106 protein-coding genes, 1 pseudogene and 2 other annotated features (1 of these 109 running past the window's edge) are annotated in these 115,343 nt (G+C 38.3%); of the genes and pseudogenes, 23 read left to right on the forward strand and 84 right to left on the reverse strand.

Going from position 1 to position 115,343, the window contains the following annotated elements; all coding sequences use genetic code 11:
• Positions 1-92 precede the first annotated feature (92 nt).
• The 28 genes from thrS to dnaE form a co-directional block, all read right to left on the reverse strand.
• Positions 93-2,024 (reverse strand): threonine--tRNA ligase, encoded by a 1,932-nt coding sequence (thrS, locus tag MF646_RS11550; protein ID WP_250096655.1) that lies wholly within the window; start codon positions 2,022-2,024, stop codon positions 93-95.
• Positions 2,025-2,075: 51 nt separating this feature from the next.
• Positions 2,076-2,321: a binding site (T-box leader), on the reverse strand.
• Positions 2,322-2,417: 96 nt separating this feature from the next.
• Positions 2,418-3,278, reverse strand: a complete 861-nt coding sequence (gene ytxC, locus MF646_RS11555; protein WP_250096656.1) for a putative sporulation protein YtxC — start codon at positions 3,276-3,278, stop codon at positions 2,418-2,420.
• A gap of 242 nt (positions 3,279-3,520) precedes the next feature.
• On the reverse strand, positions 3,521-4,633 hold the full coding sequence (mqnC, locus tag MF646_RS11560) for a cyclic dehypoxanthinyl futalosine synthase (protein WP_250096657.1): 1,113 nt from the start codon (positions 4,631-4,633) through the stop codon (positions 3,521-3,523).
• A 95-nt stretch (positions 4,634-4,728) separates the two neighbouring features.
• Positions 4,729-5,655: a primosomal protein DnaI gene (dnaI, locus tag MF646_RS11565; RefSeq protein WP_250096658.1), complete on the reverse strand. Its 927-nt coding sequence runs from the start codon at positions 5,653-5,655 to the stop codon at positions 4,729-4,731.
• A 3-nt stretch (positions 5,656-5,658) separates the two neighbouring features.
• Positions 5,659-7,107: a replication initiation and membrane attachment family protein gene (locus MF646_RS11570; RefSeq protein WP_250096659.1), complete on the reverse strand. Its 1,449-nt coding sequence runs from the start codon at positions 7,105-7,107 to the stop codon at positions 5,659-5,661.
• 72 nt (positions 7,108-7,179) lie between these two features.
• Positions 7,180-7,638 (reverse strand): transcriptional regulator NrdR, encoded by a 459-nt coding sequence (gene nrdR / locus MF646_RS11575; protein WP_250096660.1) that lies wholly within the window; start codon positions 7,636-7,638, stop codon positions 7,180-7,182.
• A gap of 247 nt (positions 7,639-7,885) precedes the next feature.
• On the reverse strand, positions 7,886-8,266 hold the full coding sequence (gene speD / locus MF646_RS11580) for an adenosylmethionine decarboxylase (protein WP_250096661.1): 381 nt from the start codon (positions 8,264-8,266) through the stop codon (positions 7,886-7,888).
• A gap of 382 nt (positions 8,267-8,648) precedes the next feature.
• Entirely contained in the window at positions 8,649-9,683 is a 1,035-nt protein-coding gene (locus tag MF646_RS11585; RefSeq protein ID WP_250096662.1) for a glyceraldehyde-3-phosphate dehydrogenase, read from the reverse strand.
• A 153-nt stretch (positions 9,684-9,836) separates the two neighbouring features.
• Positions 9,837-10,430, reverse strand: coding sequence for a dephospho-CoA kinase (coaE, locus tag MF646_RS11590; RefSeq protein WP_250096663.1), 594 nt, complete (start codon positions 10,428-10,430; stop codon positions 9,837-9,839).
• A gap of 73 nt (positions 10,431-10,503) precedes the next feature.
• Positions 10,504-11,139 (reverse strand): sporulation membrane protein YtaF, encoded by a 636-nt coding sequence (gene ytaF, locus MF646_RS11595; protein WP_250096664.1) that lies wholly within the window; start codon positions 11,137-11,139, stop codon positions 10,504-10,506.
• A 64-nt stretch (positions 11,140-11,203) separates the two neighbouring features.
• The gene (gene mutM / locus MF646_RS11600) at positions 11,204-12,028 is read right to left on the reverse strand and encodes a DNA-formamidopyrimidine glycosylase (protein ID WP_250096665.1); all 825 of its coding nucleotides are present in this window, start codon (positions 12,026-12,028) and stop codon (positions 11,204-11,206) included.
• 14 nt (positions 12,029-12,042) lie between these two features.
• The gene (polA, locus tag MF646_RS11605; RefSeq protein ID WP_250096666.1) at positions 12,043-14,667 is read right to left on the reverse strand and encodes a DNA polymerase I; all 2,625 of its coding nucleotides are present in this window, start codon (positions 14,665-14,667) and stop codon (positions 12,043-12,045) included.
• A 259-nt stretch (positions 14,668-14,926) separates the two neighbouring features.
• Entirely contained in the window at positions 14,927-15,862 is a 936-nt protein-coding gene (hflC, locus tag MF646_RS11610) for a protease modulator HflC (RefSeq protein WP_250096667.1), read from the reverse strand.
• On the reverse strand, positions 15,862-16,812 hold the full coding sequence (gene hflK / locus MF646_RS11615) for an FtsH protease activity modulator HflK (RefSeq protein WP_250096668.1): 951 nt from the start codon (positions 16,810-16,812) through the stop codon (positions 15,862-15,864). Before hflK ends, hflC begins: the two co-directional genes overlap by 1 nt.
• 398 nt (positions 16,813-17,210) lie before the next feature.
• Entirely contained in the window at positions 17,211-18,980 is a 1,770-nt protein-coding gene (pnpS, locus tag MF646_RS11620) for a two-component system histidine kinase PnpS (RefSeq protein ID WP_250096669.1), read from the reverse strand.
• Positions 18,973-19,695 (reverse strand): response regulator transcription factor, encoded by a 723-nt coding sequence (locus tag MF646_RS11625; RefSeq protein ID WP_250096670.1) that lies wholly within the window; start codon positions 19,693-19,695, stop codon positions 18,973-18,975. The genes pnpS and MF646_RS11625 overlap by 8 nt, the downstream gene beginning before the upstream one ends.
• 183 nt (positions 19,696-19,878) lie before the next feature.
• Positions 19,879-20,823, reverse strand: coding sequence for a malate dehydrogenase (gene mdh / locus MF646_RS11630; protein WP_250096671.1), 945 nt, complete (start codon positions 20,821-20,823; stop codon positions 19,879-19,881).
• A gap of 496 nt (positions 20,824-21,319) precedes the next feature.
• Positions 21,320-22,588 (reverse strand): NADP-dependent isocitrate dehydrogenase, encoded by a 1,269-nt coding sequence (icd, locus tag MF646_RS11635; protein ID WP_250096672.1) that lies wholly within the window; start codon positions 22,586-22,588, stop codon positions 21,320-21,322.
• Positions 22,589-22,707: 119 nt separating this feature from the next.
• Positions 22,708-23,823, reverse strand: coding sequence for a citrate synthase (gene citZ, locus MF646_RS11640; protein ID WP_250096673.1), 1,116 nt, complete (start codon positions 23,821-23,823; stop codon positions 22,708-22,710).
• Positions 23,824-24,041: 218 nt separating this feature from the next.
• Positions 24,042-24,515: a DUF441 domain-containing protein gene (locus tag MF646_RS11645; protein WP_250096674.1), complete on the reverse strand. Its 474-nt coding sequence runs from the start codon at positions 24,513-24,515 to the stop codon at positions 24,042-24,044.
• Positions 24,516-24,637: 122 nt separating this feature from the next.
• Complete coding sequence (locus tag MF646_RS11650; RefSeq protein WP_250096675.1) at positions 24,638-25,033, reverse strand: FxsA family protein; 396 nt, start codon at positions 25,031-25,033, stop codon at positions 24,638-24,640.
• Between the two features lie 91 nt (positions 25,034-25,124).
• On the reverse strand, positions 25,125-26,879 hold the full coding sequence (gene pyk, locus MF646_RS11655) for a pyruvate kinase (RefSeq protein WP_250096676.1): 1,755 nt from the start codon (positions 26,877-26,879) through the stop codon (positions 25,125-25,127).
• A 113-nt stretch (positions 26,880-26,992) separates the two neighbouring features.
• Complete coding sequence (gene pfkA / locus MF646_RS11660; RefSeq protein ID WP_250096677.1) at positions 26,993-27,952, reverse strand: 6-phosphofructokinase; 960 nt, start codon at positions 27,950-27,952, stop codon at positions 26,993-26,995.
• A 188-nt stretch (positions 27,953-28,140) separates the two neighbouring features.
• Positions 28,141-29,124: an acetyl-CoA carboxylase carboxyl transferase subunit alpha gene (accA, locus tag MF646_RS11665; RefSeq protein ID WP_250096678.1), complete on the reverse strand. Its 984-nt coding sequence runs from the start codon at positions 29,122-29,124 to the stop codon at positions 28,141-28,143.
• Between the two features lie 14 nt (positions 29,125-29,138).
• Positions 29,139-29,984 (reverse strand): acetyl-CoA carboxylase, carboxyltransferase subunit beta, encoded by an 846-nt coding sequence (gene accD / locus MF646_RS11670; protein WP_250096679.1) that lies wholly within the window; start codon positions 29,982-29,984, stop codon positions 29,139-29,141.
• A 69-nt stretch (positions 29,985-30,053) separates the two neighbouring features.
• A complete protein-coding gene (locus MF646_RS11675; RefSeq protein ID WP_250096680.1) occupies positions 30,054-30,719 on the reverse strand; it encodes a FadR/GntR family transcriptional regulator in 666 nt (221 codons plus the stop codon).
• A 33-nt stretch (positions 30,720-30,752) separates the two neighbouring features.
• The gene (gene ystJ / locus MF646_RS11680) at positions 30,753-31,964 is read right to left on the reverse strand and encodes an NADP-dependent malic enzyme (RefSeq protein ID WP_250096796.1); all 1,212 of its coding nucleotides are present in this window, start codon (positions 31,962-31,964) and stop codon (positions 30,753-30,755) included.
• A 152-nt stretch (positions 31,965-32,116) separates the two neighbouring features.
• The gene (dnaE, locus tag MF646_RS11685; protein ID WP_250096681.1) at positions 32,117-35,464 is read right to left on the reverse strand and encodes a DNA polymerase III subunit alpha; all 3,348 of its coding nucleotides are present in this window, start codon (positions 35,462-35,464) and stop codon (positions 32,117-32,119) included.
• A gap of 179 nt (positions 35,465-35,643) precedes the next feature.
• Here dnaE and ytrH point away from each other — a divergent pair, with 179 nt between their 5' ends.
• The 3 genes from ytrH to MF646_RS11700 all read left to right on the forward strand — a co-directional run bounded on the left by ytrH (position 35,644) and on the right by MF646_RS11700 (position 36,791).
• Positions 35,644-35,982 carry a sporulation membrane protein YtrH gene (gene ytrH, locus MF646_RS11690; RefSeq protein WP_250096682.1) on the forward strand — a complete coding sequence of 113 codons (339 nt, stop codon included), beginning with the start codon at positions 35,644-35,646 and terminating at the stop codon, positions 35,980-35,982.
• On the forward strand, positions 35,979-36,485 hold the full coding sequence (gene ytrI, locus MF646_RS11695) for a sporulation membrane protein YtrI (protein WP_250096683.1): 507 nt from the start codon (positions 35,979-35,981) through the stop codon (positions 36,483-36,485). The genes ytrH and ytrI overlap by 4 nt, the downstream gene beginning before the upstream one ends.
• Before the next feature lie 99 nt (positions 36,486-36,584).
• Complete coding sequence (locus MF646_RS11700; protein ID WP_250096684.1) at positions 36,585-36,791, forward strand: YtzJ family protein; 207 nt, start codon at positions 36,585-36,587, stop codon at positions 36,789-36,791.
• A gap of 97 nt (positions 36,792-36,888) precedes the next feature.
• Here MF646_RS11700 and MF646_RS11705 read toward each other — a convergent pair whose 3' ends face one another.
• A complete protein-coding gene (locus MF646_RS11705; protein ID WP_250096685.1) occupies positions 36,889-37,821 on the reverse strand; it encodes a DHH family phosphoesterase in 933 nt (310 codons plus the stop codon).
• 143 nt (positions 37,822-37,964) lie between these two features.
• Between MF646_RS11705 and MF646_RS11710 the strand changes: the two genes are divergently transcribed.
• Positions 37,965-38,249, forward strand: a complete 285-nt coding sequence (locus MF646_RS11710) for a YtpI family protein (protein ID WP_250096686.1) — start codon at positions 37,965-37,967, stop codon at positions 38,247-38,249.
• Positions 38,250-38,345: 96 nt separating this feature from the next.
• On the opposite strand, the gene MF646_RS11715 is transcribed toward MF646_RS11710, so the two are convergent.
• From MF646_RS11715 to MF646_RS11730, 4 genes are all read right to left on the reverse strand, one after another.
• The gene (locus MF646_RS11715; protein WP_250096687.1) at positions 38,346-39,653 is read right to left on the reverse strand and encodes a CBS domain-containing protein; all 1,308 of its coding nucleotides are present in this window, start codon (positions 39,651-39,653) and stop codon (positions 38,346-38,348) included.
• 99 nt (positions 39,654-39,752) lie between these two features.
• Positions 39,753-39,992, reverse strand: a complete 240-nt coding sequence (locus MF646_RS11720) for a hypothetical protein (RefSeq protein ID WP_250096688.1) — start codon at positions 39,990-39,992, stop codon at positions 39,753-39,755.
• A 451-nt stretch (positions 39,993-40,443) separates the two neighbouring features.
• Positions 40,444-41,127: a metal-dependent hydrolase gene (locus tag MF646_RS11725; protein ID WP_250096689.1), complete on the reverse strand. Its 684-nt coding sequence runs from the start codon at positions 41,125-41,127 to the stop codon at positions 40,444-40,446.
• 77 nt (positions 41,128-41,204) lie between these two features.
• On the reverse strand, positions 41,205-42,059 hold the full coding sequence (locus MF646_RS11730; RefSeq protein WP_250096690.1) for a YitT family protein: 855 nt from the start codon (positions 42,057-42,059) through the stop codon (positions 41,205-41,207).
• An 86-nt stretch (positions 42,060-42,145) separates the two neighbouring features.
• Between MF646_RS11730 and MF646_RS11735 the strand changes: the two genes are divergently transcribed.
• A complete protein-coding gene (locus MF646_RS11735; RefSeq protein WP_250096691.1) occupies positions 42,146-43,246 on the forward strand; it encodes a M24 family metallopeptidase in 1,101 nt (366 codons plus the stop codon).
• Between the two features lie 744 nt (positions 43,247-43,990).
• Here MF646_RS11735 and MF646_RS11740 read toward each other — a convergent pair.
• Together MF646_RS11740 and MF646_RS11745 are read right to left on the reverse strand one after the other, a co-directional pair.
• Positions 43,991-44,578, reverse strand: a complete 588-nt coding sequence (locus MF646_RS11740) for a cell wall hydrolase (RefSeq protein WP_250096692.1) — start codon at positions 44,576-44,578, stop codon at positions 43,991-43,993.
• 238 nt (positions 44,579-44,816) lie between these two features.
• Entirely contained in the window at positions 44,817-45,188 is a 372-nt protein-coding gene (locus tag MF646_RS11745) for a hypothetical protein (protein ID WP_250096693.1), read from the reverse strand.
• A gap of 550 nt (positions 45,189-45,738) precedes the next feature.
• Between MF646_RS11745 and MF646_RS11750 the strand changes: the two genes are divergently transcribed.
• Complete coding sequence (locus MF646_RS11750) at positions 45,739-46,029, forward strand: RNA polymerase alpha subunit C-terminal domain-containing protein (protein ID WP_250096694.1); 291 nt, start codon at positions 45,739-45,741, stop codon at positions 46,027-46,029.
• A 523-nt stretch (positions 46,030-46,552) separates the two neighbouring features.
• Here the strand turns inward: MF646_RS11750 and MF646_RS11755 are convergent.
• From MF646_RS11755 to MF646_RS11770, 4 genes are all read right to left on the reverse strand, one after another.
• Positions 46,553-47,311, reverse strand: coding sequence for an SDR family oxidoreductase (locus tag MF646_RS11755; protein ID WP_250096695.1), 759 nt, complete (start codon positions 47,309-47,311; stop codon positions 46,553-46,555).
• A 162-nt stretch (positions 47,312-47,473) separates the two neighbouring features.
• Positions 47,474-47,623, reverse strand: coding sequence for a hypothetical protein (locus MF646_RS11760; protein ID WP_161784691.1), 150 nt, complete (start codon positions 47,621-47,623; stop codon positions 47,474-47,476).
• 85 nt (positions 47,624-47,708) lie between these two features.
• Entirely contained in the window at positions 47,709-49,085 is a 1,377-nt protein-coding gene (gene argH, locus MF646_RS11765; protein WP_250096696.1) for an argininosuccinate lyase, read from the reverse strand.
• On the reverse strand, positions 49,085-50,296 hold the full coding sequence (locus MF646_RS11770; RefSeq protein ID WP_250096697.1) for an argininosuccinate synthase: 1,212 nt from the start codon (positions 50,294-50,296) through the stop codon (positions 49,085-49,087). The genes argH and MF646_RS11770 overlap by 1 nt, the downstream gene beginning before the upstream one ends.
• Before the next feature lie 238 nt (positions 50,297-50,534).
• Here MF646_RS11770 and MF646_RS11775 point away from each other — a divergent pair, with 238 nt between their 5' ends.
• Positions 50,535-50,846, forward strand: a complete 312-nt coding sequence (locus MF646_RS11775; RefSeq protein ID WP_250096698.1) for a hypothetical protein — start codon at positions 50,535-50,537, stop codon at positions 50,844-50,846.
• A gap of 106 nt (positions 50,847-50,952) precedes the next feature.
• Here MF646_RS11775 and MF646_RS11780 read toward each other — a convergent pair whose 3' ends face one another.
• The 10 genes from MF646_RS11780 to sppA form a co-directional block, all read right to left on the reverse strand.
• On the reverse strand, positions 50,953-51,786 hold the full coding sequence (locus MF646_RS11780) for an EcsC family protein (protein ID WP_250096699.1): 834 nt from the start codon (positions 51,784-51,786) through the stop codon (positions 50,953-50,955).
• 5 nt (positions 51,787-51,791) lie between these two features.
• Positions 51,792-52,748 carry a 3'-5' exoribonuclease YhaM family protein gene (locus MF646_RS11785; protein ID WP_250096700.1) on the reverse strand — a complete coding sequence of 319 codons (957 nt, stop codon included), beginning with the start codon at positions 52,746-52,748 and terminating at the stop codon, positions 51,792-51,794.
• Positions 52,749-53,077: 329 nt separating this feature from the next.
• Positions 53,078-54,265, reverse strand: coding sequence for an acetate kinase (locus tag MF646_RS11790; protein ID WP_250096701.1), 1,188 nt, complete (start codon positions 54,263-54,265; stop codon positions 53,078-53,080).
• Positions 54,266-54,302: 37 nt separating this feature from the next.
• Entirely contained in the window at positions 54,303-54,497 is a 195-nt protein-coding gene (locus MF646_RS11795; protein ID WP_250096702.1) for a hypothetical protein, read from the reverse strand.
• Positions 54,498-54,888: 391 nt separating this feature from the next.
• Positions 54,889-55,878, reverse strand: coding sequence for a class I SAM-dependent methyltransferase (locus MF646_RS11800; protein WP_250096703.1), 990 nt, complete (start codon positions 55,876-55,878; stop codon positions 54,889-54,891).
• Positions 55,879-56,071: 193 nt separating this feature from the next.
• Positions 56,072-56,572: a thiol peroxidase gene (tpx, locus tag MF646_RS11805; protein ID WP_250096704.1), complete on the reverse strand. Its 501-nt coding sequence runs from the start codon at positions 56,570-56,572 to the stop codon at positions 56,072-56,074.
• Between the two features lie 111 nt (positions 56,573-56,683).
• Positions 56,684-57,148: a GerW family sporulation protein gene (ytfJ, locus tag MF646_RS11810; RefSeq protein WP_250096705.1), complete on the reverse strand. Its 465-nt coding sequence runs from the start codon at positions 57,146-57,148 to the stop codon at positions 56,684-56,686.
• 21 nt (positions 57,149-57,169) lie between these two features.
• Positions 57,170-57,829: a DUF2953 domain-containing protein gene (locus MF646_RS11815; protein ID WP_250096706.1), complete on the reverse strand. Its 660-nt coding sequence runs from the start codon at positions 57,827-57,829 to the stop codon at positions 57,170-57,172.
• An 89-nt stretch (positions 57,830-57,918) separates the two neighbouring features.
• Complete coding sequence (locus MF646_RS11820) at positions 57,919-58,494, reverse strand: RDD family protein (RefSeq protein ID WP_250096707.1); 576 nt, start codon at positions 58,492-58,494, stop codon at positions 57,919-57,921.
• Between the two features lie 12 nt (positions 58,495-58,506).
• Entirely contained in the window at positions 58,507-59,505 is a 999-nt protein-coding gene (sppA, locus tag MF646_RS11825) for a signal peptide peptidase SppA (RefSeq protein WP_250096708.1), read from the reverse strand.
• A gap of 100 nt (positions 59,506-59,605) precedes the next feature.
• Between sppA and MF646_RS11830 the strand changes: the two genes are divergently transcribed.
• A complete protein-coding gene (locus tag MF646_RS11830; protein WP_338035494.1) occupies positions 59,606-60,415 on the forward strand; it encodes an NAD kinase in 810 nt (269 codons plus the stop codon).
• Positions 60,416-60,465: 50 nt separating this feature from the next.
• Here the strand turns inward: MF646_RS11830 and MF646_RS11835 are convergent, their stop codons facing one another.
• The 5 genes from MF646_RS11835 to ezrA form a co-directional block, all read right to left on the reverse strand.
• A complete protein-coding gene (locus MF646_RS11835) occupies positions 60,466-62,055 on the reverse strand; it encodes an amidohydrolase (protein WP_250096709.1) in 1,590 nt (529 codons plus the stop codon).
• A 141-nt stretch (positions 62,056-62,196) separates the two neighbouring features.
• A complete protein-coding gene (locus tag MF646_RS11840) occupies positions 62,197-62,406 on the reverse strand; it encodes an alpha/beta-type small acid-soluble spore protein (RefSeq protein ID WP_034634231.1) in 210 nt (69 codons plus the stop codon).
• 395 nt (positions 62,407-62,801) lie between these two features.
• A complete protein-coding gene (gene thiI / locus MF646_RS11845; RefSeq protein WP_250096710.1) occupies positions 62,802-64,004 on the reverse strand; it encodes a tRNA uracil 4-sulfurtransferase ThiI in 1,203 nt (400 codons plus the stop codon).
• A complete protein-coding gene (locus MF646_RS11850) occupies positions 64,001-65,143 on the reverse strand; it encodes a cysteine desulfurase family protein (protein WP_250096711.1) in 1,143 nt (380 codons plus the stop codon). Before MF646_RS11850 ends, thiI begins: the two co-directional genes overlap by 4 nt.
• Positions 65,144-65,338: 195 nt before the next feature.
• Complete coding sequence (gene ezrA / locus MF646_RS11855; protein ID WP_250096712.1) at positions 65,339-67,030, reverse strand: septation ring formation regulator EzrA; 1,692 nt, start codon at positions 67,028-67,030, stop codon at positions 65,339-65,341.
• 242 nt (positions 67,031-67,272) lie between these two features.
• On the opposite strand from ezrA, the gene hisJ reads away from it, so the two are divergent.
• The gene (gene hisJ / locus MF646_RS11860) at positions 67,273-68,097 is read left to right on the forward strand and encodes a histidinol-phosphatase HisJ (RefSeq protein WP_250096713.1); all 825 of its coding nucleotides are present in this window, start codon (positions 67,273-67,275) and stop codon (positions 68,095-68,097) included.
• Here the strand turns inward: hisJ and refZ are convergent.
• Positions 68,092-68,745, reverse strand: coding sequence for a forespore capture DNA-binding protein RefZ (gene refZ, locus MF646_RS11865; RefSeq protein WP_250096714.1), 654 nt, complete (start codon positions 68,743-68,745; stop codon positions 68,092-68,094). The genes hisJ and refZ overlap by 6 nt on opposite strands.
• A gap of 227 nt (positions 68,746-68,972) precedes the next feature.
• Here refZ and MF646_RS11870 point away from each other — a divergent pair, with 227 nt between their 5' ends.
• On the forward strand, positions 68,973-69,458 hold the full coding sequence (locus tag MF646_RS11870) for a GAF domain-containing protein (protein ID WP_250096715.1): 486 nt from the start codon (positions 68,973-68,975) through the stop codon (positions 69,456-69,458).
• A 104-nt stretch (positions 69,459-69,562) separates the two neighbouring features.
• Here MF646_RS11870 and MF646_RS11875 read toward each other — a convergent pair whose 3' ends face one another.
• The gene (locus MF646_RS11875; protein WP_250096716.1) at positions 69,563-71,788 is read right to left on the reverse strand and encodes a sensor domain-containing diguanylate cyclase; all 2,226 of its coding nucleotides are present in this window, start codon (positions 71,786-71,788) and stop codon (positions 69,563-69,565) included.
• 466 nt (positions 71,789-72,254) lie between these two features.
• On the opposite strand from MF646_RS11875, the gene rpsD reads away from it, so the two are divergent.
• Complete coding sequence (gene rpsD, locus MF646_RS11880) at positions 72,255-72,857, forward strand: 30S ribosomal protein S4 (RefSeq protein ID WP_034629813.1); 603 nt, start codon at positions 72,255-72,257, stop codon at positions 72,855-72,857.
• 411 nt (positions 72,858-73,268) lie between these two features.
• Here the strand turns inward: rpsD and tyrS are convergent, their stop codons facing one another.
• Positions 73,269-74,510, reverse strand: coding sequence for a tyrosine--tRNA ligase (tyrS, locus tag MF646_RS11885; protein WP_250096717.1), 1,242 nt, complete (start codon positions 74,508-74,510; stop codon positions 73,269-73,271).
• 49 nt (positions 74,511-74,559) lie between these two features.
• Positions 74,560-74,809: a binding site (T-box leader), on the reverse strand.
• A gap of 144 nt (positions 74,810-74,953) precedes the next feature.
• On the opposite strand from tyrS, the gene MF646_RS11890 reads away from it, so the two are divergent.
• Both MF646_RS11890 and MF646_RS11895 read left to right on the forward strand, forming a co-directional pair.
• On the forward strand, positions 74,954-77,755 hold the full coding sequence (locus MF646_RS11890) for a transglycosylase domain-containing protein (RefSeq protein WP_250096718.1): 2,802 nt from the start codon (positions 74,954-74,956) through the stop codon (positions 77,753-77,755).
• Between the two features lie 168 nt (positions 77,756-77,923).
• Positions 77,924-78,295, forward strand: a complete 372-nt coding sequence (locus tag MF646_RS11895; protein WP_250096719.1) for a hypothetical protein — start codon at positions 77,924-77,926, stop codon at positions 78,293-78,295.
• A gap of 105 nt (positions 78,296-78,400) precedes the next feature.
• Here the strand turns inward: MF646_RS11895 and acsA are convergent, their stop codons facing one another.
• Positions 78,401-80,116 (reverse strand): acetate--CoA ligase, encoded by a 1,716-nt coding sequence (gene acsA / locus MF646_RS11900; protein ID WP_250096720.1) that lies wholly within the window; start codon positions 80,114-80,116, stop codon positions 78,401-78,403.
• Between the two features lie 208 nt (positions 80,117-80,324).
• On the opposite strand from acsA, the gene MF646_RS11905 reads away from it, so the two are divergent.
• Genes MF646_RS11905 through MF646_RS11915 form a run of 3 tightly spaced genes read left to right on the forward strand, consistent with a single transcriptional unit; the run spans position 80,325 to position 82,776 of the window.
• Positions 80,325-80,957 (forward strand): GNAT family N-acetyltransferase, encoded by a 633-nt coding sequence (locus MF646_RS11905; protein WP_250096721.1) that lies wholly within the window; start codon positions 80,325-80,327, stop codon positions 80,955-80,957.
• Positions 80,958-80,971: 14 nt separating this feature from the next.
• Positions 80,972-81,613 (forward strand): acetoin utilization AcuB family protein, encoded by a 642-nt coding sequence (locus MF646_RS11910; RefSeq protein WP_250096722.1) that lies wholly within the window; start codon positions 80,972-80,974, stop codon positions 81,611-81,613.
• The gene (locus MF646_RS11915) at positions 81,613-82,776 is read left to right on the forward strand and encodes an acetoin utilization protein AcuC (protein ID WP_250096798.1); all 1,164 of its coding nucleotides are present in this window, start codon (positions 81,613-81,615) and stop codon (positions 82,774-82,776) included. The genes MF646_RS11910 and MF646_RS11915 overlap by 1 nt, the downstream gene beginning before the upstream one ends.
• A gap of 65 nt (positions 82,777-82,841) precedes the next feature.
• Here the strand turns inward: MF646_RS11915 and MF646_RS11920 are convergent, their stop codons facing one another.
• From MF646_RS11920 to MF646_RS11950, 7 genes are all read right to left on the reverse strand, one after another.
• Positions 82,842-83,543 carry a 5'-methylthioadenosine/adenosylhomocysteine nucleosidase gene (locus MF646_RS11920; RefSeq protein WP_250096723.1) on the reverse strand — a complete coding sequence of 234 codons (702 nt, stop codon included), beginning with the start codon at positions 83,541-83,543 and terminating at the stop codon, positions 82,842-82,844.
• A 183-nt stretch (positions 83,544-83,726) separates the two neighbouring features.
• The gene (motS, locus tag MF646_RS11925) at positions 83,727-84,497 is read right to left on the reverse strand and encodes a flagellar motor protein MotS (RefSeq protein ID WP_250096799.1); all 771 of its coding nucleotides are present in this window, start codon (positions 84,495-84,497) and stop codon (positions 83,727-83,729) included.
• Positions 84,484-85,296, reverse strand: coding sequence for a flagellar motor protein MotP (gene motP / locus MF646_RS11930; protein WP_250096724.1), 813 nt, complete (start codon positions 85,294-85,296; stop codon positions 84,484-84,486). Before motP ends, motS begins: the two co-directional genes overlap by 14 nt.
• A gap of 99 nt (positions 85,297-85,395) precedes the next feature.
• A complete protein-coding gene (gene ccpA, locus MF646_RS11935; protein WP_250096725.1) occupies positions 85,396-86,397 on the reverse strand; it encodes a catabolite control protein A in 1,002 nt (333 codons plus the stop codon).
• A gap of 339 nt (positions 86,398-86,736) precedes the next feature.
• Positions 86,737-87,813, reverse strand: a complete 1,077-nt coding sequence (locus tag MF646_RS11940) for a bifunctional 3-deoxy-7-phosphoheptulonate synthase/chorismate mutase (protein WP_250096726.1) — start codon at positions 87,811-87,813, stop codon at positions 86,737-86,739.
• Positions 87,814-88,070: 257 nt separating this feature from the next.
• Complete coding sequence (locus MF646_RS11945; RefSeq protein ID WP_250096727.1) at positions 88,071-88,538, reverse strand: YtxH domain-containing protein; 468 nt, start codon at positions 88,536-88,538, stop codon at positions 88,071-88,073.
• Positions 88,528-88,977 (reverse strand): DUF948 domain-containing protein, encoded by a 450-nt coding sequence (locus MF646_RS11950; protein WP_250096728.1) that lies wholly within the window; start codon positions 88,975-88,977, stop codon positions 88,528-88,530. The genes MF646_RS11945 and MF646_RS11950 overlap by 11 nt, the downstream gene beginning before the upstream one ends.
• 184 nt (positions 88,978-89,161) lie before the next feature.
• Here MF646_RS11950 and MF646_RS11955 point away from each other — a divergent pair, with 184 nt between their 5' ends.
• Positions 89,162-90,277: an aminopeptidase gene (locus MF646_RS11955; RefSeq protein ID WP_250096729.1), complete on the forward strand. Its 1,116-nt coding sequence runs from the start codon at positions 89,162-89,164 to the stop codon at positions 90,275-90,277.
• 45 nt (positions 90,278-90,322) lie between these two features.
• On the opposite strand, the gene murC is transcribed toward MF646_RS11955, so the two are convergent.
• From murC to MF646_RS11990, 7 genes are all read right to left on the reverse strand, one after another.
• Positions 90,323-91,624: a UDP-N-acetylmuramate--L-alanine ligase gene (murC, locus tag MF646_RS11960; RefSeq protein ID WP_250096730.1), complete on the reverse strand. Its 1,302-nt coding sequence runs from the start codon at positions 91,622-91,624 to the stop codon at positions 90,323-90,325.
• A 354-nt stretch (positions 91,625-91,978) separates the two neighbouring features.
• Positions 91,979-93,076: a nicotinate phosphoribosyltransferase gene (locus tag MF646_RS11965; protein WP_250096731.1), complete on the reverse strand. Its 1,098-nt coding sequence runs from the start codon at positions 93,074-93,076 to the stop codon at positions 91,979-91,981.
• A gap of 112 nt (positions 93,077-93,188) precedes the next feature.
• A complete protein-coding gene (locus MF646_RS11970) occupies positions 93,189-95,978 on the reverse strand; it encodes a DNA translocase FtsK (RefSeq protein WP_250096732.1) in 2,790 nt (929 codons plus the stop codon).
• 343 nt (positions 95,979-96,321) lie between these two features.
• The gene (locus MF646_RS11975) at positions 96,322-97,116 is read right to left on the reverse strand and encodes a DUF1444 domain-containing protein (protein ID WP_250096733.1); all 795 of its coding nucleotides are present in this window, start codon (positions 97,114-97,116) and stop codon (positions 96,322-96,324) included.
• Between the two features lie 270 nt (positions 97,117-97,386).
• The gene (locus tag MF646_RS11980) at positions 97,387-97,710 is read right to left on the reverse strand and encodes a thioredoxin family protein (RefSeq protein ID WP_250096734.1); all 324 of its coding nucleotides are present in this window, start codon (positions 97,708-97,710) and stop codon (positions 97,387-97,389) included.
• A gap of 21 nt (positions 97,711-97,731) precedes the next feature.
• Positions 97,732-98,763, reverse strand: coding sequence for a PTS sugar transporter subunit IIC (locus tag MF646_RS11985; RefSeq protein WP_250096735.1), 1,032 nt, complete (start codon positions 98,761-98,763; stop codon positions 97,732-97,734).
• A gap of 32 nt (positions 98,764-98,795) precedes the next feature.
• The gene (locus MF646_RS11990; protein ID WP_250096736.1) at positions 98,796-99,305 is read right to left on the reverse strand and encodes a hypothetical protein; all 510 of its coding nucleotides are present in this window, start codon (positions 99,303-99,305) and stop codon (positions 98,796-98,798) included.
• Positions 99,306-99,436: 131 nt separating this feature from the next.
• Between MF646_RS11990 and MF646_RS11995 the strand changes: the two genes are divergently transcribed.
• Positions 99,437-99,877: a YtoQ family protein gene (locus MF646_RS11995; protein ID WP_250096737.1), complete on the forward strand. Its 441-nt coding sequence runs from the start codon at positions 99,437-99,439 to the stop codon at positions 99,875-99,877.
• 856 nt (positions 99,878-100,733) lie between these two features.
• Here MF646_RS11995 and MF646_RS12000 read toward each other — a convergent pair.
• Together MF646_RS12000 and MF646_RS12005 are read right to left on the reverse strand one after the other, a co-directional pair.
• Complete coding sequence (locus MF646_RS12000; RefSeq protein ID WP_250096738.1) at positions 100,734-101,255, reverse strand: DUF84 family protein; 522 nt, start codon at positions 101,253-101,255, stop codon at positions 100,734-100,736.
• Positions 101,256-101,348: 93 nt separating this feature from the next.
• Positions 101,349-102,422: a M42 family metallopeptidase gene (locus MF646_RS12005; protein ID WP_250096739.1), complete on the reverse strand. Its 1,074-nt coding sequence runs from the start codon at positions 102,420-102,422 to the stop codon at positions 101,349-101,351.
• A gap of 178 nt (positions 102,423-102,600) precedes the next feature.
• On the opposite strand from MF646_RS12005, the gene MF646_RS12010 reads away from it, so the two are divergent.
• Positions 102,601-102,906 carry a PepSY domain-containing protein gene (locus tag MF646_RS12010; protein WP_250096740.1) on the forward strand — a complete coding sequence of 102 codons (306 nt, stop codon included), beginning with the start codon at positions 102,601-102,603 and terminating at the stop codon, positions 102,904-102,906.
• Between the two features lie 73 nt (positions 102,907-102,979).
• Here the strand turns inward: MF646_RS12010 and MF646_RS12015 are convergent, their stop codons facing one another.
• Together MF646_RS12015 and trmB are read right to left on the reverse strand one after the other, a co-directional pair.
• On the reverse strand, positions 102,980-103,822 hold the full coding sequence (locus MF646_RS12015; protein WP_250096741.1) for a YtnP family quorum-quenching lactonase: 843 nt from the start codon (positions 103,820-103,822) through the stop codon (positions 102,980-102,982).
• Positions 103,823-103,950: 128 nt separating this feature from the next.
• Positions 103,951-104,592 carry a tRNA (guanosine(46)-N7)-methyltransferase TrmB gene (trmB, locus tag MF646_RS12020; RefSeq protein ID WP_250096742.1) on the reverse strand — a complete coding sequence of 214 codons (642 nt, stop codon included), beginning with the start codon at positions 104,590-104,592 and terminating at the stop codon, positions 103,951-103,953.
• A gap of 135 nt (positions 104,593-104,727) precedes the next feature.
• On the opposite strand from trmB, the gene MF646_RS12025 reads away from it, so the two are divergent.
• Positions 104,728-104,979: a YtzH-like family protein gene (locus tag MF646_RS12025; protein ID WP_250096743.1), complete on the forward strand. Its 252-nt coding sequence runs from the start codon at positions 104,728-104,730 to the stop codon at positions 104,977-104,979.
• A 108-nt stretch (positions 104,980-105,087) separates the two neighbouring features.
• Here MF646_RS12025 and MF646_RS12030 read toward each other — a convergent pair whose 3' ends face one another.
• Entirely contained in the window at positions 105,088-105,882 is a 795-nt protein-coding gene (locus MF646_RS12030; RefSeq protein WP_250096800.1) for a phosphotransferase family protein, read from the reverse strand.
• A 131-nt stretch (positions 105,883-106,013) separates the two neighbouring features.
• Positions 106,014-108,167 (reverse strand): type I pullulanase, encoded by a 2,154-nt coding sequence (gene pulA / locus MF646_RS12035; RefSeq protein ID WP_250096744.1) that lies wholly within the window; start codon positions 108,165-108,167, stop codon positions 106,014-106,016.
• Positions 108,168-108,353: 186 nt separating this feature from the next.
• Here pulA and purU point away from each other — a divergent pair, with 186 nt between their 5' ends.
• On the forward strand, positions 108,354-109,223 hold the full coding sequence (purU, locus tag MF646_RS12040; protein ID WP_250096745.1) for a formyltetrahydrofolate deformylase: 870 nt from the start codon (positions 108,354-108,356) through the stop codon (positions 109,221-109,223).
• A 56-nt stretch (positions 109,224-109,279) separates the two neighbouring features.
• Here purU and MF646_RS12045 read toward each other — a convergent pair whose 3' ends face one another.
• From MF646_RS12045 to thpR, 5 genes are all read right to left on the reverse strand, one after another.
• Complete coding sequence (locus tag MF646_RS12045; protein WP_250096746.1) at positions 109,280-109,600, reverse strand: type II toxin-antitoxin system HicB family antitoxin; 321 nt, start codon at positions 109,598-109,600, stop codon at positions 109,280-109,282.
• Positions 109,601-109,676: 76 nt separating this feature from the next.
• Complete coding sequence (locus MF646_RS12050; RefSeq protein WP_250096747.1) at positions 109,677-110,606, reverse strand: NERD domain-containing protein; 930 nt, start codon at positions 110,604-110,606, stop codon at positions 109,677-109,679.
• A 65-nt stretch (positions 110,607-110,671) separates the two neighbouring features.
• Entirely contained in the window at positions 110,672-111,358 is a 687-nt protein-coding gene (locus MF646_RS12055) for an LrgB family protein (RefSeq protein ID WP_250096748.1), read from the reverse strand.
• Positions 111,355-111,717, reverse strand: coding sequence for a CidA/LrgA family protein (locus tag MF646_RS12060; protein WP_250096749.1), 363 nt, complete (start codon positions 111,715-111,717; stop codon positions 111,355-111,357). Before MF646_RS12060 ends, MF646_RS12055 begins: the two co-directional genes overlap by 4 nt.
• Positions 111,714-112,271, reverse strand: a complete 558-nt coding sequence (thpR, locus tag MF646_RS12065) for an RNA 2',3'-cyclic phosphodiesterase (RefSeq protein ID WP_250096750.1) — start codon at positions 112,269-112,271, stop codon at positions 111,714-111,716. The genes MF646_RS12060 and thpR overlap by 4 nt, the downstream gene beginning before the upstream one ends.
• 151 nt (positions 112,272-112,422) lie before the next feature.
• Here thpR and cysK point away from each other — a divergent pair, with 151 nt between their 5' ends.
• Positions 112,423-113,358, forward strand: coding sequence for a cysteine synthase A (gene cysK, locus MF646_RS12070; RefSeq protein WP_250096751.1), 936 nt, complete (start codon positions 112,423-112,425; stop codon positions 113,356-113,358).
• Positions 113,359-113,485: 127 nt separating this feature from the next.
• Here the strand turns inward: cysK and pepV are convergent.
• Positions 113,486-114,903 (reverse strand): annotated as a pseudogene (gene pepV, locus MF646_RS12075) (dipeptidase PepV).
• A 279-nt stretch (positions 114,904-115,182) separates the two neighbouring features.
• On the opposite strand from pepV, the gene MF646_RS12080 reads away from it, so the two are divergent.
• Positions 115,183-115,343, forward strand: the 5' portion of a protein-coding gene (locus MF646_RS12080; RefSeq protein WP_250096752.1) for a DeoR family transcriptional regulator. The gene runs 58 nt beyond the window's last position; only the first 161 of its 219 coding nucleotides appear in the window; its start codon is at positions 115,183-115,185; the stop codon falls past the right edge of the window.

The raw sequence follows: 115,343 nt of genomic DNA on the forward strand, positions 1-115,343 counted from the left end.
TCTCCTAAAAGGCGCACGGCGCGCGGAGCCATCGCAAACTTATTCGCTCTCTCTATGAATAAGGGTGATTTTCCCTTTTTGAATATTCTCTTCTACTTCCTAGCTTCTAACTTCATTTGCTGTACAAACTCTTCTAATGAAGCAGATGCCGAATCTTGCTCACCATACTTTCTGATGTTCACAGCTTTTGCTTCCAGTTCCTTATCGCCTAATACGAGCATATATGGAATCTTTTGCATTTGTGCTTCACGGATCTTGTAGCCAAGCTTTTCATCACGCTCATCAATTTCCACTCGAACTCCTACTGCTTGGAGTTCTTCTTGTACTTTCTTCGCGTATTCAAGGTGCACATCATTAGAAACAGGAATAATTTGTGCTTGTATTGGAGCTAACCAAGTCGGGAATGCCCCTTTGTACTCTTCAAGTAAGAAAGCAACAAAGCGCTCCATTGTTGATACAACCCCACGGTGAACAACGACGGGACGATGTTGTTGCCCATCTTCTCCAACATAAGTTAAATCAAAACGTTCAGGCAATAAGAAGTCTAGCTGAACCGTTGACAATGTTTCTTCTTTTCCAAGTGCTGTTTTCACTTGAACGTCAAGCTTCGGACCATAGAATGCCGCTTCTCCCTCTGCTTCGAAGTACTCAATTCCTTCAAGCTCATTCATCGCATCCTTTAGCATGCTTTGTGCTTTATTCCACATCTCATCATCATCAAAATACTTTTCAGTATCTTCAGGGTCACGATAAGACAGGCGGAATTTATACTTTTCAATACCGAAGTCTTTGTAAACCTCTTGAATGAGTCGAACAACTCGTAAAAATTCATCTTTAATTTGATCAGGACGACAGAAGATGTGCGCATCATTTAACGTCATCCCACGAACACGTTGAAGCCCGGAAACGGCACCAGACATTTCATAACGATGCATCATACCAAGTTCAGCAATACGTAGTGGGAGTTGACGGTAACTTCTCATCTCCTGCTTGTACACCATCATGTGATGAGGGCAGTTCATAGGACGCAAGACAAACTCTTCATTATCGCGTTCCATAACAGGGAACATATCATCTTTGTAATGGTCCCAGTGTCCGGATGTTTTGTACAGCTCAGAGCTTCCTAAAATAGGTGTATAGACGTGCTGATAACCAAGGCGTTCTTCTTTATCCACGATGTAACGTTCAATGATTCGACGAACGGTTGCTCCTTTTGGCAGCCAAAGCGGCAGGCCTTGTCCTACTTTTTGCGATAAAGCAAAAATCCCTAGTTCCTTGCCGAGCTTACGATGATCACGCTCTTTTGCTTCTTCAAGTAAGCGGAGATGTTCTTTTAAATCTTCTTTGTTAAAGAACGCTGTGCCGTAAATACGCTGAAGCATTTTATTTTTGCTATCTCCACGCCAGTAGGCACCCGCTAAGCTTAATAACTTGAATTCTTTAATTTTATTCGTTGATGGGATATGCACTCCGCGACAAAGGTCATAAAATTCACCTTGCTCATAAATTGTAAGCATTTCCCCTTCAGGAATTGCTTCAATAAGCTCTAACTTGTACTCATCGTCAATTTCTTTATATTTTTGAATTGCTTCCTCACGTGATACTTCGATACGTTTTACTTCAAGGTTTTCTGAAATAATACGCTTCATTTCCTTTTCAATCTTCGGAAGGTCTTCAGGTGTTAGTGACTCTTCTGAATCGATATCATAATAGAACCCACCTTCAATAACCGGGCCTACACCTAACTTCACATCTTTGTATAGACGTTTGATCGCTTGAGCCATTACATGAGCTGTACTGTGACGAACGATTTCAAGTGCCTCTTCTGAATCAGGTGTCACGATGGCAATTTCCCCATCTTCCGTAATTGGTGTACGTAAATCAAGTAATGTATCATTCAATTTTCCGGCAATTGCCTTCTTTTTTAACCCTGGACTGATCGACGCTGCAATCTCTTCTGTCGTCGTTCCACTTGGAAACTCCTTGACTGCACCATCTGGAAACGTAATCTTAACATCGGCCATGCTTGTCCACTCCTTCTTAATCTAAAATAAAAAACACCCATCCCTCCATATAGAAGGGACGAGTGTAGTTCGTGGTTCCACCCTTGTTCGAGAAAGTTTTATTTTCAAAAGAAAACAAAATCAATCTCCTCAAGATACAAAATAACGGTTGTTACCGGCGCCAGATATTCCACTTTATGTGTTTCCCTGCCGCAGTTCAGAGGTGGTAAGAACGTTATTCTAGTTAGGAAGCTCTCAGCAAATGCTTCCCTCTCTGAAAACTGATACAACGCCTCATGTCCTCATCAAGACTCTTACATGTTTGACTGTGATATGTAGTATTATAGGGAGCCTTGTTTAGAAAATCAAGTGGCAAACAAAAAATGGCGCAGCCGCTCTATTTTATTTACGATGTTAACTCCATTCTTTATCATATGCTTTTAACGGATAAAGCTTCATACGTTCCTGAAAAATGGCTTGAATTGATAAAATCACTCCATGGTCAGGATCATCTGAGAAGACATGAACAAGTCTTGGCACCATGCTTACTAAAGGACTAATAACCATATCTTCTATATCTACCTCTTGTTCAAAAACGAGATCGTCCTGAAGATGGAACAGCAATTCTTCTCGTGTCATTCTACGAAAATGTTCATCATAGAACGTGAATGTTTCATCATGAACAATGTAAACCATCTCTAACTTCGGACGCTTGAACTGGACAAACTGTCGGAAGTCTTCAATCATATTTTGATATTCTTGCTCAAGCATATACTCATCAATAGCCATCTCCACACAATCAATTAAGATTTCTCCATAATCTCTTAAGCGAAATGTAAGAAATGGTTCATAATAAAAGGTTGTATCCTCTTCCAAATGATTAGAAAATGCTTGATAAATAAACTCCCTTCGATTAAAAAACGATTTCATCTGTGGAAGATCGTTGCGATCACCTTCTAGAATCGATCGAGCAATCGTAAGAATCTGTTCCTGTTCTTCCTCATCATGAAAGTAGAACATAGTTTCAATGATATCTAATAGCCACCCATCCTCCTTTGAACTAATAACATAATCGGTTAACACAGAAGCTAGCAGAGGATGAAACGAATCATAAAAATCGATATGTTTGTGTTCATAGTTGAGAATAATCGTATCTTCACCTTCTGCTCTCACAGCTCCACCTAAGCCGTACTCAGCGTACTTTTGGATATACGCTGTCAGCTGATTATACAGCTGCTTGCAATCATAGCTTTCTTCAAAATGGATTGCTATCAACGCTTACTCCCCCTTACATATAACGAACACCTCTATGTGAACATCATCTTTTTCGTCATTTCAGACAGGCTCTACTTCCATCCTATGTTGAGATGAGAAAAACATGATTACAAATTGTATTTTTCATTTGAAGGGGCTATTAAAACTCATAACTAAGCTAACTGGTATTCACCTATACAAAAAAAAGACCTGACACAATGGTCGGTCTTTATAGAAAAGCAATGTTAGAGAATAGATGGTTTTTAGTTTTGCATAATAAAATCTTTTGCTGCTGTTTCCTTATCATCAAACACACGTAAAATATTGTATTTCGTATCACGTTGTGCTGGAATTTTCCCAGCTTCGCGAATCAAACGTAGAATTTCATTTGTATTTACTTTATGAGTCGTACCTGCAGCAGAAACAACATTTTCTTCCATCATTGTACTCCCAAAATCATTACAACCGTATTGAAGTGACAACTTTCCTACCTCTGGTCCCATCGTTACCCAAGAAGACTGGAAGTTTGGAATGTTATCAAGAAAAAGTCTTGAAATCGCCACATTTTTTAAATAGTCGCGCGAGGTTAGTTTTTTCGTCTTATACATTCCTGTATTCTCCGGTTGAAATAACCACGAAATAAAGGCTGTAAAACATTCAGTTTCATCTTGCGCATCACGAATTCGTTGAAGATGCAAAGCACGCTCTTCAAAAGATTCACCAAACCCAATAACCATCGTAGCTGAGCCATGCATACCAACGCGCTTTGAAGCTTTCATCGCCTCAATCCATTGCTCCCACGTAATTTTCAAACGACTTACACGTAGACGGGTTTCCTCTGTTAAAATTTCAGCCCCACCACCCGGCATACTGTCAAGCCCAGCTTCGTGTAACTCACGTAAAACATCCTCAACTGATAAATCTGACACTTCAGCGATCTTCCAAATCTCTGCAGGTGAAAAAGAATGCATCCAAATAGCCGGATAACGCCGCTTAATCTCGCGTAATAGATTAGTATAATAACTAAGTGGCAAATCAGGATTCGTACCACCTTGCATAAGGATTTCTGTCCCATCAACATCTAGCGTTTCTTGTATTTTCTTGAAGATTTCTTCATCTTCAAGAACATACCCTTCTTTATGCCCTGGAGCACGATAAAACGCACAAAAACGACAATACGTATCACAGAAATTTGTATAGTTAACATTTCGTCCAATTACAAAAGTTGTCACTGGTTCTGGGTGCCATTTCAGCATAATTTGGTTGGCAGCCTCTCCCATTTTTTCGACTTCATCGCTCTCATATAGAGCAACCACATCGTCCATCGACAATCTTTCACCATTCACGGCACGTTCTAATATAGCATCAATGCTCATGTTGTACCTCCGAATCTCTCAATATAGGATACTGTTATCCTACCATAGTTACCTCCATGCGCAAAGTAAGGACTAAGCTATTGGAAGAAAGTTCATTATCTAGCACGACGATTCGCTCCTTCAACCCTTACAAATGTCGTATAGTGCTTAATTCTTTCCATAATTCGTTTCGCTTTTAATTCTTCAATTCCTCCGCGCTCAGAGTAGGCTAAATGCTCCTCAAGTTCATCGTAGTCATAATTCGAGGTGAATAATGTAGGTAAGTTTTCAAGCATTCGATGCTGCAAAATCGCCCCTAACACATCATCTCGAATCCATCCCGAGATTGTTTCTGCTCCAATATCATCAAGAATAAGGACTTGAGCTCTTTTCACCATATCTAGCTTCTCTTGGAACGTACCATCTCCAATTGATTGTTTCATTTCACGAAAGAAGTCTGGCGTGTAAACAATAAAGGATTCGATTTCCCTTTCCCGAAGTTCATTTGCTATAGCACCCATAAGGTGAGTTTTCCCTACACCAAAAGGTCCGTAAAAATAAAGACCTTGTCCATCTTCACCTGGCTTTGCATTAACAACAAACTCTAATGCTTTTCGACTCGCTTCTGCACGATCTCGATCAAGATCTAGTTCATCAAAAGTTGCAGTTAATATGTCTTTTGGAACATAAAGTGATTTCATTAGTTGACGCTGTTTCTTTGCACTTTCTGCTTGTTTCTTTAAAGAGCAAGAATGATACTCTAAGTCAATTGCTTTACGCGCAAAAATAATTTCTGGTTGATAGCCTTGCATCATATTAGGACAGGCTGCTAAACCAGGACAATTCTCACAGTTATAACGTTCATTTTTAAATTCATAAAGCTTAATTAAGCCTTGGTCAATAGCATCATCGGTAACCGGTATTTTATCCAGCGCACCTTTTACAAATGGATCTGCAAGTAATGATTTTCTAGCATTCTCTAATCTTTGTTCTAAGTTTTTGTCTTTCGTCCATTGTTTTAAAGCCGATTGAATAGATTCCATACCTTATTTCCCTCCTTTCTGTGCTTTGCTTTTCCTTAAATTCTCCAGCATTTGTTCAAAACTTTGTTCATCTTCGTTTTTTCGATTAGGGTTCTCATTTGCTTTTGACTCCGTAGTCGATTGTTCTTTCTTCTCTGCAACCAACCATTTAGGCAGTTTATCTCTCTTTTGCGGTTGTTTTCGTTGACCGCTTCGCTTCTTAGCTTGAGCTTGGGTCACTTTTTGAGTACTAGCCTCATTTGCTTTTCGTTGCTCTAATATGGCAAGCTGCATGGCTTCTTTTACGTTTTTCACTTTCTTTCTAGACCAATGACCGGCTACTTTATCAATTAGCGCTTTAGACAATTTCATATCATGGCTATATAACATGAAATCCAGTAGAACGTTTGCTACTCCAGGGAGCAACTGGTGATCGAGAATTAACGACTCAATAATTTTTACATCAGCAGCTGCTACTTTCCCACCGTGGGAACGAATTTCAAGGAGTTCCAATGGAGATGTCGTTTCATAAAATTTTATGGCTCGTTCTTCTTCTGTCTGTGGCTCTTTCCCTGCCATCGTTTGTTGATTCACCGGTTGCTTTTGCATACCTATTCCGGGTGGTTCATTACCATGTTCAACTTTGTACCATTCTTGTGCCTTTTTCCTTAGCTCCAGTAAGTCTAGTTTCTCATCATGAAGAAGAGCTTGCTGTACGATACTACTCATTTCAAGCGGTTCAATTTTATAAACGAAGGCTAGCCTACTAATCGTTTTTTTCACTTCACTAGTTAATATCTCTTCTGGAACAATAAAAGTTGATAAACTTTTCACCAGTAAATCAAAGTCGAATTGAGTAAACATCATTTCGTTTTGATCATTAATAGAGAGGAGTTCTTTTCCTTTTTCCATTTTTAATGCATTACCAGTCTCAGATTTAAGATTTGTGACCATTTCGGAGTGATGCAATGAGACAAATACTTCATCAAACGCATAAGTCATTTCCGTATATTGGTCGTGGTCAATCTTATCTAATGTAAAACGATCCCGAAGCGTACGATAATGCGATTTCCCAAGCCGATTAAAGAGATAGACGCTTAACACATCATTTTCAAAGAATTGTTTTGGCGTCATAGGAGGCTGCAACTCATATAAATACGTTGCCCCACCATCCTCATCCTTACGCTTATAGGTTTTTAAAAGACCAATTCCTTCAAGCTTCTTTCGTTCTTCGTATATAACCTCCAGTGAGACACCTAATAACATCATCAATTGTCTGTGGGTCAACTCATTGCTCCAATACTGATCCTTCTCTAATTGTGATAGCAATGTCAAGTATAGGCTATGAGCTATAGCTCCAGTTAGTGGTTGATATAGCAATGTTAGTGTAAGTCTGTCCATCTCTGTTATAAAATTGCTTGTCCGCACAGAAAACCGATCAACTGGCAATAATTCTTTCCAATGCCATGTCATTCTCTCACCCCCAAAAACATACAAAGAGTTCCTCACGTAAAAAGAGCTTGTAGCGATTACGCTTAAGCTCTATTATTCATTCTTATTCATTAACTCTGTTAGTTCCTTTATAAATACATTAATATCCTTAAATTGACGGTAAACCGAAGCAAATCGAACATAGGCAACATCATCAATATCTGCCAATCTTTCCATGACAAGCTCACCTACGTCATGACTGTTTACTTCATTTTTCCCAAAGCCCCTAAGTTCTCTTTCTACACCATTAACAATTTTTTCAAGAGTATCCAATGAAACAGGTCTCTTTTCACAAGCTCGTATTAATCCCCTTAAAATCTTCTCTCGGGAAAACTCTTGTCGTGTTCCATCTTTTTTTACGACAATTAGCGGAATTTCCTCGACCATTTCAAACGTCGTAAATCGATGGCTACATTCCTCACATTCTCTTCGACGACGAATGGACCGCCCTTCATGACTTGGCCTTGAATCAAGTACCCGAGTTCCATTGTGATGACAAGCAGGACATAGCATTTAATCATCTCCACTTTCCGTATCGTACTCAGTCGTTTGAGTTAAGTATCTTTATTTTATGATATAGAAAAAGTAGAAGTATGACAAGAACTCATATTACATAGGTATATCATAACATAAAGACACATACGAAAGTGAGCTACCAAAAAGAGGTTGACTTAAGGTAACATCTAAACCTAGTTTGTTAGCACAAACTGTTACAAGGGATTTAGATAGCTATATTTTTGAGTCAACCTCTTTATTTCGCTTATAGTGCTTGTATTTTTGATTTCTGAACTTTAATTGGTCCCATACCTCTTGGTACTTCGATTACTTCGCTTGACGTAGCACGTAATGATTCCGCGATGTAGTTTGCGGCCACATTTGGGTCAAGGTGCCCACAAGTATATACATCAACACTGGCATAACCATGCTCAGGAAAGCTGTGAATTGTTAAATGGGATTCAGAAATAATAACAACCCCGCTAACGCCCTGAGGAGCAAATTTATGAAAGGCTACCTCTCTTACTTCAGCACCTGATTTTAATGCAGCATCAACAAATAATTGTTCAATAAAACCAATATTATTCAACTTTTCTACGTTACATCCCCATAATTCTGCAATTACATGGCGCCCCATAGTTTCCATAAGTTGAATCCCCCTTTCACAATAAATTCATGCCTTCTATAAGCACGTAGGTATGTCAAGTACACGGGGGAAAGTTAATCCAAAGATGTCCGTCCTAATCCAATTTGTGAAAAAGCTTCTGAATGGCTGTAATTGAAGTTCACAAAAAACAGTTTTTTGTCAATTTGATTGCAACATTTCAAACTTTTTGATGCCTTATATTAAGGAAAATATTAATAATAAGCTTCTTTTCTTCCCTTGAACTGTAATGAACAACAATTATTTTATAGGATATCACAAAAGATAAGCACTATTCATTTCAATTTACTGCTAATCATTTAACTCAAAAAAGATACCTTATTCAGGTTATAACCCCCTCTTAAGGTACCTTTTTTGCCAACATTTACGAAGCTGAGTGAATTTGACTTGTTTGATTTAATTTTTGTGCAACAAGATTCATCAAGTCAACTACGCGACATGAATACCCCCACTCATTATCATACCAAGCAAGAACTTTTATTTGTCTGTCATTCATAACCATTGTTGATAAGCCATCAATAATAGATGATTGCTCATCCCCATTAAAGTCTACCGAAACGAGTGGGTCATTTGTATAACCTAATATTCCTTTTAATGAGTTTTTAGATGCTGTTTCAAGTACATGATTTACTTCTTCAACAGTTACATCCTTCTCTACATTTACAACTAAATCGACAAGTGAAACGTTTGGAGTAGGTACACGTAACGCCATTCCATTTAATTTTCCTTCTAGTTGAGGAAGAACCTTAGCGATTGCTTTTGCTGCCCCTGTCGATGTTGGGATTATTGATTGCCCGCACGCTCTCGCCCTTCTTAAATCTTTATGTGGATTGTCAATATTCTTTTGGTCATTTGTATACGCATGAACCGTTGTCATAAGCCCGCTTTCTATTCCAAACTCCTCATCAAGAACTTTAGCAACCGGAGCCAAGCAATTTGTCGTACATGACGCATTAGAAATAATATGGTGTTCTTCATTGATGTAATCGCGTTCATTTACACCCATCACAATGGTAATATCTTCATCTTTACCTGGGGCTGTGATTAACACTTTTTTCGCTCCAGCTTCTAAATGATAACCAGCAGTCTCTTGTGTTTTAAACTTTCCTGTTGCCTCAATAACAATATCAACTCCAAGCTGTGCCCATGGAAGATCTCTTGGATCACGTGATTGCAAAAGTTTTATTTCTTTTCCATCAACTACTAATGCATTCTCTTTTGCTTCTACTGATAAGTTATATTTGCCATGAATCGTGTCATACTTTATTAAATGAGCTAACGTTTCTGCAGGATAACTAGCATTTATTGCTACAACCTCTACTTTCTTCTCGTTCATTGCCTTTCTAAATACCATTCTCCCTATACGACCAAATCCATTTATCGCTACTTTCTTTTTCATTAGAATAACTCCTCCTTATAATAAGGTTATACTCTGCACTATTTTTCTCACAATTAGTATAACACATTAAATCTTTAAGGACATTATTAAATTCATAAAAAATAAAAAAAGGCTGACACAAAGGTCGTTCTTTGACCTTTGTGTCAGCCTCGTTCATGACACTGTCCATTCGTCTAAAATTTCTTCTAATTGCCGTCTTGTTTCTTCAACAGTAGAGGAGTTATCAATGATAGCATCTGCTCGTTCTCGCTTCTTTTGTAATGGCATTTGTGAAGCAATCCTAAGTTTAGCATCTTGTTCTCCAGCCATATCACGTTTCATCAATCTCTTTAACTGAGTCTCTTCATCTACATAGACAAGCAATACTTTATCCACTAAATGAAACAAATCGCTCTCAAATAAGAGTGGGATATCGAAGACAATGGTTTTTTCACCTTCCTCAACATACCTCTCCTTTAATTCACTCATACGCTTCCGTACAGCTGGATGAACAATTTGATTCAATATTTGACGTTCTTCTGGATGCTTAAATATTATTTCCCCGAGTTTCTTCCTAGCCAACGTACCGTCTTCATTTATAACACTTTGTCCAAAATGCTCCCTAATTAATTGTAGAGCCTCCGTTTTAGGCTCTACAACTTCACGAGAAATTTGATCTGCGTCAATGACAGGAATGCCTTTTGACTGTATGATCTCACTTACAGTAGACTTCCCGCTAGCAATCCCCCCAGTTAATCCGATTAACATTCGCCAACTCTCCTTCAAACTCGTTCGCTCCAAAAAATATTCTAGAGCGAACATCACAGTTGATATTAAACTCCTATAAGCTGAACACCCCAATTAGAATAAGTAAAAGACCAGGGATAAATGAGAATTTTTTCATCCAGGCAGAGTCAGAAAAACGATTGCCGCTTTTCATACCCAATGTAACAAATAAAGCACTCATTGTTGCTACAGCAATTGCCATCCAAACTGGTGAAAAACCAATTAAAGCAGCGCCTATTCCGGCACCAAATGCATCTAGTGAAAGAGCAATCCCGAGCAGCAATGCCTCTCTTCCCGTAATGGTCCCCGAATTGTCGAAGTCTGCTACCATTGGCTTACGTAAAATACGGATGACTACACCTAATACTTTAATTTCGAAATTAAGTATTACTTCGTCACCTTTTGTCTTCACTGTATTTGTAGCGGGTCTGTATACTTGGTACAATGCCCAAGCACCAATTAAAATTAAAATAGCTCCACCGATCGATTCAGCAACACGGGGGGACAAATACGTCTGTATCACTGTTCCAAAATACATGGCAATCAAAATGGAGGTTGCTGAACAACCCGCGATAAAAAGGAGTGACTTCCAAGGCAACTTCATTTTTCGGAGTCCATATGTTAAACCAACTCCAAAGCTATCAAGACTTACAGCCAGAGCAATAGCTAATAAGGAGAGAATCTCAACCATATTGATAAGCCCCTTCCATTTCAAACATACGATAGTATATGGCAAGAGCCTATCCAATGGTACTTTATTTTTGACAGTTTATGCAGAAGTGCGTCCCTCTACCACCAACGACTTTTTTCGTAATTTCTGCCCCGCATTGCACACATGGTTCACCTTTACGTCCATATACAGTGAGTTGTTGTTGAAACATTCCCATCTCACCTTGTCCATTTACATACGATTTAATTGAACTGCCTCCTAAATCAACAGCTTCCTGTAACGTAGTAATAATGGCATTATGCAAACGTGTTAGTTCAGTATTTGAAAGAGAAGAAGCCTGACGTTCAGGATGAATTCCCGCTTTAAACAAAGCCTCATCGACATAGATATTTCCAAGACCAACGACTGTTTTCTGGTCTAATAAAACGACTTTAATATTTCTCGTCGTGTTCTTAAAGGAACGTTCCATCAGCTCTATGGTAAATTCCGGAGAAAAAGGCTCAACTCCTAACTGAGACAGCGGCATTGTTTTCTCTTCCGTTCCTTTTTCAAAAATATGCATCGTCCCAAATTTACGTACATCTTGATAGCGCAACTGTGTACCATCTGTGAAAGAGAAAATTACGTGAGTATGCGGCGTTAGCATTACTTCTCTTTGAAAAAGACCATACCGCCCCTCCATACGTAGATGTGAAACCATCGTTATATCATCTAGCACAAACAACAAGAATTTCCCTCGTCGATTGACTTCATGGATCGTTTGCCCTATTAAGTGAAGCTTGAATTGTTCGACATCATCAGGTTTTTTTATTATATTTGCCCACAATACATCAACCGTTGCAATGGTTTTTCCAATGACCAATTGACGCAAGGTTCGACTTACCGTTTCTACCTCAGGTAATTCAGGCATACTCTGTTCTCTCCTTATTTCGCATCATACCAGGTTTCACCATAAGAGACATCCGCCTTAAGAGGAACATCTAAATTAACCGTTTGCTCCATCACTTCTGGTACTAGCTTCATCATGATTTCCATCTCATTCTCAGGCACTTCAAAAATCAATTCATCATGAACTTGTAATAGCATACGGCTTTGGAAATTTTCTGCATCAAGGCGCTCGGCCATATCGACCATTGCCCTTTTTATAATATCAGCGGCTGTTCCTTGAATTGGTGTATTCATCGCCGTTCGCTCAGCGAAACTCCTTTTATTAAAATTTCGACTTGTAATGTCAGCCAAGTAGCGTCTACGTTGTAATAAGGTAGACACATACCCTTTTTCCCGAGCTTCTTCAATCGTGTTATCCATGTATTCTTTTACTTTTGGATAACTTGCTATATAACGCTCAATAAATTGCCCGGCCTCTTTTCTCGTTATCCCAAGACTTTGTGATAAACCAAAATCACTTATTCCGTACACAATTCCAAAGTTAACTGCTTTGGCACTTCTACGCATATTTGCCGTAACTTCTTCTTCATTTACATGGAACACATCCATCGCCGTTTTCGTATGGATATCCATGTCAGACAAAAAGGCTTCTATTAACTTTTCATCGCCAGAAATATGAGCTAGTACCCGTAATTCAATTTGAGAATAATCAGCTGCTAGGATTTTCCACCCTGTCTCTGACGGGATAAAAGCCTTTCGAATCTTACGACCTTCTTCCAATCGTATTGGGATATTTTGCAAGTTTGGATCAGTAGAACTTAAGCGCCCAGTCTGTGTTAAGGCTTGATTATAGCGAGTATGAATTTTATTTGTTTCGGACTTTGTTACTTTTAATAAACCTTCAATATATGTTGAATTCAATTTTCCTAACTGCCTGTAGTGCAAAATATGTTCAACAATTTCATGATCCTCAGCTAATTTTTCCAATACATCTGCAGAAGTTGAGTATCCAGTTTTTGTTTTCTTAATTGGAGGAAGACCTAACTTTTCAAACAACACTTCTCCTAATTGTTTAGGGGAATTGATATTAAATGAACCACCAGCAAGCTCATGAATCTTCTCTTCCAATTCTTTCAAGCGTCGATTTAAATCTTCCCCCATCTGCTCAAGTTGTTCCTTGTCAACTTTCACACCCGTTGTTTCCATACGTCCTAAGATAATGGAAAGTGGCATTTCAAGCTCTCTAAACAGCTTTTCCTGCTCGTTCTCTTTTAACTCTTGTTCCAAGATAGGTTGGAGTTGATGCATCGCATCGGCTTTTCGAACTAAATGTTCGGCTAGCTGTTCTTGTGCTGGAACTTTTTGCTTCGCTCCCTTACCATAAACAACTTCATCCTCTTGTACTTGTCCCTTTGCTTTGCGCTTAGCTACATCGCTTATTTCATGAGACGACAACGATGGATCTAATAAATAGGAAGCCATTTGTAAATCAAACGTTACCCCGTTTAAGAGTACCCCTTTCCAACCTAGGGCAACGACGGCTCGTTTTGCATCAAATACAGTAATTTTTGTCGTATCATCTTTTAACCAATCAACAAAAGCTTGAGAATGTAATGCTTGTTCTGTGTTGATAAAAAAGCGACCTTTTTCATTAACAAGTGCAAACCCTTCAATAGTTGCTTGATGATAGTTTTCACTTAGCACTTCAACGATAAGAGCTGCTTCTTTTGTCAAGTTCTCTTCAGTTACCTCATCTAACACTTCATATGTAATATCTTCTAATTCTTCTTCCACAACACCGTCTGTATCAAATTTCGAAACAAGCGATGTAAACTCTAGTTCTTTCATTAATTTAACTACATTTTGCTTTTCATACTCACCAAAACTAAGGTCATCTAATTGTGTTTCAAAAGGAACATCTACAAAAATGGTAGCAAGCTCTTTACTCATTAACGCTTGCTCACGATTCTCTTCTAGTTTTTCTTTCATTTTCTTCCCAGAGATTTGATCAATTGAATCAAGTACCTTTTCAACTGAACCGAATTCTTTCAAAAGCTTTAATGCCGTCTTTTCACCGACACCTGGAACACCAGGAATGTTATCAGAGCTATCTCCCATAAGACCCTTCATATCGATGATTTGTTTCGGACTAATCCCGTACTTTTCAGCGATAAGAGCTTCGTCATATGCTTCAACATTTGTAATCCCCTTTTTTGTTAATACAACTGTCACTTTATCAGAGACGAGCTGAAGCAAATCCTTATCTCCAGAATATACCTTCACTTCAAAGTCTTTGTTTGATGCTTCTTTTGCAAGCGTACCAATGATATCATCAGCTTCATAATTTTCAACTTCATAACGAGAAATGTTAAAAGCATCAAGCATTTCTCTTACGAGGTGAAACTGTTCTGATAACTCTGGCGGTGTTTTTTGACGCCCGCCTTTGTATTCATCAAATGTTTTATGACGAAACGTTGTTTTGCCAGCATCAAACGCTACTAACATATGCGTAGGCTTCTCTTCTTCAATAATCTTTAGTAACATCGTTGTAAAGCCATACACTGCATTCGTATAAACACCTTTATCATTATTCAATAATGGCAGTGCAAAAAAAGCACGATAAGCTATACTATTTCCATCTATTAATACGAGCTTTTTCAACTAAATGCCCCTCTCTTAAAAACCAGTTTTTTCATATAGTTATTGTAGCACACGAAAAAAGGGAGTACCAAAAGTCTGGTTTTGACTTTTGGTACTCCCTTGCAGCAATGTGCGCAGCCGCTGTTTTGGTTTCAGCCTTCCTGAGTGATTTTCTCAGGAAGGCGTACAGCGTGTGGAGCCATTGACCACTTCTTCGCAAAAAAGTCCGGTTTTGACTTTTCGGTACTCTCTTTGACTTTTTGGTACTCTCTTGAAGTAATTATTCTGTAAAGCCCATCAAAATACGAGCATAAGGAGAGTTAGACGGCAAAACAATGACAGTTTCTTCACCAATTGTCTGCTCATATGATTCAAGCGTACGATACAACTGATAGAACTCTGTGTCACGGCCGAATGATTCATTGTAAATACGTGCCGCTTCGGCTTCCCCTTCCCCGACAATTTCATTTGCATCGGCAGTAGCAGTTGCAAGAATTTCTGTTACTTCTCGATCTGTGTTCGATTGAATTCGGTTCGCTTCCGCATCCCCTTGTGATAAATATTCTTGCGCAGTAGCATGACGCTCAGAAATCATCCGGCTATATACAGCTTCTTCATTCTCTTCTGGAAGATCTGTTCGTTTCATCCGAACGTCTGTTAAAACAATCCCGTACTGGTTTCGCTCAAGCGCCTCATTTACACGATCACGTACAAGTTCATTGAAACTACCACGTGAGGACGTTTCTTCTTCATTAATAATCTCATCAAACTCTAATTGTCCTAACTCTGCTCGAATTGCCGAGAAGATTAACTCACCCATGATTGCTTCCGCACGTTCCTGTGTGACTGTATTTGAGATCATTAGCTGTGGATTTTCAATTCTCCATACTGCATAATGATCGGCTAGTACCCGTTTTTGATCTCTCGTATTAATTTCAGCTGGTGGGATATCATAAATTAATTGATATTTTGGCAGAGTTGAAACAGTTTGGATAAATGGAATTTTATAACTAAGCCCAGGTTCATCTTCAATCCTGACCACTTCACCAAACTGACGAACTACTTTATATTCCCCTTGTTCTACAATAAAAAGATTACTAATGATCGTTGCTAAAAGCGCAATTAAAATAATACCGATCGCTCCAAGCTTTGCGTATTTTCTCCATTCATCACTCGGACGCCGTTCATTTAAATCCACGATATTCTCATCACTCATTAGTTACTCCCCCCTTCAGCAGAACTTTGTCCCCGCTCTAGTGGTCTAATTGGTAAGTAACTTACCGTATCACTATTACTGTCCATAATATAAATCTCTGTATCTGGTAACACATTTTCAAGGGTTTCTAGAACAAGGCGTTGCCTCGTTACTTCCGGATTAACAAGATACTCGTTATAGAGAGCGTCAAATCTTGCCACGTCCCCACGTGCCCGCTCGATCCGTTCTGCTCTTGTTCCCTCTGCACGAGAGATGATCGCATCTTTTTCCCCTTCTACTTCATTGATTTGTTGGTTACGATATCTTGTTGCTTCATTGATTTTTGTCAGACGTTCCTCACGAGCATCCGTTACTTCTATAAAAGCTCGACGAACATCTTCAGTTGGAAGTTCTACATCTTGAAGTTTTACATCTTGTATACTTACACCAATTTGATAGATTTCTAATAGCTCAATTAAATTTTCAAACACCCGTGCCTCTACTTCAGGTCTTTGATCTGTCAAGACTTCATCAATTGTTGTGCTTCCAATCACTGTACGTAGGGCAGATGACGTCGCATTATATAGGACCTCCCTGGCATCAACTGAGCTATACAAGTATTGCTCAGGATCTATTATTCGCCATTGAACAGCTAAATCAGCAAAAAGAATGTTTTCATCACCCGTAATCATTTTCGCTTCTCTAGTGAATTCTACGACTTCTCCATCTTCTTCCTTATAGCCTACTTGGAGGTTATAAGTTCCTCTCGATAAAATCTCAACTCTTTGTATCGGCCATGGCATTTTAAACTTTAATCCTGGCTCGGTAATCGTTTCATCTACTTTTCCGAATGTAATTAATGCTGCTTGTTCCGATTCGTCGACTATGTACCAACCTGTAGCAAGAAAAAGGGCTAGTATTGCGACACCAACACAAGATCCAAAGCCAACCAGTAATTGCTTTACTGTCATCTTATCATTCCTTCCTTGATGTTCTTGTTTTTCTAACTCTATATACGATTCTTTAAATAAATCGGTTTCATTTATTTTTAAAGAATCTCACTCTTTTTCATTATAGTACAAATTTCAAGCTATTTGGGTCTTTTTACCGAAAACCTACTATCAATCATTGCTCAATAAAAAAAGACATGAGCACAAAGGGGGGCGCTCATGTCAATAAAAGGGTTGAACTATTAGCAAGATGTAATAGCTTGCCAAGCAGTGATGAAAACCGTTCCCTTAGATTATAGCCACATTTAGTTAAGCTTGTTTTAATAAATTGTAAATATTTCGTAAAAAAAGTGTCATCAAGAGCGATTCCCTTGATGACACTTTTTGTTTTGGTTTATTCCATAAGTTAGTTGTTACAACTACTCAGCTCGATATCGATGAAAAGTAATCGTAAAAGTTGTTCCTTTTCCAACCAAACTATTGACAACTATTTTACCTTGGTGTGCTTCTACTAAGTGTTTAACAATAGCAAGTCCCAAGCCAGTCCCCCCGGAATTCCGGCTTCTCGCTCGATCTACCCGATAAAATCGTTCAAAGATTCTAGGAAGATCTTTCTCACTTATTCCTACACCTGTATCAGTGATCTCTAATGTAATTGTTTCTTCATTTCCTTTAATAAACATTTTGATCGATCCAGAAACTGGAGTGTACATAATAGCATTGTTAATTACATTTATAGCAATTTGTTTTATACGCTCCATATCTCCTTCAAGTGTCGTATTTCCTTCAACGAACATCTGTAAATCAATTTGTTTTTCTTCTGCCTTATCTTTAAGTAATTCAATCACTTCACTTACAATTTCTTGTAAATTCGTTCTTTGCCAATTCAACTGAAAATAAGCTTGTTCAATTCTTGAAAGGTCAAGTAAATCCTGAATCAAACTTTGCAGTCGCTCACTTTCATTAGCAATAATCGTTAAAAACTTTTCTCGAAGCGGCTCTGTGTTCATCGCCCCATCAAGAAGTGTTTCGGTAAATCCTTTGATCGAAGTGACTGGAGTTTTTAGTTCATGCGACACATTAGCAACAAAGTCTGTGCGTACTTGTTCAAGTTTCTTTAACTCAGTGATGTCATGCAGCACAAGGACGATCCCCTTTAACTTATCGCTCTTGCTCATGACCGGAGCTGCATATACTTCAAAATGACGTACCTCTAAATGAACAGGGAAATGAATTTGCATTCTTTGTTTTTTTTCAGTCATAAAGATGGTTTGTACGATCTTTATGAGTTCTTTATGTTGAATCACATCATGATAAAGTTGACTTTGCCAAAGGTCCGTATTTTCTTCAAAGATTTCTTGACAAGCCCGGTTAATTAGGGAAATGTCTCCTTTTGTGTTAATTAAAATTAAGCCACTTCCCATATTGTCAATCAAGGTTTCCATGCGTTCTTTTTGAGCTTGATCTCGTTTAGTTAGTTTTTCTAAGTTAAAAGCAAGAATATTAATAGATCTTGATAACTGTCCAATTTCATCTCGTTTTCCTTCAGATGTTCTCGCTTTGTAGTTTCCTTCTGCTAACTCATTAGCAACGACCGTCGCACTTTCAATCGGTCCTATCATTTCATTTGTCACACGATAGGTGATAGTTACAATAATGATAAAAGCGACAGTAAAACTAATTCCTAAAATAAACCAAATCTTCTCTGTCATATCGGCTAACGTACTTGTAGACAGCCCTAAACGCATGTATCCTAATTTATTACCGTTCTCCTCTATAATTGGAACAGCATAATATAGAAGTTCATCTTGTACAGTTTCACTATATCGTATATACGAGACACTTTCCTCATTTTCAATCGCTTCAATTTCAGGCCTTAGCAAATGATTGTCCATTGTTTTAGGATCTGTTGCAGACTCACCAATAACGGTACCATCTAAAAGAATAATCGTTACTCTTGAGTCAAGCATTTCCGCTATTTCCAACGCCCTCTTTTGAGCATTTTCTTCCTCTAGGCCATATTCAGCAAGCATATATGCAGCTAAGCTGGCTTCTTTCTCTACTCGATCGGTCAAATTATTAATGTAGAAGTCTTCATATAGCTTTCCTATCACAAAGCCTATACCAATCAATACTAGCAAGGTAATCGATAGAACAGCTAACATGATTTTGAACCTTAATTTATACATTGACTGGGGGCTCCTCCAATTTATAGCCAAGTCCCCGAATTGTTTTAATATAAGTAGGCTTTTTTGTATTTGCTTCAATTTTTTCACGAAGGTGACTTATGTGAACATCCACTATCCTCGTGTCACCAACAAATTCATAATTCCAAACTGCGTTTAATAACTGATCTCTCGTTAATACACGCCCTTTATGATTAGCTAAATAGAGTAATAATTCAAATTCTTTAGGTGTTAATTCCAGTGCATTTTTTTTGAAAAACACTTCGTAATTATCTGGATAGATTTCCACCTCTCCAAATTTAATAACATTTTCTGTTGAAGCTTGACTTGTGTTCGTTTCTAAAAGGACAGGTTGTGCTCTTCTTAGGATAGCTCGAACTCTTGCAACCACTTCCCGCGGGCTAAATGGCTTCGTCATATAATCGTCTGCTCCAAGTTCTAATCCTAATACTTTATCGAATTCGTCATCTTTTGCTGTAAGCATTAAAATTGGAGTTGTTACCTTATTTTGTCTAAGTTGCTTACAGACATCTAAGCCATCCATTTCAGGTAACATTAAATCAAGAACGAGTAAATCAAATGATTCTGTGGTGGCCAATTCGAAAGCCTTTGCACCATCCATTGCTGTCGTGACATCAAAACCCGCTTGCTCTAAGTTAAACTCCAATAACGTAACAATGGATTCTTCATCATCGACAATTAACAAACGCTGTGACATACTAATCCTCCCAAACTCGTTTCAAAAAACGAGTAAATGTAACGGTCCACCCTGCTATATCCCTAATGGGTTCTTTCTATTTCTATTATTAGTATAGCAAAGTATCGGATAATTGCTATCAAGAAAAACAAAAAAGGTATCCCAAAGGCCCGGTTTGACCTTTAGAATACCCCGAATTATTAATTATGTTGACGGTAAAGCCGCCATAACACTGCGAACAGATTCAACTGATTTAGCTAATGCTGCTTTCTCATCGTCTGTTAAATCAAGTTCGATGATTCTTTCAATTCCATCTCCACCTAAGATCGTCGGAACACCTACATATAGATCCTCATAACCATACTCACCTTCTAAGTAAGCAATTGTAGGAATTACACGTTTCTTATCTTTAATAATCGCCTCAACCATCTGAGTTAGAGATGCAGCGGGTGCATAGTATGCACTTCCATTTCCAAGAAGACCTACGATTTCTCCGCCACCTTTACGAGTACGCTCAACAATCGCATCTATACGATCTTTTGGGATGAGCTTTTCAAGCGGGACTCCACCTGCAGCCGAATAGCGAATAAGTGGTACCATATCATCTCCGTGTCCACCAAGAACAAAACCAGTAATATCTTCAACTGAGAGGTTAAGCTCTTGAGCAACAAACGTACGGAATCTTGCTGTATCTAGTACACCAGATTGACCAATAACACGATTTTTAGGGAATCCGGATTCCTTAAATACCGTATATGTCATTGCATCTGCTGGATTTGTTAAAACGATAATATAGCAGTTCGGAGAATATTTCACTACCTCTTTTGTGACTGCTTTCATTATACCTGCATTTGTGTTAACTAAATCATCACGGCTCATGCCTGGCTTACGTGCAATCCCTGCAGTTATGACAACTACATCAGAATCTTTCGTATCTTCGTAGTTAGAAGTGCCAATGATATTGGAATCTATTCCAGCTACTGGTGTTGATTCAAGCATATCTAATGCTTTTCCTTTTGTAGGGCCTTCCATCTGAGGAATATCTAAAAGAACAACATCGCCTAACTCTTTCTGTGCAACCATTAGAGCAGTTGTAGCTCCTGTGAAACCTCCACCGATCACGGAAATCTTTCTACGTTTAATTGCCATAGTCATGCACCCCGTTTTTTAGTTTTGTATCCTACTCATTGAAACCCAAAAGGGAAAAGCGCCCTTTTATACCGAAACAGTGCGTACATCTTTGCAATGGCTTCTCTCGCCGTGCGCCTTTCGAGAAGTGCACTCGAAAGGCTTAAAACATTACGGCGGCTCCGCTCATTGCTTCGATTTAAACCCAAAAGGGAAAAGCGCCCTTTTCAGACGAAACAGTGCGATCATTTTTGCAATGGCTTCTCTCGCCGTGCGCCTTTCGAGAAGTGCACTCGAAAGGCTTAAAACATTACGGCGGCTCCGCTCATTGCTTCGATTTAAACCCAAAAGGGAAAAGCGCCCTTTTATACCGAAACAGTGCGTACATCTTTGCAATGGCTTCTCTCGCCGTGCGCCTTTCGAGAAGTGCACTCGAAAGGCTTAAAACATTACGGCGGCTCCGCTCATTGCTTCGATTTAAACCCAAAAGGGAAAAGCGCCCTTTTGGGTTTAAATCTTAAAGGTTTTTAATTAATTCCTCTGCAAATCCTGAGCAAGATACTTCAGTTGCTCCGTCCATTAGACGTGCAAAGTCATATGTTACAACTTTACTTGCAATTGTTTTATCCATTGAAGCCATGATAAGGTCTGCTGCTTCGAACCAACCTAAGTGACGAAGCAATAACTCACCTGAAAGAAGAACAGATGATGGGTTTACTTTATCAAGACCAGCATATTTAGGCGCAGTACCATGAGTAGCTTCAAAAATAGCATGTCCTGAGTCGTAGTTAATGTTTGCTCCAGGAGCAATTCCAATTCCGCCAACCTGTGCTGCAAGTGCATCAGAGATGTAGTCACCATTTAAGTTCATTGTTGCTACAACATCAAACTCTTTTGGACGTGTTAAGATTTGTTGTAAGAAGATATCAGCAATTGAATCTTTTACAATGATTTTTCCAGCAGCTTCTGCTTCTTGTTGAGCTTTGTTTGCAGCTTCCTTGCCTTCTGTTTCTACGATTTTATCGTATTGAGCCCATGTAAATACTTTGTCTCCGAATTCGCGCTCAGCCACTTCATAACCCCAGTTTTTGAATGCTCCTTCAGTAAACTTCATGATATTTCCTTTGTGTACAAGTGTAACACTCTTACGACCTTCATCAAGAGCATACTGAATCGCTGCACGAACTAGTCGGTCTGTTCCTTCTTGAGACACAGGCTTAATACCAATTCCAGACGTTTCAGGGAAACGAATCTTGCTAACGCCCATTTCATTTTGTAAGAACTCGATAAGCTTCTTCACTTCATCAGAACCTTCTTTATACTCAATTCCAGCATAAATATCTTCTGAATTTTCACGGAAGATAACCATATCTGTATCTTCAGGACGTTTTACAGGTGAAGGAACCCCCTGGAAATAACGTACCGGACGAAGACAAACATATAAATCAAGCTCTTGACGTAGTGCAACGTTTAAAGAGCGGATACCGCCACCAATTGGTGTAGTTAAAGGTCCTTTAATAGCAATCATATATTCACGTACTGCATCTAATGTTGCTTCTGGAAGCCACTCACCTGTTTGATTATATGCTTTTTCACCAGCTAAAATTTCTTTCCACTCAATTTTCTTCTCACCATTGTATGCTTTTTCAACTGCAGCATCTAATACACGGGAAGCAGCTGCCCAGATATCAGGTCCAATTCCATCTCCTTCAATGTAAGGTACGATTGGGTTGTTTGGTACGTCTAGGACTCCATTGTTTACTTTAATTACTTGACCGTTTGACATGCTTAATTACCTCCTAAATATTCAAAAAAGTTTAAATTAACACTTACTCTATTATGTTGCTATTCTTTCTACCAAATGTCAATCTATGTACAGGGAGGAATCCCCCCCAGAGTACGCTATTAACGCTGTTCAATTGGAATATAGGTTTGTTTATTCGGTCCAATATATTCAGCACGCGGACGAATTAGTCTGTTATTGCTATACTGTTCTAGAATATGCGCTAACCATCCAGATGCACGGCTTACCGCAAAGATCGGTGTAAATAAATCATGCTTAATCCCTAAGCTATGATAGACACTAGCCGAATAGAAATCCACATTAGGAAGTAGCCCTTTTTCACTCGTTACCATTTCATTAATCTTCTTAGACATTTCATACCACTTTGTCTCACCTGTTATTTCCGTTAATCGCTTAGACATCTCACGTAAATGCTTTGCACGCGGATCTCCATCTTTATAAACGCGGTGACCAAAGCCCATAATTTTTTCTTTGTTATCTAACGCCTTGCGGATATATGGTTCCACATTTTCCACACTGCCAATTTCAGATAGCATGTTCATTACGGCTTCATTAGCACCACCGTGCAGCGGACCTTTTAAAGCTCCAATTGCCGCAGTAATACCAGAGTATACATCAGAAAGAGTTGCTACACAGACACGTGCAGTAAACGTTGAAGCATTTAACTCATGGTCAGCATGTAGCACTAACGCTTTATTAAATGCATTCACTGCAATTTCGTCTGGCTCATTACCAGTTAACATGTAAAGAAAGTTCGCAGCAAAACCTAGATCCTTACGTGGGGCCACTGGCTCTAATCCCTCGCGTATCCTTGAAAACGCTGTCACTATTGTTGGGATTTGTGCTTGTATCTTGATTGCCTTACGACGGTTTGCAGCCTCATCCATTACATCTGCTTCTTCATCAAATAATGCCAGACTTGAAATCGCTGTACGAAGGGCAGCCATTGGGTGAACCTTGTTAATTGGGTATGCCTTCATTTGGTCAATTATCTGTTTTGGTATTTCAGCATGGTTGGCAAGCTCCTGAGTAAAATGACTAAGTTCATTTTCTTTTGGTAATGCCCCATTCCAAAGGAGGTATATAACCTCTTCAAAACTCGCATTATCTGCTAAATCATCAATATCATATCCTTGGTAAGTAAGGACACTTTCAATGATGGAGCTAACACTTGATTGCGTTGCTACAATACCTTCTAGACCACGAGTTGTACTCACGTTAACCTCTCCTTTTCTCTAATATCATAAACTTCCTCTAACTAGTAAGTGCTTACACTCCCTATGGAGAGAGAAAGCTACGCTATGTAAGAAGGATGCTCACAAGTTCCATTATAACGATTTATTACGCTTTTGTGAACGTTTTCGTGGAAAGTAATTAATAAATTCTAAAACCTTAACCTGTACCATTATTCTGATTCTTTAAAAGGAGCTTTCACTCATCCTCCGAGATGAGTGAAAAAATGAACTATTTTCATTGCAAGATAAGCTATTCCTGCCCCAATTAGTGGTCCAACTGCAACCCCATTAAATAAGGCAACAGCTAAAATCGTACCAAAGACTAACGCAGTCGTTATATGCGGATCATTTTTTAGTAAATCAATACCGCTCGCAGCAATAATAGCAACTAAAATTCCTGCACCTAGTGCAATCCATGCATATGACGACTTAACAGCTTCTCCTAATTGCTTAAAACCTATTTCACCTGTGACAATTGGCGTTAAAACCGCAATTGTAATAATTGTGACTCCAATATTTATTCCCTTTTGCTGAAAAAGAGGGAATAGTTTATCACCCAGTCCTATCCATTTGATAACTAGTAAAAATAGAACAGCTACAATTAGAGATTGGTTTTTTGCGGCAACAGCCACAAGTAACAAAATCAACATAAATACGGATGCTTGTGAGAACAAGTAACGCCCCTTCTTCCTCACTTACAGATACTGCAAGTGCACTTCATAGCAATTTAATTTTAACATAATATTGCTAATTCAGCTACTATTCTAACTTCCTATCAAAAATAACTATCTATCCATTACCTTCTTGTCATTATAACGAAATTTCCATTTTTTATCATTTGGTTAAACATTTTTAATAAGAAGCCTTTAGCAATCATTCGAGTTGCTGGGATCAATAAAAAGAAACCAATAGCATCGGTAATAAACCCTGGAGTTAATAAAACAACCCCACCTACTAAAATACAAATTCCATCTAAAATGACACCGCTTGGCAATTGGCCTTGCTGTGTTTGAAGCTGTGCAAGTCTCAATGCTTGTAACCCTTCTTTTTTTGCAAGCCAAGCACCTAGTACGCCTGTAGCAATGATCAACAAGATCGTAGGCCAAACCCCAAGGATATTCCCAGATAAAATTAAAACGGCAATTTCAAGGGCAGGTACAATAATAATTAACAACAATAATAATCGAAACATTCTCTGCTCCTTCCTAATTTCATTCAATCATTGGCGAAATTAGCTTTTATACGTAAAGAGGAGAAGGGAACTCCCTTCTCCTCACCTTAAATTATAGTACACTTGTGTGACCTCTGTAAATGTCGCCTCGAGCACTATCAACCGTGATTTCTTCGCCGTCTGTAAATAGCTCTAGAGCGCCTTGAACTCCTACGATAACTGGCGTACTCAAGTTCAAACCTACAACAGCTGCATGAGAAGTTAATCCACCTTCTTCAGTAATTACAGCAGCCGCTTTTTCAAAAGCAGGGATCATATCTTTATCAGTACTATACGTAACAAGGATTGACCCTTGTTTTGTTTTTTCATTCGCTTCTTCAGCAGAACGAGCAATGACTACACGACCAGCCGCTGAGCGACGTCCAATTCCTTGACCTTTAGCAATCACTTCGCCAATGACATGAACTTTCATAATATTCGTTGTACCTGACTCACCTACAGGTACACCTGCTGTAATAACAACAAGATCACCTTGTTTGATTGCTCCTGATTCGATCGCTGTTCCAATTGTTGAATCAAACATTTCATCTGTTGATGAAGCTTCCTTACCTAGAATTGGTGTAACGCCCCAAACTAAGTTTAATTTGCGAATTACTTTAGGGTCACTCGCAACTGCTACAATTGGAGATTTTGGACGATACTTCGATACAATACGTGCAGTATGTCCACTTTCTGTTGCAGACAAAATCACCGATGCAGATAAGTTAAAAGCTGTATGAGCAACCGATTGGCCAATTGCACTCGTAATTGTAGTCGTTTCTTCTTTTGTTTTCTTACGAAGCATCGAAGCATAATTTAATGCTTGTTCAGTGCGAGTTGCAATGTTGTGCATTGTTTGTACAGACTCAACAGGATAATCACCAGCTGCCGTTTCACCAGAAAGCATAATCGCGTCTGTTCCATCAAAAATTGCGTTTGCAACATCACTTGCTTCTGCTCGAGTTGGCCTAGGGTTACGTTGCATAGAATCAAGCATTTGAGTCGCTGTAATAACTGGTTTAGCAACAGCATTACACTTTTTAATTAGTACCTTTTGAACAAGTGGTACTTCTTCTGCAGGGATTTCTACACCAAGGTCACCTCGAGCTACCATTAAGCCATCAGAAACTTCTAAGATCTCATCAATGTTGTCTACCCCTTCTTGATTTTCAATCTTAGGGATGATATGAATTGCTTCTCCACCATTATTTTCTAGAAGCTCACGAATTTCAAGAACATCCGTTGCTCTACGAACAAATGAAGCAGCAATAAAGTCTACTCCTTGTTCAATACCAAATTTAATATCAGCAGCATCCTTCTCCGTAATCCCTGGAAGATTAACGCTTACATTCGGTACATTTACCCCTTTTTTGTTTTTCAATGTTCCACTGTTTAATACTTTTGTAACAAGTTGCCCATCACCGACTTCTGTTACTTCAAGTCCAATCAAACCATCATCTAGTAAAATTTTCGATCCAGGCTGAACATCGTTAATTAGGCCAGGATATGTAACAGAGATTTTCTTGTTGTTACCAACAACTTCCGTCATTGACACAATTAGTTCGTCTCCAGCAACTAAATCCGCTACGCCACCTTCTAACGTTTGGGTACGAATTTCAGGTCCTTTCGTATCAAGCAAAATAGCAACCGTTTTTCCTGTTTTCTCTGCCGCTTCGCGGATGTTACGAATTCTTGCACCATGTTCTTCAAAGTCACCGTGTGAAAAGTTTAATCGTGCTACATTCATACCTGCTTCAATTAAAGCCTCAAGTTTTTCAATTGACTCGCTTGCTGGACCTATCGTACATACTATTTTTGTTTTACGCATAATATCCTCCTACTTACTCATATATTTTTTTATTTACTTATCAATTATTACCATACATCCGTTTTTGGAAACTGCTCACAGATGTATGGTACCAGTCAAAATATCAAGAATCCTTAAATCGACAATTGCTGAGATAGCTTGTACATTTCCATATCGATCGAATGCTTACGAGCTAATGCTTCATCTATATCATGATAAACAAGCTCGTTTTTCTCTATACCAACAGTTACTCCAGCTTTTCCTTCTAAAAGGAGGTCTACAGCTTTTGCACCTAACCTGCTGGCTAGAACACGGTCAAATCCAGAAGGTGAACCCCCACGTTGAATATGACCTAATACTGTAACTCTCGTTTCTAAATTGATTTCTTCTTTAATGCGATTTCCAAAGTCGAAACCGCTGCCTACACCTTCTGCAACGATAATGATACTATGTTTTTTCCCACGCTCTTGTCCACGTTTTAAACGAGCGATAATGTCTGACATTTCATAATCTGCTTCCGGAACGATAATTGTTTCCGCACCATCTGCAAGACCTGACCATAGAGCAAGGTCGCCTGCATGACGTCCCATAACTTCGATTACATATGTACGTTCATGTGATGTAGCTGTATCACGGATTTTATCAATCGCATCAATAACTGTATTTAATGCTGTATCAAATCCGATTGTAAAATCTGTTCCAGGAATGTCATTATCGATCGTTCCTGGTACACCAATTGTTGGAAAACCGTGTTCGCTTAACTTCTGTGCGCCTCGGTACGAACCATCTCCACCGATAACAACAAGTCCTTCAATCCCAAACTTCTTTAACTGTTCAATTCCTTTTTTCTGACCTTCAAGCGTCTTAAATTCTTCACAGCGAGCCGTGTATAGTACTGTTCCCCCACGGTGGATAATATCACCAACAGACCCTAATTCCATTTTCTTAATCTCTCCATTTATTAACCCTGCGTAACCGTAAGAGATGCCGTACACTTCTAAGCCATGAAAAATGGCTTTACGTACAACTGCACGAATAGCAGCGTTCATTCCTGGAGAATCTCCACCGCTTGTTAATACTCCTATTCTTTTCATTTCGTCTCCTCCTCAAACTCTGTAATAAAAATATATTATAAAGTTCAATGCTAATAGCATGTGTACTTTTAGCCTCAATATAATTATGCACTTAAACATTTCCCATTTTTTAAAATACCACTTTAACGAATTGAATACAATACAGTTAATTCCAGCACAAAAAGTGCTTTCACAAAAATCGAAAGCACTTATCCTTTATCTACAGCTATGGTACCGTTTACATGCGTAAATTGTCCAATTTTTTTATATTTTTCATAGCGTTGTTCAACGAGCTCTTCTTCAGTCAACTTAGAAAGTTGCGTAATAGAAACAGTTAAGACAGCATCAATAGCTTCGCTTTGTGCTGCAAGGTCTCTATGAGCCCCTCCCTTTACTTCACGAACTATCTCCTCGATGATACCAAGTTCCTTTAAGTCTGGAGCAGTAATTTTCATTGATTCGGCAGCCTTTTTTGCAAGAGAAGCATCTTTCCACAACAAGGCAGCTGCTCCCTCAGGAGAAATAACTGAATAGGTTGAATTTTCAAGCATGTGTAAATGGTTGCCGACTCCAAGTGCAAGAGCACCTCCGCTTCCACCTTCACCAATTACGATGCAAACAACAGGGACCGTTAAACCTGCCATCTCCAATAAGTTTCTAGCAATGGCCTCGCTTTGTCCTCTTTCTTCCGCTGCTTTCCCTGGATACGCACCTTTTGTATCAATAAAACAAATGATTGGCCTTTTAAACTTCTCTGCTTGTTTCATCAAACGAAGTGCTTTTCGATATCCTTCTGGATGAGGCATCCCAAAATTACGGTGGATATTCTCTTTTGTATCCTTCCCGCGTTGATGACCAATTACAGTAACTGGACGCCCTTTATATTTCGCTATACCACCTACAATAGCAGCGTCATCACCATATAGACGATCTCCATGCATTTCTAGAAAATCAGTAAATAATTCTCCAATATAATCAAGAGTCGTAGGACGTTCACTGTGCCTAGCAATTTGAACACGTTCCCATGGCTGTAAATTTCCATATATATCACGCTCAAGTTGTTGTAAGCGCTTTTCAAGCTTTGTTATTTCATCAGTTAGATCAATTTCTTTTTCTTCCGTAAATGTTCGAAGTTCAGAAATTTTATTTTTTAATTCTACAATTGGTTTTTCAAATCCCAATTCACTTGCCATGCTAAGACACCTCCTTATGAAGCATGAATATCCAATATTGTTGTTAGTAACTCTTTCATTTCAAGACGAGACACAACACGATCTAATTGACCATGCTTCAATAGAAATTCAGCTGTCTGAAAGTCTTCTGGTAACTCTTGACGAATTGTTTGTTCGATAATGCGACGACCCGCAAAACCGATTAACGCTTTAGGTTCAGCAAAATTATAATCTCCTAAGGAGGCAAAACTTGCAGAGACCCCTCCCGTTGTTGGATGAGTCATAATCGAAATAAATAATCCTCCTTGACGACTTAGCTTCTCTAATGCAGCACTTGTCTTTGCCATTTGCATTAGACTTAAGACGCCTTCTTGCATTCTCGCTCCCCCTGAAGCAGAAAAGAGAATAAATGGAACACCCATTTCAATAGATTGCTCTACGGCTCTAGTAATTTTTTCTCCGACTACAGAACCCATACTTCCCATTCTGAACCTAGAGTCCATAACAGCCATTACTGCTCCGTAACCATTTATGGTTCCTTTCCCAGTAACGATGGCCTCATTTAAATCCGTTTTTTTACGGTCTGCCTCTAACTTTTCCTCATACGTTGGAAAGTCAAGCGGATTTTCCCCGATCATATCTTTATCAAATTCCACAAATGTCCCTTCATCAAACAAACTATCAAAGCGCTCGTATGCAGTCATTCGATGATGATGTCCACACGAGTCACAAACATATAAATTTTTCTTTAATTCTTTTGTGTACATAATCGTTCTACACGACGGACACTTTGTCATTAGTCCTTCTGGAACTTCTTGTTTCGCTCGTTCTGAAGGGATTGTTGCATATCTTTTCTTTTTCTTCAAAAAATCCTTAAGCATTTTTCCACCTCATTCGCCTAAGCTAACTATTAATTCAGGATATGGCTCTGTCTCCGTAAATAGTACAAGCTAAAAACGACTATTTTCTAAATGGCGTCTCATTGCCTCTGTCGCTCTTTGTTGATCGCGACTTTTTAAAGCATGATAGACTTCCTCATGCTCATTAAGGGAAACGAGCATCCGTCCTTCCCTTTTTAATGAGCGCTCAATCGCAACTTTATTATATTCAACAAGTGAGACCCACAGATTAAGGAGTAACCGATTATGGCTAGCCTCGACGATTGTCTTATGAAATAAATAGTCTTCTTCAACTGGTAAGTCTCCATGGGACCATTCTTCTTTCGCCTGGTTAACCAACATTTGCAATTGATTAACAGCCTCATCGGTAATCCGTTCGCAAGCTAATTTAAGTGCTTCAAGCTCTACTATTCGTCTTGTTTCCGTCAAATCCTTCCTCGCATTTTCATCTTTAAGAAGAAATGATAAGAGAATTTCTACAAGCCGATAACTACCAAAAGCCTTTATGTAGGTTCCTTCACCACGTCTAGTTTCTATTAAATCTAATAATTCAAGAGCCCGTAACGCCTCACGAACAGAGGAGCGACCGACATCAAGACGGTCGCTCAATTCTCTTTCCGATGGTAACTTGTCCCCACTTGCCAATTGATCTTCATTAATAATGTTATTTATTTGCTTAATGACTTCTAAATAGACTTTCGGTTGTTCCGATGACATTTGTCACCCTCACCTCAGTTATAAACATATTATTTATTTTTCATCCCCAATAATGGCAAGTTTTCTTGTTTTTTCAGCTATTTTTTCTGGATCAACCTGTTTTCTAGCAACACCTGTTTCCATCGCTGTTTTAGCAACTGCTGCTGCAACTGCTGGTGCAACACGTGGATCAAATGGAGCTGGAATAACATAATCAGGTGATAGATCTGCTTCTGCTACTAAATCAGCAATAGCATAAACAGCTGCAACCTTCATCTCTTCGTTAATATGAGTAGCTCTTACATCCAGTGCACCGCGGAAGATACCAGGAAACGCTAATACGTTATTGACTTGATTTGGAAAGTCTGAACGACCTGTTCCTATTACACTTGCACCTGCTGCTTTTGCTTCTTCCGGCATAATTTCTGGAACTGGATTAGCCATTGCAAAAATGATAGGATTATCATTCATGCTCTCGATCATTTCTTTTGTTAAAGCACCAGCAACAGAAACACCAATAAATACATCTGTACCTTTAATAACGTCAGCTAAATTCCCTTCTAATCTGTCACGGTTTGTATTTTTTGCAACCTCAGCTTTCATATCATTCATCCCGTACGTGCGGCCTTCAAAAATAGCTCCCTTTGAGTCACACAAAATGATGTCACGAACACCCATACGCTGCATAAGCTTAATGATTGCAATTCCAGCTGAACCTGCTCCATTTGCAACCACTTTTATTTCAGATAACTTTTTCCCAGAGATCTTTAGTGCATTAATTAAACCAGCTAAAGTAACAATGGCTGTACCATGTTGATCATCATGAAAGACTGGGATATTTGTTTCTTTCTTTAGTCTCTCTTCAATTTCAAAACATTCTGGTGCAGCAATATCTTCTAAATTGACCCCGCCAAATGTTGGCTCCATTAGTTTAACAGTTTCAATAATTTTCTCAACATCATTTGTCCGTAAGCAGATTGGAAATGCATCTACCCCAGCGAATGATTTAAATAATACAGCTTTTCCTTCCATTACTGGTAAAGAGGCTTCTGGACCAATATTGCCAAGGCCTAGTACGGCTGTCCCGTTACTAACAACAGCAACCATGTTGCCTTTCATCGTATACTCATAAACTGTTTCAACATCTTCGAAAATCTCTTTACAAGGTTCAGCTACCCCTGGCGAATACGCTAAGCTTAAATCTTTAGCGTTTCTAACAGCGACTTTTGTTTTTGATTCCAGTTTCCCTTGATTAACACGATGCATATGTAAGGCTTCTTCTCTTGTGGTTGCCACAACGACACTCTCCTTCTTCTTTCTAGATAATTGTAAGATCTTTTACTGGTCAGACCACCTAAAACATTTCTAATTATATAGAAGAACTGCTCATTAGCCAAGTACAAAAGCTGAATTTTTTATCATTCTTTTAAGATGACATTATTATATCCTAATATCTTTTTTAATGTATTGATAGAAGATTCATCGGCTTTGACCCTATACTCATCACTTAGATGTTTTGTTTGTTTCGTTTGTTCATAATACAGGATAACCGGGATTTTCCCTTGTTTCTCTAATAAGGCCGATTTCACCTGTTCTAATATATCTGGCGTTTGATGGCTCGAGCTAATTCGCAAATACAAGGTTGTTACATTTCCTCTTGACTCAAAAATCGATTTGACTAATCCTATCTTTCCAACAATAAACTGGGTTCTCCCCTTTGAATTGTCATAATGACCTTCTACAATCACCAACTCCCCCTCAGTGACTATTTGATGTGAGCTTTCCCAAATACGTGGAAAAATAACAAGCTCTCCACTGCCTGATTCATCTGTCAGTTGCGCAAAAGCCATTGATTCCCCTTTTTTTGTTTTAATCCTTCTTACTTGTGAAAGAAGCCCAGCAATCCGAATTGTTCCTTTACTCTTTGACGCATCTTGTAACGTACGTCTTCCTAGTGCCTGTAATTGACTTTTATATTGTTCAATTGGGTGTCCTGATAAATAAAATCCTAATGATTCTTTCTCATAATCTAACTTTTCTTGAATAAGAAGCGGCTCCATTTCGTTGTATTCAGGCGTTTGTATATCAAGTGTAAACAGCCCTTCTGTTTCATCTTGAAACGAATTCACTTCTTGTGCAAACTTCCATGCGTCTTCCACTGAAAATAATAATGTTGCCCGTTCAGGGTGAAAATCATCCATTGCCCCAGCTTTGATTAAATTTTCGATTGCTTTTTTATTTACAATCTTTTGATCGGTTTGAACAGCAAAATGAAAAAGGTCTTTAAACGGTTCCTTTTCTCTAGCTTGTACGATCCATTTGGCCGCTTGAAATCCTACATGAGCAACTGGAAGTAATCCAAAACGTATGCCTTCTCCTTCAATTGTAAACAATACGTGGCTCTTACATACAGAAGGAGGAAACACCTCATAGCCTGCTTCTTTGCACTCTCGAATGTGATGAGCTAATTTATCTGCATTATTCCACACACCTGATAAAAGAGACGTATAAAAAGCTAAGGGATAATTCGCTTTTAAATAAGCCAACAAATAACTTATCATACTATAAGCAACGGCGTGACTCCTGTTAAATCCATAATCAGCAAAACGTTCGATCAATTCATATACATCCGTTGCTACTTGCTCGGTGTAGCCCTTATCCATTGCCCCGTTAATAAATGCATTACGATGCTTATTAAGCTCGCCCTTCTTCTTCTTACTAATCGCCCTTCTAAGATTATCCGCTTGTGCAAGTGAAAATCCTGCCATTTTTGAAGCCACTTCCATGATTTGTTCCTGATAAACGATAACGCCATACGTTCTTCTTAATATTGGTTCAAGGTCTGGGTGCGCATATAATACTTCTTTCGTTCCATGCTTTCCACTAATGTAAGAAGGAATGTACTCCATGGGACCTGGTCGGTACAACGCATTAACAGCCACAATGTCTTCAAATTCCGTTGGCTGTAATTGTTTTAGCACTTGCCTCATCCCGTCTGATTCGAGCTGAAAGATCCCTGTTGTGTCACCACTACCTAACAATTGGAAAGCTTTTTGGTCATCTAATGGGATTCGAGAAAAATCTACCTTCGAGCCATAATGATGTTCAATTAATCGAGCAATGTTTTCTAATAACGTCAAGTTACGCAACCCAAGAAAATCAAATTTAAGCAATCCAACCTTTTCTACTACATCCATCGTTGCTTGTGTAAGTGAAATTGATGATTGCCCTGCTTGTAGTGCTATAACGCCTGTTAAAGGCTCTGCACTTATCACCACTCCCGCTGCATGTGTAGATACATGCCTAGGTAAACCTTCTAATGTTTTGGCGATTTTCCAAAGAGCGGCTAGCTCATTGGAATCACTTATTAGCGATTGTATACGCGTACTACTTTGTATGGCTTTTTCTAACGTAGTTCCAGGGACTGCTGGGATTTCCTTTGCTAGTTGTCCGATTACATAACTATCAATTCCAAGTACCTTGCCCACATCACGAACGACTGCCCTTGCCGCCAATGTCCCAAATGTAATAATTTGCGCTACGTGCTCATGACCATATTTTCGTTGCACATATTCGATAACTTCATCGCGTCGGTGATCAGGAAAATCAATATCGATATCTGGCATTGAAACACGCTCATGATTTAAGAAACGTTCGAATAACAAGTCATACTGCAAAGGGTCTACGTCTGTAATGTAAAGAACATAGGCAACAAGAGAACCTGCTGCAGACCCTCTACCCGGTCCTGTTAATATCCCTTGTTCTTTCGCATATTTCATAAAATCCCATACAATTAGAAAATAATCATTAAACCCCATTTGATTAATGACAGCTAATTCTTTGTTTAGTCTGGCCTTCACTTCGTCTGTTAAATCTCCGTACCGTCTTTTGCAGCCTTCCTCACACAATGACCACAATACATCACTCGCCTTTGCATCTTCTAAAGGGAATTTAGGAAGTTTTCGTTGCCCTAGTTCGAGTTGAACGGAACACAACGAGGCAAAGTAACTTGTATTGGCTATAGATTGCGTTTCCTTAGAAAAACGCTCACGCATTTCGCTCGGACTCTGTAAATAAAAGGAACGCTCCCCTTGTTTTAGAGGGTAATCCTCTGCTTTCACACCCTCTCTAATCGCACGTATTACTTGATAGGAAGCTGCATCTTGTCTTTCTAAGAAACATGCCGGATGGGAAGCTAGAAGCTTCATTCCGCTTTTCTCTGAAAATCGTTTTACCTTTTCTAATCTACCTTCGTTTTGTCCATCTAATGTTTGGAGTTCCAAAAACCAATCAGTACGCTTTGTGCCCCCCTTCCATGTCTCACACCAAGTAAACGCCTTCTCAAATTGACCATTGTTAATCTCTTCATCTAATACACCTTTTTGAAAAGGAATAACAACTAGAACATCTCGAAAGTACGGGACTACTTCTTGTTTTGTTAAGCTAGGTACTTTTGATTTTTGATGCCCAACTTTTGTTGCTAACTTAAGAAGGTTTGCATATCCTGATTCATTCTTGGCATAAACTCGAATAAAACCAAACAACCCTTCTTTATATTCAATTGTTAACTCAAGTCCAAATATCGGTTTAATTTTATATTGTAAACAAGCTTGGTAAAAAGGCACAGCACCATACATAACATGGTGATCACATAATGCTAGCGTATCGTAACCAAGCTCACTCGCCTTTTTTACCAGTTCCTCTATTCGATTCGTTGATGATAGAAGACTGTATTCACTGTAAACATGCGTCTGAACAATCTCCATACAACTCTCCTCACCTTTCATCCTTTATATTTCTAGTATAGTACAAATTTAGTATCAATGAATATGAGACGGCCTTACGACTTTTTAATTCCTAGTCATAATTTTCACTTTTTCTACTTATAAATGATATGGATAAGCTCTTTTATCTGAACTGAAATAATGAAAGTGGGTGGAACCACATGCTAAGTAGAGAACTTCTCGCAACGTTAATTATTGATTTCTTTGTCGCATTCGGCGTTATCATCGGTGGGGCCATCATTGGTGGGATTGGTGCATTTTTAATAGGAAAACCACCGTTATCAGTGATGCACGATTTAGCCGGTAGTCTAAAAATTTGGGCCATCGTTGCAGCAATTGGTGGAACATTCGACGCAATTACTAGTATAGAGCGAGGCCTCTTTTACGGAACTCATGATGATATTTTTAAAACAGGGTTTATGATCTTTGCTGCGTTATGTGGGGCGCAATCAGGAACAATACTAATTCAGTGGATTGTTGGGGAGTCATTATCACCATGAGGGTTCCTCCTTTTTATGAACGTCCTACTGTAAAGCGCTTTTTTGCCGGCATTATCTTAGGAGTAATTATTGGTTGGTTCTTTTTCATCTATCAATATGGACAAGTGTATGAAGGATTAGTATTTCGAATATCCGAACAACAAGCGATCATTAACGAGCTTCAAGACGACATTGATCTATTACGCAGCGAACAAAGCAGGCTGAACGAAGAGAATCAAAAAAAGTTGACCGTCCAAGAAATAGATATACAATTTAGTAACGACCGCAGGCTCCGGCTTAATCAATTAACATTACTAGATTTAAAGCAGCAGGCCTTAACTGAATTGCAATATATTAAACGAAAAGATATTGAAACGGTGTCAAATATGAATGAGCTTATGATTAGCAACCTTGAAAATAAAGTTTTCCGTGCAGGAGATAAACGGTACCAGTTGGAAGTTGAACATGTACATCTGTATACAACTGTTCGAATTTTCGTTAAAATCATTCCTTCCAACAGTTAATTATCACATTTTTTTGAACGTTCCGTCATAACCCATTCTTATCTTTTAATCTAATGTATAATAAGTATAGAATCTCATTACGATATGGGAGGGTTATTAATGGACATTACCGGAAAAGAAATGGTCATTAATCGGAAGGAAATGGCCTTTAAAAAAATTGAAAAGATAAAAAACGGTTTTTCTGCCTTTGCTGAATCTAAAGAAGTGACCGAGCTCATCCGAAACGAGCTAAAGAAACAAAAAATCGATGTACATGAAGACGTAACTGAGGTAGGGTCTTGGTTTACTCCTGTCAATAAACTATAGAGTTCCACCCTAAATGGGGTGTCTCAAGGTCAACAAACAGACCTTTGCGACACCCCATTTGACACTTTTTCCTCCTTATCAAAAAGCAGGCATAACCCTATTTACAAGCTTCCACTAACTTCTTCACAATTTCTTCTGTTTCCTCCCAAGAGTGAGCAGTTGCCCCAGCAGCCATAGGATGTCCTCCACCGTTATGTTCGGCAGCAATCGTATTTATCACAGGGCCTTTCGAACGAAGCCTTACTCGAATCTTGTCCTCATCTTCAACAAAGAACACCCACACTTTCAGTCCTTCTACATCAGAGAACGTATTAACAAGCTGTGATGATTCTGTAGACGTCACATTAAATTGTTCAAGCTCCTCTTTTGTTAAACGCATCACCCCAACTTCATTTTCTATGATTGAAAAATGTTGAAGTACATACCCTTGTAGTCTCGTTATTTTTAAGTCTTTTTTATGTAAATTAGAATAAAAAGCATTTTGATCAAACGTTTGTTTAACTAAAAGACTTGCTCTTTGTAGCGTTTCTGGTGTCGTATTTGTATACCTGAAACGACCTGTATCACCTACAATTCCAGCATATAACAATAATGCTGATGCTGAATCTAGTTTATATCCAACTGCTTTACCTTGTTCTACAAATTCAACTATCATCTCACTCGTGGAACTATATGATGTATCAACCCAATGTAGGTCCCCATATGGTTCTTCATTTGGATGATGATCAATTTTAATAAGAAACGCACCTTGATCATAACGTTTATCATCAATTCTATCTGTGTTAGCTGTATCACATACAATAACAAGCGCTTCATTATACTCATGATCTGAAACAAAGTCCATCTCACCTAGAAAAGCTAGACTCTCTTCCTCTTCTCCCACCACGAATATTTTTTTGTTCGGAAAGCGCACTTTAATCACTTCTGCTAATCCCAATTGTGATCCTAATGCATCAGGGTCAGGTCGCTCATGACGATGAATAATGATCGTCTCGTATTGATTAATTGCGTCTTGAATCTGTTTTATCATAATTTCTTCCTCCTAAAAGTACTTGTTCACTGTTCCTCCACTGGCAAATTCGCTCTTCCCGATATACAATGGCTACTAGAGGTTGTACTTATAACAGATGGGTATATCTTTTTAACCACTTAGATATTAGGGAGGTTCATTTTTTGGATAAACTGTTAACAATTATCATCATTATTTCAGCTGTCTTTTTCTTATATAATAAGATTAGAATGTGGCGATCAAAAGAATCTTTATTAAAACGAATTTATCAAACTAAGTCTTCTTTGTCATTAGGATTTTTCCTAACGGCGTTTGGTGCAAATCTACTCATCTATAACAGAAGCGTAGTTGACCTTGTCGTAGGTGCGTTATTTGCCATTCTTGGTGTTGCAAATATCGTTTATGGCTACCGTGCCTCTCGTCATTATGTCGCACAATTAGGTGACTAATCAAAAACAGGAAGGGTTTGCTTCTGGCTATAATATATGTTGTTTATATCCAACATATATGCCATACAGAGCAGACCCTTCCTTCGTTTGTCTTCGTTAGTCAATAAGTTGAGCCATCATCATCGCCTTCCCAACGATAGCTGATTCATGATATAGCTCAACATCAATCTTTCCATGTTTTCTTCCAACCTCAAGAATCTTAGGTTTGATTGTAATCACACTATCAATTTGTACTGGTTTAAGAAAATACAATGTAATGTTTTCGACAACCAAATCCCCTTTTTTAAACTTCCGCATGACACGACTTCCTATTTCCGTTACGAGTGTTGTAATAACTCCATTAGAAATCGTCCCTAGCTGATTGGTCATTTGCGGGGTTACTTCACATTCGAAGATTAATTCCTCTGAAGTTGAAATATCTTGCACTCGACTCGTAACTATATCCTCAATCGTTTCACCGATATGTGGCTGCTTCTGAACCATTTGCAGTGCTTTTAAGACATCCTGCCTGCTGATTATACCTAGTAACTTTCTCTGAGTATCAATAACAGGGAGTAATTCAATTCCTTCCCAAACCATAACATGCGCCACAGCCGCAATAGACGTCCGTTCATTGACGGTAATAGGGTTCTTTGTCATCACCTTTTCAATTGGCGTCTGTCTTGAAGCACCGAGTACATCTTTTGCAGCAACCATCCCTTGTATTTTCAAATTTCCATCGATAACAGGGTATCTGCTGTGTCCTGTTTTGCTATTTAAATCATGCCATTTCTCAACAGTGTTTTGCGTTGTCATATAGAAAGTATCTTGAAAAGGTATTAAAATATCATCAACTAAAACAATTTCTTTTTTTATGAGTTGGTCATAAATCGCACGGTTAATCATTGACCCCACGGTAAAAGTATCATAGCTAGTTGAAATAATTGGTAGTTCAAGTTCATCCGCTAATTCAATCACTTCATCACTTGTACCAAACCCACCTGTAATAAGAACGGCAGCCCCAGCTTCTAAGCCAACTTTATGGACTTGATCACGGTTTCCAACAATTAAGAGGTTACCTGGATCTACATATCTCATCATTGCTTCCAACTTCATTGCCCCAATGACAAAACGGTTTAACGTCTTATGAAGCCCGTTTCGCCCACCTAATACTTGTCCATCTACAATGTTAACAACTTCTGCATATGTAAGCTTTTCGATATTTTCTTTTTTCTTGTTTTCAATTCGAACAGTACCAACCCGTTCTATCGTACTAACAAGCCCTTTATTCTCAGCTTCTTTAATTGCTCGGTAGGCTGTTCCTTCACTAACTGTAAGGGCTTTCGCGATCGAACGTACGGAGATTTTCTCTCCTACTGCAAGATTCGTAATATATTCAATGATTTGCTCATGCTTTGTAGCCATGATAGCCACCACACTTTCACTCAGCTGTTGTACTAAAAATATGCATTCTGTACTACTGCCATTATACGTCTGAAAGTTCGGACTATCAAGGCTCTCTTATTATCCGCGCATTTTTTCACGTGATTGGCTTACATATCGAATAGGTACAGCCACGCGTCTTCGTCGTTTTTTTTGGTATAACAGGTGTAGACCGTTACCACTAATTACGAGCATCGCAAACACGAGCCATGACCACGCAAACACCCTGTCCATTCCTGAACCATCAAAAGGTAAGTATTCTAATCCATACACAACCATTGCTACAGCAAGCAAAAAGGACAAAAACAACCGTTGTTTCAAAGACATCACCCCACTACTTTTCTTTGTACATTCTATGCAACAAACAACAGAAAAGACCAAGAGCCTATTGAAAAAAGGTGCACTTCCCTTTTTTCAATAGGCTCGAAGCAATGAGCGGAGCCGCCGTTTTCTTTTAAGCCATTTGAGTGGGCTTCTCAAATGGCGCACGGAGGGCACTGAAAAAGGTACGGTTTTGACCTTTTTCAGTGCCCTTTAAGCAATGAGCGGAACCGTTGCTTTGTCTTAAAGCCTGCTATGAGTGGGTTTCTCATAGCAGGCGCGCAACGTGTGGAGCCATTGCACTTCCTCGAATCTGCAAAAAAGGACTTTTTCAGTGGCCTCGGCGCACGGCGTGTGGAGCCATTGCTCACTTGTTCGCTCTCTCAAATTACAAAAAAAAAAGAGTGAAGCACCTACTTCACCCTTCTTTGAACCTATTTTAAATTGCTACTTACAACTCAACCGACTCTCCAACAGCTAAAGCAAGGCCTTTTTTTCCTGATAAATTTTCAGCAAATTCAACTGGGTCTTGTTCAATCACAGGGAACGTATTGTAATGAATGGGTACGACACGCTTAGCTTGCAACCATTCTGATGCAACCGTGGCGTCCTCTGGACCCATTGTAAAGTTGTCACCAATTGGTAAAAATGCTATATCGATTGAATTTCGTTCACCAATTAATTTCAAATCACTAAATAAAGCGGTGTCTCCTGCGTGAAAGATTGTTTTTCCTTCAGCTGTAAATAATATCCCTGCTGGCATTCCTGTATATACAATTTTTTGTTCTTCTTCAACGGTAAATGATGACCCATGAAATGCCTGTGTCAGCTTCACTGTACCAAATTCAAACTGATGAGAGCCGCCAATATGCATTGGGTGGGTTTTGACACCTTGCCATCCCAGATAGGTAGCAAGCTCAAAAGGTGCAATAACAAGTGCAGCGTTTCTCTTCGCAAGCTCAATAGTATCTCCTACATGATCATTATGTCCGTGTGTTAAAAGGATGACATCCACTTTGAGCTCTTTTGCATCTAAATCTGTTAACTGATTTCCTGTAATAAACGGATCAATAATAATTCTCTTATTTTTCGTTTCAATTTGTACAACAGAATGTCCATGATAACTAACTTTCACTCTATATCGACTCCTTTTAAATAATCTTTTTCCCTATCACTTTATTAACCAACAGCTAATAGATTTCCTGCAACTATTTATGAATCTTTTCTTTCTCCACTTTGAAAAAGCATTTGCTTTTTCACTCCTGTTGTCTCTGTCACATATGAAGCTTCCAATACCGCTGTTGAATCAATTGATAGGACGATATCTTTTAATTTCGGATACATAAACCTATTTGTTATGCAATAGATAATTAATCTTTCATCCCCTGTGTAGCCACCTTGTCCATACAAATATGTGATGGATACATCGAGTTCTTCCAATAGTTTGTTGCCTATAACATGAGGCTTCTCTGAAATAATCATCACCGATTTGCCCTGGTTTAAACCATCTAAAACAAAATCAATCATTTTAGAAACGATATAAAAAACAGCAATACTAAACATCGCTTGCTCCAATGTAAATACAAAGGCAGCTGCTGTAAGGATAATCGCGTTGATAGCTAATAAAAATGTACTAATTGGAATATGAAAACGTCTATTCACCCAAATTGCAACCATTTCCGTTCCGTCTACTGCTCCTCCAGCTTTTACGACAAGTCCTATTCCTAAACCAAGCATCAAACCTCCATATAAGACAATTAATACCTCTGAAGATGTAATGGCTTGCATCGGAGCCAACCACCATAACGCCGCTGTCGTCACGGCATTAGCATATAAAGTCCGTACAACAAATTTTCTCCCCATAAAACGTCCAGAAAAAAGAAGAGTAGGGACATTCAAAGCTAGGTATACAGCCCAAATAGGCCATCCCAATTGAGAATTTGCCATGATCGCTATTGCCGTCACACCACCATCAACAAGGCCATTCGGTGCAAGAATCAGTTCCAAACCGGCCGCAACGATGATCGAGCCAATCGTTAAAATAAGGTAATTAAAAAATGTTTTCATTTGTTTCCCCTCTTCTTCTTGTCTATCTTATTTTAACATATGATGTTAAATTAAGAATAATCATAAAGCTTTGAAAGGAGTTCATTATGTTAGATCATCGGTTACAAACTTTGCAAACCTGGTTAAAAAATGAAGATGTTGCGTATGCATTTATACAAGGAAAAGCGAACTTATTCTACCTTACAGGATTTCGTTGTGAGCCTCATGAACGATTAGTTTCTTTATTTGTCTTTCAGAATGAGGAACCTATATTAATTTGTCCAAACATGGAAAAGGAGCTTGTGCGACAAACCGGCTGGAAATATCATATTATTGGCTATAGTGACCATGAAAATCCATGGGAGCTTATTTCACATTATCTTGCTTCATTAAAAATAGAAGGCTCTACTATTGCTATTGAAAAAAGCCTACTCTCTGTAGCGAGAGCGGAACAATTAAGAGAGCTTTCTAAAGGAGCAGGTTTCATCTGTTGTGAAACGAAATTAATGAATCTACGCCTAATTAAGAATGACGAAGAAATTGCTATTTTACGAGAGGCTGCAAAGTTAGCAGACTATGGTGTTGAAGTTGGCGTTCACGCTCTTTCTACTGGACGGACGGAAATGGACGTATTAGCGATGATTGAATATGAGTTAAAGAAAAAAGGAATTGCTGAAATGTCATTTGGGACACTTGTCCTTAGTGGAGAGCAGTCTGCCAATCCTCATGGTAAACCAAGTATGAAACACCTACAGGAAGGTGAGTTTGTTTTATTTGACTTGGGGGTTGTGTTAGAAGGGTATTGTTCGGACATCACGAGAACAGTTGCTTTCGGTCAAATAACGGAAGAGCAGCAAAATATCTACAATACCGTATTGCATGCACAAACAGAGACATTAAAGCTATGTCAAGTCGGTACTACCTTGGGGGATTTAGACCGTAAAGCTAGGTCAATTATTACAGAAGCTGGCTATGGCTCATATTTTCCACACCGAATTGGACATGGATTAGGGACAGAAGTCCACGAGCTCCCTTCTCTTAACGAAACAAATAATGATCAGTTACAAGTAGGAATGACTTTTACCATTGAGCCTGGAATCTATGTTCCGAAAACAGGTGGCGTAAGAATTGAAGATGATGTGTTAATTACGGCAGATGGCTATGAATGCTTAACACAATATCCGAAAGATCTACAAGTCATTAAATAAGACTTTACCGGGTGTATCAACAAGGATTGTTTTTGACCTTTTGATACACCCAAAAGCAATGTGCGAAATCGCTACATCTTTTAAAAGTCTTGAGAGGAGTGGGTTACACACTCACGGTGCGTAGCGAACGGAGCCATTGCCACCTCTGTTCCGGACTTTTGGGACAGTACCCTAAACTATTCATTTTTTATTCAGGTTTGTTGTCTTTCTTCCACTCATATGGTACTTTCGACCAATTATAAAACATCATAATCAAGACCATTATCACGCAAATACTAATATTCTGTAACCAGTTAACTTCCCTATGAAAGATGAATTGAACGATAGTTGCTGCTATCAAATAAAATAAGGGCATTCTAACATTAATCTTAAACATATCTGTCCCCTTTAGTTGATTAAACTATGTATTTAGTTCCCCATACAATATTGAACATAACGTGTTACTACCTGTTAATATATGAAAAGGTGTACGTTATGAGAACCAACTATTCCTTATTTTCCCACAAATAGGTCCCTAAAGATATTTAATAATTCTTTGAACGTTAGCCATCGTTTTTTCCCACCTCTTTTTATCTTTCTATTACTTTTGAAACCGTCATTCAACATTCCTGCTTTAGTGACTGAAGATCACTTTTAGGGCTAGATGGGTATCTTATAATTAAAAACCTGCACCCCATTGTTAGATCACAACGGAGTGCAGGTTTCTCTTTTTTTCATTAAACGAATCCACCAAACGGCCTTTTATTAATTAGCAAATGCGTGGTTTCCTATTACCTTTACAACTTCACGTGTAAAAATCCAATCGCTTGTTGCTGTCTCAGGGTTATAGAAGAAAACAATGTCGTCTTCAATTCCTTGATAGGCTAATGCTTCTTCCACAGCATCATACGCATCCTGGTCAGCTGGTTCATAAATGGAGTTATTAAGCACAGGTTCAAATGCATTCGTTTCATAAACAACTTCCTCAATTGTATCAGGAAACTCTTCATGTTCCACACGATTGAGCACGACCTCTGCAACTGCCACTTTACCAACATATGGCTCTCCTTTTGCTTCAGCGTGAACGAGTTGAGCAAGTAAATCTTTTTCTTTATCAGAGATTGTTAGCGCATCATCTCTGTTTTCTTTTAAGGTCATAAATAGATTAGGCTCGTCCTCAAAACATGCGTTTTTTATATTCTCTTCAAATTGGTTAAAACCATATTTTACGCACAACAATTCCAAAACGTCACCTGGTTGACTAGACATATTTGCTTCGGCGTTTACTTTATTTGCAGTATAGGAACCGATTACTACGATTACTGTCATGAGAAAGACAAATATAATTTTCATGGTTACCCTCCTGTTTTTGTAATGATACAGGCTCATTTATCAAGGCTAACAGCTTTTCGTAGGAATCTCATTAGTAGATGATTGGTAAGCTTACCAATTTGTTTTGAGGTTTAGCAAATCCCCTGGAATCTTCGGCTTTTTATGGAAAAAAAGACCAAATCAACACGATTTTGGTCTTAAAAACATTATATTTTATGATCTTCCTTCTCTATGACTTCATGCTTTCTCTTTAAAATTGCTACGCTTCCCAAACCCATGTGAACAACTTACTATCTTGATTCATATAGCGTATATCCAGGCGTTCAATGTCCGGATGAGATGAATTTTTTAGGCGTTTTACTAAATCGTCTACATCAGCATGTTCATCCAGCTTTAATTCTTGGACGATCTCTTCCACTTTCTCTTTTGCCTCTGCGCCCTTTACTACCCGCTCTCCCTGCTCATATTCATAATGATTCGGACTATCATATTCCCATTCATATATCACATCATTTTCAACGACGGTAACCCTAAGAGAAAAAGCTGTCATCAGCTCCGTCCCCGCCGCCTGAACCGGCAAACACAACCCCAACACAACAACAATAACAAAAGGCACAACATACCATTTCATCTTAAACATCACCTCATTATTAAAGTGTGTTAAATTATGGAATGTTATACAAGAGACCAAGCAAAAAAAGACGCTCTTGCTTTTTTTGCTTGGTCTCTTGGCAATGCGCGGAGCCGCTGCCTGCTTTTAAGCCAAAAGGAGCGATCTTCTCCTTTTGGCGCGCAGCGTGTGTAGCCATTGCTCTTCTTCGATTTCCCCCAAAGAGGTGCCCTTCCCCTTTTTGTTAGATCTCTTAGCAATGCGCGGAGCCGCTGCCTGCTTTTAAGCCAAAAGGAGCGATCTTCTCCTTTTGGCGCGCAGCGTGTGGAGCCATTGCTCTTCTTCGATTTCCCCCAAAGGCGCCCTTCCCCTTTTTGTTAGGTCTCTTCGCAATGCGCGAAGCCACTGCCTGCTTTTAAGCCAAAAGGAGCGATCTTCTCCTTTTGGCGCGCAGCGTGTGGAGCCATTGCGGAGTGAGATTGTTAAATAGGAACATACATAGTTTTATCGAGAGTGTATACAAAATATAATATACTAATATTTGATACAGAATTTGTTTGGAGGGATTATTTTGAAAGAAGAAAAAAGTTTAAGGGTTTGTGAAAAGGGACATAAGTATTACAAAAGTAGTGAGTGCCCAAGTTGCCCTACCTGTGATAAAGAGAATAAGCCTAAAAGCGGTTTCCTTTCGAAACTCAGTTCACCTGCAAGAAATGCATTGGTTCACGAAGGGATTGACACTTTGCAAGAACTATCAAAGCACACTGAAAAAGAAATATTAAAAATTCATGGAATTGGACCAGCTTCCTTACCTATTATGAGAACTTCATTAGAAGAAGAAGGGTTATCATTTAAAGAATAAATAATCTTCAATATGTGACGTACTTCACTGAATTAAACGGGTGCGTTCCTTTAACAAGCGGGATTCTTTTTCTTTATAAAATAAAAAAAAACTAATGTTAACCTGATGGAGCAAAAAGTTGAATAAGCTAATTCCCTTCATAAAGCTGATAAAGAGCCTAACAGACTGGAAAAAAACATAGGAAAGAGTCTTCATAAAGCCGATGAAGACCCTAACAGACAGAAAAGCTTTGGATAAGTACTTCATAAAAATCAATATGAATTATTCTTGTTGGAGATAACAGCCTCTTCAAGTAACGGATAGCTATAATTGAATAAGTCTATAAAAAAAACGCTTAGAGTTTGGTGGTTATCCCCGAAAGTTAGATTTTTTCACTCTAACTTTCGGGGGCAGTACCTTTTTTTGACTACTCTGAGCGTCTTTCAATGCTAATTACAATTGATAATTTTACTAGTTATTTCAGTTTCTAAATCTATTGTCATTTTAACCTTCAAAACGAACCCGTTACCTTGCTTTTGCTATATCATCGATATCGATGGATAACATCGACTCCGCCCGTTACTTCAAGAACCGTTCCTGTAACCATATCAGCATTTTCATCACAAAGAAATAGAATAGACCTAGCAATATCTTCCCCTGTTCCCGATCGTCCAATCGGTGTATCACTATCCGGTTGTTGCCTTGCTTCTTCGATCGTCGCTTCTTTCATGCTCCCTAAAATGTTACCAGGGCACACCATATTCGCCGTAATGCCGTATTCAGCTTCTTCAATCGATACAGTCTTCATTAACGAAACTAGGCCGACTTTTGCGGCTGCGTAAGCTGAGCGATAGATCCAGCCAGGGGCACTATTCGCTCCTTGAAATCCGTATGTAACAATCCGTCCAAAATTCTGATTTCTCATAATAGGGACCACTCTTCGTAGTAAATGATAGACAGCACTTAAGTTCCCTTCGATCATCTCATACCACTCAGACTCTTCGTAATCAATAAGCTTCTTCCGCTCAAACACATACGGGCCAGCATTATTAATTAAAATGTCAATCCTTTTAAATCGATCCATAGCTAGATCAACAGCATGTTGTATATCTTCTTTTTTTGTCACATCAGCTTGAACAAATTGTAGATGATCTGCATATTCCTTCCATTTCTCTTCTAATGATCTTACAACGTCTTGATCACTTCGAAAGGTTACCGTCACAGAATACCCTTCAGCAAGTAAAGACTCAGTCACTTGAACACCTAATCCCTTCGTTCCAGCCGTAATGAAGGCATGACGCATGTCTACTCCTCCTCACCCATATCTTCTATAAGTAAATGATACTATGTTTTAAACGGATAGTAAAAAAAGAGACTGTTCCATAGCTGCTATACAATAACCACCATTGAAAAGGGGTTATTGTATAGACTATGAATACAGTCTCTTTTCCATGATTACGGCAGCCTAATACTTTGTCTTATCGTATTGGTGCTGCATCTCGTCTTGATGACGCTGTTCATGCGTCCCTTGACTATAAGAATCCATTACTTGCTGATGAACAGACATTTCTCCTTCTGCGTCATAAACATGGTTTGATAATTTGTGTTCTTTCATGTCGATGTCCCCCTTCTAAGTATTCTATCGCTTACTTAGTATGGAACAGACCCACTAGTTTTATGTTCACAAATTATCGATTAGCTTAAAACTTTAAACATTTTTCTGCTTTCTCTAAAGCAAGCTTCACTTGGTCAAAACCAGTTCCCCCTGCACTATTTCGGCGTGCCACAACTGTTTTTGGATGAAGAACATCAAAGATATCCTCTTCAAATAAGCTGCTTGCTTCTTTGTAATCGGAGAAAGGAAGATCTAGTAAGAACACGCCTTTTTGAATGGCAACAAGAACTAGTTTGCCAACTACTTCATGCGCTTCTCTAAAAGGCATTCCCTTTGTTGCTAGATAATCAGCAAGCTCTGTTGCATTTGAGAAATCTTGATGAACAGCTTTTTCCATTGTATCTGTATTCACTGTCATCGTTTCAATCATGCCAGCAAAGATATTAAGTGATCCTTTGACTGTTTCAACTGTGTCAAACATACCTTCTTTATCTTCTTGCATATCTTTGTTATAAGCTAACGGTAATCCTTTTAATGTTGTTAATAATGAGAAAAGATTTCCATAGACCCGTCCTGTTTTTCCGCGGATTAGCTCAGCCATATCTGGGTTCTTCTTCTGCGGCATAATACTGCTACCTGTTGCAAATGAGTCATCCATCTCAATAAACTGGAATTCCTGTGTTGACCAAAGAATTAATTCCTCACAAAGACGAGACAAGTGCATCATTAAGACAGAAGAGGCACTTAAAAACTCAACAATAAAATCTCGATCGCTAACCGCATCAAGGCTATTATGATATATATCATCAAAGCCTAATAGCTCGGCAGAATATGCACGGTCAATCGGAAACGTCGTACCAGCTAATGCACCTGCTCCAAGCGGGGAGATGTTTAACCGTTTCATACTATCTTCATAACGACCATAATCGCGCTCAAGCATCCAAAAATAAGCTAGAAGATGATGAGCAAAAGAAACAGGTTGAGCACGCTGAAGATGTGTGTAGCCTGGTATCAATGTTTCTACATGCTTCGTTGCTTGATTATACAAAGCTTCTTGTAGCTTCTTAACAGCTCCCATGATTTCTTTCGTATTGTTTCGTAAATAAAGATGCATATCCGTTGCAACTTGATCATTCCTACTGCGCCCTGTATGCAATTTCCCACCAACAGGACCAATCTCATCAATAAGCATTTTCTCAAGGTTTAAATGAATATCCTCTTCAGAAACAGAAAATTCAAGTTCCCCGTTTTTCGCTTTTTCACGTAAGATGTTCAGCCCTGCTTTAATTTGTTCAACTTCTTCTGATGGTAGAATCCCACATTTTCCAAGCATTGTCACATGGGCAAGACTTCCTTCAATATCTTCATCTACTAATGCCTGATCGAAGCCGATCGATGCACCGAATGCATCGACCCACTCCTCAGCTGTTTTTGTAAAACGTCCACCCCAAAGCTTAGCCACTACTGAGTGACCTCCTTCTTCTCTTTGTTCACCATGCTATTCACTTTTGTTGATAAGCCCCATAATGAAATGAAACCAACTGCTGCACTATGATCAAACTCATCATCTGTTGAATACGTAGCAAGTTTTTCATTGTATAAAGAGTTCGGTGATTTACGACCTTCCACGATCGCATGACCTTTAAATAATTTCACACGTACAACACCTGTTACTGTTTTTTGCGTTTCTTCTAAAAATGCTTGCAATGCTTTTGTGATTGGTGAGAACCAAAGACCATCGTAGATCACTTCAGATAATTTCTTAGAGATAACTGGTTTAAAGTGTGCTACTTCTTTCGTTAACGTTATATCTTCAAGCTCTTTGTGCGCTTTAATTAATGTCATCGCTCCTGGGCACTCATACACTTCACGAGACTTAATTCCAACAAGACGGTTCTCCACATGGTCAATACGTCCAACACCATGCTTACCAGCTACTTGGTTTAATTGAAGAATTAACTGGTCTAGTTGATATGATTTGCCGTTTAATGTAACAGGTACACCTTGTTCAAATCCAATCTCAATAATCTCAGCTTGGTCTGGAGTATTTTCAATAGCATTTGTTAACTCATACGCTCCTTCTGGTGGCGTCGCCCATGGATCCTCTAGAATTCCACACTCATTTGCACGTCCCCATAAGTTTTGGTCAACTGAGTAAGGATTATCCAAGTCAATTGGAATTGGAATATTATTTTCTTTTGCATAAGCAATTTCCTCATCACGTGACCAACCCCACTCACGAACAGGAGCAAGAACTTTTAAGTTAGGATTTAACGCTTGAATAGAAACTTCAAAACGAACTTGATCGTTTCCTTTTCCTGTACAACCATGCGCAACAGCTGAAGCACCTGTTTTCTCAGCAATTTCTACAAGCTTTTTAGAAATAAGCGGACGAGAAAGAGCCGATACTAGTGGGTACTTTTCTTCATACATTGTATGAGCTTGTAATGTTGGTAAAACAAAGTCCTCAGCAAATTCTTTTTTTGCATCAATTGAATAAGACTCAATCGCACCTACATTTAATGCTTTTTGTTTAACAAAGTCTAAATCTTTTCCTTCACCTACATCTAATCCTACTGCAATAACGTCATAACCTTTATCTGCTAACCATTTGATTGCTACTGATGTATCTAACCCACCTGAATATGCTAAAACTACTTTCTCTTTGCTCATTTCTCAAAACCTCCAATGAATATTAATACTTAAAATATTATTTTTATACATCCTTATTCAAAAAAATGAGTGCTCTACTTGCTTGCACTACTTTGCATAAAACCAAACACAATTCTTATTAATATTCATAACTTTAACAGGGGTGATTGGTTTTGGCAAGTATATTTTTTGCTTTTTTTTTTGATTTTGTTTCCAATTTTCGTCTTCCTCTTTTAAAATTGAAGTTGAGGTGATTTACATGAGTGTAATATTCAATTATGATTCACGACTTCGTCTATCCTTGCCAGTATTCCAAGGATCTTGGACTGAACTAGATAGAGACAGCCAAGAAAAGGTCCTAACAAGGTGGGAAACGATCCGAGGGACCATTCCTGATCGGGTTAAAGAAATTGAACAGCAAATAGAGCTAGTTCATAATCAATTAGCTTTAGAAGAAGATTTTGAACGTTCGTGTGAATTAAACTTGGAAATGGCTGAACTCGCTTCAATTATTAATGACTTGTGGATTTGGTTCCGCACCACACCCTCGCTTACATCAATAGCTGCCTAGTAACATCATAGTAAAACCATCACAGATGTTGCCTGTTTTCTCAAAAAAATTCATAAACCTCAAAAAGAGCTGTCTGAAAAAACTTTCGTCTCAGACAGCTCTTTTTTTACATTTCTTCTATTAATCGACGCTTTTGATAAAAATGTTGTCCAACATCAATGACTTGCTGGGAGAAGCGATAGTTCATGCCCGCTCCTACTGCCATTCCAACTAAAGGAACACCTTGAATAAGTTTCTTTTTTAACATAGTAATTACAAAGCTTTTCACAAGTTGTTTTGTTAATTGTTCAAAAATGGCGTCTTGCATAATGGCATCATCTCCACTATAAAAGACATGATCTCGTTCTTGATTTTCCACTTCATTCAACAACTTGTCCCATTCATTTGCTTGATAGGATTTTGGAATCGTCGCAACATAAAATAGCTTTAACATGTTCATTAATTCGACAGGACGTCTCACATCATATCCATACACTAAAGCAAGATGCTGCAGGGACCGTAACTGGATAATTGCTAAAGCAGGTAAATCTGAAAGCAGGAGGAAGGCACCTCCCATTCCAGTTAACCCGCCTTGACCTAACGCAAGCAATCTTTGTTTTGCCATTAACTGATCAGCTAAATAGTCTAATTGCTCTAATGGAAGGCTTTGTAAGTCATCAATCGTTGAAATCGTAGGATCGAATGTACGTGCATGAGAGATGACTCTGCGTTTTGTTTCTTCATAGGACCTAGAGTGGTGTAGCCAAGCTTGCAAGTGCAATAAACATGTATCCATAGCCGTAAGCCATCTCTCTTTAGTCTTCTCACTTAGCTGATCAAAAACTTGCTCCGTCCACCTACTATACGTCGTTTTTAAATCTGTAGCTTCATACGAAAAGAAAGTCTCTTCCCATTCGCTTATTTCGTCTAATCGAATTTGTAATTGGTCTGTTTTTTTCATTGTTTTTATCCCTCTTTATTACCATGATCGTTCATATTCGTATACAATTTTCTTTTTAACATTGGAGAATACACCCATTGTTCATTTGCTTTCTCTTGTACCATCTCAAAAGCTTGTAGCTTTGCATTCATTTGCTTAATATGCTGAAAAAAGATTGCTTCCGCTGTTTTCGGAGACGCGGTGCTTCCAAACCCTTGACTTACTTCTCCGTATTGACTGGCTATACAATGCTTTAAAGCTAATAATTCGTTGTTCTCCCTAGAGATTCCTGCTTCCCTTGCTGCATCTTGGACAAGTTCAAGACTTAACGTAATATGCCCTAAAAACTCTCCTGCCGTTGAATAATCTGGTGCGACCGCATCTGTAAAAACCTCTGTTTTCCCTAAATCATGAATGAGACACGTTGCGACCACAACACTTTTGTTAATTTTTGGATAAAGGGGTAAAAGCTGCAGGGCTGACTGTGTGACATGAACGATATGATCAAGCAATCCAGCATAATATGTATGATGATAGTTTTTGGATGCTGGAATCGTTGTTAAACGTTCTCGTAACACTTTTCGGCTAAATAATTGTTTAATGATCTGACGCATTATCTCCGATTCAACTTCTTCCATCATTAACCTGAGCTCATGCCAAAGAGCTTCTCTGTGAACTCCCTTTTTGGAAATTAATTCTGAAACATTGATTTGATCTGCTTCTGTAGCAAGACGAATTCTTTGAATCGTCAAATGTAACTTTTCACGAAAATTAACGACAGTGCCCTCTACTTTTACAATTGCTTTTCTTTGCAGTTGATCTATTTGATCTGCAGTAATATCCCATAGCCTTGCCGGAATAACTTCTAAATTTCTCTCAAGCTTAAAGTTCGCATAATCGCTACCATTTGACGCTTGTTTTATTTCTCTCTCTTTAATCAGAAAAAAAGTTGTAATCGTTTCTCCTTCTTGCAACTGTAACAATTGCAATCCCCCCTAACGCTGCTTTCTATATCCTATGCGCCATAGAAAGATTTCAGTCTAATGATAGCGTTGTTACATCGTAAAAGCAAAACTGTATTAAGTAAAAAACCGAGGGGCACTGAAAAAGTCCTTTTTAGTAGATTCGAGGAAGCAGCAATGGCTCCACACGTTGCGCGACTGCTATGAGAAACCCATTCATAACAGGCTTTTAGACAGAGCAACGGTTCCGCTCATTGCTTAAAGACCATTGAAAAAGGTCAAACCATACCTTTTTCAATGGCCTGTAAAAAAACCCTCCTAGGTCGGAGGGTTTTTGAGTAATTAATCTATTACCTTGATAAACGAACTGTATCTCGTGCAATCATTACTTCTTCATTTGTTGGGATAATGATTACTTTTACTGGAGAATGAGGGTAGTTAATAAAAGCTTCTTTCCCACGAACTTTGTTTAAAGCCGGATCCCAATAAACACCCATGAACTCTAAACCTTTTAATACACGCTCACGAATGACATCACTATTTTCACCAATACCAGCCGTGAAGATAATTGCATCTACACCGCTCATACGAGCCGCATAAGAGCCAATATATTTGTGAATACGTGAAGTAAATACTTCAAGAGCTAATTCAGCACGTTCGTTACCACTCTCCGCTTCTCCTTCAATGTCACGTAAATCACTCGAGAAACCAGAAACACCTAGAAGTCCACTACGTTTGTTTAACGTATCTAAAACACCATTAGCGTCTTGGCCTGTTTTTTCCATAATATATGGAATTAACGCAGGATCAATATTCCCTGAACGTGTTCCCATTGTTACACCTGCAAGAGGAGTAAAGCCCATTGACGTGTCAATTGATTTTCCACCTTCAATGGCTGCGATACTTGCTCCATTTCCTAAGTGACAGGATAGCAAGCGTAATTGCTCAATAGGACGACCTAGCAGTTCTGCTGCACGCTCTGATACATATTTGTGTGATGTACCATGGAAACCATATTTACGAATGCCATATTTCTCATAATATTCATACGGCAAACTATACAAGAAAGAAGATTCAGGCATCGATTGATGAAATGCTGTGTCAAATACAGCTACAGCTGGTACATTGGGTAACACTTCTTTAAACGCTTTAATTCCAACTACGTTAGCAGGGTTATGTAAAGGGGCTAGCTCAGAAACTTCCTCAATTCCTGCCAACACTTCATCCGTTATTAAAACAGAATCATTGAACTTCTCTCCACCATGTACAACACGGTGACCAATCCCTTCGATTTCATCAAGAGATTGAATAATTCCAAGGCCTGTTAGCTTGTCTAATAACGTTTTTACAGCTACAGCGTGATTAGGTATATCCAATGTTTCTGTATTCTTCTCTCCATTAACTTCAATGGTAAATACACCATCTTCTAGACCAATACGTTCTACTAAACCTTTTGTAACAACTGTTTCTTCAGGCATATTTAAAAGTTGAAATTTCAATGATGAACTACCTGCATTTATTGCAATAATTTTTGCCATTCGCTTTGACCGCTCCTTTTTTTCCTCTTAACTTCTTTTATCCTCTTCCATTTAAGCACCAGCGATTCATCATTTCAAGTTTATTCGCCTTTTTTCTACTTTTTTCGCCTATATTCTTTATTTTCAGAAATGAAATCGTTTTTTTAAAAGGCTGTTTTCGCATACATTGTTGTTTTTGGTACGTGTTCTCCTCATGTTCGTTCCATTGCGCTCCAGCCACTCGCACCCGCAAGGAGGTGTCGAGCCTCCTCGGCGCATGCCTGCGGGGTCTCGCCCCTACCTCTTCATGAGGCCACTGAAAAAGGTACGGTTTTGACCTTTTTCAGTGGCCTTTAAGCAATGAGCGGAACCGTTGCTTTGTCTTAAAGCTTGCTATGAGTGGGTTTCTCATAGCAGGCGCGCAACGTGTGGAGCCATTGCTGCTTCCTCGAATCCGCTAAAAAGGACTTTTTCAGTGACCTCCCTCTTCATCCCGCAGGAGTCGAGTGACTTCCGCTCCATTTCACTACGAGAAAAACGTTTCTTCACAGCATCACTCGTTACGAAAACAGCCTTTTTAACACAGTATTTTTTAAAACCAAAAAAGAGTGTACCTTTAGCTTAAGGTCCACACTCTTTTCATTTTATATGCTTAACTCTTCCTGAAACCACTTATTAATTTGCTTCATCATATCAGCAAGTGAATCTTTTTTGTTGAAAGAAGGAAGTTCTGCTAGAAGAGCCTGCTTCGGCTGTCTAGTTTGTTCTCCTTTCTTTTGAAGCATAAAGATACTTTTTCCAAATTGGTCAGATTGAAACATACTCTTTGGCAACTGCAGCAATCCTAAAATGTTCGCCTTACCTTTCACATATTCATGCAACTGCTTTGCTTGTTCACTCTGAAAAAGAAAATTAGGAACAAGAAAGAACAGAAACCCACCAGCTTTTGTCTTGTTGATGGCTTGCTCAATCATTAAATGATGAATAAATGAGTGACCTTCTTCTGCTTTAAGTACATAGTCTTGAGCTATTTGATCTTTTGGATAATAACCTACAGGCAAATCTGTTACGACTAAATCTACTTCCTGAAATGCAATCGGCTCAATACTGTCTTGATGAAACAACTGAAGCTCATGCTTCTGTAAATTAGCGCTAACAAATGCTAGCTTTAACAACGTCTCATCTACCTCAAAAGCACCAGCTGAAAGGCTTTTATTGGATTGATTTAAAATAGCATTCACCAAATTCCCTGAACCTGCAGCTAAATCTAGGAGCACGGCAGGTTCTTCACTCTTATTAAGCACTTTATTAACAAGATAGCTTAAAAATAAACATACAGCATCAGGCGTCATAGAGTGGTGAGGCTGAACTGCTCCTTTCATCCCTTTTAATACTGCTAGTTGATAGGCTTTTCTTACATCCTCTTTTGAAACACTTTCTAGGTCCATACTGCTCAATTTATCAAGAAGCCACTTTTTTTGTTCTGGATTAACACTTTGACATACTTCTCCTCTAAAAAGATTTTCTCCAGCTTCTGCGAGCCCTTCTAAATATGTCACTTCCCCATTCGTTTCTAAATATAATGCTACATCATCTAAATATGTATATAACTCTTCCATTTTCGTACTATTCAAGACCTTCTCCCCTTTTAACACTCAACTTCATCCCACTATTTTAGCAAAAGCGTGTTATTAATACTACTTATGATTTTAGTACTAATCCATTTTAAACAGATAGCTACTCTTTCATACAGAAAGTTAGTTCTAAGTAGAAAGAAAATAGAAAAGGCCCACCCTATAGCTAGTCGGGCAGACCCTCTAAATATTATTATTTTGCAGATTTACAAGCTTCAATTGCCGCTTCATAATCAGGGTGGTTCGTTGCTTCTGAAACGTACTCAGCATACGTGACAACATCATTAGAATCGATGACAAACACCGCACGAGCTAGCAGACGCAACTCTTTAATTGCAACCCCAAATGCTTCTCCAAATGAAAGATCACGATGGTCGGAAACCGTTTGAACATTCTCAATCCCTGCAGCTGCACACCAGCGCTTTTGAGCAAATGGTAAGTCAACGCTTACTGTTAACACTTGTGTATTTTCAAGCCCTGCCGCTTCCTCGTTAAAGCGACGTGTTTGTTGATCACACACTCCCGTATCAATTGACGGAACGACACTGATTAAGCGTACCTTACCCTTTGAATCATCTAAAGTAACTTCTGATAAGTCATTCGCTAGAACTGTAAAATTGGGTGCTTTTTCTCCAACCTTTACTTCAGTACCTAATAGTGTAACCGGATTATTCTTAAACGTAATTTCAGCCATTGTTACCCCTCCTAATGATTATGTACAAGTTTATCTTACATGAGGCTAGGAAAATATGCCAGTTATATGCATAAAACTTCTAAAAAGAAAAGAATGGGGTTATCCCCATTCTTAAAGTGGTGGTTGATTAGGATCCGTTGTAGTTGTTGTACTTGAAAAAGTAGTAGTAGAACCATTGTTAGAACCACTATTGCCATTATTACCAACCATTTGCTGGATTTTTTCAACAACTTGTGGAGCAAAGTCAAGTAACTTCTCATACAAATGAGTGTTGCTATCTAAGTGTACCATCTTAACACCTTCACTGTTTACAACTAAGAAGGCAATCGGTGTAATGGATACCCCACCACCACTACCTCCACCAAAAGGATGCTTATGTTCTTCTTTTGGGCCACGTTCTTCGATAACAAATTCACTACCACCGGCCGCAAAACCAAAGCCCACTTTAGAAACTGGCATAATGACACTGCCATCAGGAGTCTCAACTGGGTCACCAACTATTGTGTTTACATCGACCATTTCTTTTAAATTTTCCATAGCCGTCTTCATTAAGCCTTGAATTGGATGGTCTGTCATGTTCGTTTCCTCCTTCATAAATTACATATTTTTTTCAACCGAATTTGTTTTAGACATTTTCGGTCTTCGTCTCCAATGCTTGAGTAACATTAGACCTGCAACGATAGCATGTCCGATTCTGAAAGAAAACATGCATGAAAGGTACGTGTGAGATACCATCGCTTGAAAATGTGGATCTATTGTTAGCTTTGGCATGAACTTCATTCTCATATAGTTACCAACTAATCCAATAATATTCCCTTTTACTCCCCAAATTGCTCCAGCAAGTTGAGCTGTGTGAGCCGCGTCACCAACCCCAATATCTGTGTGCCATGTAAAAGAATTTACTCTAACTTTTTTTAAAAATTTTCTTACGATCTTATGCAGGCCGACTACGTGGTCTAAAAAATCCTTTAACCACCGAAAATAATGTTGCAGCAATTCTGGTGTGACAGGAAGTGCTTTTTTTGATTCTATACCCGCAATTTTTTGTTCTTCTTCCACAATCAAAGAAGCGGAATCATCATCAATTTTTATTACAGGTGCCGAAAATGTATAAATTCTCATCCCCCAAAACGTGACTTTGGCATCAAGTAAGTCATCATCTTGATTATGTTGATAATCTATATATATTTTCACCTTAGAAAAAATAATGATGGTAAACAAGATTATTATTGCTGAAATAATTATCGTCCAAACCATACAATACCCCTTTTACAAATTTCAGTTGTACCTAGTTTCTCCTTTTTTATACAGAATAAACCTGCCAGTTTTGGCAGGTTTATTCAAAATTACATATGAGACTGTTCTTCGCGTTCATGTATAACGCATGTATCTGCAATCACGTCATGAAGGCCTTGTTTTTTTGTTGTAAAAGCAACCATAACATAAATGGCATAAAGTAGAAAGAAAGATTGATGTATAAAGCGTCCAACGCCTTCTCTGAAAATAATTTGTGTCCAACTTAATTCATCATTCTTTAACGAGATCACGCGGAGCCCCATAATCATCTTCCCAATGGTTTGACCGTAAATTTTTGTCATAATCGCAAAATACAAGAAAAATATGACAGCTGATAAAACTGTCTCAAGGTTAAAAGGACCAAGTGATAACAACCCATTTACATTCGTTAGCCGCAGCAGCGGGTATACAAGTAATCCATTTAATGAGAATACCGTTATCATATCTAAAAGAAATGCCCAAAGACGCATCCAAAACCCGGCAAAATATAGGGAGGTTTCCGCTTTCTCCCCATCTTTATTAATTTCAGGAGGAGAATGAATGTCTTGTACCTTTCGATTTCGTAAACGACTGTTTACGATACGTTTTCGTTTTGGCGGAAGTGCTCTTGCAACTAATTGACTCATGTTCTCCCCTCCTTAATCTGTATAGATATATTGTAAACTTGGTGAACGATGTGTAGCTAAGATTCGTTCAAGTGTTGCTAACTCTCCCGTATTATTGCCGAATAATTGCTTCAACGACAAAGAAAGAAAGCCTGGAAAACCAATATGTGGCTCATATTTAATTACATCAAAATTTCCAACATGGTCTTGCATCATAGCAATCGTATCATCTAAAGTTCCAAGCTCGTCAACTAAATCAAGCTCCAAAGCTTGATTTCCGCTATAAATTCGTCCGTCCCCAATTGTACGAACTTCAGACTCAGTCATGTTTCTTCCCTCAGCAATGACTCGAACAAATTCATCATACGATTCATCAATTAAAGATTGAAGGATTGCTCTATCTTCTTCCGTCATTTCTCTTGTCGCAGACATGATATCCTTGTATGGACCACTTTTAATTGTATTCACTTTCACTCCATAATTTTCAGCTAGTTCTGTTACGTTAATTGATTCCATGATTACACCAATTGATCCGGTTATCGTTTGTGGGCTGGCTACAATTTTATCAGCTGGTGCAGCTATGTAATATCCTCCAGAGGCTGCCATACTTCCCATTGAAACATAAATTGGCTTATCATAAGTTGTTTGTGCTTCAACGATTTTCTCGTGTATTTCAGCACTTTCCACAACGCCGCCGCCTGGGGTATTTACCCGAATAATAATCCCTTCAACATTTGGATCTTTACCCGCTTGTTCAATTTGCGACAAGAACATTTGATGTCTGTAGCCAGTTGGTGCAAATAAACCTCCATCCCCTACATCTTGTATGACCCCAGTAACTTCTAATACAACAATTTGACCTCCAAACTCTTCCCCTGTCTCAACAATCTGTTCAGTCCAATCATGATGTCGCATGGAATCCATCAATGAACTCGTATTAGAAAAAATCATCGATGTCGCTGCATTTACCACGAGCGAAACCACCAATAGCATAGCAACAGCAATTAACGCTAACCAACGTTTACGACTCATTCCCTCACTCCTCTAATTTCACTTTTTCGTTTCTTTTTCCCAATCAATGGATATGATAACATAAAATTGATAAAAGGACATTTCAGAGAGGATGAGAATTGTGTCATCTAGAACCAACCTGTATTTATCCTATAAGCGTACAAATGAAATGGAAGAAATCGTACACCAGTTACGTACTCTTGCTGAGAGGAACGAATTTAACATCGTTACTAATGTTGAAGAGGCAAATATTATTGCAAGCATAGGCGGCGATAATGCTTTTTTGCAAGCAACTCGAAAGACTGGCTTTCAGCAAGATTGTCTATATGTAGGTGTTAGCACGGATTCGTTAGGATTTTATACGGATTTTTCTATTCAAGACATGGAACAAATGATTCAAGCTATGAAAAACGCTGAGGTGGAAGTACGACGTTATCCGATTCTTGAAGTGACAGTAGATAACGAGAAACCATTTTTTTGCTTGAACGAATGCTCAATTCGTTCAAATGTTATCAAAACATTTGTCATTGATGTACTCATTGACGATTTGCATTTTGAAACATTCCGAGGGGATGGAATGATCGTATCCACACCAACCGGAAGTACGGCTTATAACATGTCTGTTAATGGCGCTGTAGTTGATCCGACCCTTCCTTCTTTACAAGTTAGTGAAATCGCTTCTTTAAATAACAACCAATATCGTACACTTGGTACATCCTTTCTCCTTGGACAAAACAGGTCATTAACATTAAAAGTCGTACAAGATGGAAATGACCACCCAATTATTGGAGTAGATAATGAAGCCCTTAGTATTCGTCATGCCAAACAATTAAAACTCCGTCTTGCTGAACAATCAATTAAGGTATTAAAATTAAAAAACAACTCTTTTTGGGAAAAAGTTCAACGAAACTTTCTAAGCAAACCAAAATAAGTATACAAATTAAGCCTGTCCGCTCGTAATATTCTCGGACAGGCCATTTATTATTTTTCATACATAATTGTATTATCTACAACAGTCATCACCACGTTTGTAGTTAAAATTTCATCAGGGGTAACTGTGAATAAGTTCTGGTCAAGTATCGTGAAATCCGCTACATAGCCTTTTGCTATTTTTCCTCGTTCATTTTCCTTTTCAATGGCATAAGCACTTCCCGTTGTGAAAAGTTGCACTGCTTCAAAAGGGGTAAGTTTTTGCTCTGGTAAGTACCCTTCATGATTCTCTCCTATTCGGGTTCTCGTTATGGCCGCATGAATTCCAAGAAGTGGATTAACAGGCTCAATTGGGGCATCTGAACCACCAGCGCAGTGTAACCCATTTTCAAGTAACGTTTTCCACGCAAACGAATGTTTAATTCGTTCCTCTCCTAATCGTTCCATCACCCAAGGGAAATCCGAAGCAACAAATCTTGGTTGCAGGTCAAGAATCACCGACAACTTCTTCATTCGTTCAATTAGCGTATCATCGACTACTTGAACATGGATCAATCGATCTCTCCCTTCTGTCACTGGATATTTCTCTAGAGCTGTTAGAGCCATATCAAGAGCACCATCTCCAATCGTATGAATGGCCACAGGCCGATTCTTGTTTCGTGCCTCTCTTACAAGTTTTTGTAAACTTTCTTCCGTATGTATGGCTACACCTGATGTTGATGGGTCATCAGTGTAGGGACTACGTAAATAAGCCGTTCTCCCACCAAGCGCACCATCGGAGAATATTTTCACTGCACCTAGTTCAATAAAAGGCGTGATTGACCCTTTATCATAATTTTCATTTTCCATTTCATCGATTGCTTCATGGTGAACAAGGAGATGAGCACGAAACTTCGTTTGTTTACCGTCTATGACATTCATAAATTGATCAAACGTTTGTTTAAATCCTCCATAGTAATGAAGATCCTCTGTATGACCACCAACTAATCCTACTCGTAATAAATCGTTAACTGCCACTCGAAGAGCGCGATTTACATATTCATCTGTGACTTTTGGAATTTTTTCTTTCACTAAATCCGCTGCTGTATCAAGAAGAAACCCAGTTGGCTCTCCATGGTCATCACGAACAATGACTCCCCCCGTTGGGTCTTTTGTTTCCTTTGTTATTCCTGCCATCTCTAAAGCCTTTGTGTTTACAAGCGCAGCATGTCGACACACTCTTGTTAGAAACATTGGTTTATTGGGTGATATTTCATCTAGTTCTAAACGATGAAATATTTTCCTATCCGGAAAGTTATTTTCATTCCAACCTTCCCCGAAAATCCATTGATCACCGCTTGATTGGTTATACTTTCTCTCTAGTAAAGACCTCATTTCTTCGGCTTGGCTTACTTCAGATAAATCAAGCCGAATCAGCTTTTCACCGTGACCAATAATATGTAAGTGACTATCAACAAATCCAGGATAAACAAAGGCTCCAGACAAATCATGCCTTCTCTCAATTACATCTGCATACCGTTTTTCCAAATGTTCTTTGTTACCTAAATCATATATTCGCCCATCTTGAACATAAAGAGCTGAAACCGTTTCGCCTTCTTCTGTCATCGTAAAAAACGTTCCGTTGTACCAAAGCGTTCCCATGATCCCTTTCCTCCTCGACAACTATGTAAAAATGTAACACGTTCATTCTTTATATAATATTATGTCACTTTAAGATAATTTTCTCAAAAACAAAGAGAAGGGTGTAGTTAAACACCCTTCTCCCAGCCATAATATATCTAATTATTGGATGCTGCCACCCATTTGTTGTTCAGCCATTTGAACTAGACGCTTTGTAATTTCTCCACCAACAGAACCGTTAGCACGAGAAGTAGCATCTGCTCCAAGTTGAACACCAAATTCAGAAGCGATTTCATACTTCATTTGATCTAGAGCTTGTTGTACACCAGGTACAAGAAGCTGGTTTGAATTACCGCTGTTGTTGTTTGCCATGTTTCTCACCTCCTTCTGTACTCATAGAATGAGTAGGAGAGGGTAAAAACATACACAAGGTTAGCTGGTAATTGTTGTAATTAATCAAACATAGTTTCATCAAAAAGGAAGTTCGCCTTTTTGCCGCAATAGTGCGATCCTCTTTGCGCTGGCTTCTCTCGCCGTGCGCCTTTTGAGAAGACCACTCAAAAGGCTTAAAACATTACGGCGGCTCCGCTCAGCGCTTAGTTTCATCAAAAAGGAAGTTCGCCTTTGCAGGAATAGTGCGAACCTCTTTGCTCTGGCTTCTCTCGCCGTGCGCCTTTTGAGAAGACCACTCAAAAGGCTTAAAACATTACGGCGGCTCCGCTCAGCGCTTAGTTTAACCAAAAAGGAAGATCGCCTTTTTGGTTAAACTAAAACAAGTTATCTACTTCTTTATTTACTGGTGCTGAGCTTGTTATTATGAGTTTTTCTGTTCGTTCTACTGCATCATTGACGTATTTTTCTACTTCGATGTATTGTTCGTATTTATTAGCTTGTTCTCTTTTTGGCCTTGTTTTTGAATCTGGTGGTAAGAAGATTGTGCAGCAATCCTCAAATGGTAAAATCGATGTTTCATACGTTTCGATTTTTTTAGCAATATCAATGACCTCAAGCTTGTCCATTGTAACTAACGGGCGGATGATTGGCAAGTTCGTTACTTCATTAATTGTATTCATGCTGTGCAACGTTTGACTAGCAACTTGTCCTAAACTTTCTCCAGTACCAAGAGCAAGGATTTTTCGTTCTTGGGCAATTTTCTCACTAATGCGAAGCATGACTCTTCTCATAATTGTCATTTGTAAATTACTCGGGATGTGTTGATGAATATGCTTTTGCACATCTGTAAAAGGTACAAGATGCAACACGACAGAGCTTCCATATTTCGTTAATGCCTTCGCCAGATCAATAACTTTTTGCTTTGCTCGCTCATTAGTATATGGGGGACTGTGAAAATGCACAGCCTCAATTTTTGCCCCACGTTTCAACGTTAAGTAGCCGGCAACTGGACTATCAATTCCACCCGATAATAACAACAATACTTTTCCACTCGTTCCTACAGGTAGGCCCCCTGCTCCTGCATAAGAACCTGATGTTACGTAGGTTGCTGTTTCACGCACTTCTACTCGAATATCTACATCTGGATTATGAACATCCACTGTAATTCCATCCGTATTCGCTAAGACATATCCGCCAATTTCCCGATTTAACTGCATTGTATCAAGTGGAAAAGGTTTATAAGCTCTTCTTGCAGTAATTTTAAAGGTTTGAACACCTTCATGATCCTTCAATACTTGAAGAGCACCCTTTTGCATCGATTCAATGTCATTTTCGACTTTCAATGCCAAACTAAATGAATGGATACCAAAAATGTGTTTTAATTTATCAACGACAAGTTCGTGGTTTTCACCATTTAATTTGATAACAATTCGACCATATGTGCGTTTAATTTCTAAGTTAGAAAATGATTTTAAACTCATTTTAATATTTTGCTGCAATGATTTTTCAAAAATGGAGCGATTTTTTCCTTTTAATGCTAATTCTCCAAACCTAATTAATATATGATCATATGTCATGAATTTACAACCTCCAATAATTCCGGAATAATAACTTTTAATTCAGCTATAAATTGATCCAACTCAGCAGCTGTTGTTTCAAAAGAGAAACTAACACGTATGCCTGAGTTTGCTCTTTCCTCACTTAGACCCATCGCTAGCAGTACTCGGCTCGGTTCTGAAGCCTTTGATGAACAAGCAGATTTCGTAGATACATAGATGTCTTTTGCTGTTAATGATTGAACAATTACTTCTGGCTTTGCACCTGGAATTGAGAAATTAACGATATGAGGAGCTGCGTTATGTTCTGGACTATTAATAACAACTCCTTCTAATTCCTTTAACTGTGTAATCAAATTATGACGTAACTGTTCGAGTTCTTTGCGTTTATTATCTTGTTCAAACGATAATCGTAATGCTTTTGCCATTGCGACAATCCCTGCTACATTTTCCGTACCCGCCCTAAGACGGCTTTCTTGCGCACCGCCATGAAAGAGTGCATCGATTCTCAATCCTTCTCTAACAAATAAAAAGCCATTCCCCTTTAACCCATGAAATTTATGAGCAGAAAATGTACATAAGTCTATTCCAGATTTACGCAATTCTAAAGGGACTTTCGTGACCCCTTGAACATGATCAACATGAAAAAGAATTTGAGGGTAACTTTTTAGAAGCTGACCGATTTCTTTGATAGGTAAGATCGTTCCTGTCTCATTGTTAACATGAATCATTGAAACAATGATTGTATCAGAACGAATTTCCTTTTTAACTTGCTCTACGCTTACGCTACCTTCTTGATCAACAGGTAAATAAGTTACGTCAAACCCTTCCTTTTCAAGCTGAACGAATGCCTCATCAGCTGAAGGGTGCTCGACTCGAGTAGTAATTATGTGTTTGCCTCGGTTTTGTTTTGCTCGAGCCGCCCCTTTAATTGCTATATTATTTCCTTCTGTTCCACCAGAAGTGAAGATGATTTCATTAGCTCCTACACCAAGTAGTCGGGCAATACGGTTTCTAGATTCACCAATTAACCCTTCTGCCTGCATACCGAGAGAGTGAAGAGAAGATGGATTTCCAAAATAGGTTGATGCAACTTTCGCATACGTTTCAATCACTTCCTGAAACGGTTTGGTCGTTGCACTATTATCTAAGTAAATCATCATATACTCCCCCTATACCTCATTTTTATTTACGCATCCATATATGTTAGCATAAAATCTTTAAATAACAAGGTACATTATCAATATTGCCAGTTATTCACATGATAGTACGAAAAAGCACCGTTTTTTAAAACGAGAGAGTGGCTGAATAAAAAAAGCTAGCTCCGACACCTCTTGTCGGAGCTAGCTTTTTTACTATACAGGCATATACCCTTTGACAACATCCAATACATTTGGCTCATATTTCTCTATGACAGAAACAGCACAGTTTAAAGCTTCCTCATATTCATATTGTCTAAACAACAATTCAGCCTCCAACAAGCCTGCAGCAACATCTTCTGATCGACTTCGATAGCGATTGCCGTATTGAATAACTTTTTCTGCTAAATCAGCGACCTCTACTATCTCAATGACCATCTCTTGATTCTTTTTAACAATCGTTTCTGCTTCTTCAACTAACACAGTCACCCTGCCTAACTCCAACGGTACTTGAGCTAATTGATCAGCTGCCCGAACTAGCGTTTCATCAGCATTTTCTAATTGATCTAGTGTATGTTGTGGCATTCCTGGAATATTGCTCTTTTTTAGAACACGATACGTCTCCATCATGATGTCTTGAAGAGACTGTAGGGTCTCCTTCGCCGTTCGTTCATCTTCTCTTAAAGCAAACAGCGTTGCTTTCTCTTGTTCAATTTCTTCGGTAAGCTTGTTCATTTCATTTTGCCACACAACTACCATTTCTCGAATCGATGTATAAGTCTGCTTTTGATGTTCTGCTAAATCCGTTAAAACATATAACTGGTTCGTCAAATCATGAACATTTTCTTTAATTTGTTTTTGAGTACTCAATTGTTGTTTTGAAACAAAATAGCTTTTTTGTACATCCATTGTCTCGTAAGATAACGCCTCAACTTTTCGTTCGCTATCATCTATTTGAGACTTCAATTGCACTAGTTGGTCAAAAACATATTGTTTCGATTCAACCTCGAACTCAAGCGTATCATAAAGCTGTTCAATTTTATTCGAGAGCTCAAAAAGCTTCTCCTCAGCTCCATCACATTTTAAAACAACTAAATCCTCTTTAACTTTATCCAGTTCTAGTTCCATTTGCTCTAATCTTGAATGTAGTGAAAATGGCTCTAGTTGATAGCCAGCTGACTCCATTTCTTCCATTCCATCTCTTATCTCTTTCATTTCAGCGGGGATTCTTGTTTCAACCTGCACAAGAAGCTTAGGGTACTGCTCTACTAATGTTTCTAAATGAGTAACTATTTCATTAGCCGAAACAAGGTGTTCTCTAGCTTTCAAGTAACTCCCATCAGCCGTTGCCTGATCAAACATTTCAAGTTGTTCGTTAATTTGATCCATTTTCTCATCAAAGGAAGCAAGACCAAGGCCCAAAGATCCACGTTTCTTCGTAATCGTTGAAAATAGCTCCTTATAAGCTGTACGCACTTCATCAATTTCGCTTCTATTTTGCTCTTCACTTTGAACAAGGCTTTTGACATCATCTAATAAAGTCTTAATTTGTTCTTCGATGCTAACGAGACGCTTTTCAGTTAGCTCTAATAGCTGTTTCGCTTTATTAAAACGGTTTTTTCCAGCAAGATCCTCTATATCAAATAACTTCTCTTCGATATCTGGCAAGATCCCCCCAACAATTTCGTCCCATTCATTGCGCCATGTTTCAAATTTTTCTTCTGTCTGACCGGACATATGTAAATGTTTCACCTTGCCAATTTCATCAGGAATATCTCGATTTAATATACCATTTTTCCATTCCTCTAATCGGTCTACTTCCTTATATACACGCTTTCGTATAACGGAACTAACAATTATAAAAATAGCAACAATGGCTATGCTAATGTATATTAAGTAATAAATCATAGGAGGACTCCCTTCTTTTGCTCATTAGTCTGTACATTTCAATATAGCTTCTTGTTGTTTCTGCAAATAAAACAAAAATCCTCTATTTTTGACAAATTTGTCTAAGATTTTTACGATTTTGATAGTTTCTATGATACCATGAAATAGCTAGTTTGTATCCATTTTATAAGTTCAAATCTGTAAAATAAAAACAAAACGAGAGAAATTTATTTTTCATTCTCAATTAGTAAGGAGAGAAATGAATGATACATGATGGTCACATTCACAGTCCTTATTGTCCTCATGGTACGAAAGATTCGTTTGAGAAGTATTGTGAGTTGGCAATTCAAAAAAATATAAAAGGAATTACGTTCACAGAGCATGCTCCTCTCCCTCCTTCTTTTCAAGACCCTACTCCCTTGAAAGATAGTGGAATGAATCCAGATGATTTGCAAGACTATTTCAAGGAAATTCAAGCACTAAAACGGCATTATAATAAACATCTTACTATTTATGCCGGATTAGAAATTGATTATATTGAAGGTTATGAAAAAGAAACATTAGACTTTCTAAATGAAATTGGTCCGCTGTTAGATGACAGTATTTTATCTGTCCATTTTTTGAAAATTAATGAGAATTACCTTTGTATTGATTACAGCCCTGATGTTTTTTCAGATGCCATTAAACAATTAGGATCAACGGAATCCGTGCATAAGCTCTATTATCAAACGGTTACGAAGTCAATTGAAATGGACTTAGGTCCTTTTAAACCTAAGCGGATAGGTCATATAACACTAGCTAGGAAATTCATTCAGAAATTCCCAGTAGCTAGTGACTTCTCTGAAGAAACTAATTTAATTCTGCATCAGATCAAGAAAAAAGGGTATGCGCTCGATTATAATGGCGCGGGTTGTACCAAGCCATTATGTAAAGAGCCCTACCCTAATGAATTAATTATTAAAAAGGCCATCGATCTTGCCATCCCACTTGTGTATGGTTCAGACGCACATCAAGCGAATGGATTAATGTCAGGAATGGATCAACTTTATCCAAAAGCAAGTTTTACGAGACCCTTATCCTTATTATGAAATAGACCTTGGCAGTAAATACGTAGTCGTAGTTGTATACTCTTGCTGACTCTTGCAAAGCCAAAGATCAATCCAATGTCTAATATGCTTCATATATCTTTCAATAAAGTACGGTTCGGTTGTTGTAATCTGGTAGAGCTCGCTTAAGTAATGGGGAGATTGGAAAGGCATAATAATCATCGTCCGTAGATGAATGACAGCAAAGTCAAGTGGTTGCTTCCGAAATTCTCCCTTTCTCATACCAGAGCGAATAAGCTCTTCTAAGTCATGTTTTTCTTTTCTTAAATATGTCGTCATAAGTTCTCGCACTAAAACTGAGTCCATAGTCATTTCGCGATGAACCATCCGAGCGACAAAATGATTTTCAGATTGATATTGAAGAAGCGCTTTTATTAGTGAAAGTAACTGTTCTTTTGTAGAATTAAGTGATTTCTCTTGTTCGTTTTTTATTATTTGCAAATGTCCTTCAAGAAACTGAGTCATCAACTCTTCATAGAGGCCTTTTTTTCCACCAAAATGATAGGAGACAAGAGCGACATTGACGTTAGCCTTACTAGCGATATCTCGAACCGAGGTACCATCAAAACCTTGAGTATGAAAAAGTCGAACAGCAGCATCAATAATTCTATCTTTTTTTGTTTCCTTCATAATTGGTAGCCCTCCTTGTATATCCTTCCTCTTAAAATTTTCGTGCTAGTAAGCCATTTTCCTCTATGAATCGCTCGACAAAAATCATTGACTTTTCAACAAAATTCTTGCTTTGCCCTATCATTTTCGACTCCTCGTTCCTCTCTTGATTTCTTTTGAGTATCCTTTTTATATAATTTCATGTAAAATGTCACAATAGTTTTTTTCAAAAGAAAGGTTGGATGGACATGTTCGCAAAAGAAGCATATAAAGGTACGTTGGAAGAACAATATACGACACTTTCAAAGCAGCTAGATGCTTTATTAAGCGGTGAGGAAGATCTTATCGCCAATCTTGCAAATGCAAGTGCACTATTAGCTCAATTTCTAGACGATGTGAATTGGGTAGGATTTTATCTATTGAAGAAAGAAGGCTTAGTGTTAGGGCCATTTCAAGGTTTACCTGCATGTGTACGAATCCCAGTAGGAAAAGGTGTGTGCGGAACGGCAGTAGAAAGAAATGAAACGATGCTAGTTGAGGATGTTCATCAATTCCCTGGCCATATCGCATGTGATGCAGCGTCTCGTTCAGAAATTGTCATCCCAATACGTCAAAACAATTCACTTGTTGCCATCTTAGACATTGACAGCCCTCTTCTAGCAAGGTTTACAGAAGAAGAGCAACGTTATTTAGAGGAATTTGTAACAGTTCTTGAAAAACATATCGTTTTATAAAATTGAAAGAAATGTTGTCTCATTAACCCCTATACAAAGATACAAAACGTTCATTCATGTAGAATGCTCGCGGATCTAAAGCGAGGTTTTTGAGACAACTTTATTTATTTCACCACAACTCGGTTCTTCCCTGTTTCTTTTGCATCATACAAACCTTGATCAGCTAATTTTAAAAGTTTTTGTAATGTAATATCATGGTCATTTGAACTCCAGTGTGATAAACCAATTGATGCAGTCACACGTGGACTTGTCTCAAGTTCAACTGCTCGGAGAATTCTTCTGGCAATTTTCAAACCGATTTCCACATCGACTTTTGGAAAATATATAGCCAGCTCTTCTCCTCCCCACCTAGCTGCAATATCCCCATCACGTATATTTCTCTTTAGCACATTGGCAACCTGAATGATTATATCATCCCCCACTTGATGACCAAAAGTATCGTTCACCTTCTTGAAATTATCAATATCTAATAATAGTAACGTCCCTTTCCTATCATTCATCAAAGACTGTTGTATACACTCGTCAAGATAGCTACGTGAATGAAGTCGTGTTAAATGATCGGTAATAACTAGTTTTTCCAATTCTTCATGTAGCATCGAATTTGTAAATGCCAACGTAGAGTGGTGAACAAGAGATTGAAGAAGTTTAAAGTTATCAAAACTAAAATGATTTTTATTTCGATGGATAGCTATGACGATTCCTTTTAACTGTTTATTTTGGATCATCGGGACTGCAAGGACAGATTGAAAACCTTCAAGAACGTTTATGTTTTGAAGATCGGTATCCCCAATAAATACAGCATCTTTTTCTCGTTTCACCGTCTTGATAAAAGGGGCTAACTCTTCTATTATCGTTTCTTCAAGAAAGAGCTGTGAGCTACCTTCCAGAACAATGGATTCTCCTTTTGATTGAAAAATAATAAAGCCGACATGCTCTGCCCCAAAAGATTCTGTTATTTGACGTGTCATAAAATTGATCGTATCAGCTAAACGTAAATTAAGGTTCAATTGATGTGACGTTTTATTAATTAATTGTAGATCATGAATAAGCTTATGACTTTGTTGAAATAATTCTGCATTTTCTAGTGCGATTCCACCTGTATCTGCCAAAACTTTTATAAAGTCAACTTCTTCTTTAGGAATATGACTGTTATCAACTGTTTCAATTTCCATTACACCATAGACACCTTGCTTTCCCCTTAGTGGTGCAAATATAAAGATATTATCCTTCCCCAACGCATGAGCAAGCTGAACCCGCCCTGATAAATAAGCCTGTTCAACTAAAGGGTCACTCTTTCTGGTTCCGTACAAAAACGGCTTAATTGGCAATTCTTCATTTACTTGCCATTCTTGCGATATGAGCAAATGTACTTTAAATTTTGGATAAGCCTTCTTAATTGCATCAACAATCCCATCAAGAACTTTAGCAATATCTATCGTAGAATGAAACTTTTTAGCAACTTGCATTAAAATATCTTTACGTTTCTCTACTTCCTTTTCCTTTTCTTGACCATATCCTTTTTGGAACAATGGAATTAATCTGTTTATCCATTCATAATTGCTTTTTTCCTTATAAGCTTCCTCCTCAACTTGATAGGAGAAGCTAAAAACTGCGACAACTTTCTCTTCAAAAACAATAGGGAAAATAAGGTACGTTCTTTGATCCTTTTCTTCTATGAACAGACTCCCTTTCATAATAAGAGGAATCCTGTGTGAACTTAGTAAATTATTTTCAAACTCACCTGACAAAGTAATTTCGGAAATGGGCAAATCCTTTGAAGAGCCCATTGCAATAAGCCTGTTATGTTTCATGTTATATATTGTCAAATGGTGATTAGTATCTCGTTGTGCCCAACAGTGAACCAATGCTTTCGCTAACTTAGTAAACATAACTTCATAGTCTGCTGTCATAAGTAATTCCTCTGTCGTTACAGATTGCTTAGGTTGTGCAAGCTCAGAATAAGAAGAGGCAATTCCATTTGAAATAGCTTCAATGTACTTACTTATTGTATCGATCTCCTCTTTTTGGCACTGTACGATCACACCAAAATAAAGACTTTGGCATGTATCGCGAAAAATAGGAGAAATAAATTGCCTGGCTTCCCCATATTGAATCGGTGTTGTTCTCGGAAGGAAGGTTTGTTGAAAGTATGATTTGGCCTCTGCTAAAATTTTAGGTATATATCCTACCTCATGTAACGAAAGAATGTTCACTTCTGATGCAATAAAAAATATAGCAGGTTTTCTAAAGCTCTCGTTCTCTATAATTCTTGAGACTATTTTATCTAATATGTTTTCATATTTTTTATTGTCATGTTTCAAACTATCCATTTCTTTTACACACCACACAATCACGTATAAATTAGGTAATATGATCTATTCAACTATTTATTATGAATACAATTCTTTTTATCCCCTTCTCTAATTAGGGATTTTTCACTATATATCTTGTTTGATATCCAAAATATAACAGGAATATACATCTAATTATACTATGTCGGTCGTGTCCTGTGATCATAAAAAAATGTTTATTTTATAAAAAGTTACTTTCATGCACAATGTCTGGTTGACATTTAAATATGATCTTCATATAATAGAATTTGTGTGAAATAAGACAGCCACGGTAAACATACAATGTTCCTTCATTTTGTTCCTCGATGCGGCTGCATATTGACGAGGTGCATCGTGTAACTTCTAGCTGTCGAAGCGAAGATGCATGAAAGCAAAATGAACATTGTTAGAGATTGCCAGCCGGTTGTTATTTTGCAACATCAAAATAACAAGGAGGAGTCAAATTATGGCTCGTTATACAGGTCCATCTTGGAAATTATCTCGTCGTTTAGGAATTTCACTAAGCGGTACGGGTAAAGAATTAGCAAAGCGTCCGTATGCTCCAGGGCAACACGGTCCAAACCAACGCAAAAAGCTTTCTGAATATGGTTTACAACTTCAAGAAAAGCAAAAGCTTCGTCACATGTACGGAGTAAATGAGCGTCAATTCCGTCGCATCTTTGATGATGCTGGAAAAATGACTGGAATTCACGGTGAGAACTTCATGATTCTTCTTGAGTCTCGTCTTGATAACCTAGTTTACCGTATGGGTCTTGCGCGTACTCGTCGTGCTGCTCGTCAATTAGTTAACCATGGTCACATCTTAGTTGATGGAAGCCGCGTAGATATCCCATCTTACCGCGTAAAGCCTGGTCAAACAATCGGTGTTCGTGAAAAGTCACGCAACCTTGATGTAATTAAGGAAGCTCTTGAAGGAAACGACTTCGTTCCAGCTTACGTAACTTTTGATGCTGATAGCTTACAAGGAACTTACAGCCGTCTTCCAGAACGTTCTGAACTTCCTGCTGAAATCACAGAAGCTCTTATCGTCGAGTTCTATTCACGTTAAGATTTATCGAAAAAAAGTCAGTCTTATTGGACTGGCTTTTTCTTTTTTCTTGCAAGAACAATAGATAGGCCTAGTCGTTTTTGAAAAGCGGTTGGACATACGAAATAGAGACGGAAAATCGTTGCGATTTTCCGTCTCTTATTCTATATACCATCAGTGAGTTGCAGATTATTAGTTCTGCTCCATTATTAAGGAAGCATGAGATATTTTAAGTGATGTTATTGTTCTACGTACGGTTTTATGAAAGGACTTTCTCATTCTTATCTAAGTGGTTTCGGCGTTCATCTCACCGATAAGGGACTTTTCCTCTCTCTTTTTCAGTGGTTTCCGCCTTTATCTCACCGATGAAGCATTTTTCCTCTCTCTTTTCAGTGGTTCGGGTCTTCATAGGCTTTATCAACCCAGTTGTTTTTATTTAATCAGTTTCATAAATTTGCGTTTTCCAACCTGAAGAATTAATCCATCTTCTATTTCTACTTGTAGTTGAACGTCTTCTACTTTTTCTTCATTTATCTTCACGCCACCATTTTGAATCATTCTTCTCGCTTCACCTTTTGAGCTCATCATCTTAAGTTCTACAAGTAGATCAACGATCCAAACTGATGATTCGCCTTCCCATTTTGTTTCAGGAAGGTCTGTTGGAAGAGAGCGTTTTTGGAAGACTGTTTGGAAGTAAGTTCTAGCCTCTTCTGCTGCTTCTTTTCCGTGGTACATTTCAACGAAGAGCGCTCCTAGATTCATTTTCGCATCTCTCGGATGTACACTGCCATCTGCTAAACCTGCTTCTAATTTTTCAATCTCCTGCATCGGTAAGTCAGTTGCTAGCTTATAATATTTAATCATTAACTCATCAGGAATAGACATGGACTTACCAAAAATTTCATTTGGCGCTTCGTCGATGCCAATATAGTTATTTAATGACTTAGACATCTTTCGTTCTCCATCAAGTCCCTCAATTAATGGCAATGTCAAAGCGACTTGCTTTTCTTTTCCATAAGCTTCTTGCAATGTTCTACCCATTAAAAGGTTAAATTTTTGATCCGTTCCCCCAACTTCAATATCCGTATCTAATGCAACCGAATCATAACCTTGCATTAATGGATAGAAAAATTCATGGACAGAAATAGGTTGTCCTGATTTATAACGTTTTTCAAAATCATCTCGCTCTAACATTCTAGCAACGGTCATATTCGCAGCAAGCTTTACCACATCTTCAAACTGCAATGGTTTTAACCATTCAGAGTTGTAGTAAATCGTGACTTTATCCATATCTAAAATTTTCCCATACTGTTCAACATATGTCTCTGCATTTTTCTTTACTTCTTCGTCTGTTAACTGTTTACGGGTCTCTGACTTACCTGTTGGATCACCAATTCTTCCTGTAAAATCCCCGATTAACATTTGAATCTCATGTCCCAATTCTTGAAACTGACGTAATTTATGAAGTGGAACCGTATGACCAATATGAACATCTGGTGCAGATGGATCCATTCCTAATTTAATTTTTAAAGGCTTCCCGGTCGCTACGGATTTTTCGATCTTCTTTCTAAAGTCAGCTTCTGGTACAATTTCAACTACTCCACGTTGTAGATAAGCGAGTTGTCTCTCTACTTCTGCTTGTTGTTGTTCTGTTAATGTAAATTCTTTTTCCATTTTCATACCCCATTCTATTTTTTGTATAAAAAAAAGACCTCTCCCCTAAATAAGGGACGAGGTCTTCGCGTTACCACCCTTGTTGAAGAGAAAAATGCAATTTTTCTTACATGCACATTTTTCTCACATGCATATTTTTCCCTTCCACTTCATTTATTTAACGGTATAACCGTTCTTTGCTTATGACAAAGAAAGCTCCTGACTGTAATTCATCCTAACCTTATGTGCTAATTCACAGCGACCATTAGCTCTCTTGTACAGGGAAGATAAGGACTACTTCGATCATTCTTCGCTTTTAACATATTTATTTTTATGTATTGTCGTACAACCAATAGCAATGCTTCTTTTTTACCATAACAAAACTGCATTGTCAATCCTATTTCTACCATATCGTCATTCGACACCATATGATATAATATTTACTGATATATGGGAGGTTTGCTATGAATTATAACGAATCATCATTTATAGAGAAACTAAAAAGGTTTCCAAGAAAATTACATGAATTGAAGGTATTTCGTAAGATCGGCATTACATACCAAGTGTTTTGGAACTTATTCCTTGTATTCTTACTTGTCGGATGTATGACGCTCTTTTTCGTTGGTGGTACTGCAGCTGGATATTTCGCAGCATTAGTAAAAGATGAACCATTACGAACAGCGGATGAAATGCGAACACAAATTTATGACTATGAAGAAACGAGCGTTGCATATTTTGCTGATGATCGGTATTTAGGTGAATTACCTTCAGACCTTGAGCGTTACCAAGTTGCATTAGAGGACATATCTCCACACCTTAAAAATGCCATTATTGCAACTGAGGATGAGTATTTCTACGAACACGAAGGAATTGTACCTAAGGCTATTATGCGTGCAACATTCCAAGAATTTGCTAACTCGTCCTTACAAACTGGTGGAAGTACGCTCACACAACAACTTATCAAAAATCAAATTTTAACAAGTGAAGTATCTTTCGATCGTAAAGCTACTGAAATTTTACTCGCCATGCGTTTGGAGCACTTTTTGGATAAAGACGAAATTCTTGAAGCTTACCTAAATATTGTTCCATTTGGCCGTAATTCTTCCGGCCGTCAAATTGCTGGAGTTCAAGCTGCAGCGACTGGAATATTCGGTGTAGATGCCAGTGAACTGTCAATCCCGCAAGCTGCCTATATTGCAGGATTGCCTCAAAGTCCATTTGGTTATACTCCTTTTTTACCTGGTGGTGAGGTAAAAGAAAACCTTGATCCAAGTATGAATCGAATGAGAACGGTTCTTTCGAGAATGCATGAGTCAGGTTTTATTACAGAAGATGAGTTAGCAGATGCACTTGCTTATGATATTACCGGAGACTTTACCGAAAGAACTCCTGCTCCTATTGAAAAGTATCCGTATTTAACGAACGAAGTGCTAAGCCGTGCAGCTGATGTATTAGCTGAGCAAATGTTAAATAATAGTGATCAAGACCTTGGTGAGCTTACTACAGAAGAACTTCTGGAAGTCGAAGCGACTTATAAACAGCAGGCTAGAAGTGAATTAAGAAATAATGGTTACCATATTCATACAACCATTGATGAAGATATTTATAATGCGATGCAGGATGCAGTCAAAACAGATCATTTATTTGGCCCTGAAAAAAATGGTCAACAAGAAGAAGTCGGTGCTGTATTAATTGAAAACCGAACAGGAGCCATTAAAGGATTTGTAGGTGGACGCGAGGAAGTTTATGGAAGAGAGTTTAACCGAGCTACAGGAGCGTACAGACAAAATGGGTCAACAATGAAGCCATTACTTGCATATGCTCCAGCACTGGACATTGGAGCTATTCAACCGGGAATAGTCGTACCCGATACACCGACTACCTATCCAGGCGGTGAACCATTATCAAACTTTGATAACAGTCATCAAGGACTTCTTTCAGTTCGACAGTCTCTCGCTAGATCTCGTAACATTCCAGCAGTTCGTTCGTTCTTAATGGTTCCACATGAGCAGTCACGTGAAACACTACAAAAATTAGGATTTAAACTTAACAGTGGAGAACCTTACCCTTCTGCTCCACTCGGTTCAACAGATTACAATGTTACGGTTGAACAAAATACGAATGCATATGCTACTTTTGCAAATGGTGGAAAATACGTCGAATCGTATATGATAGAACGCATTGAAACAGCTGCTGGTGATATAATTTATGAACATGAGCCGACAGAAGTCGAAGTGTTCAGCCCTCAAGCTTCATATTTAACGTTAGATATGCTACGTGATGTATTAAAAGCTGGCGGAACAGCAAGCACGTTGCCAGGAAGACTAAACTTTTCTACAGACTGGGCTGGGAAAACAGGAACAACAAGTAACACGCGTGATTCTTGGTTTGTTGGAACCAATCCTAACGTAACATTAGGTGTATGGATTGGGTATGATAGGCAAGAACAAATTTCTACGACGGTTAATGGATTACGTTCCGGACCGAGAACTCAGCAAATTTGGGCGAATATCGCGAATGCCGCCCACAGTAAAAATTCAGAGCTAATGGCTCCAAGTGAACGCTTTGCACGTCCTGACGGGATTGTCTCTCGTTCAATTTGCAGCTTGACTGGGCTTTTACCTTCATCGATTTGTCAGCAAGCAGGTCTTGTAACAACCGATTTATTTGATGCGAGATATGTACCAAATCAAACAGATGATAGTTTAGACAGTGCACGCTATGTAACCATTAACGGAAAGAACTTTTTAGCTCTATCAAACACACCTTCTGAATTTACACAAGAAGGCGTGGTGGTATCAGATGCTATTGATGGGGTTAGTGATATTTCTAACTATCTACCAGATAATATGAAGAACTTAATTCCAGATAAAAAAGCACCAGACAATGGAAATACTCCAGGTGCTGTTAGTGGAGTTACGTTAAATAGCGACACTCTTTCATGGTCTAAACACTCTGATAACGATATTGTCGGTTATCGAATTTATAGAGCCGAAAATGAGAGTACAGATTACCGTTTCTATAATCATGTTAGAGGGAATGAATCAACCTCATTCAATGTGAATGGGAAAAACTATTCTTATTATGTTACTGCCGTCGATGCTGCTGGCCGTGAATCTTCTGCTTCCTCTATAGTTGAGGGGAAGAATTATTCTCCAGAACCTAAGCCAGAAGTAAAAGAGGAAGAGGAAGAGGAAGAGGAAGAAAAGGAAGATAAAAAAGATAAAAAAGACAAAAAAGAGAAAGAAGATGAGGATGAGGATTAATCTAGTAATGGCTGGGTAACTTTTCACCTGAATCATTGAATTAGCGTTTTGAACTGTACTCCAATTGTTAGAATTGGAGTACAGTTTTTTCGTATATGTTCAAATTGAAAAATGAAACTTATTTAATTTTTGTATCGTTCTATACTCTGTTAAAGAAGGAGTGATAATATGAGCAAGTTAAAATTACTAGCTGCCATTTCATTCATGATAGGCGGAATATTCACTGGTTATCTAGTAGTAGTAGCGAAGACAAAAGAACCAACTGAAAATAAGGAGTTTACTTATTCTTGTGATGAGTTTGTTGGAGATGAGTCTGATCTGCAGCAAGTAAAGCTAGATATTTTTGATCAAAATTTAGTTAGCGAAGACAATGAACTTAAGCTACATATTAGTAGTGATACGGTTATCATTAATAGCCATGGAGAAACGCTAGAGGAAGCTGACATATCAGGTAATACATTATTTGTTTTTTATACTATTACAACACGAAGCATACCAGCTCAAACAACACCACATATGATCATAATTATTGACGAATAAATAATAATATCAGTCGAAAAAGCCTACACCAAATGAGAAAGGCACTGAAAAAGGCTGATTTGTACCTTTTCAGTGCCCTCCCAAATGAGTGTAGGCTTTGCTAGATTAATCTTCCATTGTTGATAAGTCGCCCGTCGGTAAGTCTAATTCCCATGCTTTTAATACACGTCTCATAATCTTACCACTACGCGTCTTAGGCAGTTTTGCTCTAAACTCTATTTCACGTGGAGCCGCATGTGCTGCAAGACCTTTTTTTACAAAGTTTCGAATATCTTCTTTTAGCTCATCCGTTACTTCATAACCGTCTCTTAAAGCAACAAACGCTTTAATAATCTCCCCTCTTACAGGATCTGGCTTCCCAATTACACCAGCTTCTGCAACAGCAGGGTGTTCAACTAACTTACTCTCTACTTCAAATGGACCGACTCTCTCGCCGGAAGTCATAATTACATCATCAATTCTACCTTGGAACCAGAAGTAACCATCTTCATCCATATATGCAGAGTCTCCTGAAACATACCAACCTTCAATTTCAAAATAACTATTGTATTTCTCTTCGTTCTTCCATACAGCACGCATCATCGACGGCCAACCCTTTTCAATTGCAAGATTGCCCATGCGATTAGGCGGTAGCTCATTTCCTTTATCGTCAATGATTGCTGCTTTCACACCTGGAATTGGTTTACCCATTGAGCCAGGGCGTACTTCCATGGATGGATAGTTACAAATAACTTGTGCCCCTGTTTCTGTCATCCACCACGTATCATGAATGCGAAGATCGAACACTTTCTTGCCCCAACGAACAACTTCTGGATTAAGAGGTTCACCGACACTTAACATATGGCGTAGGTTTGAAAGATCATATTTCTTTACGACCTCATCTCCAGCACTCATTAGCATCCTAAACGCTGTTGGCGCACTATACCAAACAGAAACTTTATACCTTTCTAACGTTTCATACCAATCCTGAGGACTAAATCTTCCTCCACGAATTACATTTGTCACCCCAACTAGCCATGGGCCAAAGATTCCATAAGATGTTCCCGTTACCCAACCCGGGTCAGCTGTACACCAATATACATCGTCATCCTTTAAATCTAATACCCATTTTGCTGTTTGATAATGCTGAAGCATGGCATTATGCACATGTAAGACACCTTTTGGCTTTCCTGTTGACCCAGATGTGTAATGTAAAATTAACCCATCTTCTCTATCAACCCACTCAATATCTAATTCTTCACTTGCAGCATTTAAACGAGTTAGTAAATTTAAATAGCATCCATTCTCTTCATGTGATTCATCAACAATAAATACCGTTTCAAGATTTGGTAAATCGTCTACTGGAACTCTCTCTAGTAGAGCTGGCGTTGTAATTAATACCTTCGCTTCACTATCTTCTAAACGATCGCGTACTGCTCCTTCCATAAACGCTTCAAACAAAGGCCCAACAATCGCCCCCACTTTTATTGCACCTAGCACAGAAAAGTAAAGTTCAGGTGAACGAGGCATAAAGATAAACACACGATCGCCTTTTTCAACCCCAGCACCTTTTAAAACATTTCCTGCTTTATTTGAATATTTCTTCATATCAGCAAATGTATATTGCTCTTCACGATTCGCATCACTATAATAGAGTGCTACTTTGCTAGCTTTGCCTTCCTCTACATGGCGATCAATCGCTTCGAATGCTAGATTTACATTCCCTGTTTTACTCCAAGTAAATTGCGATTCTGTTGTCTTCCAATCGAAAGACTGTGCAGTCTGTTCATAGTTCTCTAAATTGTGATTTCCTTTTACAGATGGAAGCGCTTGCATAGTCATAATACATCTTCCTCTCTTTTATGTATTTTCAATTTATAGTATAATACATCCAGAATATTATATCAATTTCAAATTTTAACATTAGCCATTTTTTAGGAAAAAAGTATGATTAAGCGTTTTCGTGACAAAACAATGACGATTAAACACTAACCTGCCAACATCATGTATAATATACCAGAATAGGCTCTGTAAAGGTGGTTACATAATCATGATTCATCAAAAGACATATTACTCAATGGAAGTCCCATTTCAAGACCGTACTCTCGTATTAGAAGGTCCTCTTTCTTCTGAGAGCATACAATCTTATGACTTTCATTCAGGTCTTGTTGCTTTTCGCCCCCCCAATCAACAAAAAGAAGCATTGTTAGGTATTGCTGATTTACCAGAAGGACGAATTAATGTCGTACGAGATGGCGATGTAATTGTTGGCTACGTCACTTTTGTGTACCCTGATCCTATGGAACGTTGGTCTGAAGGGAATATGGATAATTTAATAGAACTTGGCGCTATTGAAATTGCACCGGAATATCGCGGTGCTCAAATTGGAAAGAACCTTCTACGGCTATCCGTACAAGATGATGCAATGGAAGATTATATTATTATTACGACTGAATATTACTGGCATTGGGATTTAAAAGGAAGCGGTTTGGACGTTTGGGAATATAGAAAAGTGATGGAGAAAATGATGAATGCGGGCGGCTTAGAATGGCTTGCAACGGATGATCCTGAGATCTGTTCCCACCCAGCTAATTGTTTAATGGCTCGAATTGGAAAACGAGTGGAAACAAACTCTATACAGCAATTTGATCAACTTCGCTTTCAAAATCGATTTATGTACTAAGGTGGTGTATATCAATGATTATCGAACATATTATGAAACGTAATGTTGTTACTCTTACTGAAACATCAACGATTAAAGAAGCAATGCAACTTCTTGAACAACACCAATTTCGACACATTCCTATTGTGAATGAAAGAAAGAAACTTGTAGGGATTGTCTCTGACAGTGATATTCGAGATGCAAGCCCTTCTATTTTTCATTTCACTGATCACCTTGAAGATTTTTTAAAGCCTATATCATCAATTATGAAACAAAATGTAATCACAGCCCATCCTCTAGATTTTGTTGAAGAAGTTTCTACCTTATTTTACGAACATCATATTGGATGCTTACCCATTTTAGATGATGATGAGTTAGTAGGCATCGTCACAGAAACAGATATGCTTCATACTTTAGTAGAGTTAATGGGAGCCCATCAACCTAGTTCTCATATTGAGGTGAAAGTTGAGAATATAACAGGAAAGCTTTCAGATATTGCTGCTATATTTAAAGAGTTAAATATGAATATAACAAGTGTTTTGGTTTATCCTTATCAAGATCCCGCTTACAAAATACTTGTATTTCGAGTTCAAACGATCGATCCGAGAAAAGTAGTTAAAGTGATTGAGGATAAAGGGTATGATGTAATTTGGCCAAGTGAACCGAGGATCGTATGATGAAAAAGGATGCGGTATTTATTTTTTCTAATGAACAACTTGCATACCGTTTTAATGAAAAACATCCCTTTAATCACTTACGTCTTCAGCTCACATTTGATTTACTAGCAAGTTTACATGCATTAGACTCAAGCCTCATTCTTCCTCCACGATTGGCTACAGATGATGAAATTGCTCTTATCCATGATGAAGAATTTATTCATGCGGTTAAATCTGCTAGTAAAGGAATGTTGGATGAAGCTATTGCTTCAAATTATGGACTTGGAACCGAAGATACTCCTATTTTCCCCCATATGCATGAAGCTGCGTCCTTACTAGTTGGTGGTACATTGCAAGCAGTCGATGAAGTTATGTCCGGCAATGCGAATCATGCGCTACACCTTGGCGGAGGATTGCATCATGGTTTTAAAGGGAAAGCATCAGGCTTTTGTATTTATAATGATAGCTCTATCGCAATTGAATATATGAAAAGAAAATATGGTGCACGCGTATTATATGTTGATACAGATGCCCACCATGGAGATGGAGTACAATGGTCGTTCTATGACGATCCTGATGTTTGTACACTCAGCATTCATGAAACTGGTCGATACCTCTTTCCGGGGACAGGCCAGGTACATGAAAAAGGTTCAGGGAAAGGCTATGGTTTCTCAATCAATGTTCCGGTTGATGCTTTCACGGAGGACGAGTCTTTTTTAGAAGTTTATGATACTGCTTTTCGTGAAGTTGTCGAGTTTTTTAAACCGGATGTAATCCTAACTCAAAATGGTGCAGATGCTCATCACTATGATCCGTTAACACATCTCTGTTCAACGATCGAAACCTATAAATATATACCTAAGTTAGCTCATGAGTTAGCTCATGAATATTGTGATGGTAGGTGGATTGCAGTAGGTGGCGGTGGTTATGATATCTGGAGAGTCGTACCACGAGCTTGGGCTTTAATATGGCTTACTATGACTAATCAATTAAATCAGCTTGATCAAGAAATTCCACCATCGTGGATTCAAAAATGGTCTGGTCAATCAGAAGATCCATTACCTACGTTGTGGGAGGATGGCAACATCGTACCTAGTATCCCTCGTAGACCAGAAATCACAGATAAAAATAATAAAACTTTAGAAAAAGCCTTGTTTTACATAAGGAATGAGTTAAAACGATGATCTTTTGTAGCTTCAAAAAAAAGACGGCCGAAAAAGGTACAAATAGACCTTTTTCAGCCATCTTGTTATTCTTTTAACATCTTCACAATATTTGACACTAGAAGATGCGATTGTTCACTCGCTAACTTTGTGAATTCCTGGAAATTCATAGAAGCCTCTCCATTTGCTTTGTCTGACATCGAACGAATAATGACAAAAGGAACGTCATTCATAACTGCTACTTGAGCTACTGAGGCTCCTTCCATTTCAACACAGGCTGCAGTAAATTCCTCACGTAAGTTTTTTACATATTCATTGTCTGCGATAAATTGATCTCCACTAACAATTCTTCCTTGAACAACATGGCGTTTCGTCAATGTCTCTGCTGCACGAACTGCAATGCTACCAAGTTCTTCATCAGCCTGGAAATCAGATGAGCCATCAAAATACGGAATTTGACCTTTTTTAAAACCTAATGCAGTTACATCAAGGTCATGCTGCATTGCACTTGTAGAAATAACTAAATCACCTACATCTAACGATTCGTCGACAGCACCTGCAACACCTGTAAAAAGAAGGTGCGAAATAGCAAACTTATCAATAAGAATTTGAGTTGTAAGAGCCGCATTTACCTTACCTACTCCACTTTTACATAGAATGATGGCCTGCTCATGCATCGTACCTTCATAAAAAGTCACAGTAGCAAAAGTATGGGTAGTCATGACGTTCATTTCTGATTTCATTCTTTCAATTTCTTCATTCATTGCACCAATGATTCCAATTTTCATTTTTACCCTCCTATGAGAACATAAAAAAGTGACTATTGTAGAGGTACTGAAAAAGTCAAATTTTGACCTAATACGCATCTCTACTGTAATCGTACCTAGCAATCACAATATACCGTAAAGAAGTGTCAAGTTCAAAACTTCTATCAATGATTGTGAAAATAGTGATTACAGAGTTTAGCCACCTTAATATGAGTTAGCGTCTTCATGAGTAGGGTCTGAGATGACAATGACTACTCGACGATTTAATTGTAAGTTTTCAACAGTCGTATTGGGAACGACTGGTCTTGTATCGCCGTATCCTGTTGCAATAAAACGCTTAGCCTCAAGGTTATGTGTATCTATTAAAAAACGAATTACACTACTTGCTCTGGCACCAGATAGTTCCCAATTAGAAGGATAACGATAAGTCGAAATGGGCCTACTATCTGTATGTCCTTCCACCTTTACACTATTTGGAATTGCTTTTAGTAATGTTCCAACTTTACTTAAGAATGGCTCTGCATCAGGAAGTAATTCTGCTTCAGCTGTTTCAAATAACGTACGTTCTTGTAACACGAGAACAACTCCTCGGTCATCTCGCGTAGCTGATATCAATTCTGTCAGTTCATTCTGTTCGAGGAATTCATTAACTTCTTTTAAAAGCTCATCCATAGCTACATGTGTTTCATTTAATGAGGTTGTCTCTCTACCAAATTCCCCTTCAGCTAAGGGATCTCTTCTCTCTTCTCCCTGCTCTTGACTAGGATTTTCAAATTCAATAGCTGATGGCATATACTCAAATATTTGTCTTTGATTAAATGAATCAGCAATTGCTCTAAACTTCTGAGCGTCAACAACTGACATGGAAAACAGCAGGATAAAAAAGACTAAAATGAGGGTCATAAGATCTGAAAATGTCACCATCCACTTTGGTGCGCCTTTTTCTTCTTGGCGCTGGCGCTTACGAGGCAACATTCTCTTCACCTAGAACGTCTTCTTCGTATTTTGCTTTTTTATTTACTACTGAAAAAGCACTTAATTTTTCTTGCAGAACTTTCGGGTTTTGTCCAGATTGAACCCCAATAACACCCTCAATAATGATTTGTTTAATAAACACTTCTTCATCCGTTTTATTACCTAGTTTCGTAGCCATTGGTAAAAAGACTAGATTAGCTAGAACCGTTCCATAAAGAGTTGTTAGTAAAGCTACAGCCATATTCGGCCCAAGTGTAGCAGGATCATTTAAATTTTGTAGCATTAGAACAAGTCCAACTAACGTTCCTATCATCCCCCAAGCTGGTGCATATTCTCCTGCTTTTTCGATAATAGCTCGTCCTTTGCGATGACGTTCTTCCATTGCAACTACTTCTGCCATCATAATATCCTTAATGACATCTGGTTCAATTCCATCTACAGCTAGCAAAACACCTTTCTTAATAAAAGGATCTTTCACTTCATCTAAACCGGCTTCTAAAGCTAGTAATCCTTCACGTCTCGCCTTCGTTGAGAGATTAACAAAGGTATCAATTAAATTCTCTAAATCGTGACTTTCGGTACGAAACGCTTCCCCTAATACTTTGGGAACTAATTTTAATTCTGCCAAAGAAAACGTAATTATAATTGCCGATACAAGTCCCCCAATTACGATAAGAACTGAAGCGATCTGAATAAAGAAAATAAATCCAGATGGTCCAGAGTTTGAGAAGACAGCCAATAGAATAACAATCACACCTAGTAAGATTCCTATTGGCGTCATAATATCAAATTTTTTCATAATCCTCTCCCAGTGGGCGCTTCATTCCGTTCTGAGTACTCCTTCTACGTTCCAATTATTCCAACGTAGTTCGTTTGCCAGAGTCAAATTTAGCTACCCTTATGATTTCGTTGATTGTCTAAATTCAATTCGGTGCGGGAGCACAACAACATGATCTGTTACTTCTTCTTTGTTCATGAGTTTCGTCAATAAACGCATAGAAACGGCACCAATATCATACATTGGTTGGACAACTGTAGACAACGTTGGGCGAACCATCGTAGCTAGACGCGTATTATCAAATCCTAACACTTCAATATCATCTGGAATTGTTAACCCTTGGTCTTGCGCACCATGAATAACGCCTAATGCCATTTCATCTGTAGAAGCAAAGATGACAGAAGGTCTGTTTTCTAGCTCCAAAAATGAATTCATTGCTTCTATACCTGAATCGTATGTGTAATCTCCGATGACAACTAATTCCTCATCAAAAGAAACTCCCGCTCCTTCAATTGCTTCGCGATAACCTAAGAACTTCTGATACCCATTAACCGGATCATCAAGCGTACCTGAAAGCATTCCAATACGAGTATGACCCTTTTCTATTAAATTCGAAATGGCATCATATACGGCTTGTCTATAATCAATGTTTACTGATGCAATTTCGCTATTAGCATCAAGTGTAGCGGCTAAAACAACAGGGACTGGTGAACGCTTAAATTGTTCAACATGCTCTTCAGTAATGTGCCCACCCATAAACACAATACCGTCTACTTGTTTCTCAAGTAACGTATTAATTAAGTGGATTTCCTTCTCTTGGTTTTGATCCGAGTTACAAAGGATAATGTTGTACTTGTACATTGTGGCAATATCCTCGATACCTCGTGCTAACTCAGCAAAGAAAATACTTGAAATATCAGGTATAATCACTCCAACAGTTGTCGTTTTCTTACTAGCAAGTCCTCTTGCCACAGCATTTGGACGATAACCAAGTCTCTCAATTGCTTCTAACACTTTCTTTCTTGTTGCTGGTTTTACATTAGGGTTTCCGTTTACGACACGTGAAACGGTCGCCATCGAAACACCTGCTTCTCTTGCTACATCATAGATTGTTGTATTCACTAGGATCCTCCTTAATTTTTGAAAATAAACTTTTCGTTTTCATGATTGTATAGATATCATACGATACTATGAAGAGGTCCGCAATGTTCTACACTATTTATATCGACAACCTTCAAAAATTTTTCATAGTATTTTCAAAAAAAACTACGTTCATTCACCTTTTTTCGCTTCTTATCGACAAAAAGAGAGGGGATGTCCTAAAAGGTCTGTTTCGACCTTTTAGGACATCCCCTAAGCAATGAGCAGAGTCGCTACATCTTTAATAATCCTTTAGAAGAATAGTTTACACACTCATGGGTGTAGCGACTTTGTTCTCGACTATGAGACAGTCTCTTAGTATTAGCCCTTATATAAACCCGAAGCTTGCAAATCATCAATAAATTTATTGAATTGAGGAATATCCATTTGCTGTGCTGAATCAGATAAAGCTACTGCAGGATCTGGATGAACTTCTGCCATGATTGCATCTGCACCGATAGCTAGTGCAGCTTTAGCTGTTGGAAGTAATAGATCTCGACGACCTGTAGAATGTGTTACATCAACTAGCACTGGTAAGTGAGTTTCTTGTTTTAAGATCGGCACTGCTGAGATATCTAACGTGTTTCTAGTAGCTGTCTCGTATGTGCGGATCCCACGCTCACATAACATTAAATTACTGTTCCCTTTTGCTACGATGTACTCTGCGGCATGGATAAATTCTTGAATTGTTGCTGATAGGCCACGTTTTAATAATACTGGCTTATCAACCGCACCTGCAGCTTTTAACAACTCAAAATTTTGCATGTTGCGAGCACCAATTTGAATTACATCTAGGTATTCTATAGCTGTTTCAATATCAGAAGGATTTACAATTTCACTAATAACTACCATATCAAGTTCATCAGCAACTTGCTTTAAGATTTTTAAACCCTCTAATCCTAAACCTTGGAAATCATAAGGAGACGTACGTGGTTTAAACGCTCCTCCACGTAACAACTTAATTCCTCTTTCTTTAAGTGCTTTCGCAACGGTTAATACTTGCTCGTAACTCTCCACTGCGCATGGCCCCATAACAAGACGTTGCTGACCATCCCCCATCATAACACCTTTAAGATCGACAACGGTGTTTTCAGGGTGCTTTTTACGTGAAACTAGTAATGCTTTACTATTATCTTCCTCTTGCAGTTCCAGACTTGCTTTGAAAATTTGTTTAAACAAATGCTGTAATGTAGATGTCTCAAATGGACCTTTATTATTTGCGGCAATATGGTCAAGCATGCTACGCTCTCTTACCGGATCAAATCGATTTACACCTTGCGTACTTTTTACTTTTCCAATTTCTTGAACAAGACGAGCTCGCTCATTGATTGTTTCAAGAAGCTTTAGGTTCACCTCGTCTAACTCTGTTCTCAACACATCTAATTGGTCATTACTCACTATTCTCCACTCCCTTTTACAATGCTTCTTTTGTATTTAAAATTCATTATATATGAAAATTCAGAGAATGTCACGCTTTTTTCTTTAACGCTTTTAAGCTTTTATGCTTTTTAGCTTTTAAGCGTTAAAGTGTTATTTTGAATTGCTTTTTTGTTCTTATGAATTATTTATATTATGTGGCGCATGAGGTTTTTGCCATCATAAATGTGAAAACCCCTCATTCCTTCGTCAGGATGAGAGGTTTTCTTTTCAATCGTTTATTTCGACTGTGCTGCAGCAGTTTCTTCTTCTTCTATCTTTGATTGAATGTCACTAATCTCCTGTTTTACCGTCTCAGCAATTTCTTCCCCTGAGTTTTGAACTTCTCCAGCAAGATCTCCTACAATTTCTTCAGCTGAGTTAGATGCCTCTTCAGCCTCAGTTTTTAAATTTGAAGTCGCCTCTTTTACCTTACCTACGACTTGTGCCGATTGGTCTGAAACAACTTTAGCAATATTGGATGACTTTTCCTTCGCATAAGTAGCCCACTCATTTCCTTTATCATATGCAGTTGATGTGAATTGAGTCGTTTTATCGCGGGCAATTTGTGCCTGTTCGTTAATTTCGCTACGGAGTTCTTTCCCTGATTTAGGTGCCAAAAATAAGGCTGCTGAAGCACCTACAATCCCACCAATTAATGATCCGATTAAAAAATCCTTTGTGTTCATGCTATTCTTATCGCTCATAACCTTTCTCCTCCTTCAACTCACTCTGTTCTTTTTTTTGTTTAAATTTTGAATATAAATCAATTGCGACATTGCCCCATTGAACGGCTTTTGCAATTTGATCCGATTGTTTAACAACTTGAGATGAGACTGTATCAGAAACATGTCTGATGGACTTATTGACTTGCCCAACCGAATCACCAAGATCCTTTACTGATGCAAATACTGTATTCAACGATTCCGATTTCTCTTGAAGATCGTCAGCTAAGCGATTCGTACGATGTAACAATTCCTCAGTCTCTTTTGTAATTCCTGTTACTTGTTTTTCTAATCCAGCCATCGTATTCGCAACATGATCAAGCGTTCGATTTGCTGATTTCAATGTTCGAACCAAATATATGACTAATACTGCAAAGGCAATTGCAGCTACTAAAGCACTTATGTACAATAAACTTTCCATTATAGATCTTCACCTCCTTGACTTTCCGATCTATAATTCGTAATACCCAATCTCACGAGATATTAAACCTCTCTATGAGTAATAATTCGTGGTTGTCTCGGAATCTCCTGCATCTTTTCACAATTACTGTTATGTTTTCCTATTATCGTATACAATAAGAAAGAACGTTTAAGGAGGAATTTGAATGAGAGATCCGAGAATTCAAACATTAGCCAAAAATTTAATTACCTACTCGGTTGAGTTAAAAAAAGGGGAAAAAGTTTTAATAGAAAATTTTGGCCTTCAACGCGAGCTAGTTACTGCGCTTGTACAAGAAGCCTATCTTGCTGGAGGACTTCCATTTGTCTTATTAAAGGATCATCAGGTGGATCGTTCTTTATTAATGGGCGCACAAGAAGAACAACTTGAAATGATGGCTACCTTTGAAGCTCAAGTAATGAGTGAGATGGATGCTTATATTGGTCTTCGTGCAGGTGACAATATTTCAGAACTGTCCGATGTCCCAAATGATAAGATGGCATTACACGGCAAAACAGTTGGTACAAAGGTTCACAGAGAAATTCGTGTCCCAAAAACTAAGTGGGTTGTTTTAAGATATCCAAGCTCGTCTATGGCACAGTTAGCTAACACAAGTACAGAAGCATTTGAAGACTTTTATTTTAATGTTTGTAACTTAGATTACAGCAAAATGGATGAAGCGATGGATTCATTAGTTGCCTTATTAAACCGCACGGACAAAGTACAATTGAAAGGTCCAGGTACTGATTTAACTTTTTCAGTCAAAAATATCCCGTCTATTAAATGTGCGGGAAAACGCAATATACCAGATGGTGAAGTTTACACAGCTCCAGTTCGCAATTCAGTTAACGGAACGATTACATACAATACACCTTCTCCATATCAAGGGTTCACGTTTGAAAATATTTCATTTACATTTGAGAATGGAAAGATTGTTAAAGCGTCAGCAAACGATTCTGAGAGAATTAATAAAATATTAGATACTGATGAGGGAGCTAGATTTATTGGAGAATTCGCGATAGGTGTAAACCCATACATTCAACATCCGATGAAAGACATTCTTTTCGATGAGAAAATTGATGGAAGCTTTCATTTCACGCCAGGTCAATGTTATGAAGAAGCTTCAAACGGTAACTCATCTAGCATTCATTGGGATATCGTGATGATTCAACGTCCAGAATACGGTGGGGGCGAAATTTATTTTGACGACGTTCTCATTCGCAAAGATGGTCGCTTTGTTGTACCAGAACTAGAAGCACTGAATCCGGAGAACTTAAAATAAAAGGCCACAAAAAGGGTGACTCACAACGTTTGAGTCACCCTTTTCTTAATTGGAAATAGCTTTTTCATAAGCTTGTTGGAACTTTTGAATATCGCCAGCTCCCATAAAAAGAAGAACACTATTATCGTGCTTTTTTAGTACCTCGATTGATTCTTCCGTTATTAAGTGTGCATTTGGAATTAAATCTTTTAAATCACCAATCGTTAAGGAACCAGCTTGCTCTCTTGCTGAGCCAAAAATATCACACAAATAAACAACATCTGCCTGTTTTAACGACTCAGCAAATTCGTTAATAAATGTTTTCGTTCTTGTAAATGTGTGAGGCTGAAAAATAGCTACGACATTGTAATCTGGGTATTTTTGTTTCGTCGCCTCAATGGTCGCTGCAATTTCAGTTGGGTGATGAGCGTAATCATCGATTAACACTTGTTTGTCAATCACTTTTTCCGAAAAGCGGCGTTTAACACCTTTGAATGTCTTTAAGTGCGTTGCAACCACATCTGCCGGTACATTTTCATAGTGACAAAGCGCAATGACAGCTAAAGCATTTAAGACGTTATGCCTTCCGTACCCTGGAATCGTAAATGTTCCATATAGGCTATTACGAACGTACACATCAAATTGCGTTCCTTCATTTGTTGTCTCTACATTTCTAGCTTGAAAGTCGTTATGTTCTCCGAAACCATAATATACAACAGGAACATTGGCATGAATTCCTTGTAAATGTTCATCATCACCACATGCTACGATTGCTTTCTTCACTTGCATGGCCATTTCTTGAAATGCAGAAAAGACATCTTGAACATCTTTAAAGTAATCTGGATGATCGAAATCAATGTTTGTCATAATGCAATAGTCAGGTTTATAGTTCAGGAAATGACGACGATACTCACAAGCCTCAAACGCAAAATATGTGGAATCTTCTTCTCCTTTTCCTGTGCCATCACCAATTAAATACGAAGTAGGAAAAGCTGAACCTAAGACGTGAGCTAACAACCCAGTCGTTGATGTCTTTCCATGAGCTCCCGTTACCGCAATACTTGTAAAGTTTTGTATAAATTCACCTAAAAAGGTTGGGTATTTCTTCACTTCTAGACCTAATTCATGAGCTCTTTGTACTTCTTCATGATCATCACCATAAGCTGCCGATACAATCACTTGTTGATCACTTTTAATATTGTTACGTTCAAAAGGCAATAAATTAATCCCTTTTTGTTCAAGCGGGCGCTGTGTAAAAAACTGTTTTTCAACATCCGACCCTTGAACTTGTTTTTTCATATCATGTAAAACTTGAGCAAGTGCGCTCATGCCAGAACCTTTTATACCAATAAAATGGAAATTTGTCATATTTGGACCTCCAAAATTCACATGGTTTTCTTGCGTCCAATGGTATCAGTATTGCATTTGTTTAAAAATGTTCTCTCTTATCTATGCAACCCTTTTATACATTTGCATTGACCCATTATATCAGAAAACAACGCTATCACCAATTTGAGCCGTTCTTCTGTATTCACCCCATAGTATATGATATAACACGAAGAAAAGACCCTCTTAAGTAGAGGCTACAGAAAAAGGTTCACTTTTTCCTTTTCTATAACCTCTATTCTTTAAAAGGAACCGATATTGTGAGTATATCTTACGCATACAACTATAATTAAAGTTGCACGGCAAAACGCACGGATCCATTGTTACTTCCTTAATTTACTCTACTATTTGTAGTCTTGGGTTATCACGGAATCTTCGACCAGCCTTAGCTTCATGCTCACCATTTAACAGAACATTGTCACCCGTAAAACCAATGTTAAGCTTCAATAAGCTTCCTCCAACACCATATATGTCGACTGGAACACCCGCTTCTTCATATTCTCTTATTCTTGTAGCAGTGAAGCCACCAGTAGCAATAATTTTAATATGCTCAAATCCTTCCTTATCTAACGCTTCTCTTAAAGCAAAGATTAAAGTCGGATTTGCACCACGCGGGTCAAAAGCCCCCATGACTTCTGGCTTTCGGCAAAAATACTGGTCAACCATCGTTCTAGATGTATCAACTCTTACTCCTTTTAGTTCCGTGCCGAATTCACGAGCTACTTTTAAGGAATCCGTAATAACATCATTATTGTAATCAACAAGGGCCATCAAATCATCTTCTGGATACGTTTCTTTGTACGCACGAGTTGCAGCAACAACATCTCCTTGAAACAGCTGTATTAAGGCGTGAGGCATCGTTCCCATTCCTTTTTTCCCCCACCATTCGTTCATTGCATGTGTCGCTTGTGCTTTAGAACCTCCAATAAAAGCTGCATAGCCATCTCCAGATTGCTGCGTAAAGTGATCATCACGATCACCCATGAAAATAATAGGTTTTTGAATTCCCGATTGTCTAGCAGCCTTAACTACATTATAGACATTTGTAGCTACAGATGTGCGTCTAGCAAAGATCCCATCGATAATTCCCTCTAAATAGCCAAAATCCTCGTATTTACCAGCAATTGTTAATACTGTTTCGAATGGTTTAATTTTATCCCCATCTTCTAAAGACCTAATTTCAAGGTCATTTGCGTTTTGAGCAAATGTTTTTATTAATGCAATGACTTCATCAGTCCCACATAAAACCGCGTGTTCCTTTTGAAAAAATTGCATTGTCACAATGTTATTTGGACGATATTTTTCAACAATCTCTCTTGTTTTCAAAAAATAAACGGCAGAGAACCAGCCCTCTTGAACACGTTCATCAAATTTAAAAGTTTCGTTTGTTAAACGTTTTATTTCTCCATTTAATTTCCGTGTAATCTCTTTCATCCATCTAAACTCCTTGTAATAAACCATTCAGCAGTAGAATAGGTAACGTTTTTATCTTACTATCATATATAACCTTTTCCATTAAGACAAGGTAAAAAATAGTAGAACTTCATTACCCCTCTTTATGATAGAGAACTTCCTCAAGCTCGAGTTCATCTACAAGTACGTGTCTTGGCTTACTCCCCTTCGCTTCAGATACAATTCCTCTTTCCTCCATCATATCAATAAGTCTAGCAGCTCGGTTATAACCAACACGGAATCGTCTTTGTAAACTTGAAGCAGAGGCTGATCCCTGGTCAATAACAAAATAACAAGCTTCTTCAAAATGCTCATCATCGACTACTTCATGGGCAACATGCTTTAATTGCTCCGTTTGCAATAAGTACTCAGGCTCTCTTTGCTTCTTCACGTGCGCAACAACATCTTCAATCTCTTCATCAGATACGAAAGTTCCTTGAACACGAACAGGTTTCGGCGAGCCATTTTCATGAAAAAGCATATCCCCTTTACCTAACAATCTCTCAGCTCCTCCCATATCCAAAATCGTTCTTGAATCGGTTTGAGAGGATACTGAGAAGGCAATTCTTGTTGGAATATTCGCCTTAATCAACCCAGTAATGACATCAACTGACGGCCTCTGAGTTGCAAGCAATAAGTGAATTCCACATGCTCTTGCTTTTTGTGCAATCCGACAAATTGAATCTTCTACCTCTTGTGGGGAAACCATCATTAAATCAGCTAATTCGTCGATGACTACTAAAATAAATGGAAGAGCAGGCTTATCAGGAGATTCAGAATAAATCTCATTATATCTGCCTACATCACGCACACCTTGCTGACTAAACAATTCATATCTACGCTCCATCTCAAGAACAACCCATTTTAAGGCCGCAGTTGCCTGTTTGGCATCTGTAATAACAGGTGTTACTAGATGTGGTAACCCATTATATGGGGCTAGTTCAACCATTTTCGGATCAATCAACATTAACTTCACTTCATCCGGAGTCGCTTTAAATAATAGACTAACGAGAACCGAATTAATGCAAACACTCTTTCCAGATCCGGTAGCACCTGCAACAAGTCCATGAGGCATTTTCTTTAAATCCGTTACGATAGGTTGTCCGGAGATATCCAGTCCTAGTGCAACCGTTAATGGTGACTCAGAACGTATAAAGTTTTTTCTACGTAGAATTTCTCGTAAAAATACTGGGGTAGACGTGCGATTAGGAACTTCTATGCCGATTGTGTTTTTACCTGGAATTGGCGCTTCAATTCGAATATCTTTAGCAGCTAATGCTAGCTTCATATCATCGGTTAACCCCGTTATCTTTGTTACTTTCACACCCCGACCAGGTTGAATCTCAAACCTTGTAACAGAAGGGCCTTTCGTAACGTGAACAACTTTTGCATCAACATGAAAACTTTGCAAGGTTTCTTCTAAGATCGTACCTTGTTCCTTAAGCCATTCTGACTCATCCTTTTCCTGTAATTCAGGGTAATTAAGAAGTTGAATACTAGGATAAGAGTAATCAATTGGGCTTTTCTCAGGTGTAGGTGCAGATACTTGAGACTGTTTCCTTTTTCGATCCTGTGGTAGCATCATTACATTAAATGGAATTGCTGCTTTTTGAGGTTTGCTCACCTCAGAAGTCTTGTGATCCTGTTCTTCCTTTTTAGGTTTCATAGATTCAACAGAAGACATTTCAACTTCTCCTGTTTTTTGCTTTGGAGATTCCTCAACTGTTTTTAGAAAGCTCTCTTGATTTCCTTCAAACTCCGAAGCTTCGGGCTCTATGTAATTCTCTTCAACTTTTCCTTCTACTTGTTTAACTTCTGTTAATTCTGCTTCTTCTACTGGTTCTTCTACTGGTTCTTCTACTTCTGTTAATTCTGCCTCTTCTACTGGCTCTTCTACTTCTGTTAATTCTGCTTCTTCTGGTTGTGCTACTTCTGTTAATTCAACTTCTTCTTCTGATTGTGCTACGTCTATACTTTCTTCTAGTTCTATTTCCGCTTCATTTATTTCCTCGAATTCTTCTTTTATTTCCTCTACAGTTTCTTTGACATTTACTTCGCTTATTTCCTCTATTTTTTCCTCTAGTTCTTCTACAACTGTAACAAAAGTTACATTCTCCTGTTCTTTTCTTTCTTCTTCTTGCTGAGATGTTGCTCTGGCTAACGCCTCTTCTAAAACGGTAGGTACATTATAGGGCCTTCCTTTTACTTCAGTTGAACCTAGTTCGAGCTCATCTGTTAAACCTTTTACATCTTGAACCACTTCAAGTTCATTCTCTGAACCTTTTCGCTCCTTAATCACTTCTTCACTCGAAATTTGAATTTGTTCTACAGGATTTTTTTGTTCGATTTTTGGCTTAATTTCACTTTGTAAACTCTCTGTGACATTTTTCTCTATTCTCTTTTCTATTTGTTCAACGTTATGAGGTTTGGCTTCCTTTTTGCTTTTATCCTCAAACGGAAGAACAGATAAAGTGTCACCCAATCTACTTTTTGCCGATTCTCTTGCTTTAAAACCATACACTGGGGATGGAATCTCCGACAGCTTAAACTCGGATTTCGAGTTAGAGTTCCATGTTGGATCAACCTTTTCCACTTGTTTTGCCTTTTTCATTGTAGGATTACTTGATCTGTTGTCAAACTTTGGTTTCCTGTTTTTCGATTCGCTCACTTTTGCTTTTGGTTTATCATCAATTAAAGGAAAGCGAAAATTTCCTTTTTTCGGATATTGATAAACAACCTTAGACTCACTTTTTTTATTTTCTACTTGAAAAGACTTATACGTCGTCTCCGTGCGATGCTGCCTCGCTTCTATTTCCTTTTCTTCCGTAGGTTCTCCGCTTAAAAATTGTTGGAGCCTCCTCATCCAGCGATGCAATGTTCCCATTGTGATCACTCTCTTTCTTCAATCATTTCTTCTAGTAACGATAGAAAAAGGTTGACTCATACCAATCTAATCAATGTTAGAAGTGATCTGTTCCTAACAATGAACAGACGCATTGGATTTGAGACAACCTTATATCATCACAGTTATTTGAGCACGGCACCAATCTCATATCAATCGCCTCTAGCAAAAACGTCCTTTTCGTTCAAGTAATGCATGCACTGAATGTATACCATTCCTCTATGGCTAAAAAAGACATTGTGTTTTGACAATTATTTTTTGTTCTCTATAACTTTATCATTGTACCATAATTAATCTTATTGTGATGGGGCTTATCGACCTAATTCTATTTTGGTTTTCTTTGCGCCAAAATAAATGTTGGTTCTAATTCCCCATCTTCGTAGAGGAAAGGTAGTGCCGTAACCGGTACTCTCCCTTCTCCAAAGAACTGAAGAGCAAGTTGTGCAAGAACATCATAGCCTCGTTCATTTACAATATCAGCAAAAATAAGTACATCTTGATGCGGGACAGCAACAGCTAGTTGGCCAGTTGCCTTCTTTTCCATTTTCTCTAACAATGATTGATCGAGAATTCGACTTGCATCAAATCCATCTTTTGCTCGTAAGAAAAAGAAGCGATTTCCTGCTACAGTATCTTCTTTTAAAGGCTGTGGCAATGATCGAACGTTAAACATTGCTACTTCGCGAATTTTTTCCTTCGTAAATGACGTCCCTTCAAGCATGCTTTCTTGGATCAGAGTGTATGATTCTCCTTGATCAATAACGTAATAGACCCGTGTTTCAGCAGTATGTTCGTCAAACAACAGTGCATCTCCTGCATTTGACTCTGTCGGGAAAGAAGTAGAACGAATGACTGGGAAAATTCGTTTCTCATTCCCTGTAATCATTGGCTTATGTTTCATCGCTTCTAGTCCGACCTCAACATACCGAACAACTTCATCGATCGAACTAAACTCTTTCCTCTCCCATTTAGCAAGCAATGGTTTTAGCGAAAGAGTAACTCCTTTTTTTATTTCATCATCTTCTATTCGTAAAGTCGATTCCTTATGATCATAAAAAATGGTCCACCCATCTCTTGTTAACCTCTTCTCAATTTCTTTTCGAAACTGTCTCATTTCCATAAAACGATCCTCTCCTTCTATCTATCCTATTTTATCAGAAAGGAATAGACGAACCAAATTGATTGATTTAAAAAAGGATTAAACGTACATTATCAAAATTGCAAAAAAAAAATCGCACTTTTCTAAGAAAGTGCGAAGTACTGCGATGGCTCCACTCGCCGTGTGCCTTTATGAGAAAACCGCTCATAAAGGCTTAAAACATAACGGAGGCTCCGCTCATCGCTTCGAGTTTTTCAAAAAAGGTAAAAGGCGACCTTTTTCGAAAAACTCTTAAAAATGTGATTCTGCTTTTGTAAGAAATTCTTCAATCTCTTCTTGTGATTTGCGATCTTTGCTGACAAATCGTTCTACTTCTTGCCCATTTACAAAAGCTAGAAAGCTTGGGATCCCAAAAATATTTAATTCTCCGCATAAGTCGATAAATTGATCGCGGTCTACGTAGTAGAATGAGAAACTTGGGAAGTCAGCTTCTATTCTCGGTAAAACTGGCTCAATTACACGACAATCTGGACACCAATCAGCAGAAAACATAAATACAGCTGATTCCTTACTCGAAATTTCTTTAAATTGTTCAACACTTTGAAGTTTTTCCAATTAAAACACCTCTCACCTTACTTATTGTTCTATCTTCATATCTCCTAATCGAATGGTACCTCTTTTTCTCATCCATTCAGCTATGAGTAAACTAATTATAGCAGGTCCAATGAAATACAGTAAAACAACACCAATTAATACATGCATGGAAAACCCCATATGTGTAAATGTCATAATCGGACCAACGAGTCCACTCGTTCCCATTCCGGCTCCTGCTGGATTGTTCGTCATTTTGAATCCAACAGTCGCAACAGGTGCTAATAGGGCACCTGCAACTGTTGGAGGAATAAGGATATACGGGTTTTTAACAACATTCGGCACTTGGAGCATCGAGGTTCCTATTCCTAATGAAACTAGTCCAGACCAACCATTTTCGCGATAGCTACTAACAGCAAAACCAACCATTTGTGCCGCACATCCAACCGTTGCTGCACCTGCAGCAATTCCTTCAAGTTCTAACATGATTGCTAGTGCAGCACTTGAAATGGGCGCTGTTAAAGCTAGTCCCATTAACGTTGCCACAATTATCCCCATCAAAATTGGCTGTTGTTCTGTTCCCCACATGATAAGGGAGCCAAATTGCTGCAGGCCTGCTTGAATCCAAGGTCCAATGATAGAAGCAGATAAGAAGCCTGTAATAATGGTAACAAGCGGTGTTAAGATAATATCAAGCTTTGTTTCTCCTGATACCATTTTTCCAATTTCCGACGATATAACAGCCGCTACAAAAGCTCCGGCTGGTCCACCTAACTGAGCTCCCGCTGCACCGCTTACAATCGTCGCAAAAGCAACGAGTTTTGGTGCCTTTAATCCATAAGCGACCGCAACACCAATTGCCGGTCCCATTAATCCCATTGCTAGAGAACCAACTTCTTGTAACCACGTCCCTACCGTTAACATTCCTGTATGAAGAGCCACTTGCTCCCCTACTGTACGGATGATGAGTCCAATAATTAGAGAAGCAAATAGACCTAATGCCATATGGCTTAACGCGGTTATGAAATATGTTCGCCACGAAAGGTCAATCCCTTTTTTCTTTAAAAATGTCGTCACGAATAGTATCCTCCTACATCAAAAGAAATCTGTTATTTAGCTTGATATGACTGAACAATTTCAGTCATTGCTTCAATGCTGTCCCTAAGGTCATTATAGGTTGTAAGCGTTGATAACTTTGCACCGCCGACTGTTACAATGACAAATAACTGTTCTTCGTCTTCTTCAGTTACAATTAAATAGGCCAACTGATCTTCTGCCTCTAAAAGCTCGTAAAGCAAAGCCCCACCCGCAGCCTCTAAATCACGTTGAAGATGAATACTACTTGTTGCAGGTTCTGCTGGTTGATGAAATAAAACGAATAATTGCTCACCACTTTGAAATAAAGCATTGTATTCAATGTCCTCTATTACTTCAAATCCTCTAGGTAAGTAAACTTGAAACATTGATAACTCAGTATTAGGTTCAAGAGAATCTTCTGCTAGATTATGAATAAAGGCTTGATGACCTAACTCTAACGCCTCTTCTTCTGTGACTTGGCAACCTACAACTAGTAATAGGAACGTAAGAACCAAACTTACTTTCCAACATTTTGTAATCAATTATTACACTCCTTTTTTCTTATCTTGCACAATTCTACCTAATAATACCCCTGAAGCCACTAGCTGACAAGACAACTTTCCACTACCCCTGATATAATAAAACTGACTCATTACAGAATAGGAGTGATTTCATGAAATTAACCGTCTATTTAGCAGGAGAAATTCATAGTCCATGGCGTGAGTATTTACGTAAGCAAGCAAGTGAACGTAACCTTCCACTTGTCTTTACCGGTCCTATGGAAGATCATGATCGTTCAGACAACATTGGTGAGGAAATTTTAGGGGAACAGCCAAATAAAGTGTTAAAAGACGAAACAGCTTCTAGTATTAATAATTTACGAACACAAATCTTACTTTCCAAATCTGATGTGGTCATTGCTTACTTTGGAGAAAAGTACAAACAGTGGAATAGTGCAATGGATGCAGCAACAGCTATCACCTTAAATAAACCAGTGATTCTTATTCGTGATGAAAAACTTCACCATCCATTAAAAGAATTATCTAACAAAGCTCAAATAGTTGTCGAGACACCCGAACAAGCTCTTCAAGCACTTTCATATGTTTTTGAATAAGGAAAGCCGCGCATGCGGCTTTCCTTATATGCAATGCGCGAAGCCGTCGCTTTCTTTTAAGCCTTTTTTCTGAGTGGTCTTCTCAGAAAAAGGCGCGCGACGTGCGGAGCCATTGCACTTCTTCGACTTCACTTTCAAGCCCCTTGATTAAACTCAAGCTTTTTAGCAAAGCCGCGCATGCGGCTTTCCTTATATGCAATGCGCGAAGCCGTCGCTTTCTTTTAAGCCTTTTTTCTGAGTGGTCTTCTCAGAAAAAGGCGCGCGACGTGCGGAGCCATTGCACTTCTTCGACTACACTTTCAAGCCCCTTGATTAAACTCAAGCTGTTTAGGAAAGCCGCGCATGCGGCTTTCCTTATTAGCAATGCGCGAAGCCGTCACTTTCTTTTAAGCCTTTTTTCTGAGTGGTTTTCTCAGAAAAAGGCGCGCGACGTGCGAAGCCATTGCACTTCTTCGACTACACTTTCAAGCCCCTTGATTAAACTCAAGCTGTTTAGGCAAAGCCGCGCATGCGGCTTTCCTTATATGCTTTCACACTCCCTTACTACCTAAAAAAGGTAACCGCTAAGTAGAAACAACCTAGCCGTCACCTCTTTATGTTGCATTCATTTCGTTCCTTCTGCCAATTTAAACATTCCGATTGCCATCCCTATGCTCGTTAAATAAATGGCCCCCGTAAAGGCAAGTACAATAGCTACAGTTGCTCCAGTCATTGTCACCACTCCTTCTTACATCAAATTCTTACTCCCACTTTTATTATAATAAGAAGTGAACAATGTGACTGAGCTAGTTGTGTCTATAATTTTACAATTAATGGAATTATTAATATAAACACTATGATTAAATTGTTAAGAATATTAATGTCTTGCTTGTACTAATGAAGTAACATATTGTCCGTATAACAACCTAACTATGTGAGCAAAAAGTTCTTTTCTACTTACCCAACCACTCGTATATATTCCAATGGCTCCTTCTTTTTTTCTAGTGTGAATATTTCCTGTTACATCAGCCATTACAGTACCAAGTTCATCTCCTTGCCGTAGTCTATTTGCAACTTGTTCTGGCAATGGGAACTTTGCTCCACTTGCTATCCATTCAGCTCCTTCTTTATGCGATAGAACTCCCCAGTTACAGAGTAACAATCCCGATTCCGTTTCTTGCACCCCACCTTCCAACCCAAAAGCCAAGTCAGCACCAGTCATGGCAAGTGCATGTTTGGCTCGGTTTCTGGCTCCCTTTAACGTTTCGTTATCGGAAAATGGCTGTCCATTTACTCCTGATTTTGCTTTGACGCTGATAAACGTATGCCCCTCTCTTATGAGCGAATCTTGAACGGCATGTACTTTTGCCGGGTTTTTTGTTCCTATGGCAACAATCATTGTTTACTCCTTTCTTTCCAACAACAAAAACAAGGTTGACCTACAAGGATTAATCCCAAGCTGTCAACCTCATTTAAGTCTTATTTTGCCGCTTTATACTCCTTCATTAATAGTCTTTACCGTACTATTATCGGTTGCTTTCACTAACTTAACAATCAATTCCTTTGCTGCTGCATAATCATCAATATGAACGATCGAAGCTGATGTATGAATGTAACGAGAACAAATACCAACGACTGCAGATGGAACCCCGTTACCAGACATATGAACCCGGCCTGCATCGGTACCACCTTGAGAAATGAAATATTGATAAGGAATTTCATTTGATTCCGCCGTATCTAGTACAAAATCACGCATTCCACGATGGGTAATCATGGATCGATCATAGATCCGAAGCAATGCTCCTTTTCCAAGTTGACCAAATGCATCTTTTCCTCCTGTTGCATCATTTGCCGGACTTGCATCTAATGCAAAGAAAATATCAGGTTGAATCATATTAGCTGCTGTTTGGGCTCCTCTAAGTCCAACCTCCTCCTGTACGGTTGCACCTGAGTACAAAATGTTTGGTGTTTCTTCATGCTGTAATTCTTTTAATAATTCAACAGAAAGCCCAACGCCATAACGATTATCCCACGCCTTAGCTAGTATTTTTTTGTTGTTAGCCATCGGTGTAAATGGACAAACCGGAACAATTTGTTGACCTGGTTTCACCCCAATATTGGTCGCATCTTCTTTATCGTCAGCACCAATATCAATATACATTTGCTTAATATCCATTGGTTTCTTGCGCTGAGCCTCTTCTAATAAATGAGGAGGTGTCGATCCGATTACACCAATGACTGGGCCATTATCAGTCATAATTTGCACACGCTGTGCAAGAAGGACCTGACTCCACCATCCTCCTAATGTTTGGAAGCGAACCAAACCATTCTTGCTAATCGATTTAACCATGAAACCAACTTCATCCATATGACCAGCTACCATCACCTTTGGCCCATTCTCTAACCCTCGCTTCACACCGAAAATACTGCCTAATCTGTCTTGAATAATTTCATCGGTATATTTTTCCATTTCAGAGCGAACAAATTTACGTATATCATGTTCAAACCCTGGGGCACCTTGAAGTTCTGTTAATGTTTTGAACAATTGCATTGTTTCTTGATTCATATCATAAAACTCCTTTCGATTCCCGAATAATTATGTATCATCTTTATCTTATCCGAAACACTTTTTGATTTCCACCGTAACCTTTATTCTAAAGAGATCATATATAGATTGAAACCGTTATTCTATTTTGGATATACTACAAAGTGAGAGTAATCTAAATGTGAAAGGATGAAAACTGATGGTGAAACGATTCATTGCAGGATTAGGAATTGGTTTAGCAGCAGGATATCTACTTGGTCCAACGTTAAAAAGCGATAAAATATCTCCGGAAAAAGCATTAAAAGAAGTAAAAAAAGCCGTATCTAAAACATATGCAATCTCTGGTTCATGGATTCATATGATCCCAGAAACTGTTGACCGTAATAATATCTCCTATACCGTTTATCGCGGTGGCCTTTCCACTACTAATGAACAAGGAACGACGCAATTTGAATTTTTAGTGGATACAAAGTCCGGTACATTACTTGAACTTCAATCATCTTAGAACTGAGGTGACTCTCCGCTACATATAGCTATAGAGAGTCACCTACAAACACCTAAAAAGGCTGCACTCTTTTTTATGACTTTCTAATAATGGAATCAACGATTTCACCATTCTTGTTCCATTTGATTGCTCGATACTTGTAGTCATGATAAAACAAAATATAAGCTTCTTGTTCTTTTGCGAAGGTTTGCCATTTCTCTTTTTCATGTATAGACGTGATTGGATAATCGTCATATGCGAGAACCCATAATACATTTGAGTGTGCTTCAGTTGGCATAATATCAGCTAAATGAAGAAATGTTTCTCCTTCATGCTCAATAACGAGAATGCTATGCCCTTCACTGTGTCCACCAGTATGAATAAGACGGATGCCTGGTATGATTTCAATTTCATCTTGAAATGTTTTCACCTTGGATTCAATCGCCTTCCAATTCTTTTCCCAATATGTATTGATAGACCTAATATTAGGATGTTTCATCTCATTCCATTCCACTTCAGAAGTAATGACGAAAGCGTTATCAAAGACAGGTACATCTTCTCCGTCCACATCCATAACAAGTCCTGTGGCGTGATCAAAATGCATATGTGTCATTAAGACAAAATCAATATCTTTTCGACTGAGATATAAAGCTTCTAAGTCTTTTTCAAGTGATGACTCTTCAGTGACACCAAAATTTCTTTTTTGTTTATCCGTTAAGCGGCCTTTCCCAATTCCACTTTCAACTAAAATGCGGTAGCCATCTTTTTCAATTAGAAAAGGATCTGTACGTAGTTCAATTTGATTCTTATCATTATGTGGATATCGTTTACTCCATAAAGGTTTCGGTACAACACCAAACATCGCTCCTCCATCCATATGAGTAACGCCTCCATTTAACCAAGTGATGGACAACCCATTTCGTTCAATTCGTTCCATTTTGATCAGCCTCCCTTTGTTAGTTTTTAGTTTTCATAACCTATTCTATTCTTGAAGCATGAAAGCCATGTTTTCCATCTAAAAAAGGAAAGAATCCCTATTCGAATCCTCCCCTTTGGGCTAGTCCTTTATGATCTAAATTTAGACTCACAACGATAAATTCTCATTCCTTTTCTTGAGAATTTACGTTCATATTCTGTCATAACATTCCCTTTTATTCCACTGCGGTGCAAATCTAAGCTTACATTGTGCAACGTCATTCCATATCCAGAAAAACTTTCCAAAGAGTATTCAAATAGACCTTGGTTATCGGTTTTAAAATGAATTTCGCCACCATCAACTAGAATTTGTTCATACATTTCTAGAAACCCCTTATAAGTAAGACGGCGCTTTTCATGACGATTTTTTGGCCAAGGGTCTGTAAAATTAATAAAAAGACGTTCAAGTTCTCCCTTATTAAAGAAATTAAGAATATCTGCTACATCTTCATTTAAAAACTTAAGATTTGGTCGATCTAGATCTTTTACTTGCTCTAGAGCTCTGAGCAATACACTATCATACTTTTCAATTCCGATAAAATTAATATGTGGATGAAGCTCACTCATTCCAACTAAAAATTGTCCTTTCCCTGTTCCTACTTCAACATGAATTGGATTTTCGTTATTAAAAACCTTCTTCCAACTTCCCTTATGTTGACTAGGATCATGAACAACAATATTCGGATATTGTTTTAACTCATCCTTTGCACCTGGTATATTACGTAAACGCAATTAAATCACCTCTAGTTATTTATTTAAACAATTGATTATAGCTTGTCTGCCTCATGATTATTTAAGTTTCGAATAGCATTTACTTACATAGTGCAAAATAATGCGTAAGGAAATACATAAAAGGAGTGTACGATTATGCCTATTACAAATCAAGATAAATTACGGTTACTAAAAGACTTATTGGAAAATCAAGCTGCTGAGAACTACATGACAACGGATGAAGCTGAACAAATTGAACGACTGTTATCTTCCCTAAATGATGATCCCACTTTACAACCTGTCGTTTCACAAACTTTAAGTTTAATTCAGGAAAAACATCAGCTAAACCATGAGCCGTTTCAACAAAATGATGTCGAACAATGGTTAAACGCTCTTACAATTGAATAATTCGACAGCATCTATATTTATTCCTCAGGAAATATCTACATGAACCGAGGAAATCTTTTATACAACACAAACCAAAAGACTCACCATCTTAGAAACGGTGAGTCTCTTCTAATCTTCAAGTAGGCTTTTTATATAATCCTTTAATTGTTCTGCCTGTTCAAACTGACCACGGCCAAAATGCCATAGTAAAACAGAGATCGATTGAGAAACAACATACCAATGCATCCGATTCCGTAAACAATCTTCAAGCTCAACACCATATTGGCGCAACCAGTACTCCCATTCATTCCGAGGAATATAAGAGTACAACAGGAGTCCAAGATCAAGAGCTGGATCCGAGACAGTTGCCCCATCCCAATCAATTAAGTAAAGGTGCTCTTCTTCATCAAGCATCCAATTATTATGGTTAATATCACAATGACAAACTACAAAATGTTCATGAAGGACAGATTCCAACTTATCAAATAAATAAGTCATTCCAAGCTCAATCGTTTCATCCTCTATTTGAAAGGCTTGTAACTGCCTTCGCAAATTCTCAACGATGACATATGGTGTCAATGGTTCATTGCCAATCCGTTTAAACATATCAAGTAGTTCACTTGAACCATGAATTTTTGCAAGTAACGTTGCAACTCTGCTCTCTTTCATTTCATATGCCTTTAGCTCACGACCTTGCACCCATTTTTGGGCTGTAACAACATCACCGTTCTCTAAGCGCCTGGTCCAGAGTAACTTTGGAACAATTCCTTCGGCTGAAAGGACAGCAAGAAAAGGCGACGAGTTTCTTTTCAAGAAAACTGTCTGTTCACCTTGCTGGGCTATATATGCTTCTCCTGTTGCACCACCAGCTGGATGAACTTTCCAGCCATCTCCTAAAAATTGTTCCACCCAATTCACCCTCAATTTCATAAACTATCCATCACTTACTTTATATTAGTATTATATCGTATTTGATGACTTTTACCTATTTCATTTTAAAAAATTTATGCAAAAGTAAGACAATCGGTTGATTTATTGTATAAAAATCCTTGCCTCTATTTTGTCTTATAATTCACACAAACTAAAGTTGATAGCGGAGAAACGTTTACGCAGTCCTCTCCTATTTTGCTTAATGGTATCAGAGAAGCGGCCTGATCGTCAACGACTACGTACCATTCGTTCTCTTTCGGGAGCAAAAGCCGTTTAGAATGAAGACTAGCGTTATGGATAACGATAATATCATCCCAACGATCCAACTCACCAAGATTTCTTAAATGATAGGCAATGCAATCTGATTCAACTAGAAGCAAATGAAAATGTTCTTTAATTAACTTATAAGTTTCCATACGTAATGCCGGGTGAAAGCGTCTGATTTTAATAAGTCCACGAATATAATTGACCGTTTTTTCAAAATGTGCTCGTTGCCCCCAATCAAATTGATTTACCCAATCTGGTTGGTTGTAGCTGTTTTCGATACCATGTTTGGTACGAAACCACTCTTGTCCTGCATGTAAAAAAGGGATACCTTGAGAGAGCAATACGATGGAAGTTGCTAGTCTGTGTCGTTTTTCTAGAAGAACTCCTTCTTCATACGGATGAATTCTTTTTAACTTATCCCAAAGAGTGTGATTATCATGAGCCTCCACATAATTAATTGCCTGCCTTGGATTTGTAAACAGTTCAATGCTTCCTCTCACACCGCTTAGTATTTCATCTATCGAAAAATCGTTGCCACTAATAAATCCAGGCTGTATCGATTCAAATGTACTACCTTTAATCCCATCTCGAAACTTATCTTGAAAAAATCCGATTTCTTTTAATTCTCGTGCTTGATCTGTAACTGCGCGTATTTCAGTTGGATAGGCTGTCGGAAGATCCCAACCTTCACCAAGAACGAATATATCTTTGCTACTCTTAGTAGTTTCCTCTGTTACTTGCTTCATTGTTTCGACATCCAAAATGCCCATCAGATCAAAGCGAAATCCATCAACCTTAAATTCTTTTAACCAATATGAGATGGAGTCTACGATCATTTTCCGAGCCATTTTCCGCTCTGATGCAAAGTCATTCCCTACTCCTGTTCCATTGCTCATTTCTTTCTCACCTGTATAACGAAAGAAATAGCCCGGTACAATATTCTCAAGTGGAGATTCTTCCCAAATATATACATGATTAAAAACGACATCCATAATTACTCGAAGCTGTTTCTCGTGCAAACTAGCTATGAGTGACTTCAGTTCCCTAATTCTTGAATAACCATTATACGGATCGCTTGCATAGCTCCCTTCTGGAACAAAGAAATGAGTTGTATCATAGCCCCAATTGTAATGAGTAGGATTTTGCCTGTTACTCTCATCAATACTTCCAAACTCTTGGACCGGCAGCAACTCTACATGAGTGATCCCTAATCTTTCTAAGTAGTCAATTCCAGTAACTAAGTTCTTTTCATCAAAAGTGTTCGTTTCGGTCATTCCCAAATACTGACCTTTTTTCGTAATCCCATTCAATCTTCCAATTGTAAAATCTCTTATATGTAACTCATAGATGATGACATCATTTTTTGCTTGCATAGGCTCTAGCTTTGGCCAATTTAACGGATTCGTTTTAGTTAGATCCCCTATCATTGCTTTTTGACCATTCGCTGATAAAAATTTAGCATAAGGGTCAACAACCTTACGCCAAGATTGGTTCACACACACTTCAAGTAAATACCAAGCTCCATCCCTATCGCCTTCAAGATTCACTCTCCATACACCTTTGTCATCACGATAACAGGCTTTCCTCTCTCCTTCTTCATCGTACCAATTTTCGAAAAGAACGAGATTCACTTTTGTGGCAATAGGAGCCCAAATGGCAATCTTTGTCCATTCTTTTGTATAGGTCATGCCAAGATCATCGCCGGCATAATAAAACAACTCGTCAAATGCTTCGGTCCTCACCACATCAGTAATTTGGACAAAGCTTCTTCCTTCACCAAATTCAACATAGTTATCTTCTTCAAAACAAAAAGGCTCAGTTAACTGAAGGTCTACCTCTTGGCCATTTACTCCTTTTAACAAAAGAGGCCACTTCCCAGAATCATTACTAATAAACCAATTTTCTTCAATATGCTCAATGGAACTTTCCATGGTGACTAGGATGTTGTCAATGGTGACGAGCGTTGCAAATTTTATCGGATGATTGACAAATGACTCCTTCTTTTGCTTCAATGATGAAAGCCCCCTTTTCTAAAGTCTAAAGAATATCGTAAGACAGTATCGTACTGTTTCTTTTAATGTATTTGTAGTACTATTGTATAACATTATGAGGAATGAGCTAAAACGATTCATTTACTCTTACTATTACTTTTTTCTTTTTAATTTTGAGAAGGCATTGATTGAATTTGGAGGATCGAAATGAACTACAATACTAACAACACTAGTGTCCGATTATTAATTTCTTGTCATGACCAACCTGGAATTGTCTCTGCTGTTTCAACATTTTTACACCAATATAAAGCGAACATTGTTCAATCCGATCAATACTCCACAGATCCATCTGGTGGAATGTTTTTTATGCGTGTTGAATTTGAAATGTTAGACCCAGATTTTGATATTACTATGATTCGTACTGCTTTTACTGAGATTGGCCTCTCTTTTGAAATGGATTGGCGTATGGAACTTGCATCTCGCAAGAAAAAAATGGCGATCTTTGTTTCAAAAGAAGACCATTGTCTCCTTGAATTATTATGGAGATGGAGAGCAGGAGAAATCGATGTTGACATCCCTCTTGTCATAAGTAATCATCCTGATTTAAAAGAACAAGTTGAATCTTACGGCATTCCTTTTTTCCATATTCCTGTTTCAAAAGCAACGAAGCAGCAAGCCGAGCAAGAAGCTATTCAAAAGCTTCATGAACATAACATTGATTTTATCGTTTTAGCTAGATATATGCAGATACTTTCATCTGACTTTGTCGGAACCTTCCCAAAACGAATCATCAATATTCATCATTCATTCTTGCCAGCTTTTATTGGTGCCAACCCTTATGCAAAAGCATTTGAAAGAGGGGTAAAATTAATCGGTGCCACGGCTCATTATGTTACTGATGATCTAGATGAGGGACCAATTATTGAGCAAGATGTTCTCCGTGTAAATCATCGTTATACGACAGAACAGCTACGTGTTGCAGGTCGTAACGTAGAACGGATTGCGCTTGCTAAAGCAGTAACTTGGCATATTAATGACCAAATTATTGTTCACGGAAACAAAACAGTCGTATTTTAAAAGAGGCTGTATCAAAAGGTCCGTTCTTTGACCTTTTGATACAGCCTCTAAGCTAATTAACTTTTTAACGATAGTAGTTCATTGTTTATGTACTCAAATTCTTCTACTTCCATTGGTGGGTCTAGGAAGATCAGTTGCGCTTCGTTCCGAATATCAGGAAGTTGTTGCTCTCCATGCATACGAATCCATAAATAAAGTGATTCTTGCAGTCCTTTTTTTGCCTCCTTTACCGTCTCACCAAAGCTAACACACCCATCAAGTTGATCTAATTCAATCATCACTTCCATTCCACCTAGCCAATTGTAAACTTTCCTAACTCTCCAGTTGAAGTCTTCTGGTTTACATTCAAACCCATATGTTTTTTCTATCTCAATCAACCTACCTCTCCTTCCTACTTGTTCCCCCTATCTTTTTTAACCAAAACGCACTCGTAATTATACGCACTATTTAAATCTAATTCAAATCACCATCGATATGCTCTTGATTTAATTCTCGTTTGTAAGCATTTGTATGACAATGTGATAGAAGTAAAGACGTAATTTTCATTTGCTGACTTTTAATCGGAGAAGGATGCTTCTTCAACTTTTCATGCCAAAGAGTGAATGTTCTTCGATCAACAAACTCAACTTTCGCTCCTTGCACCTTATTATCTATTATACTGTTTTTGCAAATCACAATGTTTCTAATTGGAAAAGAATGCCCAGCCTCCTCAAGAATCGGCTTGATAACTCCTGTCATGCGAGATAGCGAAACAAGAGGACTTAACCTTTTCATACGAGTTTCATTCACATATTCAATCCAGAAACGATCAGAACTTCCTTCAAACACACTATGCTCTTCTCCTTCTAAGGTAGAGATGCAATAAATTTCCGTAGGACTAATTAGTATAATTTCTAACTCTATCGGAGCTTGCTTGACAGAGAAAACAGGCCTATACATAAGAAAATAATTATCTGGCAGTTTCTGGGCAAAAAATTGCAACCAGTCATCTTTCTTATATTTTGGATGGAGCCTTGATTCTTCTAATAAAGATGAACTTGCCCAGCGCAATTGCGAAAGATACAAGTCATGTAAGAACTCCTCTTTCAGTTGTTCAAACGTCACTTGGGTTAAATGGCTTACACTTTCATCTATATCTTCATATTGTTTTTTCTTTTTTGTGTATCTAGACCAGTTTTTCACTTTTTGTAGTATTCCAAAGAAACGCCCTTTCTCCTCCTCCAGAATTTCTTCTGCGGAAGTCGAATCATACTGTAGTTGTTCCCATTCTGATTTAACATAAAACCAGCGTTCTTTTTTCATTCGAGTAAATTGACTCGAATATCGGTTCAAATCAAATTGGTAACGAGAGATATAATCTTCAAGTTTGACTAAATGGGCCACGCTCGTACCTCCAGCTTTATCCTAATGTACTTCAAGTTTCGTCTCTTCAAATCCTATCATGTCCATTAGTAAAAAAGAAAGACGATAAATGGACCAATAAATGAAACAATGATTGCACTTAAGGTCATCGCAACCGAACTAGATGCCCCTTCCTTCTCACTATTCTCCAGCGCTTTAGCAGTTCCTATCGCATGAGCAGCACTTCCCGTACCAATTCCCTTGCCAATTTCATGCACAATCTTACACCATTTAAATAAATATGGAGCAGTAACTACTCCTCCAATTCCCGCAACCATAACCAACACCGCCGAAAGAGGCGGAATCCCTCCAATTGTTGTAGCAATATCCATCGCTACTGGGGTCGTTACTGATTTAGGAACGAGTGAATAAATTAGTTCTTTTTCTAATCCCATCCATTTTGAAAGTAGAAGTCCACTTGCAATCCCAATGATCGCTCCAATACTCACACTAGTTATAATTGGAATAAAATTGTTTTTCAACATTGGCAATTGACGATATAAAGGGTAAGCTAGAGCAACAACCGCTGGACCTAGGAGCATTTCCAGCCATTTTCCACCAAGAGCATATGTCTCATAAGGAATTTGAAAAACAAGTAGTATGATGATCATTGCAATCGTTGAAATGAGCAATGGTAGCATATACGGATAGGGATAACGTTTATAAAGCTTTTTAGAACCTACATAAACTCCAATCGTTAATAGTAAAAAAACGAGGTTCATCATGATTTTCATCTTTTCATAATCTCCTTTTTCTTTACTAGATTCTGGCCAATTAAACCGGAAATAACCATTACCATCATCGTACTAATTAATGTAATTAAGATTAATAGAATTCCCCTTCCAGCAAAGACATCTAGAAACTGTAAAATACCAACTGTTACTGGTAAAAATAAAAGTGGCATGTGACGTAAAATAAAAGTCGAACCTTCTTCGATATAACGTACAGGCAAGATTTTTGTAATAAGGACAAGAAACAAAAGCAGCATGCCAATGATGCTGCCTGGAATCGACAATTCAAACTGTCGTTGTATACTTGCACCTATTAAATAAAAGCATGTTAAAATAGTTATATGAACCATTATTCTAATCATTGGGTATTATCCCCTCCACCAAACTGAAACCTGTGTACCGTTTTGTATTTAGGTGTTTCCGTTAGAACACTTTTATATAAAATGAACTCCTCTACACGCCATTGAACACCCTGCATTTGATTTCCATCAACAGGTTCATAGTCATTATCTATCGCCCATTGCCTTGCTAAAGTGATATGAGGAGAGTATGACTTCTTATCAAGTTCAAAACCACTTTCTTCACAAAGCCTGGACACATCTCTTTGCAATTGATACAATTTTGCTTCTTCTTTCACACCAATCCAAAAAATTCTCGGCTTTTTCTTCGAGCCAAAAGTTCCATACGTGGAGAGTTCCAACGTAAAAGCTTCCCAATTGGTTACTAAGGATTGACATTTTTTCTGGATTTGTTGCAATTGTTCTTGTGTACATGAACCTAAAAAAACGAGAGTCAAATGAAGATCTTTTTCATGAACCCAGCGTTTAAAAGGGAAGTCTTCTCGAGAGATAGACTCTACAATTTTTCTCTTCAATGTTGACGGCAAAGGAACAGCTAAAAAATAATGGGTTTGCATATGTAAATACTTCCTTTCACAAAAAACATCTCGATTTAGGAAACTGCCATTTAAACCACTTTATACCATTTTACTCTTTCTTATAACAACTAGGAAATCACTTTTTTTCTATGCTAAAATAAATGTATTAACTATAAGAGGAAGTGTATTTATGACTGTTGTAAATAATATTGCAGAATTAATTGGTAATACACCGCTTGTTCGCCTTAATCGTATTGCTGATCCTAATGGTGCGACTGTCTATTTGAAAATGGAAATGCAAAATCCAAGTGGCAGCGTAAAAGACCGCGCAGCTTATAACATGATAGTCCAAGCAGAAAAGGATGGCCACCTGAAACCAGGTTCAACAATTATTGAACCTACAAGTGGAAATACAGGAATCGGTATTGCTATGAACGCTGCAGCAAAAGGCTATCGAGCCATTTTGACGATGCCAGATACGATGTCTGCGGAACGAATCAATATATTAAAAGCATATGGCGCAGAAGTTGTTCTTACACCTGGAGATAAAAAAATGCCCGGTGCGATTGAGAAGGCTCATGAGCTAGCTAAAGATATCCCTAATAGCTATATTCCGATGCAATTTGAAAATGCAGCGAATCCTGATGCCCATCGTCATACAACTGCTGTAGAAATCAAACAATCACTTGATTCAATTGGTAAATCTCTCTCTGCCTTTGTTGCTGCTTCTGGTACAGGCGGAACCATTACAGGGACGGGCGAAGAGTTGCAGAAATTTTACCCGGAAGCAACCATTCATGTTGTTGAACCTGCAGGATCACCAGTTTTATCAGGAGGACAACCAGGACCACATAAACTAGTTGGCACTAGCCCTGGATTTGTCCCTCCTATTTTAAATGAAAATGTCTACAATGAAATATTAAAAATTGAAGATGAAGATGCGTATCGAGTTACACGTGATTTAGCACGAAAAGAAGCCATTCTCGTAGGCCCTTCTTCTGGAGCTGCTTGTTTTGCTGCAATGGAAGTTGCCAAACATCTAACCCCAGATGATGTTGTGGTTGCGATTGCTTGTGATACAGGTGAACGCTATCTATCCACTGATTTGTTTCAGTTTGAGAAATAACTAATCCGTAGCAATGAGCGTGTCGCTACTTCGTTTGAAAGCCTTGGGAGGAGTCGATTTCCCCTCTCAAGGGGAGTAGCGAAAGAAGTCATTGCCACCTCTGTTGCTGGCTTTCGATACCCCTTTTTTAACTTTCCGTTTTTGCAAGCTCATAAATAGCTTCAGCATAAATTGCTGTCATTCTTAACAGATCATCGATTTCGATATACTCATCTTTCTTATGAGCCACATCTTCTCTTCCAGGAAACATCGGTCCAAACGCAACCCCTGTTTTCAGAGATCTCGCATAAGTCCCTCCTCCAATAGCTAATAGCTTAGGAGCCTCTCCTGTTTGACGCTCATAAACTCGTTGTAATGTTTCAATAAGTGGATGATCTTCTTCAACATAATTAGGACCCATATGGTCATGTATCGTCAATGTTGCATTTTCACTCTTAGCCACTTCTTTTAGTTTATTTAAACACTTTTCACCTGAAGCTGTAACCGGATAGCGGATATTCAATCCAACTTTGCTTTCACCATTTGCTTCGAATCGAAACAATCCAGCATTCATCGTTAATGGGCCCGATACCTCATCACTCACTGCTATTTGTAATCCCCCCCATCAAAGTCACAATGCTTAACAATAAACTGAAGATAGTCATTGGCTGCTTGTTGAAAGTTATCTTTCGCTAAAAAATGAGCAAGGTATGTTCCGGCATTCAAGCCATTTTCAGGTGTTGATCCATGAGCTGATACACCATCATAACTCAAATGTAATTCACCACCACTCATCTCGGTCTTGCCAGTATGTCCAAGATCTAGCAAATGCTTTTGAAAGTTCTTTTCAAGCTCCTTCAGAAGACTGCTCTCTCCTTTAATTGTCGCACGTGCTAGCTCAGGCACCATATTAAATCTTTCTCCTGCTTCAAACGCAGAGAGAAAAAGCATTCCCACCTCATCATCCTTCTTAACTCCCCACAGAAAACTCACATCGGTAATTCCTTTTTCAGCATGAATGATTGGAAAATCAGCATCTGGCGCAAACCCTATTGTCGGCATTTCTTCATGTTTAAAATAATGATCTACACATCGCCAATTGCTTTCTTCATCTGTACCTAAAATCATCCGCACTCGTTTATGTAGTTCAAGGTTTAATTCTTTGACTATTGAGAGAGCAAAGAACGCTGCCATTGTTGGCCCTTTATTATCAATTGCCCCGCGTGCGTAAATCCGCCCGTCGCGAATGTCAGCTGCAAAAGGTGGAGATGTCCATCCTTCTCCCGCTGGTACGACATCAAGATGGCACAAGATCCCTACACTTTCATTGCCTTTCCCATATTCGATAATTCCCGCAAAACCATCGACATTCTTTACAAGAAAATCATTTTGTTCACCTTTTTGTAACAAATATGTTAAAGCTCGTGCAATTCCTTCTCCAAATGGCGCATCCTCCGTTGATGTCGATTCGTCTAAAACACTTGAAATACGTAGGAAATCTTGAGTTTCTTTAATGATTTTTTCTTTTCTTTTTCCCACTTCAAATAGCCAATTTATTTCCACTATTTCCATCACCCTCCATTAAGTACGGAACATTTTCGTACACTGGTTTTGCATAGTTGTTAGAATTATTGTAAAATGTAGACAAACGGAATGAACCATGCTTCATCTGAACCACTTACAACATTACCTTTCTTATAATGCAAATGCAACTGAGAGAGGAGAACGGTCATCCCTGTAAAATGTTAAAGACATTTGACAGCTGTAATAACATGCATGATATACCATGTTATTACATAGACTCTACCTAAGAACAAGTCATGATTATGAATAAGGAGTGGTTTTTTGAAAACTTCAACTGATCGTATGCTGACTCGTATTAAGTCTATCTACCTTTACATCAAACAAAGGGGGACCGTCACAACGAATGAATTAGTTGAAGAATTCGGCATAACCCAACGGACGATTCAACGTGACCTAAACGTACTTGAATACAACAATCTCGT

Source organism: Halalkalibacter alkaliphilus, from assembly GCF_023555415.1.
Lineage (GTDB): Bacteria > Bacillota > Bacilli > Bacillales > Bacillaceae_D > Halalkalibacter > Halalkalibacter alkaliphilus.

Excerpts from the sequence above, each read along its gene's own strand:
- MF646_RS11625 (WP_250096670.1), bottom strand. The coding sequence starts at position 19,695 with ATGTCACAGCGTTTGTTAATTGTCGATGATGAAGAATCCATTGTTACG.
- MF646_RS11945 (WP_250096727.1), bottom strand. The coding sequence starts at position 88,538 with ATGAGCGATAAGAATAGCATGAACACAAAGGATTTTTTAATCGGATCA.
- mdh (WP_250096671.1), bottom strand. The coding sequence starts at position 20,823 with ATGGCAATTAAACGTAGAAAGATTTCCGTGATCGGTGGAGGTTTCACA.
- pnpS (WP_250096669.1), bottom strand. The coding sequence starts at position 18,980 with ATGTATAAATTAAGGTTCAAAATCATGTTAGCTGTTCTATCGATTACC.
- MF646_RS11915 (WP_250096798.1), top strand. The coding sequence starts at position 81,613 with ATGAAAAAGGATGCGGTATTTATTTTTTCTAATGAACAACTTGCATAC.
- MF646_RS11920 (WP_250096723.1), bottom strand. The coding sequence starts at position 83,543 with ATGAAAATTGGAATCATTGGTGCAATGAATGAAGAAATTGAAAGAATG.
- hisJ (WP_250096713.1), top strand. The coding sequence starts at position 67,273 with ATGATACATGATGGTCACATTCACAGTCCTTATTGTCCTCATGGTACG.
- MF646_RS12005 (WP_250096739.1), bottom strand. The coding sequence starts at position 102,422 with ATGAATCAAGAAACAATGCAATTGTTCAAAACATTAACAGAACTTCAA.
- speD (WP_250096661.1), bottom strand. The coding sequence starts at position 8,266 with ATGGAAACTATGGGGCGCCATGTAATTGCAGAATTATGGGGATGTAAC.
- MF646_RS11970 (WP_250096732.1), bottom strand. The coding sequence starts at position 95,978 with ATGGGAACATTGCATCGCTGGATGAGGAGGCTCCAACAATTTTTAAGC.
- thpR (WP_250096750.1), bottom strand. The coding sequence starts at position 112,271 with ATGCAAACCCATTATTTTTTAGCTGTTCCTTTGCCGTCAACATTGAAG.
- ytaF (WP_250096664.1), bottom strand. The coding sequence starts at position 11,139 with ATGGTTGAGATTCTCTCCTTATTAGCTATTGCTCTGGCTGTAAGTCTT.
- MF646_RS11850 (WP_250096711.1), bottom strand. The coding sequence starts at position 65,143 with ATGATTTACTTAGATAATAGTGCAACGACCAAACCGTTTCAGGAAGTG.
- MF646_RS12010 (WP_250096740.1), top strand. The coding sequence starts at position 102,601 with ATGGTGAAACGATTCATTGCAGGATTAGGAATTGGTTTAGCAGCAGGA.
- accD (WP_250096679.1), bottom strand. The coding sequence starts at position 29,984 with ATGCTTAAGGATTTTTTGAAGAAAAAGAAAAGATATGCAACAATCCCT.
- MF646_RS12000 (WP_250096738.1), bottom strand. The coding sequence starts at position 101,255 with ATGATTGTTGCCATAGGAACAAAAAACCCGGCAAAAGTACATGCCGTT.
- pyk (WP_250096676.1), bottom strand. The coding sequence starts at position 26,879 with ATGCGTAAAACAAAAATAGTATGTACGATAGGTCCAGCAAGCGAGTCA.
- mqnC (WP_250096657.1), bottom strand. The coding sequence starts at position 4,633 with ATGAGCATTGATGCTATATTAGAACGTGCCGTGAATGGTGAAAGATTG.
- murC (WP_250096730.1), bottom strand. The coding sequence starts at position 91,624 with ATGACAAATTTCCATTTTATTGGTATAAAAGGTTCTGGCATGAGCGCA.
- ytrI (WP_250096683.1), top strand. The coding sequence starts at position 35,979 with ATGAGGGTTCCTCCTTTTTATGAACGTCCTACTGTAAAGCGCTTTTTT.
- hflC (WP_250096667.1), bottom strand. The coding sequence starts at position 15,862 with ATGAGTGATGAGAATATCGTGGATTTAAATGAACGGCGTCCGAGTGAT.
- MF646_RS11790 (WP_250096701.1), bottom strand. The coding sequence starts at position 54,265 with ATGGCAAAAATTATTGCAATAAATGCAGGTAGTTCATCATTGAAATTT.
- MF646_RS11815 (WP_250096706.1), bottom strand. The coding sequence starts at position 57,829 with ATGGTTTGGACGATAATTATTTCAGCAATAATAATCTTGTTTACCATC.
- MF646_RS11570 (WP_250096659.1), bottom strand. The coding sequence starts at position 7,107 with ATGACATGGCATTGGAAAGAATTATTGCCAGTTGATCGGTTTTCTGTG.
- tyrS (WP_250096717.1), bottom strand. The coding sequence starts at position 74,510 with ATGGAAAAAGAATTTACATTAACAGAACAACAACAAGCAGAAGTAGAG.
- pfkA (WP_250096677.1), bottom strand. The coding sequence starts at position 27,952 with ATGAAAAGAATAGGAGTATTAACAAGCGGTGGAGATTCTCCAGGAATG.
- MF646_RS11950 (WP_250096728.1), bottom strand. The coding sequence starts at position 88,977 with ATGGAAAGTTTATTGTACATAAGTGCTTTAGTAGCTGCAATTGCCTTT.
- tpx (WP_250096704.1), bottom strand. The coding sequence starts at position 56,572 with ATGGCTGAAATTACGTTTAAGAATAATCCGGTTACACTATTAGGTACT.
- MF646_RS11715 (WP_250096687.1), bottom strand. The coding sequence starts at position 39,653 with ATGGCTACAAAGCATGAGCAAATCATTGAATATATTACGAATCTTGCA.
- MF646_RS11875 (WP_250096716.1), bottom strand. The coding sequence starts at position 71,788 with ATGGATAGTTTGAAACATGACAATAAAAAATATGAAAACATATTAGAT.
- MF646_RS11890 (WP_250096718.1), top strand. The coding sequence starts at position 74,954 with ATGAATTATAACGAATCATCATTTATAGAGAAACTAAAAAGGTTTCCA.
- MF646_RS11775 (WP_250096698.1), top strand. The coding sequence starts at position 50,535 with ATGAGTGTAATATTCAATTATGATTCACGACTTCGTCTATCCTTGCCA.
- ytfJ (WP_250096705.1), bottom strand. The coding sequence starts at position 57,148 with ATGACAGACCATCCAATTCAAGGCTTAATGAAGACGGCTATGGAAAAT.
- nrdR (WP_250096660.1), bottom strand. The coding sequence starts at position 7,638 with ATGCTATGTCCTGCTTGTCATCACAATGGAACTCGGGTACTTGATTCA.
- MF646_RS11895 (WP_250096719.1), top strand. The coding sequence starts at position 77,924 with ATGAGCAAGTTAAAATTACTAGCTGCCATTTCATTCATGATAGGCGGA.
- MF646_RS11700 (WP_250096684.1), top strand. The coding sequence starts at position 36,585 with ATGGACATTACCGGAAAAGAAATGGTCATTAATCGGAAGGAAATGGCC.
- ezrA (WP_250096712.1), bottom strand. The coding sequence starts at position 67,030 with ATGATTTATTACTTAATATACATTAGCATAGCCATTGTTGCTATTTTT.
- MF646_RS12060 (WP_250096749.1), bottom strand. The coding sequence starts at position 111,717 with ATGATTAGAATAATGGTTCATATAACTATTTTAACATGCTTTTATTTA.
- MF646_RS11740 (WP_250096692.1), bottom strand. The coding sequence starts at position 44,578 with ATGAAAATTATATTTGTCTTTCTCATGACAGTAATCGTAGTAATCGGT.
- MF646_RS12025 (WP_250096743.1), top strand. The coding sequence starts at position 104,728 with ATGCCTATTACAAATCAAGATAAATTACGGTTACTAAAAGACTTATTG.
- MF646_RS11770 (WP_250096697.1), bottom strand. The coding sequence starts at position 50,296 with ATGAGCAAAGAGAAAGTAGTTTTAGCATATTCAGGTGGGTTAGATACA.
- sppA (WP_250096708.1), bottom strand. The coding sequence starts at position 59,505 with ATGAGTCGTAAACGTTGGTTAGCGTTAATTGCTGTTGCTATGCTATTG.
- MF646_RS11745 (WP_250096693.1), bottom strand. The coding sequence starts at position 45,188 with ATGAAATGGTATGTTGTGCCTTTTGTTATTGTTGTTGTGTTGGGGTTG.
- MF646_RS11870 (WP_250096715.1), top strand. The coding sequence starts at position 68,973 with ATGTTCGCAAAAGAAGCATATAAAGGTACGTTGGAAGAACAATATACG.
- motS (WP_250096799.1), bottom strand. The coding sequence starts at position 84,497 with ATGTTGCCTCGTAAGCGCCAGCGCCAAGAAGAAAAAGGCGCACCAAAG.
- thiI (WP_250096710.1), bottom strand. The coding sequence starts at position 64,004 with ATGACATATGATCATATATTAATTAGGTTTGGAGAATTAGCATTAAAA.
- ytrH (WP_250096682.1), top strand. The coding sequence starts at position 35,644 with ATGCTAAGTAGAGAACTTCTCGCAACGTTAATTATTGATTTCTTTGTC.
- MF646_RS11955 (WP_250096729.1), top strand. The coding sequence starts at position 89,162 with ATGAGAGATCCGAGAATTCAAACATTAGCCAAAAATTTAATTACCTAC.
- MF646_RS11910 (WP_250096722.1), top strand. The coding sequence starts at position 80,972 with ATGATTATCGAACATATTATGAAACGTAATGTTGTTACTCTTACTGAA.
- MF646_RS11735 (WP_250096691.1), top strand. The coding sequence starts at position 42,146 with ATGTTAGATCATCGGTTACAAACTTTGCAAACCTGGTTAAAAAATGAA.
- MF646_RS11965 (WP_250096731.1), bottom strand. The coding sequence starts at position 93,076 with ATGAAAGAGATTACACGGAAATTAAATGGAGAAATAAAACGTTTAACA.
- mutM (WP_250096665.1), bottom strand. The coding sequence starts at position 12,028 with ATGCCTGAATTACCTGAGGTAGAAACGGTAAGTCGAACCTTGCGTCAA.
- MF646_RS12015 (WP_250096741.1), bottom strand. The coding sequence starts at position 103,822 with ATGGAACGAATTGAACGAAATGGGTTGTCCATCACTTGGTTAAATGGA.
- MF646_RS11755 (WP_250096695.1), bottom strand. The coding sequence starts at position 47,311 with ATGCGTCATGCCTTCATTACGGCTGGAACGAAGGGATTAGGTGTTCAA.
- refZ (WP_250096714.1), bottom strand. The coding sequence starts at position 68,745 with ATGAAGGAAACAAAAAAAGATAGAATTATTGATGCTGCTGTTCGACTT.
- MF646_RS11585 (WP_250096662.1), bottom strand. The coding sequence starts at position 9,683 with ATGAAAAAGAAAGTAGCGATAAATGGATTTGGTCGTATAGGGAGAATG.
- MF646_RS11730 (WP_250096690.1), bottom strand. The coding sequence starts at position 42,059 with ATGAAAACATTTTTTAATTACCTTATTTTAACGATTGGCTCGATCATC.
- MF646_RS12055 (WP_250096748.1), bottom strand. The coding sequence starts at position 111,358 with ATGAAAATCATGATGAACCTCGTTTTTTTACTATTAACGATTGGAGTT.
- MF646_RS11840 (WP_034634231.1), bottom strand. The coding sequence starts at position 62,406 with ATGGCAAACAACAACAGCGGTAATTCAAACCAGCTTCTTGTACCTGGT.
- MF646_RS11975 (WP_250096733.1), bottom strand. The coding sequence starts at position 97,116 with ATGGAAATGAGACAGTTTCGAAAAGAAATTGAGAAGAGGTTAACAAGA.
- MF646_RS11995 (WP_250096737.1), top strand. The coding sequence starts at position 99,437 with ATGAAATTAACCGTCTATTTAGCAGGAGAAATTCATAGTCCATGGCGT.
- icd (WP_250096672.1), bottom strand. The coding sequence starts at position 22,588 with ATGTCAAACGGTCAAGTAATTAAAGTAAACAATGGAGTCCTAGACGTA.
- cysK (WP_250096751.1), top strand. The coding sequence starts at position 112,423 with ATGACTGTTGTAAATAATATTGCAGAATTAATTGGTAATACACCGCTT.
- purU (WP_250096745.1), top strand. The coding sequence starts at position 108,354 with ATGAACTACAATACTAACAACACTAGTGTCCGATTATTAATTTCTTGT.
- MF646_RS11780 (WP_250096699.1), bottom strand. The coding sequence starts at position 51,786 with ATGAAAAAAACAGACCAATTACAAATTCGATTAGACGAAATAAGCGAA.
- dnaI (WP_250096658.1), bottom strand. The coding sequence starts at position 5,655 with ATGGAATCTATTCAATCGGCTTTAAAACAATGGACGAAAGACAAAAAC.
- coaE (WP_250096663.1), bottom strand. The coding sequence starts at position 10,430 with ATGTTAATCGGATTAACTGGGGGGATTGCTAGCGGGAAGTCTACTGTA.
- MF646_RS11820 (WP_250096707.1), bottom strand. The coding sequence starts at position 58,494 with ATGAGTCAATTAGTTGCAAGAGCACTTCCGCCAAAACGAAAACGTATC.
- MF646_RS11650 (WP_250096675.1), bottom strand. The coding sequence starts at position 25,033 with ATGTTTCGATTATTATTGTTGTTAATTATTATTGTACCTGCCCTTGAA.
- MF646_RS11675 (WP_250096680.1), bottom strand. The coding sequence starts at position 30,719 with ATGTCATCGGAACAACCGAAAGTCTATTTAGAAGTCATTAAGCAAATA.
- hflK (WP_250096668.1), bottom strand. The coding sequence starts at position 16,812 with ATGACAGTAAAGCAATTACTGGTTGGCTTTGGATCTTGTGTTGGTGTC.
- acsA (WP_250096720.1), bottom strand. The coding sequence starts at position 80,116 with ATGACTATGCAAGCGCTTCCATCTGTAAAAGGAAATCACAATTTAGAG.
- motP (WP_250096724.1), bottom strand. The coding sequence starts at position 85,296 with ATGAAAAAATTTGATATTATGACGCCAATAGGAATCTTACTAGGTGTG.
- MF646_RS11760 (WP_161784691.1), bottom strand. The coding sequence starts at position 47,623 with ATGAAAGAACACAAATTATCAAACCATGTTTATGACGCAGAAGGAGAA.
- MF646_RS11705 (WP_250096685.1), bottom strand. The coding sequence starts at position 37,821 with ATGATAAAACAGATTCAAGACGCAATTAATCAATACGAGACGATCATT.
- MF646_RS11905 (WP_250096721.1), top strand. The coding sequence starts at position 80,325 with ATGATTCATCAAAAGACATATTACTCAATGGAAGTCCCATTTCAAGAC.
- MF646_RS11835 (WP_250096709.1), bottom strand. The coding sequence starts at position 62,055 with ATGGGAACGCTTTGGTACAACGGAACGTTTTTTACGATGACAGAAGAA.
- accA (WP_250096678.1), bottom strand. The coding sequence starts at position 29,124 with ATGGCAAGTGAATTGGGATTTGAAAAACCAATTGTAGAATTAAAAAAT.
- dnaE (WP_250096681.1), bottom strand. The coding sequence starts at position 35,464 with ATGGAGATTGTTCAGACGCATGTTTACAGTGAATACAGTCTTCTATCA.
- thrS (WP_250096655.1), bottom strand. The coding sequence starts at position 2,024 with ATGGCCGATGTTAAGATTACGTTTCCAGATGGTGCAGTCAAGGAGTTT.
- rpsD (WP_034629813.1), top strand. The coding sequence starts at position 72,255 with ATGGCTCGTTATACAGGTCCATCTTGGAAATTATCTCGTCGTTTAGGA.
- ystJ (WP_250096796.1), bottom strand. The coding sequence starts at position 31,964 with ATGCATCGTGTTAATCAAGGGAAACTGGAATCAAAAACAAAAGTCGCT.